The 109,302-nt window shown below is 64.0% G+C and carries 120 protein-coding genes and 1 tRNA gene (1 of these 121 only partly in view); 71 read left to right on the top strand and 50 right to left on the bottom strand.

What is annotated here, in order from left to right:
* On the top strand, positions 1–671 hold the 3' portion of the coding sequence (locus B9A11_RS10370; RefSeq protein ID WP_143595849.1) for a calcium-binding protein. It extends 325 nt beyond the left edge of the window; 671 of the gene's 996 nt are visible here — the last part of the coding sequence; its start codon lies beyond the left edge, outside the window; the stop codon is at positions 669–671.
* A gap of 4 nt (positions 672–675) precedes the next feature.
* On the opposite strand, the gene B9A11_RS10365 is transcribed toward B9A11_RS10370, so the two are convergent.
* The 4 genes from B9A11_RS10365 to recO are packed head-to-tail and all read right to left on the bottom strand — an operon-like array spanning position 676 to position 2,807.
* Entirely contained in the window at positions 676–1,116 is a 441-nt protein-coding gene (locus tag B9A11_RS10365) for a molybdenum cofactor biosynthesis protein MoaE (protein WP_058247466.1), read from the bottom strand.
* Position 1,117: 1 nt separating this feature from the next.
* Positions 1,118–1,366, bottom strand: a complete 249-nt coding sequence (gene moaD / locus B9A11_RS10360) for a molybdopterin converting factor subunit 1 (RefSeq protein ID WP_143595863.1) — start codon at positions 1,364–1,366, stop codon at positions 1,118–1,120.
* Entirely contained in the window at positions 1,363–2,028 is a 666-nt protein-coding gene (gene pgsA / locus B9A11_RS10355) for a CDP-diacylglycerol--glycerol-3-phosphate 3-phosphatidyltransferase (protein ID WP_058247464.1), read from the bottom strand. Before pgsA ends, moaD begins: the two co-directional genes overlap by 4 nt.
* Positions 2,028–2,807: a DNA repair protein RecO gene (gene recO, locus B9A11_RS10350; protein WP_058247463.1), complete on the bottom strand. Its 780-nt coding sequence runs from the start codon at positions 2,805–2,807 to the stop codon at positions 2,028–2,030. The genes pgsA and recO overlap by 1 nt, the downstream gene beginning before the upstream one ends.
* A 74-nt stretch (positions 2,808–2,881) precedes the next feature.
* On the opposite strand from recO, the gene B9A11_RS10345 reads away from it, so the two are divergent.
* Entirely contained in the window at positions 2,882–3,526 is a 645-nt protein-coding gene (locus B9A11_RS10345) for a Pr6Pr family membrane protein (protein WP_143595848.1), read from the top strand.
* Here the strand turns inward: B9A11_RS10345 and B9A11_RS10340 are convergent.
* The 11 genes from B9A11_RS10340 to folK form a co-directional block, all read right to left on the bottom strand.
* Positions 3,468–3,797, bottom strand: a complete 330-nt coding sequence (locus B9A11_RS10340; RefSeq protein ID WP_058247461.1) for a DUF1491 family protein — start codon at positions 3,795–3,797, stop codon at positions 3,468–3,470. The two genes, B9A11_RS10345 and B9A11_RS10340, sit on opposite strands and share 59 nt — an antisense overlap.
* Before the next feature lie 83 nt (positions 3,798–3,880).
* The gene (gene era, locus B9A11_RS10335; protein WP_058247460.1) at positions 3,881–4,789 is read right to left on the bottom strand and encodes a GTPase Era; all 909 of its coding nucleotides are present in this window, start codon (positions 4,787–4,789) and stop codon (positions 3,881–3,883) included.
* Positions 4,790–4,858: 69 nt separating this feature from the next.
* Positions 4,859–5,728, bottom strand: coding sequence for a DMT family transporter (locus B9A11_RS10330; protein WP_058247459.1), 870 nt, complete (start codon positions 5,726–5,728; stop codon positions 4,859–4,861).
* Positions 5,729–5,933: 205 nt separating this feature from the next.
* A complete protein-coding gene (rnc, locus tag B9A11_RS10325) occupies positions 5,934–6,611 on the bottom strand; it encodes a ribonuclease III (protein ID WP_058247458.1) in 678 nt (225 codons plus the stop codon).
* Positions 6,612–6,639: 28 nt separating this feature from the next.
* Positions 6,640–7,458, bottom strand: a complete 819-nt coding sequence (lepB, locus tag B9A11_RS10320; RefSeq protein WP_058247457.1) for a signal peptidase I — start codon at positions 7,456–7,458, stop codon at positions 6,640–6,642.
* Between the two features lie 55 nt (positions 7,459–7,513).
* Complete coding sequence (gene acpS / locus B9A11_RS10315) at positions 7,514–7,915, bottom strand: holo-ACP synthase (RefSeq protein ID WP_058247456.1); 402 nt, start codon at positions 7,913–7,915, stop codon at positions 7,514–7,516.
* A gap of 483 nt (positions 7,916–8,398) precedes the next feature.
* On the bottom strand, positions 8,399–9,154 hold the full coding sequence (locus B9A11_RS10310) for a pyridoxine 5'-phosphate synthase (RefSeq protein WP_058247455.1): 756 nt from the start codon (positions 9,152–9,154) through the stop codon (positions 8,399–8,401).
* Between the two features lie 83 nt (positions 9,155–9,237).
* Positions 9,238–9,888, bottom strand: a complete 651-nt coding sequence (locus tag B9A11_RS10305; protein ID WP_058247454.1) for a DUF2062 domain-containing protein — start codon at positions 9,886–9,888, stop codon at positions 9,238–9,240.
* 17 nt (positions 9,889–9,905) lie between these two features.
* Complete coding sequence (locus B9A11_RS10300; RefSeq protein WP_058247453.1) at positions 9,906–12,044, bottom strand: RelA/SpoT family protein; 2,139 nt, start codon at positions 12,042–12,044, stop codon at positions 9,906–9,908.
* Between the two features lie 21 nt (positions 12,045–12,065).
* The gene (gene rpoZ, locus B9A11_RS10295; RefSeq protein WP_058247452.1) at positions 12,066–12,419 is read right to left on the bottom strand and encodes a DNA-directed RNA polymerase subunit omega; all 354 of its coding nucleotides are present in this window, start codon (positions 12,417–12,419) and stop codon (positions 12,066–12,068) included.
* A gap of 58 nt (positions 12,420–12,477) precedes the next feature.
* A complete protein-coding gene (gene folK / locus B9A11_RS10290) occupies positions 12,478–13,053 on the bottom strand; it encodes a 2-amino-4-hydroxy-6-hydroxymethyldihydropteridine diphosphokinase (protein ID WP_058247451.1) in 576 nt (191 codons plus the stop codon).
* A 138-nt stretch (positions 13,054–13,191) separates the two neighbouring features.
* Between folK and B9A11_RS10285 the strand changes: the two genes are divergently transcribed.
* Together B9A11_RS10285 and B9A11_RS10280 are read left to right on the top strand one after the other, a co-directional pair.
* Positions 13,192–13,767 carry a LabA-like NYN domain-containing protein gene (locus tag B9A11_RS10285; RefSeq protein WP_058247450.1) on the top strand — a complete coding sequence of 192 codons (576 nt, stop codon included), beginning with the start codon at positions 13,192–13,194 and terminating at the stop codon, positions 13,765–13,767.
* 46 nt (positions 13,768–13,813) lie between these two features.
* Positions 13,814–14,248 (top strand): YqaA family protein, encoded by a 435-nt coding sequence (locus B9A11_RS10280; protein WP_058247449.1) that lies wholly within the window; start codon positions 13,814–13,816, stop codon positions 14,246–14,248.
* Between the two features lie 9 nt (positions 14,249–14,257).
* Here the strand turns inward: B9A11_RS10280 and B9A11_RS10275 are convergent, their stop codons facing one another.
* The gene (locus B9A11_RS10275) at positions 14,258–14,689 is read right to left on the bottom strand and encodes a c-type cytochrome (RefSeq protein WP_058247448.1); all 432 of its coding nucleotides are present in this window, start codon (positions 14,687–14,689) and stop codon (positions 14,258–14,260) included.
* A gap of 121 nt (positions 14,690–14,810) precedes the next feature.
* On the opposite strand from B9A11_RS10275, the gene ispH reads away from it, so the two are divergent.
* The 5 genes from ispH (at position 14,811) to B9A11_RS10250 (ending at position 18,123) form a co-directional block, all read left to right on the top strand.
* Positions 14,811–15,758 carry a 4-hydroxy-3-methylbut-2-enyl diphosphate reductase gene (ispH, locus tag B9A11_RS10270; protein WP_058247447.1) on the top strand — a complete coding sequence of 316 codons (948 nt, stop codon included), beginning with the start codon at positions 14,811–14,813 and terminating at the stop codon, positions 15,756–15,758.
* 66 nt (positions 15,759–15,824) lie between these two features.
* Positions 15,825–16,277 (top strand): DUF3429 domain-containing protein, encoded by a 453-nt coding sequence (locus B9A11_RS10265; RefSeq protein ID WP_143595862.1) that lies wholly within the window; start codon positions 15,825–15,827, stop codon positions 16,275–16,277.
* A 120-nt stretch (positions 16,278–16,397) separates the two neighbouring features.
* A complete protein-coding gene (locus B9A11_RS10260) occupies positions 16,398–16,991 on the top strand; it encodes a class I SAM-dependent methyltransferase (protein ID WP_058247445.1) in 594 nt (197 codons plus the stop codon).
* On the top strand, positions 16,984–17,439 hold the full coding sequence (gene rnhA, locus B9A11_RS10255; protein WP_058247444.1) for a ribonuclease HI: 456 nt from the start codon (positions 16,984–16,986) through the stop codon (positions 17,437–17,439). The genes B9A11_RS10260 and rnhA overlap by 8 nt, the downstream gene beginning before the upstream one ends.
* A 60-nt stretch (positions 17,440–17,499) precedes the next feature.
* Entirely contained in the window at positions 17,500–18,123 is a 624-nt protein-coding gene (locus B9A11_RS10250) for a trimeric intracellular cation channel family protein (protein WP_058247443.1), read from the top strand.
* Between the two features lie 6 nt (positions 18,124–18,129).
* Here B9A11_RS10250 and B9A11_RS10245 read toward each other — a convergent pair whose 3' ends face one another.
* Positions 18,130–19,305 carry a MalY/PatB family protein gene (locus B9A11_RS10245; RefSeq protein WP_058247442.1) on the bottom strand — a complete coding sequence of 392 codons (1,176 nt, stop codon included), beginning with the start codon at positions 19,303–19,305 and terminating at the stop codon, positions 18,130–18,132.
* Between the two features lie 184 nt (positions 19,306–19,489).
* On the opposite strand from B9A11_RS10245, the gene def (B9A11_RS10240) reads away from it, so the two are divergent.
* The 7 genes from def (B9A11_RS10240) (at position 19,490) to B9A11_RS10210 (ending at position 23,564) form a co-directional block, all read left to right on the top strand.
* The gene (gene def / locus B9A11_RS10240) at positions 19,490–20,014 is read left to right on the top strand and encodes a peptide deformylase (RefSeq protein ID WP_058247441.1); all 525 of its coding nucleotides are present in this window, start codon (positions 19,490–19,492) and stop codon (positions 20,012–20,014) included.
* Entirely contained in the window at positions 20,011–20,505 is a 495-nt protein-coding gene (gene def, locus B9A11_RS10235; protein WP_058247440.1) for a peptide deformylase, read from the top strand. Before def (B9A11_RS10240) ends, def (B9A11_RS10235) begins: the two co-directional genes overlap by 4 nt.
* Positions 20,502–21,002 carry a peptide deformylase gene (gene def / locus B9A11_RS10230; protein ID WP_058247439.1) on the top strand — a complete coding sequence of 167 codons (501 nt, stop codon included), beginning with the start codon at positions 20,502–20,504 and terminating at the stop codon, positions 21,000–21,002. Before def (B9A11_RS10235) ends, def (B9A11_RS10230) begins: the two co-directional genes overlap by 4 nt.
* A gap of 21 nt (positions 21,003–21,023) precedes the next feature.
* Positions 21,024–21,935 (top strand): methionyl-tRNA formyltransferase, encoded by a 912-nt coding sequence (gene fmt, locus B9A11_RS10225; protein ID WP_058247438.1) that lies wholly within the window; start codon positions 21,024–21,026, stop codon positions 21,933–21,935.
* A gap of 3 nt (positions 21,936–21,938) precedes the next feature.
* Positions 21,939–22,181: a hypothetical protein gene (locus B9A11_RS10220; protein WP_058247437.1), complete on the top strand. Its 243-nt coding sequence runs from the start codon at positions 21,939–21,941 to the stop codon at positions 22,179–22,181.
* Positions 22,182–22,245: 64 nt separating this feature from the next.
* Positions 22,246–22,479, top strand: a complete 234-nt coding sequence (locus B9A11_RS10215) for a GlsB/YeaQ/YmgE family stress response membrane protein (protein ID WP_058247436.1) — start codon at positions 22,246–22,248, stop codon at positions 22,477–22,479.
* A gap of 95 nt (positions 22,480–22,574) precedes the next feature.
* Positions 22,575–23,564 carry a glutathione S-transferase family protein gene (locus B9A11_RS10210; protein WP_058247435.1) on the top strand — a complete coding sequence of 330 codons (990 nt, stop codon included), beginning with the start codon at positions 22,575–22,577 and terminating at the stop codon, positions 23,562–23,564.
* Here B9A11_RS10210 and B9A11_RS10205 read toward each other — a convergent pair.
* Complete coding sequence (locus tag B9A11_RS10205; RefSeq protein ID WP_058247434.1) at positions 23,561–23,923, bottom strand: response regulator; 363 nt, start codon at positions 23,921–23,923, stop codon at positions 23,561–23,563. The two genes, B9A11_RS10210 and B9A11_RS10205, sit on opposite strands and share 4 nt — an antisense overlap.
* 192 nt (positions 23,924–24,115) lie before the next feature.
* Here B9A11_RS10205 and B9A11_RS10200 point away from each other — a divergent pair, with 192 nt between their 5' ends.
* Complete coding sequence (locus tag B9A11_RS10200) at positions 24,116–25,291, top strand: lytic murein transglycosylase (protein ID WP_058247433.1); 1,176 nt, start codon at positions 24,116–24,118, stop codon at positions 25,289–25,291.
* 33 nt (positions 25,292–25,324) lie between these two features.
* Here the strand turns inward: B9A11_RS10200 and ade are convergent, their stop codons facing one another.
* Positions 25,325–27,019 carry an adenine deaminase gene (gene ade, locus B9A11_RS10195; RefSeq protein WP_058247432.1) on the bottom strand — a complete coding sequence of 565 codons (1,695 nt, stop codon included), beginning with the start codon at positions 27,017–27,019 and terminating at the stop codon, positions 25,325–25,327.
* 270 nt (positions 27,020–27,289) lie between these two features.
* On the opposite strand from ade, the gene choX reads away from it, so the two are divergent.
* The 4 genes from choX (at position 27,290) to choV (ending at position 31,977) form a co-directional block, all read left to right on the top strand.
* Positions 27,290–28,207: a choline ABC transporter substrate-binding protein gene (gene choX / locus B9A11_RS10190; RefSeq protein WP_058247431.1), complete on the top strand. Its 918-nt coding sequence runs from the start codon at positions 27,290–27,292 to the stop codon at positions 28,205–28,207.
* 178 nt (positions 28,208–28,385) lie between these two features.
* Positions 28,386–30,017, top strand: a complete 1,632-nt coding sequence (locus tag B9A11_RS10185) for a DUF1217 domain-containing protein (RefSeq protein ID WP_058247430.1) — start codon at positions 28,386–28,388, stop codon at positions 30,015–30,017.
* A gap of 125 nt (positions 30,018–30,142) precedes the next feature.
* The gene (choW, locus tag B9A11_RS10180; RefSeq protein ID WP_058247429.1) at positions 30,143–30,979 is read left to right on the top strand and encodes a choline ABC transporter permease subunit; all 837 of its coding nucleotides are present in this window, start codon (positions 30,143–30,145) and stop codon (positions 30,977–30,979) included.
* Positions 30,976–31,977, top strand: a complete 1,002-nt coding sequence (choV, locus tag B9A11_RS10175; protein WP_058247428.1) for a choline ABC transporter ATP-binding protein — start codon at positions 30,976–30,978, stop codon at positions 31,975–31,977. Before choW ends, choV begins: the two co-directional genes overlap by 4 nt.
* Positions 31,978–31,980: 3 nt before the next feature.
* On the opposite strand, the gene B9A11_RS10170 is transcribed toward choV, so the two are convergent.
* Positions 31,981–32,589, bottom strand: coding sequence for an enoyl-CoA hydratase/isomerase family protein (locus B9A11_RS10170; protein ID WP_058247427.1), 609 nt, complete (start codon positions 32,587–32,589; stop codon positions 31,981–31,983).
* Positions 32,586–33,335, bottom strand: a complete 750-nt coding sequence (locus B9A11_RS10165) for an SDR family oxidoreductase (RefSeq protein WP_058247426.1) — start codon at positions 33,333–33,335, stop codon at positions 32,586–32,588. The genes B9A11_RS10170 and B9A11_RS10165 overlap by 4 nt, the downstream gene beginning before the upstream one ends.
* 130 nt (positions 33,336–33,465) lie before the next feature.
* Between B9A11_RS10165 and B9A11_RS10160 the strand changes: the two genes are divergently transcribed.
* Entirely contained in the window at positions 33,466–34,974 is a 1,509-nt protein-coding gene (locus B9A11_RS10160; protein WP_058247425.1) for a DUF2125 domain-containing protein, read from the top strand.
* A 61-nt stretch (positions 34,975–35,035) separates the two neighbouring features.
* On the opposite strand, the gene B9A11_RS10155 is transcribed toward B9A11_RS10160, so the two are convergent.
* Together B9A11_RS10155 and B9A11_RS10150 are read right to left on the bottom strand one after the other, a co-directional pair.
* Complete coding sequence (locus tag B9A11_RS10155) at positions 35,036–35,788, bottom strand: SDR family NAD(P)-dependent oxidoreductase (protein WP_058247424.1); 753 nt, start codon at positions 35,786–35,788, stop codon at positions 35,036–35,038.
* 265 nt (positions 35,789–36,053) lie between these two features.
* Positions 36,054–37,298 carry a UbiH/UbiF/VisC/COQ6 family ubiquinone biosynthesis hydroxylase gene (locus B9A11_RS10150; RefSeq protein ID WP_083499828.1) on the bottom strand — a complete coding sequence of 415 codons (1,245 nt, stop codon included), beginning with the start codon at positions 37,296–37,298 and terminating at the stop codon, positions 36,054–36,056.
* A gap of 45 nt (positions 37,299–37,343) precedes the next feature.
* Here B9A11_RS10150 and B9A11_RS10145 point away from each other — a divergent pair, with 45 nt between their 5' ends.
* The 4 genes from B9A11_RS10145 (at position 37,344) to B9A11_RS10130 (ending at position 44,060) form a co-directional block, all read left to right on the top strand.
* Positions 37,344–38,675, top strand: a complete 1,332-nt coding sequence (locus B9A11_RS10145) for an amidase (protein ID WP_058247422.1) — start codon at positions 37,344–37,346, stop codon at positions 38,673–38,675.
* Between the two features lie 142 nt (positions 38,676–38,817).
* Positions 38,818–39,999, top strand: a complete 1,182-nt coding sequence (locus B9A11_RS10140; protein WP_058247421.1) for an aminotransferase class I/II-fold pyridoxal phosphate-dependent enzyme — start codon at positions 38,818–38,820, stop codon at positions 39,997–39,999.
* A gap of 19 nt (positions 40,000–40,018) precedes the next feature.
* Complete coding sequence (locus tag B9A11_RS10135; protein ID WP_058247420.1) at positions 40,019–43,228, top strand: DNA translocase FtsK; 3,210 nt, start codon at positions 40,019–40,021, stop codon at positions 43,226–43,228.
* Between the two features lie 229 nt (positions 43,229–43,457).
* Entirely contained in the window at positions 43,458–44,060 is a 603-nt protein-coding gene (locus B9A11_RS10130; protein ID WP_058247419.1) for a LolA family protein, read from the top strand.
* A gap of 47 nt (positions 44,061–44,107) precedes the next feature.
* On the opposite strand, the gene B9A11_RS10125 is transcribed toward B9A11_RS10130, so the two are convergent.
* Positions 44,108–44,701, bottom strand: coding sequence for a transglycosylase SLT domain-containing protein (locus B9A11_RS10125; protein WP_058247418.1), 594 nt, complete (start codon positions 44,699–44,701; stop codon positions 44,108–44,110).
* Positions 44,702–44,922: 221 nt separating this feature from the next.
* On the opposite strand from B9A11_RS10125, the gene hspQ reads away from it, so the two are divergent.
* A complete protein-coding gene (hspQ, locus tag B9A11_RS10120) occupies positions 44,923–45,249 on the top strand; it encodes a heat shock protein HspQ (protein ID WP_058247417.1) in 327 nt (108 codons plus the stop codon).
* Positions 45,250–45,281: 32 nt separating this feature from the next.
* Here the strand turns inward: hspQ and B9A11_RS10115 are convergent, their stop codons facing one another.
* From B9A11_RS10115 to B9A11_RS10090, 6 genes are all read right to left on the bottom strand, one after another.
* Positions 45,282–46,325 (bottom strand): threonine aldolase family protein, encoded by a 1,044-nt coding sequence (locus tag B9A11_RS10115; protein ID WP_058247416.1) that lies wholly within the window; start codon positions 46,323–46,325, stop codon positions 45,282–45,284.
* A gap of 97 nt (positions 46,326–46,422) precedes the next feature.
* Complete coding sequence (locus B9A11_RS10110) at positions 46,423–46,890, bottom strand: YcgN family cysteine cluster protein (RefSeq protein ID WP_058247415.1); 468 nt, start codon at positions 46,888–46,890, stop codon at positions 46,423–46,425.
* Positions 46,887–47,822: a bifunctional riboflavin kinase/FAD synthetase gene (locus B9A11_RS10105; RefSeq protein ID WP_058247414.1), complete on the bottom strand. Its 936-nt coding sequence runs from the start codon at positions 47,820–47,822 to the stop codon at positions 46,887–46,889. Before B9A11_RS10105 ends, B9A11_RS10110 begins: the two co-directional genes overlap by 4 nt.
* 9 nt (positions 47,823–47,831) lie before the next feature.
* Positions 47,832–49,307, bottom strand: a complete 1,476-nt coding sequence (pdxR, locus tag B9A11_RS10100) for a MocR-like pyridoxine biosynthesis transcription factor PdxR (RefSeq protein ID WP_058247413.1) — start codon at positions 49,305–49,307, stop codon at positions 47,832–47,834.
* 104 nt (positions 49,308–49,411) lie between these two features.
* Positions 49,412–50,074, bottom strand: a complete 663-nt coding sequence (locus B9A11_RS10095) for a YggS family pyridoxal phosphate-dependent enzyme (RefSeq protein WP_058247412.1) — start codon at positions 50,072–50,074, stop codon at positions 49,412–49,414.
* 110 nt (positions 50,075–50,184) lie between these two features.
* Complete coding sequence (locus tag B9A11_RS10090; RefSeq protein ID WP_058247411.1) at positions 50,185–51,150, bottom strand: porin; 966 nt, start codon at positions 51,148–51,150, stop codon at positions 50,185–50,187.
* Positions 51,151–51,560: 410 nt separating this feature from the next.
* On the opposite strand from B9A11_RS10090, the gene B9A11_RS10085 reads away from it, so the two are divergent.
* Positions 51,561–52,061 (top strand): DUF3576 domain-containing protein, encoded by a 501-nt coding sequence (locus B9A11_RS10085; protein WP_058247410.1) that lies wholly within the window; start codon positions 51,561–51,563, stop codon positions 52,059–52,061.
* A 70-nt stretch (positions 52,062–52,131) separates the two neighbouring features.
* Here B9A11_RS10085 and B9A11_RS10080 read toward each other — a convergent pair whose 3' ends face one another.
* On the bottom strand, positions 52,132–53,391 hold the full coding sequence (locus tag B9A11_RS10080) for a glycosyltransferase (protein WP_058247409.1): 1,260 nt from the start codon (positions 53,389–53,391) through the stop codon (positions 52,132–52,134).
* 188 nt (positions 53,392–53,579) lie between these two features.
* Here B9A11_RS10080 and B9A11_RS10075 point away from each other — a divergent pair, with 188 nt between their 5' ends.
* The 6 genes from B9A11_RS10075 to B9A11_RS10050 all read left to right on the top strand — a co-directional run bounded on the left by B9A11_RS10075 (position 53,580) and on the right by B9A11_RS10050 (position 60,148).
* Positions 53,580–54,380, top strand: a complete 801-nt coding sequence (locus tag B9A11_RS10075; RefSeq protein WP_058247408.1) for a hypothetical protein — start codon at positions 53,580–53,582, stop codon at positions 54,378–54,380.
* Positions 54,381–54,494: 114 nt separating this feature from the next.
* Positions 54,495–57,065 (top strand): leucine--tRNA ligase, encoded by a 2,571-nt coding sequence (gene leuS, locus B9A11_RS10070; RefSeq protein ID WP_058247407.1) that lies wholly within the window; start codon positions 54,495–54,497, stop codon positions 57,063–57,065.
* Entirely contained in the window at positions 57,052–57,534 is a 483-nt protein-coding gene (gene lptE, locus B9A11_RS10065; protein WP_058247406.1) for an LPS assembly lipoprotein LptE, read from the top strand. The genes leuS and lptE overlap by 14 nt, the downstream gene beginning before the upstream one ends.
* A complete protein-coding gene (holA, locus tag B9A11_RS10060; protein WP_058247405.1) occupies positions 57,531–58,556 on the top strand; it encodes a DNA polymerase III subunit delta in 1,026 nt (341 codons plus the stop codon). The genes lptE and holA overlap by 4 nt, the downstream gene beginning before the upstream one ends.
* Before the next feature lie 124 nt (positions 58,557–58,680).
* Complete coding sequence (locus B9A11_RS10055) at positions 58,681–59,739, top strand: extracellular catalytic domain type 2 short-chain-length polyhydroxyalkanoate depolymerase (RefSeq protein ID WP_058247404.1); 1,059 nt, start codon at positions 58,681–58,683, stop codon at positions 59,737–59,739.
* 1 nt (position 59,740) lies between these two features.
* Positions 59,741–60,148 (top strand): hypothetical protein, encoded by a 408-nt coding sequence (locus tag B9A11_RS10050; RefSeq protein WP_058247403.1) that lies wholly within the window; start codon positions 59,741–59,743, stop codon positions 60,146–60,148.
* Positions 60,149–60,163: 15 nt separating this feature from the next.
* Here the strand turns inward: B9A11_RS10050 and B9A11_RS10045 are convergent, their stop codons facing one another.
* Positions 60,164–60,478, bottom strand: a complete 315-nt coding sequence (locus B9A11_RS10045; RefSeq protein WP_058247402.1) for a DUF1244 domain-containing protein — start codon at positions 60,476–60,478, stop codon at positions 60,164–60,166.
* A gap of 94 nt (positions 60,479–60,572) precedes the next feature.
* Positions 60,573–61,310 (bottom strand): N-formylglutamate amidohydrolase, encoded by a 738-nt coding sequence (locus B9A11_RS10040; RefSeq protein ID WP_058247401.1) that lies wholly within the window; start codon positions 61,308–61,310, stop codon positions 60,573–60,575.
* A 218-nt stretch (positions 61,311–61,528) separates the two neighbouring features.
* On the opposite strand from B9A11_RS10040, the gene pyk reads away from it, so the two are divergent.
* The 8 genes from pyk to B9A11_RS10000 all read left to right on the top strand — a co-directional run bounded on the left by pyk (position 61,529) and on the right by B9A11_RS10000 (position 66,461).
* Entirely contained in the window at positions 61,529–62,974 is a 1,446-nt protein-coding gene (gene pyk / locus B9A11_RS10035) for a pyruvate kinase (protein WP_058247400.1), read from the top strand.
* Positions 62,975–63,045: 71 nt separating this feature from the next.
* A complete protein-coding gene (locus B9A11_RS22565; RefSeq protein ID WP_058247399.1) occupies positions 63,046–63,885 on the top strand; it encodes a methyl-accepting chemotaxis protein in 840 nt (279 codons plus the stop codon).
* Positions 63,795–63,992, top strand: a complete 198-nt coding sequence (locus tag B9A11_RS10025; protein WP_280512710.1) for a methyl-accepting chemotaxis protein — start codon at positions 63,795–63,797, stop codon at positions 63,990–63,992. The genes B9A11_RS22565 and B9A11_RS10025 overlap by 91 nt, the downstream gene beginning before the upstream one ends.
* A 9-nt stretch (positions 63,993–64,001) precedes the next feature.
* Positions 64,002–64,337: a hypothetical protein gene (locus B9A11_RS10020; RefSeq protein ID WP_058247398.1), complete on the top strand. Its 336-nt coding sequence runs from the start codon at positions 64,002–64,004 to the stop codon at positions 64,335–64,337.
* A gap of 55 nt (positions 64,338–64,392) precedes the next feature.
* Positions 64,393–64,617, top strand: coding sequence for a hypothetical protein (locus tag B9A11_RS10015; protein ID WP_058247397.1), 225 nt, complete (start codon positions 64,393–64,395; stop codon positions 64,615–64,617).
* A 120-nt stretch (positions 64,618–64,737) separates the two neighbouring features.
* Positions 64,738–64,938 carry a 50S ribosomal protein L35 gene (gene rpmI, locus B9A11_RS10010; protein ID WP_058247396.1) on the top strand — a complete coding sequence of 67 codons (201 nt, stop codon included), beginning with the start codon at positions 64,738–64,740 and terminating at the stop codon, positions 64,936–64,938.
* A gap of 14 nt (positions 64,939–64,952) precedes the next feature.
* Positions 64,953–65,318 (top strand): 50S ribosomal protein L20, encoded by a 366-nt coding sequence (gene rplT, locus B9A11_RS10005; protein ID WP_058247395.1) that lies wholly within the window; start codon positions 64,953–64,955, stop codon positions 65,316–65,318.
* Between the two features lie 228 nt (positions 65,319–65,546).
* Complete coding sequence (locus B9A11_RS10000; protein WP_058247394.1) at positions 65,547–66,461, top strand: OmpA family protein; 915 nt, start codon at positions 65,547–65,549, stop codon at positions 66,459–66,461.
* A 270-nt stretch (positions 66,462–66,731) separates the two neighbouring features.
* Here B9A11_RS10000 and B9A11_RS22455 read toward each other — a convergent pair whose 3' ends face one another.
* Together B9A11_RS22455 and B9A11_RS09995 are read right to left on the bottom strand one after the other, a co-directional pair.
* The gene (locus B9A11_RS22455) at positions 66,732–66,863 is read right to left on the bottom strand and encodes a hypothetical protein (protein ID WP_268811242.1); all 132 of its coding nucleotides are present in this window, start codon (positions 66,861–66,863) and stop codon (positions 66,732–66,734) included.
* The gene (locus B9A11_RS09995; RefSeq protein ID WP_058247393.1) at positions 66,860–68,437 is read right to left on the bottom strand and encodes an alpha/beta fold hydrolase; all 1,578 of its coding nucleotides are present in this window, start codon (positions 68,435–68,437) and stop codon (positions 66,860–66,862) included. The genes B9A11_RS22455 and B9A11_RS09995 overlap by 4 nt, the downstream gene beginning before the upstream one ends.
* 161 nt (positions 68,438–68,598) lie before the next feature.
* On the opposite strand from B9A11_RS09995, the gene pheS reads away from it, so the two are divergent.
* The 3 genes from pheS to pheT all read left to right on the top strand — a co-directional run bounded on the left by pheS (position 68,599) and on the right by pheT (position 72,783).
* Positions 68,599–69,672 carry a phenylalanine--tRNA ligase subunit alpha gene (gene pheS, locus B9A11_RS09990; RefSeq protein WP_058247392.1) on the top strand — a complete coding sequence of 358 codons (1,074 nt, stop codon included), beginning with the start codon at positions 68,599–68,601 and terminating at the stop codon, positions 69,670–69,672.
* A gap of 328 nt (positions 69,673–70,000) precedes the next feature.
* The gene (locus tag B9A11_RS09985) at positions 70,001–70,282 is read left to right on the top strand and encodes a YrhK family protein (protein WP_058247391.1); all 282 of its coding nucleotides are present in this window, start codon (positions 70,001–70,003) and stop codon (positions 70,280–70,282) included.
* 101 nt (positions 70,283–70,383) lie between these two features.
* Entirely contained in the window at positions 70,384–72,783 is a 2,400-nt protein-coding gene (pheT, locus tag B9A11_RS09980; protein ID WP_058247390.1) for a phenylalanine--tRNA ligase subunit beta, read from the top strand.
* Positions 72,784–72,896: 113 nt separating this feature from the next.
* On the opposite strand, the gene B9A11_RS09975 is transcribed toward pheT, so the two are convergent.
* The 3 genes from B9A11_RS09975 to B9A11_RS09965 form a co-directional block, all read right to left on the bottom strand.
* Entirely contained in the window at positions 72,897–73,358 is a 462-nt protein-coding gene (locus B9A11_RS09975) for an EF-hand domain-containing protein (protein WP_058247389.1), read from the bottom strand.
* Positions 73,359–73,446: 88 nt separating this feature from the next.
* On the bottom strand, positions 73,447–73,785 hold the full coding sequence (locus B9A11_RS09970; RefSeq protein ID WP_058247388.1) for a carboxymuconolactone decarboxylase family protein: 339 nt from the start codon (positions 73,783–73,785) through the stop codon (positions 73,447–73,449).
* 130 nt (positions 73,786–73,915) lie between these two features.
* A complete protein-coding gene (locus B9A11_RS09965; RefSeq protein WP_058247387.1) occupies positions 73,916–75,604 on the bottom strand; it encodes an acyl-CoA dehydrogenase family protein in 1,689 nt (562 codons plus the stop codon).
* Positions 75,605–75,752: 148 nt separating this feature from the next.
* On the opposite strand from B9A11_RS09965, the gene B9A11_RS09960 reads away from it, so the two are divergent.
* Positions 75,753–76,520 (top strand): sulfite exporter TauE/SafE family protein, encoded by a 768-nt coding sequence (locus tag B9A11_RS09960; protein ID WP_058247386.1) that lies wholly within the window; start codon positions 75,753–75,755, stop codon positions 76,518–76,520.
* Between the two features lie 5 nt (positions 76,521–76,525).
* Positions 76,526–76,837: a hypothetical protein gene (locus tag B9A11_RS09955; protein ID WP_058247385.1), complete on the top strand. Its 312-nt coding sequence runs from the start codon at positions 76,526–76,528 to the stop codon at positions 76,835–76,837.
* A gap of 83 nt (positions 76,838–76,920) precedes the next feature.
* On the opposite strand, the gene B9A11_RS09950 is transcribed toward B9A11_RS09955, so the two are convergent.
* Positions 76,921–76,996: transfer RNA gene (locus B9A11_RS09950), tRNA-Ala, on the bottom strand.
* A gap of 174 nt (positions 76,997–77,170) precedes the next feature.
* Positions 77,171–77,494, bottom strand: a complete 324-nt coding sequence (locus B9A11_RS09945; RefSeq protein ID WP_058247384.1) for a TIGR02300 family protein — start codon at positions 77,492–77,494, stop codon at positions 77,171–77,173.
* A gap of 107 nt (positions 77,495–77,601) precedes the next feature.
* Here B9A11_RS09945 and B9A11_RS09940 point away from each other — a divergent pair, with 107 nt between their 5' ends.
* Positions 77,602–78,294, top strand: a complete 693-nt coding sequence (locus tag B9A11_RS09940) for a M48 family metallopeptidase (RefSeq protein WP_058247383.1) — start codon at positions 77,602–77,604, stop codon at positions 78,292–78,294.
* A gap of 7 nt (positions 78,295–78,301) precedes the next feature.
* On the opposite strand, the gene B9A11_RS09935 is transcribed toward B9A11_RS09940, so the two are convergent.
* The gene (locus B9A11_RS09935; protein ID WP_058247382.1) at positions 78,302–78,781 is read right to left on the bottom strand and encodes a J domain-containing protein; all 480 of its coding nucleotides are present in this window, start codon (positions 78,779–78,781) and stop codon (positions 78,302–78,304) included.
* Between the two features lie 208 nt (positions 78,782–78,989).
* Between B9A11_RS09935 and B9A11_RS09930 the strand changes: the two genes are divergently transcribed.
* Together B9A11_RS09930 and B9A11_RS09925 are read left to right on the top strand one after the other, a co-directional pair.
* Positions 78,990–79,634 carry a GntR family transcriptional regulator gene (locus tag B9A11_RS09930; protein WP_058247845.1) on the top strand — a complete coding sequence of 215 codons (645 nt, stop codon included), beginning with the start codon at positions 78,990–78,992 and terminating at the stop codon, positions 79,632–79,634.
* Positions 79,635–79,681: 47 nt separating this feature from the next.
* Complete coding sequence (locus B9A11_RS09925; RefSeq protein WP_058247381.1) at positions 79,682–80,248, top strand: hypothetical protein; 567 nt, start codon at positions 79,682–79,684, stop codon at positions 80,246–80,248.
* Here B9A11_RS09925 and B9A11_RS09920 read toward each other — a convergent pair.
* From B9A11_RS09920 to B9A11_RS09895, 6 genes are all read right to left on the bottom strand, one after another.
* Positions 80,245–80,655 (bottom strand): thioredoxin family protein, encoded by a 411-nt coding sequence (locus tag B9A11_RS09920; protein ID WP_058247380.1) that lies wholly within the window; start codon positions 80,653–80,655, stop codon positions 80,245–80,247. The two genes, B9A11_RS09925 and B9A11_RS09920, sit on opposite strands and share 4 nt — an antisense overlap.
* A gap of 17 nt (positions 80,656–80,672) precedes the next feature.
* Positions 80,673–81,386: a cytochrome c biogenesis CcdA family protein gene (locus tag B9A11_RS09915; RefSeq protein ID WP_058247379.1), complete on the bottom strand. Its 714-nt coding sequence runs from the start codon at positions 81,384–81,386 to the stop codon at positions 80,673–80,675.
* An 82-nt stretch (positions 81,387–81,468) separates the two neighbouring features.
* Positions 81,469–82,674, bottom strand: coding sequence for a HEAT repeat domain-containing protein (locus B9A11_RS09910; protein ID WP_058247378.1), 1,206 nt, complete (start codon positions 82,672–82,674; stop codon positions 81,469–81,471).
* A 3-nt stretch (positions 82,675–82,677) separates the two neighbouring features.
* Positions 82,678–83,640, bottom strand: coding sequence for an acetyl-CoA carboxylase carboxyltransferase subunit alpha (locus B9A11_RS09905; protein ID WP_058247377.1), 963 nt, complete (start codon positions 83,638–83,640; stop codon positions 82,678–82,680).
* 91 nt (positions 83,641–83,731) lie between these two features.
* On the bottom strand, positions 83,732–84,139 hold the full coding sequence (locus B9A11_RS09900; RefSeq protein WP_058247376.1) for a hypothetical protein: 408 nt from the start codon (positions 84,137–84,139) through the stop codon (positions 83,732–83,734).
* Positions 84,140–84,264: 125 nt separating this feature from the next.
* The gene (locus tag B9A11_RS09895) at positions 84,265–84,858 is read right to left on the bottom strand and encodes a LysE family translocator (RefSeq protein WP_058247844.1); all 594 of its coding nucleotides are present in this window, start codon (positions 84,856–84,858) and stop codon (positions 84,265–84,267) included.
* Between the two features lie 71 nt (positions 84,859–84,929).
* Here B9A11_RS09895 and B9A11_RS09890 point away from each other — a divergent pair, with 71 nt between their 5' ends.
* A complete protein-coding gene (locus B9A11_RS09890; RefSeq protein ID WP_058247375.1) occupies positions 84,930–85,382 on the top strand; it encodes an Lrp/AsnC family transcriptional regulator in 453 nt (150 codons plus the stop codon).
* A 33-nt stretch (positions 85,383–85,415) separates the two neighbouring features.
* Positions 85,416–86,105 carry an isochorismatase family protein gene (locus tag B9A11_RS09885; protein WP_058247374.1) on the top strand — a complete coding sequence of 230 codons (690 nt, stop codon included), beginning with the start codon at positions 85,416–85,418 and terminating at the stop codon, positions 86,103–86,105.
* A gap of 66 nt (positions 86,106–86,171) precedes the next feature.
* Here B9A11_RS09885 and B9A11_RS09880 read toward each other — a convergent pair whose 3' ends face one another.
* The gene (locus B9A11_RS09880; RefSeq protein ID WP_058247373.1) at positions 86,172–87,131 is read right to left on the bottom strand and encodes an L-malyl-CoA/beta-methylmalyl-CoA lyase; all 960 of its coding nucleotides are present in this window, start codon (positions 87,129–87,131) and stop codon (positions 86,172–86,174) included.
* A 261-nt stretch (positions 87,132–87,392) separates the two neighbouring features.
* Between B9A11_RS09880 and dgcN the strand changes: the two genes are divergently transcribed.
* The 5 genes from dgcN (at position 87,393) to B9A11_RS09850 (ending at position 93,426) form a co-directional block, all read left to right on the top strand.
* Positions 87,393–88,394, top strand: a complete 1,002-nt coding sequence (gene dgcN / locus B9A11_RS09870; protein ID WP_058247371.1) for an N-acetyltransferase DgcN — start codon at positions 87,393–87,395, stop codon at positions 88,392–88,394.
* 38 nt (positions 88,395–88,432) lie between these two features.
* Complete coding sequence (gene dgcA, locus B9A11_RS09865) at positions 88,433–89,395, top strand: N-acetyl-D-Glu racemase DgcA (protein ID WP_058247370.1); 963 nt, start codon at positions 88,433–88,435, stop codon at positions 89,393–89,395.
* Between the two features lie 267 nt (positions 89,396–89,662).
* A complete protein-coding gene (locus B9A11_RS09860) occupies positions 89,663–90,481 on the top strand; it encodes a hypothetical protein (RefSeq protein ID WP_058247369.1) in 819 nt (272 codons plus the stop codon).
* A 66-nt stretch (positions 90,482–90,547) separates the two neighbouring features.
* Complete coding sequence (locus tag B9A11_RS09855; RefSeq protein WP_058247368.1) at positions 90,548–91,411, top strand: D-amino-acid transaminase; 864 nt, start codon at positions 90,548–90,550, stop codon at positions 91,409–91,411.
* Positions 91,411–93,426, top strand: a complete 2,016-nt coding sequence (locus B9A11_RS09850; RefSeq protein ID WP_058247367.1) for a BON domain-containing protein — start codon at positions 91,411–91,413, stop codon at positions 93,424–93,426. The genes B9A11_RS09855 and B9A11_RS09850 overlap by 1 nt, the downstream gene beginning before the upstream one ends.
* Before the next feature lie 59 nt (positions 93,427–93,485).
* On the opposite strand, the gene B9A11_RS09845 is transcribed toward B9A11_RS09850, so the two are convergent.
* Complete coding sequence (locus B9A11_RS09845; RefSeq protein ID WP_058247366.1) at positions 93,486–94,655, bottom strand: TIGR03862 family flavoprotein; 1,170 nt, start codon at positions 94,653–94,655, stop codon at positions 93,486–93,488.
* Entirely contained in the window at positions 94,652–95,974 is a 1,323-nt protein-coding gene (locus B9A11_RS09840; protein ID WP_058247365.1) for a mechanosensitive ion channel family protein, read from the bottom strand. Before B9A11_RS09840 ends, B9A11_RS09845 begins: the two co-directional genes overlap by 4 nt.
* A 78-nt stretch (positions 95,975–96,052) precedes the next feature.
* On the opposite strand from B9A11_RS09840, the gene B9A11_RS09835 reads away from it, so the two are divergent.
* The 14 genes from B9A11_RS09835 to B9A11_RS09770 form a co-directional block, all read left to right on the top strand.
* Entirely contained in the window at positions 96,053–96,349 is a 297-nt protein-coding gene (locus B9A11_RS09835; RefSeq protein WP_058247364.1) for an HNH endonuclease family protein, read from the top strand.
* A 75-nt stretch (positions 96,350–96,424) separates the two neighbouring features.
* Positions 96,425–96,814, top strand: a complete 390-nt coding sequence (gene ybgC / locus B9A11_RS09830) for a tol-pal system-associated acyl-CoA thioesterase (RefSeq protein WP_058247363.1) — start codon at positions 96,425–96,427, stop codon at positions 96,812–96,814.
* Positions 96,815–96,956: 142 nt separating this feature from the next.
* On the top strand, positions 96,957–97,652 hold the full coding sequence (gene tolQ / locus B9A11_RS09825) for a protein TolQ (protein ID WP_058247362.1): 696 nt from the start codon (positions 96,957–96,959) through the stop codon (positions 97,650–97,652).
* A 3-nt stretch (positions 97,653–97,655) separates the two neighbouring features.
* On the top strand, positions 97,656–98,132 hold the full coding sequence (tolR, locus tag B9A11_RS09820; RefSeq protein ID WP_058247361.1) for a protein TolR: 477 nt from the start codon (positions 97,656–97,658) through the stop codon (positions 98,130–98,132).
* 6 nt (positions 98,133–98,138) lie between these two features.
* Entirely contained in the window at positions 98,139–99,281 is a 1,143-nt protein-coding gene (locus B9A11_RS09815; RefSeq protein ID WP_058247360.1) for a hypothetical protein, read from the top strand.
* Between the two features lie 154 nt (positions 99,282–99,435).
* Positions 99,436–100,755: a Tol-Pal system beta propeller repeat protein TolB gene (tolB, locus tag B9A11_RS09810; RefSeq protein WP_058247359.1), complete on the top strand. Its 1,320-nt coding sequence runs from the start codon at positions 99,436–99,438 to the stop codon at positions 100,753–100,755.
* A 70-nt stretch (positions 100,756–100,825) separates the two neighbouring features.
* Positions 100,826–101,353, top strand: coding sequence for a peptidoglycan-associated lipoprotein Pal (gene pal / locus B9A11_RS09805; protein ID WP_058247358.1), 528 nt, complete (start codon positions 100,826–100,828; stop codon positions 101,351–101,353).
* Between the two features lie 4 nt (positions 101,354–101,357).
* Positions 101,358–102,170: a tetratricopeptide repeat protein gene (locus tag B9A11_RS09800; RefSeq protein ID WP_058247357.1), complete on the top strand. Its 813-nt coding sequence runs from the start codon at positions 101,358–101,360 to the stop codon at positions 102,168–102,170.
* On the top strand, positions 102,161–103,435 hold the full coding sequence (gene tilS / locus B9A11_RS09795) for a tRNA lysidine(34) synthetase TilS (RefSeq protein WP_058247356.1): 1,275 nt from the start codon (positions 102,161–102,163) through the stop codon (positions 103,433–103,435). Before B9A11_RS09800 ends, tilS begins: the two co-directional genes overlap by 10 nt.
* Positions 103,436–103,512: 77 nt before the next feature.
* Positions 103,513–105,429 carry an ATP-dependent zinc metalloprotease FtsH gene (ftsH, locus tag B9A11_RS09790; RefSeq protein WP_058247355.1) on the top strand — a complete coding sequence of 639 codons (1,917 nt, stop codon included), beginning with the start codon at positions 103,513–103,515 and terminating at the stop codon, positions 105,427–105,429.
* A gap of 91 nt (positions 105,430–105,520) precedes the next feature.
* Positions 105,521–106,282 (top strand): methyltransferase domain-containing protein, encoded by a 762-nt coding sequence (locus B9A11_RS09785; RefSeq protein ID WP_058247354.1) that lies wholly within the window; start codon positions 105,521–105,523, stop codon positions 106,280–106,282.
* 22 nt (positions 106,283–106,304) lie between these two features.
* Positions 106,305–106,892: an MOSC domain-containing protein gene (locus B9A11_RS09780; protein WP_058247353.1), complete on the top strand. Its 588-nt coding sequence runs from the start codon at positions 106,305–106,307 to the stop codon at positions 106,890–106,892.
* 150 nt (positions 106,893–107,042) lie between these two features.
* Positions 107,043–108,719, top strand: a complete 1,677-nt coding sequence (locus B9A11_RS09775) for a formate--tetrahydrofolate ligase (protein ID WP_058247352.1) — start codon at positions 107,043–107,045, stop codon at positions 108,717–108,719.
* Between the two features lie 230 nt (positions 108,720–108,949).
* A partial coding sequence (locus tag B9A11_RS09770; protein ID WP_327442504.1) for a tetrahydrofolate dehydrogenase/cyclohydrolase catalytic domain-containing protein occupies positions 108,950–109,302 on the top strand: 353 nt, incomplete at its 3' end.

Here is a 109,302-nt window from a genome sequence, read left to right as displayed (position 1 = left end):
GAGACGATTCGCTGAGCGGCGACACCGGGATGGACACGCTGCTGGGCGGCGAGGGGGACGACACCCTGTCCGGCGGAGACTGGCACGATCTGCTGCTGGGCGGCGCGGGCGCGGACCTGCTGCAAGGTGATGCTGGCAAGGACATCCTGATCGGCCACACGCCCAACCTGACCGGCACCGAGCCTGACGCGCGCGTCTACCACAACAGCCTGCAAGCGCTGTATGAAAACGCCGACGCGTGGAACGCCCTGACCCCCGAAGAGCAAACCGCGCTGGCCGAGCAGGTCTTGGCCGACCTCGAAGCGCAATATCCCGGCGAGGCCGCAGGCGCGGATGGCACCGACACGCTACAGGGCGGCGCGGGCGACGACACCCTGTTCCTTGGCGCAGGCGATCTGGGCATTGGCGGGCTTGGCCACGACAGCTTTATGATCGGCAACTGGGTCGGCACGGGCGCGGAAATCGCGGATTTCACGCTGGGCGAGGATTACCTCGTGGTGGAATATGACGCCTCGACCGGCGCTGTGGCCCCGGTGATCGACGTGCAAACGCTGGAGAATGGCGACCAAGTGATCACCGCGGATGGCATCGAAGTTGCCCGCCTGATCCAGCCGATCGACCTTGCGACGGCGGATGACGTGGAACTGGTGGGGCTGATGGGCGCGGCGTAACGCGTTACCAGCGTTTCAGCGCGTCCTCGTCCTCATCCTTGGCGGCGACCCAGCCGGCATCCTTGCCGGTATGCTCTTTCTTCCAGAAGGGCGCGCGGGATTTGAGGTAATCCATCAAGTATTCGGCGGCCTCAAAGGCATCCTTGCGGTGCCGTGCAGCAGTTGCGACCATCATGATCTTGTCACCCGGCGCCATGGGCCCATAGCGGTGAATGACCAACACATCGCCCAGCGACCACCGCTGAGACGCCTCTTGCGCGATCTTTTCAAGCGCGCGTTCGGTCATGCCGGGGTAGTGTTCAATCTCCATGGTGCTCAGGCCCCCTTCGACGTCGCGCACAACGCCGGTAAAGGTGACAATCGCCCCCATGTCGTGCCGTCCGTTTGCGAATTTGTCCGCCTCTGCGCCGAAGTCAAAGGGCTGTTCCTGAACGACAATCCGCATCTCAACCACCCGTCATCGGCGGAAAGAAAGCCACCTCGCGCGCACCTTCGATAGAGGCGTCAAAGTCGGTCAGATCCTGATCCACCGCCACGCGCAACGCCGAGAGATCGGCAAAGGCTGCCTCGTAACGCTCTTCGCGCGCGCGCAGTTCGTCGACCAGCTCGGCCACGGTTTTCGCATTGGTTTCAACGCGTTCCTTGGGCAGGCCGATCCGTTCGCGGACCCATGCAAAATACAGAACATCCATCAGCGATCCTCCTTGAGGAAGGGCAGAGCCTTGCGGAAATAATCCCACCCAGTGATCAGCGTCAGCGTCGCCGCCACCCAAAGCAGCAGCAGACCCAGCGCGCCCGTCCAATACATCCCGGCGTTCTTCCAGTGCAGACCCAAAAGGTCTTCGGTCTCGCCGGTCATGATGGCGTCGAACATCGCCTGATCCATGCCAAAGGTCGACATGCCAAGATAATGCTCGAACACCCCTTGGCTAAAGAGGATGGCGATGGCGATCATCTGCGCGGTGGTCTTCCACTTGGCGAGTTTGGTCACCTTGAGCGTCCCGGCGGTGTCGCCAAGATATTCGCGCAGGCCCGAGACAAAGACTTCGCGGAACAAGATCACCGTCGCGGGCAGCACCAGCCACGGCGACATGGACGAATATCCCACGATCACCATCAGCGCGATCACCACCATGGCCTTGTCGGCGATGGGGTCCAGCATCGCGCCGAGCTTGGTTTCCTGCTTCCACGTGCGGGCCAGATGGCCGTCGAACCAATCGGTGACGGCGGCCGAGATGAACAGCAACAGCGCCGCCCAATCTGCGAAGGGCCGCGAGAAATAGAGGAACATCACCGCCACGCCGGGAGCGGCGAGCAGGCGCAGGACGGTCAGGATATTTGGCAAGTTCCACTTCATCAAAGGTTACCTATCCCGGATTGCGGCGAGGGGGAAGATGGCCCGTGCATTTGCGCCGCGCGCTGCGACAGCCGGTCCAGCAGGCGGCCCCGCGCGTCGGGGATGGGCGTATGGCCCAAGGACGGCGCAAGGTGGTGGTCAAGGAAGTGCCCCGTGGTGCCAAGCGCGATCAGGATTTCGCCGTCGCTGGCGTCGCCCTGGCCCAGGAGGACCGGGGGCAGGGGGAGCAGTTTGTCCCTCCATTCTCCCGCGCCATGGGTCGATACCGCGCGGCCTGTCTTGGGCGAAACATAGGTCAGGTCTTGGGTGGTGCCGGTGGCGGCGCAGCGGGTCAGATCCAGCGCAAAGCCCATTTCGGCCAGCAGAGCGACTTCCCATTGCAGGTAGGCCAGCGGCCAGATGTCGGTTTGCCCGAGCAGGTCAAGCAGCGCTTCGCTGCGCCTGTAGAGCGCTGGATGCGGCTCGCGTTCGGGCAGGCAAAAGCCCAGCAGCGCGGTCACGGCGTTCAGCCCCGCGAGCGACAGCCGGTCGCCCATGGCATTGGCCGCGCGCGAGCGCTGCGGCTCGGCGGTAAAGGCGCCGATGTGCTCTTCGAGGCGGGCTTTCCACACCAGATCAAGCTGCGCGCCCGGTTGCAGATGCGGGGCCAGCTTGCGCGAGGTTCCGCCGCGCACGATGCCCGCGTGGCGGCCATGTTCGGGCGTGAAAACCTCAAGGATCAGAGAGGTTTCCCCGTGTTTCCGCGTGGATAAGAGTATGCCCGTGTCGCGCCAGTCCATCGCCGCAAGGTGGGGCTTTGCGCGGGTGGTGACAAGCCCTTGCGTGCGCGGGCAAGGCGCGGCACCTTGCGGCCATGTCTATGCCCGCTCGCCTGTCTGCCGCCTGCCTCGCCGTTCTGGCTTGGGTGACCTTGGTTCTCTACGTTCAGGTGGGGTTGGATCGCCGCCCGGACATGACCTTGGCGCAAGAGCTGTGGCGCATTGGGCGCTATTTCACCATCCTGACCAATGCCTTGACGGCGGTGACGGCCACGGCGATAGCGGCGGGATGGCGCGTGAACGCGGTCTGGGCGACGGGGCTGACGCTGTGGATGGCCATCGTCGGCGTGGTCTACCACGCGCTTTTGGCCCGCGAGCACGAAGGTTTGCGCTGGTGGACGGACCAAGGCCTGCACACCGCGATCCCGCTGGCCCTGCTGTTGTGGTGGGCGGTGTTCGCGCCCAAAGCGGGGCTGCTGTGGCGGCACGCGGCGCTGTGGCTGGCGTGGCCGGGCGCTTATATGGCCTATGCGCTGATCCGCGGAGAAATCGACGGGCGGCACCCGTATTTCTTTATCGACCCGCCGCTGATCGGCTGGCCCAAGGTGCTGATGTGGATCGCGATCTTGGGCGGAGTGTTCTGGCTGGCTGGGCTGGGGGCCGTGGCGCTGGGGCGATGGCTTAATCGAGACCGGGCTCGTCTAGCAGGTGACGGCCATGACGGTCCTCAACCTCGATAACCCACAGATCGGGGTCAAAGCTGCGCTGGCGGGCGATGGCGGTGTCCACCTCTTTCTCGGGGCCGTGCGCCAGATCGGTCCAGACCCGTGCGCCGGTCATCAGGTCAAAGCTGCGGGTAAAGGCCTGCGCTTGCCCGTCCAAGGTCGCCAGCTTGACCAGCACGGCCCCGGCGGTGTCATCGCCATGCGCGACCACAAAGGCCGGAATGTCATAGAGACGCAGCCGGGTCAGGTAAGCATCGACCCAAAAGCGCGCGGTCAGTCGTGTCATGGCGCAGGGCTTTCCACAGGCGGGACCAAAAGTCTTTCAAGACTTTTGCAAATTCCTTGAAAGGAATTTGGTCGCCGTCCCGATCAGGCGTTTCCGTCTGTGAAATCGAGCCCCATTTCCGAGTAGCGTTCGGCCTCTTCCAGCCAGTTCGACCGCACTTTGACTTGCAGAAACAGGTGTACCTTGCGGCCAAGGAATTCGGAAAGTTCCTCGCGCGAGGCTTTGGAGATCGCCTTGATCGTCTCGCCCTTGCGGCCCAGGATAATGCCCTTGTGGCCGTCACGCGCCACGTAGATCACCTGATCGATGCGGGCCGAGCCGTCGGGGCGCTCTTCCCAATTCTCGGTTTCCACGGTCAGCTGGTAGGGCAGCTCCTGATGCAGGCGCAGCGTCAGCTTTTCGCGGGTCATCTCGGCGGCGATCATGCGCATGGGCAGGTCGGCGATCTGGTCTTCGGGGTACAGCCACGGCCCTTCGGGCAGCTCATCCGCCAGCCAGTGGCGCAGGTCGTCGACGCCGCGCCCCTTTTCCGCCGAGATCATGAAGGTCTTGGCAAAGGCAAAGCGGTCGTTCAGATCCTTGGTCAGGTCCAGTAGGGTCGGCACCTCAACGCGGTCGATCTTGTTGATGGCCAGCGCGATTTTGCGCCCTTGCGGCAGTTCGGCCAGCCCGTCGAGGATGCGCTTGACGCCTTCGGTGACGCCGCGGTGTGCCTCGATCAGCAGGACAATCACGTCAGCGTCTGCCGCCCCGCCCCAGGCCGCCGCCACCATGGCCCGGTCAAGCCTGCGCTTGGGCTGGAACAGCCCCGGCGTATCGACAAAGATCAGCTGGCTGTCGCCTTCCAGCGCGACCCCACGGATGCGCGCGCGCGTGGTTTGCACCTTGTGGGTGACGATCGACACCTTGGCCCCGACCATGCGGTTGGTGAGGGTGGATTTGCCGGCGTTGGGCTCTCCGATGAGGGCGATGAAACCTGCGCGTGTGGTCATGGGGCTGTCTTGCGATCCTGATTGCGAAGGCGGTTGTGTAGGGCAAAACGTGGCGCAAGGCCAGAGGAATCAGCGTCGCGCCCGTCCGTCACGCCACAGCGAATAGGTGCCAGAGCCGACGATCAGCGCCGCGCCTGCCAGCGTCATGGTATCGGGCCGCTCGCCGAACACGGTATAGGCGAGGATCAGCGCCACCAGCAGGCGCGAATAGCGGAACGGCGCGATGACCGAAACCTCGCCGGTGCGCATCGCCGCCGTCAGGCTGGTGTAGCCCACGACGCCGCACAGAGCGGTGCCGAGGATCAGGCCCATGGCGGGCAAGGTCGGGGCAAAAACCGCAGGCTCGAAGGCCATGATGACCAGTCCGGCAAAGGTCACCACGCCAAAGCCCAGCACGCCCAGTTGCGCGGAATGGATGTGCATGGGCGCGGTGCGGGTCGCCACGTCGCGCCCGGCAAAGCCGATCATGCCGAGCAGCGCGAGGATCGCGTTGGCTTCGATCCCCGAGGGGCTGGGGCGGATGATGAGCAACACCCCGAGGAACCCCACCGCCATGGCCGCCCAGCGGCGCGGGCCGATGGTCTCGCCCAGGATCAGCCCCGCCGCCAGCATCACCACGAGGGGCGCGGCTTGCAGGATCGCCGAGGTGGTGGACAGCGGCGTGTAGGCCAGCGCGAGGGCAAAGAACAGCCGCCCGCAAATCTCGAAGCCCGTGCGGATCAGCAGACCCTTTTGCAGGTAGGCGGCATCCCACAGCGGCACGCCCTTGTGCCGGGCATAGGCGGCGTAGATCAGCATGGCGGTCAAACCAAACTGCACAGTGCCCATGCCGGGGCTGATGCCCCCCGTGGCGGTGGCGGCCTTGAAAAAGGCATCCTCGACGCCAAAGCCGAGCATGGCGAGCATCATCCAAAGGGCGCCGCGCAGGTTGTCGGTCATCGGGGTGTCCACCTGTAATGGGTCTGCATCAGGCCTAACCAAGAAACCACACATGGGGAAGGGATGTTTTGGCGAAGGCCTGCACGGATCAAGTGGTCAAAGACGCACCCAGCCTACAATCGCTAGACGCGCGGCCTTCCGTGCGCCCCGACTGAGGCTCTGGCGATCCTCAGCGGCCCGCCCTCCAGCCTGCGCGCGCGAGGGCTTAGCCGAGACGGTCCAGCAAAGCCTTGGCGGCGGCCTGTTCGGCGTGGCGCTTGCTGCCGGCGGTGGCCTCGGCGGTTTCACCATTGTCGAGACGCGCTTCGATGGTAAAGACCGGCGCGTGATCCGGCCCGGTGCGGGCGGTTTCCACGTATTTCGGCGGTTGCAGCCCGCGACCCTGCGCCCATTCTTGCAGCGCGGTCTTGGCGTCCTTGGCGTCTTCGTCGACGCTGTCGATGCGTTTGCCCCACAGGCGCAGGATCAGCTTTTGCGCGGTCTCAAAGCCCGCGTCCAGATAGACGGCGGCGATCACCGCCTCCATCGCATCCCCAAGCAGGGCCAGCTTGCGCCGCCCGCCGGACATCTGTTCCGACCGGCCCAGCTTTAGCGCTGCGCCAAGGTCGATCTGGCGGGCCACGTCGGCGCAGGTTTCCTTGCGCACCAGCGCGTTATAGCGCGGGGCCAGCTGCCCCTCAGAGGCTTTGCGATCGCTGCGGAGCAGCGCCTCGGACATCACCAGACCCAGCACCCGATCCCCAAGGAATTCGAGCCGCTGGTTGTCCTCGCGGCCCGGGCCGGACATGGACGAATGCGTCACCGCCCGGCGCAACAGGGCCGGGTCGGCAAAGGTGTGGCCCAGCCGATGCTGGAGCGCCTTGAGGTCTTCGGACTGCTTCATGGGATCGTTCTAGCGCGTCAGGCCCGGTTTAGTCGATGGCTTTGAAGAAGCGGTCGCCGCGCCACGTCCAGAAGAACAGCATCGAGCGGCCCGCCGACGAGAACATCACCCGGTCTGCCCGGCCAATCAGGTTCTCATATGGCACGAACCCAACGCCGCCCGAGATGTTCGGCACGCGGCTGTCCGAAGAGTTGTCGCGGTTGTCGCCCATAAAGAAGTAGTGCCCCGCGGGGACGGTATAGACCGGCGTGTTGTCCGACCCTTGGCTGGAGATGTTCAGGATCGAATGCGACACGCCGCCGGGCAGGGTTTCGATGTACTTCTCTTTGACGCAGGTGGCGCCTTCGCCCACCGGGGCGTTGTGGCAGCGCGGGCGCAGCTGCTGCGGACCTTGCGGGGCGGCGGTTTCCTCAAAGCTGCCGTCGCGCTGGACCTTTACGGCGGTGCCGTTGATGTGCAGCAGGCCGCCTTTCATCTGGATGCGGTCGCCGGGCAGGCCCACGAGACGCTTGATGAAATCGCTGCCGTGCACCGGGTGGCGGAACACCACCACGTCGCCGCGCTTGGGTTCAGACCCAAGGAGACGGGTGTTGTCGCCGTCGGCCCAGCCGCACAGATCCTTGGCATCGACACCCATGAACGGCAGCGACGGGCAGGAGGCATAGGAATAGCCGTAGGCCATCTTGTTCACGAAGAGAAAGTCGCCAATCAGCAGCGTGTCCTTCATGGAGCCCGACGGAATCCAGAACGGCTGGAACAGGAAGGTCCGAAACACGCCAGCGATGACCAGCGCCCAGAAGACCGTTTTGATCGTCTCGACGATACCGCCTTTATTCTCTTCAGCCATGACCCAGCCCCTTGGAAAACCTATGCGGGCTTCATGCGGGGGCGGGCAGGGGGTGTCAAGGGAGCGGGCGTGCTTCGATCACTACAAAGGCCTGCGCCCAGGGGTGATCGTCGGTGAGGGTGACGTGAATGATCGCCTCATGCCCCGGCGGGGTCATCTGTTTCAGGCGATCCGCCGCCCAGCCGGTGACGTGCATGATCGGCTGGCCGGTGGGCAGGTTGCTGACGGCCATGTCCTTCCACGCGATGCCCATGCGCAGACCGGTGCCAAGCGCCTTGGAGCACGCCTCCTTGGCGGCCCAGCGTTTGGCGTAGGTGCCCGCGACGTCGCGGCGGCGCTCGGCCTTGGCCTGCTCGATGTCGGTGAACACGCGGTTGCGAAAGCGGTCGCCGTGGCGGTCAAGGACCCGCGCGATGCGGTCGATATTCGCCAGATCAGTGCCGACGCCGAGGATCATAGCTGCCCCGTTTCTAGATGGCCGCGATCAGCTATGATTTGAGATGATGTCAACACAATGTTACCTATGCCTGCGAGTTCGTCAAAAGCCTATAAGCTTCTTCGCAATACGCGCTTGCTTTGTGGAACTTGTCATCGATACGCAGTCTGGGCAGACCATTGTGGGTTCCACGCGAAAATCTATTGCGAGCCCAAGCCGTTATTTCATCTCTTAGCTCTTCGTCTCGGAGGATCAAAATTGCGGTTGCAGGCGGGAGGGACTTTCTAATTGAAGTCCGTTGTTCGGATGGGGACCAATCGGACATCTTACGGCTGCACACTGCTTTTGAAAAATCGCGGGTCGCCAAGAGCAAGTGAGCCTGTTCCTCAGACAGCCAAGGGATATGATCCCATTCGAAAAATCTGCAAACAGCTTCTTTTTGGTCTCGCGAGGCGGACCCTTCGATTCCCAAGTCTGGAATGTCAACGCTTAGGTCTATTGGCGTCACTGGCAGCGCGCTTCGTCCATCAGGCGGCGCATCTCGGCGATGGCGGGGCTGAGCCCGCGGAAAATCGCCTCGCCGATGATGAAATGGCCGATGTTCAGCTCCATCACCTCGGGGAAGGCCGCCACGGGCGAGACCGTTTCATAGGTCAGACCATGGCCCGCGTGCACCTCTAGCCCCAGCGAATGGGCAAAGGCCGACATCTCGCGCAGGCGCTCCAGCTCGGCGGCGCGCTCGTCAAAGCGCCCCTCGGCGTGGAAATCGCAATAGGCGCCGGTGTGCAGCTCGATCACCTGCGCGCCGATGCGGTTCGCGGCCTCGATCTGTTTCTGATCGGCGGCGATAAAGATCGACACGCGGCAGCCCGCCTCGCGCAGGGGCGCGATGAAATGCGCCAGCCGGTTTTCCTCGCGCGCGACCTCTAGCCCGCCCTCGGTGGTGCGCTCTTCGCGCTTTTCGGGGACGATGCAGACGGCGTGAGGCTTGTGACGCAGGGCAATGGCCTGCATCTCGTCGGTTGCGGCCATCTCGAAGTTGAGCGGCACGCTCAGCGCCTCCATCAGGTTGTCGATATCGGCGTCCGAGATGTGGCGGCGGTCCTCGCGCAGGTGCGCGGTGATGCCATCGGCCCCCGCCTCTTCGGCGATCTTGGCGGCGCGGATCGGGTCGGGGTAGGCGGACCCGCGCGCGTTGCGCACGGTGGCGACGTGGTCGATGTTCACACCAAGACGAAGGCGGCCAGCAAACTGAGTCATGATCTCTTCCGAGTTAGCGAATTTGATCAAAACCTAAGCGCGCAAAGCCGGATTGAAAACCGGGAAAAGGTCGCTGTTAGCGCTCACTTTGCGTGGCTTTCCGCCTTCTTCTTTTTAAGCGTTGCCAGCTTTTTCTTGAGCGCACCCTTGCGGCGGTTCTGATAGGCGGTGATCAGCGGCAAAGACAGGTAATACATCACCAGCGCGGTGATCATGCCGGGGATAATCCCGCCAATCATGTAGGGAAAGAACACCTCGTCGTAAAAGACATTGAGATGCGTCCAGTCGGCCTCTCGCCCGGTAAACAGCGCCATGAGGTTGTCCCACAGATCGGACCCGGCGCGCAGGAATTTCTCGACCAGACCCGTGTGATCCTCGGGCCGGGGGCCGCGCCCCTCCATATCCAGCAGCCAATAGCCGGTTTTCATGGCGGCGACGCCAATGGGCACATAGGTCAGCGGATTGCCGAAAAAGGTCGACAGCAGGGCGGCCAGCACATTGCCGCGCAGGATCAGCGCAAGCGTCGCGGCTACGACAAAGTGCATCCCGTAGAACGGCGTAAAGGTGGTGAACACCCCGGCAAAGATCCCACGGGCGATTCGATGCGGCGGATCGGGCAGACGGTTCAGACGGTGGCGCACATAACGCGCAGCGCGGCCCCAACCGCCACGCGGCCAAAGCAGCTCGACAATAATGCGCCAGAATGGGCGCCTGTCCCGCCTTTTGAAGACCACTGTCTTCCTTTCTTACCTCATAGTACTGCCGTCGGAGCCGCCGCCAGCGAAGGATCGCGCCGCCGCTCGACCGATGCGACATTGCTTTCCGCCTCAAGCGCAGAAATCACCGAGTGCAGGTGTTCGGCGTCCCGCAAATCAATATCCACACGCAATCTATAAAAGTCGGGTTTCCGGTCAATGAATGTCAGGTCAGAGATATTGGCCTTACACTCGCCAATCAATGTGCAAATCCGCCCCAGCACCCCGGCGTCATTGCCGATGGTGAGTTCAAGTGACACCGTATAAACCGGAGGGTGAGTGCCGTCTGCCCAATGCAAGTCCAGCCAGCGATCGGGCATGTCCTCGAACTCTTCGAGCGCCTCGCAGTCGATGGCGTGGACCGCCACGCCCTTGCCCCGGTGGGCGATGCCGATGATGCGCTCGCCCGGCAGGGGCTGGCAGCAGCGGGCGCGTTCGAACCCTTGACCATGGGCCAGACCGACCACGGCGCGCTTGGCCTCGACGTCGCCATCGTTGGAAATCGCAAGGTCAGGATAGACCGATTGCACCACCTCGTTGGCGGTCAGCTCGGCGCTGCCCAGACGGGCCAGCAGGGTATCGACCGAATCCAGCCGTAGCGTCCCGGCGGCCTTTTCCAGCACCTTGTCGGTGGATTTCTTGCCGTGGCTTTCGAACGCTGCACGCGCCAGTTCGTGCCCCAGCTTGATAAAGCGTTCCTTGTTCGCCTCGCGCAGGGCGCGGCGGATCGCGGTCTTGGCCTTGCCGGTCTGGGCAATGTCCAGCCAGGTCGCCTGCGGCTGCTGGCCTTCGGCGGTAATGATTTCAACGGATTGGCCGTTTTTCAGCCGGGTCCACAGCGGCACGCGGATGCCGTCCACCTTGGCCCCCACACAGGCCGAGCCGATGCGCGTGTGGATCGCATAGGCGTAATCCAGCGGCGTCGCGCCCTTGGGCAGTTTGACCACGTCACCCTTGGGGGTAAAGCAAAACACCTTGTCCGAGTACATCTCAAGCTTGACCGCTTCGAGAAAGGCGTCGTGATCTTCTTCGGCGTCGAACTGTTCGGTCAGCTGGGCGACCCATTTGGTCGGGTCGACGGCAAAGGGGTTCTCTCCGCGCTGGCCATCACGATAGGACCAATGCGCAGCCACGCCGGTCTCGGCGACTTCGTGCATCTGGCGGGTGCGGATCTGCACCTCGACCCGCTTGCCGTCGCGGCCCGACACGGTGGTGTGGATCGAGCGGTAGCCGTTGGATTTCGGCTGGCTGATGTAATCCTTGAAACGTCCGGGCACCGCGCGCCAGCGCTGGTGGATCACCCCCAGCGTGGCATAGGCGTCGGCCTCTGTCTGGGTGATCACGCGAAATCCGTAAATGTCCGACAGGCGCGAAAAGCCGATCTTTTTCTCCTGCATTTTGCGCCAAATCGAATAAGGCTTTTTCGCGCGGCCAAAGACCTGCGCGTCAATATGGGCCTTTTCCAATTCCAAGCGCATATCGCCGGTGATGCGGTGAATCACATCGCCGGTTTCCTTTTGCAGGTGGATAAAGCGGCGGATGATACTGGATCGCCCTTCGGGGTTCAGCACGCGAAAGGCCAGATCCTCCAGCTCTTCGCGCATGGACTGCATCCCCATGCGGCCCGCGAGCGGCGCATAGATGTCCATGGTCTCACGCGCCTTTTGCGCCTGTTTCTCAGGCTTCATGGCGCGGATGGTGCGCATATTGTGCAGACGGTCGGCCAGTTTTACCAAAATGACCCGCAGGTCTTTGGACATGGCCATGAACAGCTTGCGAAAGTTCTCGGCCTGCTTGGTTTCACTGCTGGACAGCTGAAGATTGGTCAGCTTGGTCACGCCGTCGACCAAATCCGCCACTTCGCGTCCAAAACGCTCGGAGACCTCGGAATAGGTCGAGCGTGTATCCTCGATCGTGTCGTGCAGCAGGGCGGTGATGATGGTCGCATCGTCCAGCTGTTGCTCTGTCAGGATGGCGGCAACGGCGACGGGATGCGAAAAATAGGGCTCACCCGACTTGCGGAACTGGCCCTCGTGCATCTCGCGGCCATAGTCATAGGCCGCGAGGATGAGCTTTTCGTTGGTCTTTGGGTTGTAGTTACGAACAAGCGCAACAAGATCTTCGGCAGCGATCATTCCGCTACAACCTTTCAGGCTTTAGCCTTGGCCTTGCGCCTCCATGAGCGCGCGCAGCAGCTTTTCTTCGGACATGTCGTCCTCTTGGGGTTTGTCCTGTTCGGCCCCCATGAGCAGCGCCATGGCGTCTTCTTCGGGCTCGTCCACTTCGATCTGGGACTGGTTCGACTCGATCAGGCGCTCGCGCAGTTCGTCGGCGGACTGGGTCTCGTCAGCGATTTCGCGCAGGGCGACAACCGGGTTCTTGTCGTTGTCGCGGTCCACGGTGATCGCAGCACCGGCCGCGACCTCACGCGCACGATGGGCGGCGAGCATAACAAGCTCAAACCGGTTCGGAACCTTATCAACGCAGTCTTCTACCGTCACGCGGGCCATATGGTGTCACCTTGTCTCGGAGCTTCGGAAAAGCTTTTCTAACGTGCCATCAGGGGATTTACAAGTCGTTCCCAAGCAGCGGGACAGGTTCCTCGCGCAAATGTGCGGGCAGGGTGGCCAGCATTTGCGCGACATTTTGGCGCAGGATGGGGTGCATCCAGCCCGCCGCGACATCATTGAGCGGTACAAGGACAAAGGCGCGCTCTTGCACGCGGGGGTGCGGCAGAATCAGTTGGCCCGGCGTTTCGGTCAGCTGCGCGTCGGGTGGCAGCGCGCGCCAGCGGGCGTGCAGCGACGCGTCCGGCAGCACCGCATCGCCCGCCGCAATCAAATCCAGATCCAGCGACCGGCTGCCCCAGCGTTGTTTTCGTTCTCTGCCAAACAGATGTTCCACATGGTGCAGGTGTTCCAGCAACTCGGCGGCACTCCCGTCAAAGGCGAGTGCAGCAGCGGCATTTACATAGTCCGGCCCGGCCCCTGCGGGAAAGCACGGCGTGCTGTAAAATCGGCTGACCCGGCGCAGCTGAATGCCCCGGTCGACAAACGCCGCCAGCGCCTGCGCCAAGGTCTGTGTTCGATCCCCTTGGTCAGAGCCAAGATTAGATCCCAAGGCGATCAAGTATTCTTGTACCATTGCGAGCTTTAAGCTATCCTTTTGAATACATAAGTCCGGTTGAGAAAGCTGGGAAATCCTTTACAGTTTGTCAACCGACCCTACAGCCCCACTCACACTCACGGCCTTGCGTAGGGATATTAATCGAAAGGGCATTTTATGTTTTACAAAGACGAACGGCTTGCGCTGTTCATCGATGGGTCCAATTTGTATGCCGCCGCCAAGGCCTTGGGCTTTGATATCGACTATAAGTTGTTGCGGCAGGAGTTCGCGCGTCGCGGGAAAATGGTGCGTGCATTTTATTATACCGCGCTGCTGGAAAACGACGAATATTCGCCCATCCGTCCGCTGGTCGACTGGCTGCATTACAATGGCTTCACCATGGTCACCAAACCGGCCAAGGAATACACCGACAGCCAAGGTCGCCGTAAGGTCAAAGGCAACATGGACATCGAGCTGACCGTGGATGCCATGGAGCTGGCCCCGCGCGTCGATCACATCGTGCTGTTCTCGGGGGATGGCGATTTCCGTCCGCTGGTCGAATCGCTGCAACGTCAGGGCGTGCGCGTCTCGGTCGTGTCGACGATCCGCAGCCAGCCGCCGATGATCGCCGATGAACTGCGCCGCCAGACCGACAACTTTATCGAGCTGGACGAGCTGCGTGACGTGATCGGCCGCCCGCCGCGCGATGTGCCGAATGATCGGAACTTTGAGGTTGCGTCGAACGACGCATGACCTACATCGGCGGTTATGGGGATGACCGCGCGATCACAGGTTCGATATGGGTGAGGCCGCCGCTTTGGGCGGCCTTTTCCTTGTGGCGTTTGGCGCGGCGACAATCCTGCCGTTCCAGTCAGAGATCGTCTTTGCCGCGTTGCAGGCGGGCGGGCTGTACAGCGTCGCCACGCTGGTGATCGTCGCCAGCATCGGCAACACCTTGGGATCGGTGGTGAATTACGCCATGGGGCGCGGGGCGGAGCGCTACAAAGGCTCGCGTTGGTTCCCCGCCAACGAAGAACAGCTCGCCCGCGCGCAGCGTTGGTACAGCAAGTATGGCGTCTGGACGCTGCTGCTAAGCTGGGCGCCGCTGGGCGATGCGATCACGCTGATCGCGGGGCTGATGAAAACCCCGCTGTGGCTGTTCGTGGCGCTGGTCGGCTTTGCGAAAACCGTGCGCTACATCGCCTTTGCGGCGATCACCGCAGGGTTTCTTTAACCCAGACCGTTAGTTCACCCCGGCGCGGGTGTTCATCTCGTTGTGCATGTCGATGACCTGCTGGGGCCATGTGCTTTTGATATAGGCCAGCACGTTCAGGATCTGATCCTCGGTCAGCACATCGCCAAAGCCGATCATGTTGGATTGATAGGTTCCGCCGACGATGGCTTCGGTCCCAAGGGTCACGATCTGCACCAGCAGCGGGTCCGGGTGGTGCCAGGTGTGCCCGGTCTCATCGTGGGGCGGGGCGGGCAGATAGCCGTCGGCGTCCGCTTCGCGCCAGTTGTCCTCTCCCTCCAGGTCGGCACCGTGGCAGCTGGCGCAAGTCTCGGCATAGATCACTTGCCCCTCGGCCACACGGGCGGCGTCGTCATAGGGCAGAATGCCTGCGGCCAGGGCGGGCGACGCCCCAAGCAGGGCCAAAGCCAAAGCGTATTTCATCTGATCCTCCTGTTTGCGCGCACCTATTGACCACCTTCCAGCGGGGGGAAGGCAACTCACGAAACCGTGGGTCTGGACGCATGGCATCATAGGTATTACCTCGGGCGCAAGGAGACGCCACATGACCCAAGCCTTGACCCTTTATCTTGCCGCGCCGCGCGGGTTCTGCGCCGGTGTGGACCGCGCCATCAAGATCGTCGAAATGGCGCTCGAGAAATGGGGCGCGCCGGTCTATGTCCGCCACGAGATCGTGCACAACAAATACGTCGTCGATGACCTGCGGGCCAAGGGCGCGGTCTTTGTCGAGGAACTGGCCGATTGCCCTGATGATCGCCCGGTGATCTTCTCGGCGCATGGGGTGCCCAAATCGGTGCCCGCCGAGGCGTCGCAGCGCGAGATGATCTATGTGGATGCGACCTGTCCGCTTGTGTCCAAGGTCCATATGGAGGCCGCGCGCCACCACGAAAAAGGCTTGCAGATCATTATGATCGGCCACGCCGGTCACCCCGAGACGATCGGGACCATGGGGCAGCTCCCCGATGGTGAAGTCCTGCTGGTTGAGACGGTCGAAGATGTGGCCAGCGTTGCCGTGCGCGACCCCGCGAACATCGCCTATGTGACGCAGACGACCCTGTCCGTGGACGACACCACCGACATCGTCGCGGCGCTGAACGCCCGCTTTCCGCAGATCGTCGGCCCCCACAAGGAAGACATCTGCTACGCCACCACCAACCGCCAGGAAGCGGTCAAGGCCATCGCGCCCAAGTCCGACGCCCTGCTGGTGGTCGGCGCGCCGAATTCGTCAAACTCGCGCCGCTTGGTCGAGGTCGCCTCGCGCGCGGGGTGCAAATACGCGCAGCTGGTGCAGCGGGCCGATGACATCGACTGGCGCGCGCTGGACGGGATCGCTTCGGTTGGCATCACCGCCGGGGCGTCCGCGCCCGAAGTGCTGATCAACGAGGTCGTCGACGCCTTTCGCGCCCGCTATGACGTGACCGTCAAAGTGGTGGAAACCGCGCAGGAAAACATCGAGTTCAAGGTGCCAAAGGTGCTGCGCGAGCCTGCGTAAACCTTGCCTCGGACACGGGCCGCGCCATACTTGGCCTAAGCGACCCAGAGGTGCCCCATGACCGCTATTGCGACCATTCCACGTTCCGCCCTGATCCTTGGCCTTGCCGGGGTGATCCCCTTTGCGTGGGGTGCCTTGACGGTGATCTCGGGCGATCTGGCGGGGTGGGGGCTGCGCGCGCTGGGGCCGCGGTTCATCGGCCCTTATGTGCAGCTGTTCTACGGCGCGGTGATCCTGTCGTTCATGTCCGGCGTGCTCTGGGGTTTTGCCACCAAGGTCGAGGGCGAGCGCGCGGCGGTCGGCTATGGCCTGTCGACGTTGCCCGCGCTTTGGGCGTTTTTCATGACGGGCGGCGGGCCGACCAGCGCGGGGCTGAGCCTGATCTTTGGTTTTCTGGGGCTGCTGGTGCTGGACTGGCAGTTCTGGCGCTGGGGGCTTGCACCGGCGTGGTGGATGCAGCTGCGGGTCTTGCTGACGGCGCTGGTGGTAATCTGCCTTGGCGTGGGTGTGTTCCTCTAACGCTTTGGCATTCTTGCGCATTTGGAACGAATGGGCGCGCGGGGCGGCGTTTGTTCGCGCATCACATGCGAATTTTGGCATTGACTTGCAACGCGCAGCTTAAACGTGCATCCCTGCCCAATGGCTGATCTGCAAACCCTTGATGTCTACGACGCCCGCGCCGCCGACTATGCCCAAAGCTTTGGCATGGATCACGGCAAAGACCCCTCGCTGCGCGATTTCATTGCCGCGCTGCCGAAGCGTGCGCGGGTGCTGGATCTGGGCTGCGGGCCGGGATCCTGGGCTGTGGCCATGGCGCAGGCGGGGCTAAGTGTGGACGCGGTCGATGCCTCTGCCGGGATGGTCGAACAGGCGCAGCAGCATCAGGGGATCACTGTCTGGCAAGCGCGCTTTGACCAGATCGAGGCTGAGGCGATTTACGATGGCATCTGGGCCAACTTCAGCCTGCTGCACGCCCCGCGCGATGAAATGCCCGGCCATCTGGCGCGGCTGAAACGCGCGCTGAAACCCGGTGGGCTGTTGCATATCGGCCTCAAGCAAGGGCAGGGCGAGGCGCGCGACAGCTTGGGGCGGTTCTACACCTATTACACCGTGCCGGAACTGACGGGCCTGCTGCGCGCGATCGGCTTGGAACCCACCGCAATTCGCCATGGCGCGGATAAAGGGCTTGACGGGACGGTCGCGCCTTGGTTCACCCTGACCGCCCATGACTGACCTATACGCATACACCGACGGAGCCTGCTCCGGTAATCCTGGCCCCGGCGGCTGGGGCGCCCTGCTGCAAGCCAAGGATGGCGAAACGCTCGTCAAAGAGCGCGAGCTGAAGGGCGGCGAAGCCAACACCACCAACAACCGGATGGAGCTGCTGGCGGCGATCAACGCGCTTGAAAGCCTGTCGCGCGCCTCGGTCATCACGGTGGTCACCGACAGCGCCTACGTGAAAAACGGCGTCACCGGCTGGATCCACGGCTGGAAGCGCAACGGCTGGAAGACGGCGGCGAAAAAGCCCGTCAAGAATGTCGAGCTGTGGCAACGTCTGGACGAGGCGCAAAAGCGCCATCAGGTGACGTGGGAATGGGTCAAGGGCCACGCCGGCCACCCCGAGAACGAGCGCGCCGACGAGTTGGCGCGCGCAGGGATGGCCCCGTTCAAGAAATCCTGAGGCGCAAACCCCCCTGACATTTCACGGCTTTCCGGGCATCCTTGGGCGCAGGAGGAGCCTATGACCCTATTGACCCTGCTCGACTATGCCTCGGTGGTGATTTTCGCGCTGACCGGAGCCTTGGTCGCCAGCCGCGCGCAGTTGGACCTGATCGGCTTTGCCTTTCTGGCCTGCCTGACGGGCATGGGCGGCGGCACGTTGCGCGACGTGTTGCTGGACCGGAACCCAGTGTTCTGGATCGCCGACCCAACCTATCTGGCGGTGGCCTGCACCTCGGCTGTGGTGGTGTTTTTCACCGCGCACCGGCTGGAAAGCCGCTATTCCGCGATCCTCTGGCTGGACGCGGTGGCCTTGGGCGTGGCGGTGGCGGCGGGGGCGGGGATTGCCTCTGGATTGGGGTTGCCGCCGGTGATCGTGGTGGTGATGGGCATTGCCACGGGCTGCGCCGGGGGGCTGGCGCGCGACGTGGTCGCCAACGAGGTGCCCTTGGTGTTGAAGCAGGGCGAGCTTTACGTGACATGTGCGCTGGCCGGATCGGTGGCGTTGATCGTCGCGCAGGGGCTGGGGCTTGGGCCCTCCGTTGCCGCCATCGCCTGCGCGGTGACCACGGTGGGGTTGCGCGCAGGCAGTATCGCGCTGGGCTGGCGGTTGCCGGTGTATAAACCGCGCCCGCCGCGCCAGTGAGCTGCGTTATTGCAGGTCGGCAAAGGCCTTGGCTAGACGTTCCCCGGCCTCGATGACCCGCGCGCGCGGTGTGGCAAAGTTGAACCTGAGGAAGGTCTCGCCCCCGGTGCCAAAGGTCGTGCCGTGGTTGGCGGCGATGTGCGCATCTTTTTCCACGCGAGAGGTGAATTCGTCGCGCGTCATGCCGGTGCCGGCAAAATCGACCCACGCGAGGTAAGTGGACTCCATCGGCATCGAGGCCAGCCCGGGAATAGCGTTGACCGCCGCGTCAAAGGCCCTGCGGTTGCCGTCGAGATAGGTCACCAACTCATCCACCCAGGCCGCGCCTTCGGGGGAGTAAGCCGCCGTCGCCATGAACAAGCCAAAGGAGTTTGGCGAAATCCCCAAGGCCCCCATCCGCGCTGCGAACCGCGCCCGCAGGTCGTCGTCGGCGATGATCACATTGCCCAGATGGCTGCCCGCGATGTTGAAGGTCTTGGTGGTCGCGGTCATCATCACCAAGCGCTCCTTGATGCCGTCATCGACCAGGGGCATGGGGATGTGGCTGTGACCGGGCATCACCAGATCGTGGTGAATCTCGTCCGAGACAAGGATCAAGTCATGGCGCTTGGCAAACTCCGCCACGCCCTTGAGCTCTGCCCGAGACCACACACGCCCACCGGGGTTGTGCGGCGAACACAGGATCACCATCCGCTCATTGCCCGTCATTTGCGAGTCATAGGCGTCGAAATCCATCTCGTAGCGGCCATCGCGCAGCGCCAAGGGGCACTCGACCACCTCGCGCCCCGCCGCTTTGATCGTGCGCGCGAAGGCGTGATAGACAGGTGTGAACAGCACAACGCCGTCGCCGGGCTTGGTAAAGGCGTCGATGCACAGCCCGGTGCCGTTCACCAAACCATGGGTCGAGAAAATCCACTCAGGGCGGATGTGCCAGCCGTGACGTTCGGCCATCCACCACTGGATCGACGCCTTGTAGGCGGCATCATCGCCGAAATAGCCATAAACGCCGTGGCCGGTCATGCGTTCAAGGGCGGATTGCACGCAGGCGGGCGGGCGGAAATCCATGTCGGCGACCCACATGGACAAGCCGTCGGACGCGGGGACACCGTAGATGTCTTCCATCATGTCCCACTTGACCGAATGGGTGCCAAAGCGGTCGATTTCTTCGTCAAAACGGCTCATCGGATGTCCTTTCCTCGATTTGATGCGGGGACCAAATCTTTTTCAAAAGATTTGCAAATTCCTTGAAAGGAATTTGGTTGCCCATCAGTCCCCCGATGCGCGTCCCTTCGCAAGGGCGAATTTGCCCCATTCCGCGCGCTTCACACAGTTGCGATTTCTGCCACAACCGCCTAAGTCCAAGGTCATGAAACGCCCGATCCTGATCCACCCCGACCCGCGCCTCAAAAAGGTTTGCACCCCCGTGCCCGATATTTCGGACGAACTGCGGGTGTTGGCCGATGACATGCTGGAAACCATGTATGATGCGCCGGGCATTGGTCTGGCCGCGCCGCAGATCGGCGTTATGGATCGCCTTGTCGTGCTCGATTGCGTCAAGGAAGAGGACGGCCCGCCGCGCCCTCTGGTCATGTTCAACCCGCGCATCATCGCGTCCTCGGACGAGCAGAACGTCTACGAAGAGGGCTGCCTGTCGATCCCCGATCAATACGCCGAGGTCACCCGCCCCAAGATGGTGCAGGTGGAGTGGCTCGACCGCGACGGCAACCTGCAAACCGAAGAGTTCGATGGCCTCTGGGCGACCTGCGTCCAGCATGAAATCGACCACCTCGAAGGCAAGCTCTTCATCGATTACCTCAAGCCGCTCAAGCGCCAGATGATCACCCGCAAGATGGTCAAGCTCAAGAAAGAGCGCGCGCGGGAACGCGCGTGACGGCTCTGCCGATCCTGCACTGGCCCGACCCGCGCCTGTCGCAGGTCTGTGCGCCGGCTGATCCCGCCGAGGTGGGCGGGCTGATCTCCGATATGTTCGAAACGATGTATGCCGCGCCGGGGCGGGGGCTGGCTGGCCCTCAGGTCGGGGCCATGCTGCGTGTTTTTGTCATGGATGCTGGATGGAAGGACGGGGACAAGACGCCCTTGGCCTGTATCAACCCGTCGATCCTCGCTGCCTCTGACGAGTTGGTTCCCAGCGCCGAAGGTTGCCTGTCGATGCCCGGCGTCACCGCGCTGACCCAGCGCCATGCCGAAATCACGCTGGCATTCACCGACCTTGCAGGCCAGCCGCAGCAGCGCGCCCTCACCGGGTTCGAGGCGATCTGCGCCCAGCACGAGCTCGACCATCTCGATGGCATCATGCACTTTGACCGTATGGCGCCGGGGGACCGCGCCGCCCTTTTGTCCCGTTACGAGGCTTTGTCATGACCGTTCGCCCTTGTTTGCCGTACCCCGATAAGCGCTTGAAAACCAAGGCCGCTCCGGTCGAGGCCATCACCGATGAGGTCCGCGCCGTCTGGCAGGACATGATCGACACGATGGAGGATATGCCCGGCGTCGGCATGGGTGCGCCGCAGATCGGCGTGCTGCTGCGGCTTGCCGTGGTTGATGCTTCGGACGCGCGCGGGCAGGTGGTGCGCATGGCCAACCCCGAGATCCTGCACGCCTCTGTCCAGTTGCGCGAACACGAGGAAGCCAGCCCCAACCTGCCGGGCGTCTCCGCCGTGATCAAGCGCCCCCGCGCGGTGACCGTGCGCTATATGGACGAGCATGGCGAGACGGTGGAAAAGGACTTTGTCGGGCTCTGGGCGACCTCGGTCCAGCACCAGATCGACCACCTCAACGGCAAGCTTTTCATCGACCACCTTAGCCGCGCCAAACGCGACATCCTTGTGCGCCGCGCCAAGAAGCTGCGGGCCGGGTAACCCAAGCAAAAGGATCAGCTGATGCGCGTTATCTTTATGGGATCGCCCGATTTTTCCGTGCCGGTGCTGGATGCGCTGGTGCAGGCCGGGCATGAGATCGCCGCCGTCTACTGCCAACCGCCAAGGCCCGCCGGACGCGGCAAAAAGGACCGTCCGACGCCGGTCCACGCCCGCGCGCTGGACCTCGGGCTAGAGGTGCGCCATCCAGTCAGCCTGAAATCGGACGAAGAGACGGCAGCCTTCGCCGCGTTGAACGCCGATGTGGCGGTGGTGGTGGCCTATGGCTTGATCCTGCCGCAGGCGATCCTCGACGCGCCCAAGGCAGGCTGTCTGAACATCCACGCTTCGCTGTTGCCGCGGTGGCGCGGGGCCGCGCCGATCCACCGGGCGATCATGGCGGGTGACGCGCAGACCGGCATTTGCATCATGCAGATGGAAGCGGGTCTGGACACCGGCCCCGTCTTGCTGCGCGAGGCGACGGACATTGGCGCGACCGAAACCACCGGCCAGTTGCACGACCGCCTCAGCGCCATGGGCGCGGCGCTGATCGTCACCGCGCTGGATCGCTTGCCAGAGCTGACGCCCCAGCCGCAGCCCGAGGACGGCGTGACCTATGCGGCCAAGATCGACAAGGCCGAGGCCGCCGTCGACTGGACCAAATCCGCCTCCGAGATCACCCGCCAGATCAATGGCCTGTCGCCGTTTCCCGGCGCGTGGACCATGCAAGACGGTCAGCGGATCAAGCTGCTGGCCGCCGCGCCCGCCACCGGCAATGGTCCCGCAGGCACCGCGCTGGACGACGCGTTAACCATTGCCTGCGGGCAGGGGGCCTTGACCATCACCCGCGCGCAACGCGCTGGCAAAGGCGCGCAGGATGCGGCACCCTTCTTGCTCGGTAACCCGGTGCCGCGCGGCACGCAACTTGGAGGATAGGCCATGTTCCCAGTCTTGATCGGCACCGTCGTCATTGCGGGAATCATTGGCTATGCCTCTGAGAAAACAGGCTTTACCAAGAACGGCATCATCCCCAGCATCATCATCTGCGTTGGCGGTGCGTTCCTGTTCTACTTCGTCCAGATCATGTTTCACATTGGATTCCGCTCTCCGGGGCTGAATGCGATTGCGGCCTCGATCGGGGCGCTCTTGATCGTGCCAACCCACTGGCGCGGCCGCCGCTAGGGCGATTTCGGTCGCCTTCCCAGAGCCGCCGCGTTAACCTAAAACGAGGCAACAGGAGACCCCCATGCCCATCCTCTGGCTTATTGTCGTCGGCGCGGCTGCGGGCTTTGTCGCGACGCGGATCATGGACCTGAAAACTGGCCTGTTCGAAACCGTTGCCATCGGTATCGGCGGTGCCTTGATCGGCGGGCTGATCCTGCGGTTCCTCTTGGTCATCACCGGAATGGCGGCAGGCATCGTCGGGACGGTGCTGGGCGCGATTGTGCTGATTTTTATCCTAAAGGCTATCCGTCGCTAAGTCTGTGCACCTATGCACGGATCATGCGCAGTTGTCGGGCTTTGTCCGGGCGGCGCTTAGCGCTACCTCTGGGTCCAAGCGATTAGGAGGATCCCATGGGACAATTGGTACACGGCGAATGGCAAACCGGCTGGTATGACACCGACAAACACGGCGGCAAGTTCGTGCGCACCACATCCGGTTTCCGCAACTGGATCACCAAGGACGGCAGCGCCGGCCCCAGCGGCAAGGGCGGTTTCAAGGCCGAGCCGAACCGCTATCACCTGTATGTCAGCTATGCCTGCCCCTGGGCGCACCGGGCCTTGATCTTTCGCGAACTCAAGGGGTTACAAGACCTTATCACCGTTTCCGTGGTGCACCCTTACATGCTGCAAGACGGCTGGACCTTTGACAAGGATTTCGCCGGGGCGACCGGGGATACGCTGTACGACCTGCCGTTCCTGCGCGACATCTACACCAAGGCCGACCCGGATGTGTCGGGCAAGGTCACGGTGCCGATCCTCTGGGACAAGCACCAAAAAACTATCGTGTCGAACGAAAGCTCGGAAATCATCCGCATGTTCAACGAGGCGTTTGACGATCTCACCGGCAACACCGACGACTACTGGCCCCAAGAGCTGCGCGAGGCGATCGAGCCGGTGAACGCGCGCATCTATGACACGGTGAACAACGGGGTCTACAAGTCAGGCTTTGCCACTTCGCAAGAGGCCTATGATGAGGCGGTTGCCGAGCTGTTCGACAGCCTCGACTGGCTCGAAGAGCGTCTGGGCAAGGGCCGTTACCTGATGGGCGATCAGATCACCGAGGCCGACTGGCGGCTGTTCACGACGCTCATCCGCTTTGACAAGGTCTACCACGGGCACTTCAAATGTAACCGCAACCGGATCGTGGATTTCCCGAACCTGTGGGGCTACGTGCGTGAGTTGTACCAATGGCCGGGCGTCGCTGAAACGGTGAATTTCGACCATATTACAAGCCATTACTACTATAGCCACGATATGGTGAACCCCACGCGCATCGTCCCCGTCGGCCCTGATCTGGACCTGATGTCACCGCATGGCCGCGAGGTCTTGAAGGCCGCTTAATTGGCGTGCGCGTAATGCGATACCATCTCGGCAAGGTCGGATGGTTCCGTTGAGCTCGGCAGAAACGCGCAGGCGTTGGTGCTGTGTTTGAAAATCGAGCCATCCGAAAAGAATGTCGAGTCGGTGACAAACACCACCCGCGCGTCCGGCTGTCGAAACTGGGCAAAGTCCGCCACCGCGAGCGATGCGCCGCCCTTTAGGCGCACGTTCATCACGATGACTTGGAACGCCATCTGGTCGATCAGGTCGAATGCCGCGTCTACCGTCGTCGCCACGACAACCTCAGCGCCCATCCTTTCGAGATGGCGCTTCCACAGCGCGGCCAGAGGCACGGTGCTCTCGGCGATCAGTATTTTCACTGTAGCAACTCCGATGGACTCAGGTGGTGCCTCCCGCCATCAGGATTCGTTCACGAAGCTGAATAAAACGTTAACGCGCGAATTTGTTCAAAGAACACAGGTGGAACGTTGGCAATTTGCTGCGCATTCCTGTCCTTGCTTGCCCGCCGCGTCCTGCTAGTCTGCGCGCCAACGCAGCGAATGAGGTAGGACATGCGGATAAAAGCAGCGATCTTGGGATGCCTGATGGCCAGCGCGGCACAGGCACAAAGCGTCCCTTGCGGCGGGGGATTCGGATCGTTCGTCGACGGGCTCAAGGCCGAGGCCATCGCCGGCGGGCATGACGCCGCCACGGTGAACCGCTTTTTCGCAGGCGTCAGCCAAAGCGCAGCGGTGCTCAAGGCCGACCGCCGTCAGGGCATCTTTCAGGACCCGTTCATCACCTTTTCGCGCAAGTTGATCAGCCAGAGCCGTCTCGACAAGGGGCGTCAGATGGGCCAGCGCTATGCCTCGGTCTTTGATCGCATCCAGACCGATTACGGCATCGCGCCGGGGGTTTTGCTGGCCTTTTGGGCGTTTGAAACCGATTACGGCGCGTTCCAAGGGGATTTCAACACCGCAAACGCGCTGGTGACCCTGGCCCATGACTGCCGCCGCCCCGAGATTTTCCGACCGCAGATTTTCGCTGCGCTGACGCTGTATGAGCATGGCGATTTCGACCCGCGCACGACCACCGGCGCCTGGGCGGGCGAGATCGGCATGGTGCAGATGCTGCCCAAGGATATCCTTGAAAACGGCGTTGATGGCGACGGCGACGGGCATGTGACGCTGAAAACCTCGGCGCCTGATGCGCTGCTGTCCGGGGCCAAGATGCTCAGCCATCTCGGTTGGCGTCCGAACGAGCCGTGGCTTCAGGAAATCACCATGCCCGCCGATTTCGACTGGTCCCAGACGGGCCTTGAGGTGACCAAATCCGTCGCCGAATGGGAACAGCTTGGCGTGCGCGCGCGCGCGGGGCAGCTGGACGACGGGCGCTTGCAGGCGTCGATCATCCTGCCGCAGGGGCGTTTCGGCCCCAAGTTCATCGCCTACCCGAATTTCAACGTCTATTTCGAGTGGAATCAAAGCTTTACCTACGTTCTGACCGCGGCCTATTTCGGCACCCGCCTGATGGGCGCGCCGGTTTACGATGCGGGCAACCCAGAACCGGGCTTGCAAGGCGCGCAGATGAAGCAGCTTCAGACCAAACTCGCTGCCATGGGCTATGACGTGGGCGCGATTGACGGCATCCTTGGCGCGGGCACCCGCGCGGCGGTGCGCGATGTGCAAGCGAAACTGGGAATGCCCGCCGACGCTTGGCCGACGGCTGAGTTGTTGAACCGGCTGTAAAACAGCGCAGGGGGCCATCGCGCCCCCTTTCCTTTAGGAAATGATCTCGAACTTGGTCACATCGACCATGCCCCGGTCGGTGATCTTGAGCGCCGGAATGACCGGCAGCGCCAGAAAGGCCAGCTGCAAGAACGGCTCTTCCAGCGTGACACCCAAGGATTTAGCCGCCTCTCGCAGCGCGACGAGGTGATCCCGCACCACTTCGAACGGCTCCAGCGACATGAGGCCCGCGACCGGCAACGCCAGCTCGGCCAGCACCTCGCCATCCTTGACCACGACAAAGCCGCCCTCGATCTCTGACAGCCGGTTCGCCGCCGCGGCCATGTCGTCGTAGGACACCCCCACGCAGGCGATGTTGTGGTGGTCATGGCAAACGGTCGAGGCAATCGCCCCCGCCTGCAACCCGAACCCGCGCACGAATCCCGTCGCGATATTGCCGTTCTTGCCGTGTCGCTCGACCACGGCGATGCGCACCAGATCGCGGCTGACGTCCGGGGCCTTGTCGCCATCGACGATCTCGATGTCCTCATGCAGGTGGTCGGTCAGGATCTGGCCTTCGCGAATGCCGATCACGTCGGTTTCGGCCTTGTTGGCGCGGGCGCGGAAATCGCTTGGCGTTACGCGCGGCGCCTTGACTGATCCGCGCCCCACGGGGTCGATCACCTCGCGCGCCGCAAAGGCCGCATCATTCAGCACAACGCCCCCCGCCATCACCAGCCGCGCATCGCAATCCTCCAGCGAGCCAAGCGCGACGATGTCCGCCCGCTTGCCCGGCGCGATCATGCCGCGATCCTTCAGGCCAAAGGCCTCGGCCGCCGACAGGCTCGCCGCGCGGTACACGGCCAAGGGCGATGTCCCAAGGGAAATCATCTCGCGGATCATATAGTCCAAGTGCCCATATTCCCCGATATCCAAGGGGTTACGGTCGTCGGTGCACAGACACATATAGGGCGCGGTCCGCTCATCCAGCAGCGGGCGCAGCGCGTGCATATCCTTGGACACCGACCCTTCGCGGATCAAAACCCGCATCCCCTTGCGCAGTTTTTCCAAGGCCTCCTCGGCGCTGGTCGCCTCATGCTCGGTCCGAATGCCAGCGGCCACATAGGCGTTCAAATCCTTGCCCGACAGCAGGGGGCAATGCCCGTCCACATGCCCGCCCTCGAACAATCGCAGCTTGGCCATTGCCTCCGGGTCGCGGTAAATCACGCCGGGATAGTTCATGAACTCCGCCAGCCCAAGCCCCGACGGATGCCCCATGAGCCCGGCAATGTCCTCGGCCACCAGCTCGGCCCCGGCGGTCTCCATATGGGTCGAGGGCACACAAGACGACAGCTGCACGCGAATATCCATCAGCGTCCGCATCGAGGCCTCTTGGAAATAGCGCACGCCCTCGGCGCCGATCACATTGGCAATCTCATGCGGGTCGCAAATCGCCGTGGTCACCCCGCGTGGCCCGACGCAGCGATCAAACTCGAACGGCGTCACAAGGGACGACTCGATATGCAAATGCGTGTCAATAAACCCCGGCACCAGCACAAGGCCCGACACATCAATGACCTCGCGCCCTTCGTAGGCGTCAAACACCCCGACGATCACGCCATCACAAATTGCCACATCGCCGTCCAGCATCTCGCCGGTGATCAGGTCGAACACCCGCCCGCCGCGCAAGACGATATCCGCCACCTCATCGCCGCGCCCCTGCGCAATCCGCCGCTCCAAATCCGCCATGCCGTTCCCTCTGCTACGCACAGAAAACTAAAGCACACCCCCCAAAGACACGCCACCCACCCCTTCTTCTCTTTCCAAATATCCCGGGGGAGGCCGCAAGGCCGGGGGCAGAGCCCCTTTTTGCTCACCTGTGGCAGAGCGCCCTTTTTGCCCTTATGAACAGAGACCCCATCGCAAATTTGGCCCCTGAAAATCTGCCTTTCAGGACGTGGTTGCAAAACCCAACGCAAAATCGTTCACTGCCCGCAAATCAAAAACAGGGAGCCTCCAATGACCCGTCTTCTCACCTCCGCCCTCGCGCTTGGCCTCGCCACGCAGGCCGCCGCAAACTGCGACAGCGTCACCTTCTCGGACGTCGGCTGGACCGACATCACCGCCACCACCGCCGCGACCACGCTGGTGTTGGACGCGCTGGGCTATGAAACCGACATCAAGGTCCTCTCCGTGCCGGTGACCTACACCTCCATGGCCGAAGGCGACATCGACGTCTTCCTTGGCAACTGGATGCCCACGATGGAGGCCGACATCGCCCCCTACCGTGACGCGGGCACCGTCGACACCGTGCGCGCCAACCTCGAAGGCGCGAAATACACGCTCGCTACCAACGCCAAAGGCGCCGAGCTGGGCATCAAGGACTTCGCCGACATCGCCGCCCAGGCCGATGCGCTGGACGAAACCATCTACGGCATCGAGCCGGGCAACGATGGCAACCGTCTGATCATGGACATGATCTCGGCCAACGCCTTTGGTCTCGACGGCTTTGACGTCAAGGAAAGCTCCGAGCAGGGGATGCTCGCGCAGGTGGGCCGCGCCGTGAAACGCGAAGAGCCGGTCGTCTTCCTCGCGTGGGAGCCGCACCCGATGAACGCCAACTACGACCTGACCTACCTGACCGGTGGCGACGACTACTTTGGCCCGAACCTCGGCGGTGCAACCGTCTACACCAACACCCGCGCGGGCTATGTGGACGCCTGCCCGAACGTGGGCAAGCTGCTGACGAACCTCGAATTCTCCCTCGCGATGGAGAACGAGATCATGGGCGCCATCCTCGATGACGGCGCAGAGCCCCAGGACGCGGCCAAGGCATGGCTGTCCGCCAACACCGGCGTGCTGGACGGCTGGCTCGACGGTGTGACCACCAAGGACGGCAGCGACGCGATGGCGGCGGTCAAAGCGGCGCTGAACTAAGCCTACCCTGATAAACCTTAAGGCCCCGTCACCCGGCGGGGCCTTTTTCATGCGCCTTTGCATCGAATTGTCGGCAAATGGCAGGGCAGGATGAAAGGAGCGGTTAACTCTCCACGCGGTATCCATGTCTAGCTCAAAAGGGGCTGGGCTGTTTAGGAACGCTTGCGAGGATCGCGCCATGTATACGCCGATTATTCTGGGAACCGGACTGACCGGCTATAACTACGTCGCGCGCACCCGCGACGAGCAGCAGGAAGTGATGCAGAAATCACCCCAGGTGAACCGCGATACCACCTATTTCAAAGAGAAAATGCAGACCATCCAGACCTCGGACGAGCTGCTGGATGATCGCGCGCTTTTGCGTGTGGCGCTTGGTGCCTTTGGCTTGGACGAAGACGTCAACAACCGTGCTTTCCTCAAGAAAATCCTCGATTCGGATCTGACCGATCGCCTGTCTTTGGCCAACCGTCTGTCTGACAAACGTTACCTCGCCTTTGCCAAGGCCTTTAACTTCGCCGGCGAGACGGCGCAGACCCCCGATACCCGCACCGGCTCTGAGGTGGCCCAAGCCTTGGCCGATGTCGAAAGCGCCGATGACCTGCTGAACGATCCCTCCTTGCTGCGTGCGACGCTCAAGAACTTCGGTTTGGAAAAGGATGTGGGCAACACCTATTTCCTCAAGCAAGTGCTCGAATCTGACGTCACCGACGAGACCTCCTTTGCCAACCGGCTTGGGGATGCGCGCTATGCCGAACTGGCCGAGGCCTTTGGCTTTGCGCAAAAGGTCAATCGCCCCGATGGCATCTACGGCTTTGCCGAAATCTTCGAGGGCCGCGTCGAGGATTTCCAAACCGCCGAGGACCTGTTTGACGACCCCGAAGCCTTTGCCGCCACGCTCAGCATTTTCGGCCTCGAAGATGACCAATACAACATCGATTTCCTCACCGATGTGCTCAACTCTGACCTTGGCGACCCCGAGTCCGTGGCCAATCAGCAGGACAACCCCAACTACGTCGCCATGACCAAACTGTTCGGTTTCTTCGACCGGGCCGAAGCGGTGGCCAATGATTGGACCTTTGACAGCAAGTTGCAGGACTATGTCGACGTCATGTCCACCCGCATGGACGAGCAGATCGAACAGCCCAAAGACCTGTTCAACGACGTGCGTCTGATGTTGGCGACCTTCAACCTGTTTGACCTGCCGTCGCGCGATGACCGCGTCTCCTTTGCCAGCCGCATTCTGGAATCCGACCGGGATGTGCCGACCTCGCTGGTCAACTCCATCACCGACCCGCGCTATCAGGCCTTTTACAACGCCTTCGATTTCACCGAACCGCCTCAGGGGCGCGTCTATCCCGAAGGGTTTGCCGACGCGATTGTTGAGAACTACCTGGACCGCCAGTTCGAAATCGCCGCCGGTGAGGCCGATCCCACCATGCGCGTGGCCCTGTCGATCGAACGCGACCTAAGCCAACTGCTGAGCAACTCCACCGCAAATGATTCGCGGTGGTACGGCGTCATGGCGTCGAAACCCCTGCGCGAAGTCTTTGAGACCGTCTTTCAACTGCCGTCGGACAGCTTTGGCACGCTGGACGTGGAACGCCAGCTCGAAGACCTCAAGGCCCGCGCCGAACGGTTCTTTGGCACGGATAAACTGGCGGATTTTGCCAATGACGACAATCTCAAGGAACTGCGCCGCCGGTATCTGGTACAAAAGGAGGCACTGAATTTCGCGCCGGTGTCCTCTACCAACGTTGTGCTGAGCCTGCTAAGCGGGGCATCCGCCGGTGGTGGGCTGTTGGGCTCTTGATTGCGTATTGCGCAATCAGCAAATCCGCATCACGCATAAACTTGGGGCGCTGACCCAAGCTGCCGCTTTCCATTCGTACCGCTTCCCGTTTATATTGACTGGCGAGTTAATAAACGGGGGCGCGCGTGGACTGGCTGACCGAGAACAAAATCCCAGTGGGGGACGTGGCAGAGGCCGCATTCGACTGGGCGCAGGATCACGGCGAAACCCTGTTTGATGCGATGGCCTTCGCGATGGAAGCGTTGATCGACGGCATCCTTTGGGTGCTGCAAACGCCGCCGCCCTTGGCTGTTGTCCTTGTGTTTGTCGCCGCGACCTTTGCCCTGCACCGCCGGTGGCAGCCCGCGCTGCTGGTGCTGCTCGGCTTTCTGTTCATCCTCAACCAAGGCTATTGGGAAGAAACGACCGAGAGCTTGACGCTGGTTCTTTCGGCCTGCGTCGTTTGCATGGGGATCGGCGTGCCCATCGGTATCGCGGTGGCCCATCGGCCAAGGCTCTATGCGTGGATGCGCCCCATCCTCGACCTGATGCAGACCCTGCCGACCTTTGTCTATCTTATTCCGGCCATTGTGTTTTTCGGCATCGGCATGGTGCCCGGTCTGATCGCCACGGTGATCTTTGTCGTGCCCGCGCCGATCCGGTTGACCCACTTGGGCATCTCGTCGACCCCCAAGGCTCTGATCGAAGCGGCCGACGCATTTGGCGCGACCCCCAGCCAAAAACTGTGGAAGGTCGAGCTGCCCTCGGCCCTGCCGCAGATTATGGCGGGGCTGAACCAGACCATCATGCTGTCGCTGTCGATGGTGGTGATCGCGGCGCTTGTCGGAGCCGATGGCCTTGGCGTGCCGGTGGTGCGGGCGCTGAACCGAGTGGACACGGGGCTGGGCTTTGAGGCCGGTCTGATCATCGTCGTCGTCGCGATCATGCTGGATCGCGCCCTGCGCTGGGAGGGCCGCAAATGACCGCCGTTTCCTTTGACAACGTCTCGATCATCTTTGGCGAGCAGCCGCACAAAGCCTTGCCGCTCGCCGATCAACACCAGTCGCGCGCCGAAATTCAGGACGCCACGGCCCAGGTCCTTGGCGTGCACAATTGCTCGCTTGACGTCGAAGAGGGCGAGATCTTGGTGCTTATGGGCCTGTCCGGCTCGGGCAAGTCAACTTTGTTGCGTGCGGTCAATGGGTTGAACCCGGTGGTGCGCGGCGCGGTGCGGGTGCATGACGGGCAAGAGATGGTCGATGTGACATCCTGTTCGGGGCAAAAGCTGCGTGAGATGCGCCAGAGCCGCGTCGCCATGGTGTTCCAGCAATTCGGCCTGCTGCCGTGGCGGACCGTGGCGGAAAACGTCGGTTTCGGCTTGGAGCTGGCGGGGCAATCGACGGCGAAACGCACCGAAACGGTCAAGCAGCAACTGGCGCTTGTGGGCCTGTCCGACTGGGCCGATCACAAAGTCGGCGAGCTGTCCGGTGGGATGCAGCAGCGCGTCGGTCTGGCCCGCGCCTTTGCCACGCAGGCCCCGATCCTGTTGATGGATGAGCCGTTTTCGGCGCTTGATCCGTTGATTCGGACGCGGCTTCAGGACGAGCTGCTCGACCTGCAACGCGACCTCAAGCGCACCATCATCTTTGTCAGTCACGACCTCGACGAGGCGTTCAAGATCGGCAACCGCATCGCCATCATGGAAGGCGGGCGGATCGTGCAGGTCGGCACCCCGCGCGAGATCTTTTCGAACCCGGCGTCGGACTATGTGGCTGAATTCGTTGCGAATATGAACCCGCTGGGGGTGCTGACCGCCCGCGACGTGATGGAGCCGGGGACCGGCCAGCAAAGCACAGACATCGAAACGCCGATCCGCGAGTTGATGCCCCTGCTGCGTCACGGCCCGCTGACCGTCATGGAAAACGGCACCGCCATGGGCCGCGTGACCACCGACAGCCTTGTGGCGCGGCTGTCGGCGTAAGGCTTAACGGATCAGGCGCTTGATCCCGGCGGCGTGGGCGGGGCCCGCGCCAATCGTGTCGGCGCACAGATCGCGGGCGGCGTCCAGCACGTCGCCCTCGACGATGCGGTCGATCAGACCCCATGTCAGCGCTTCTTCGACCGGGATTTTCTGACCGGCCATCAGGATCATCTTGGCGCGGCTGGTCCCGGCCAGCGCGGCCAAGCGCACGGGGTCGGAGGGCTGCGGCAGAAAGCCGAGCTTCATCACCGGGTAAAACACCTTGGCCCCCGGCACCGAAATCCGCAGATCGCAGGCGAGGAACATGCCCATGGCGCCGCCCGCCACCGTACCGTTCAGCGCGCAGACAGTCAGCCCATCGAGCCGCGCAATCGCCCCCGACAGCCGTTCCCACAGCGGCGAGACCGCCAGCCCGGCGCGCGCCGCGTCCAGATCGGCCCCGGCGGAAAAGACCTTGCCCGCGCCGGTCAGCACCAGCGCGCGCGCCTCTCGGGCGCTTTCGGCAATCTCGCACAGGTGTCCGAGCATCTCGGGCGTTAGCGAGTTCGCCTTTTCGGGGCGGTTGATCGTGGCAATCCACAGCCCATCGTCTTGTTTTACAAGGTCAATCATGCCAGCCCCAAGGTCTTGCGGATACCTTCGTCGCGCAGGGAAATCTCGTCCCCGAGGAACCCGTCAGCCGCCTCGGACGCCATCCAGACCAAAGCCTTGGCGGGCCATTCGGGCGGCACATGGTCGGACCAGTCCAGCTGGCTGACCGGGTTGATGCCGCTGGCCTTGATGTCGCGCTGCATCTGCGTGGCGACCGTGCCAGGGGACAGCGAAATCGCGCGGATGCCCTGATCGCCGTATTCCTTGTGCACCATCTTGGTCAGCATCAGGGCCCCGGCCTTGGACGAACAGTACTGCGACCAGCCTTCGACCGGGCCGTGCGCCGCGCCCGAACCGATGGTCAGGATCGAGCCGCTGCCTTGCTCCAGCATGACCGGCAAGCCCGCGCGCATCCCGTGAAAAACGCCCTTGAGGTTGATGTCGATGACTTCGCCCCATTTGTCGGGGTCGGCCTCGGCCATGCGCGCGATCGGCTCAATCACGCCGGCGTTGTTCACCAGAATATCGAGGCTGCCGTGCGCCTTGAGGCAATTTGCCACGGCCTGCTCGAACTCCCAGTAGCGGGCAATATCGCAGGGGATCGCAACCGCTTGCGCGCCGATTTCCCCCGCCAGTTCGGCAATCGCCTCGGCCGATCGGGCGACCAGCGCCACCTTGGCCCCGGCAGCGGCAAAGGCGCGGGCGGCCTCTGCGCCGATGCCGCGGCTGGCGCCTGTGATCATCACTGTCTTGCCGGTCAAATCCATGGGATGCCTCCTGAAGCTGTGTCGAAAATCGTGGTAAAGGCTGAAGAGTATGGAATCCAGTCCCTTGACCATTGCGCCCATGGCCCCGAAGTTGAAAGCACAGATTTAAGAACACTCAGAGAGGTGGATTATGAAACGCTATGCAACGGCCTCGGCGCTTGCGCTGATCGCGATGGCAGGCCCGTCGTTCGCGGATGTGACGCCCCAGCAGGTCTGGGACGACCTCGAAACCTACTACGCGAACAGCCTTGGCTATCCGGTCACGGCGACCGAGACGATGGACGGCACCTCTTTGGTTCTGAGCGACATCACCTTTGGGGTCGACATCCCCGAAGAGGACGCGCGCGTCGACATCAAGATGCCGCAGATCACGCTGGCCGACAACGGCGACGGGACGGTCACCATGACCCTGCCGGACAGCGCGCCGATCACGGTTTTCATCAACGAAGATGGCGAGCAGGTGGGCGAAGTGGTGGTCGAGATGACCGCGCCGTCGTTCAAGGCGCTGATCTCGGGCACCGAGGCCAGCATGAACTACGACATTTCTGCTGATCAGCTGGGCTATACCCTGACCAAGCTGGTGGCCGAGGGCGAAGAGATCACCCGCGACATGCTGCGCGCCGATGTGGCCATGGGGCCGATCTCGGGCACCATGTCGGTAATGAACTCGGATGGCCTGCGGTCGATGGCGCAGGAATTTTCCTATGGTAACCTGACCTATGATCTGGCCTTCCAAGAGCCGGGCGGTTCGGATGCGGGCATGTTCAAGGGGATGCTGAACGGGCTGTCCGTGGCGGGCGAAACCGCGATCCCGACGGATGTCGATTTCGAAGACCCCACCGCGCTGTTCGGCTCTGGGCTGATGATCGACCTCGTCATGGCGCACCAAGGTGGGCAGACCGATTTCTCGGTGACCGAGCGCAAGGGCACCACTGTCGGCAAGATGTCGTCTGACGCGGGTGAATTTGGCGTCGCCTTCTCGGCAGAGCAGATGATCTACGCCGTCTCGGCCACCGCGCTGGATGTCGAGCTGTCCGGCCCCGAGCTGCCGCTGCCGATCAGCTTTGCGATGCAGGATCTGGGCTTCAGCTTTGAGCTGCCGCTGAAAAAGTCGGACGCGCCGCAGGATGCGTCGATCTCGCTGGTGCTGGCAGAGTTCACCATGGCGGACATGCTGTGGAACATCTTTGATCCCGGCGCGATCCTGCCGCGCGATCCGGCCACCGTGGCCGCCAACCTCGAGGCCAAGGTCACGCCCTACGTCGATCTGGCGGACGAAGAGACCTACGACGTGGATGTCCCCGGCGAGCTGAACGAAGTCACCCTGACCGATCTGGTGATCTCGGCTGCGGGCGGCACGATCCTTGGCGAAGGCGCGTTCACCTTTGACAACTCTGATCTGGACAGCTTTGACGGGATGCCGCGCCCCGAAGGCCAGCTGGATTTTCAGATTTCCGGGGCCAATGGCTTGATCGACAACCTGATCACCATGGGGCTGCTGCCGGAACAGGATGCCATGGGCGTGCGCATGATGCTGGGCATGTTCACCGTGCCGGGCGACGAGCCGGACACCGCGACCTCGTCCATCGTGGTGAACGAGCAGGGCCACGTGCTGGCGAACGGTCAGCGGATCAAGTGACCTTAGACAGGTTCGATGCGAGAAGGGCGGGGTGTGATCCCCGCCCTTTTTGGTTTTTTGCTCAGTCGCGCAGGGCGGGCAGGCCGACCCCGGTGCTGTCAAAGCCGCCATCCACAGCGACGATCTGCCCGGTGACGTAGGACGCCTTTTCGGAACAGAGGAAACAGATCACCTCGGCCAGTTCCCGCTCTGACCCGTAGCGGTTCAGCGGGATGGCGTCGTGATAGGCGGCGATGATTTCGGGCGAGTGCACGGCCATCGAAAGCTTGGTTTTGACCGGGCCGGGGGCGACGCAGTTGACGCGGATGTTGTATTCGCCCAGCTCGGCGGCATGCTGTTTGGTCAGCTGGATGACAGCGGCCTTGGAGGTGCCATAGGCCACCCGCAGCGTCGAGGCGCGCAGACCCGAGATCGAGGCGATATTGAGGATCGCGCCCTGGGTTTCTTTCAGCGCGTCGGTGCAGGCCTGGGTGCACAGGAAGACGCCGTCGAGGTTCGTTTCCATCACCCGGCGCCACATGTCAAAGGTGCAGTCCTTGACCGGGCCGAATTCGGCCACGCCCGCGTTGTTGACCAGCGCGTCGATGCGCCCCGCAAAGGCCAGCGTGTCGCGCACCATGGCGTCGACTTCCTGCGGGTTGGACACGTCGCGGATGATCGCCTGGACGTTGTCACGCTCGGCGGCGACCTTGGTCAGTTCCTCGCCGTCGCGGTCGATCATGGCGACGCGCCAGCCCATTTCCAGAAACAGGTCCGTGGTGGCCAAGCCGATGCCGCGCGCGGCCCCGGTGACGAGTGCGCATTTTTGGTCCATGAAGTCCTCCCATCGTGTTTGGGGCAATCTTGCATGGGACCGGGGGCGGGGGAAGGCTGCTGCGGGATTTGGCTTTGGTGAAAAACTGAAGGGTGCGTTTAGTTTTTCTGTTGGGGGGCGTCATACCGAAGGTGTGCAATTGGGGAAGGAGGGGGGCGTTGCCCCGTCACACCGGAGGTGTGCAACTTAAGACTAAGGGGGGCGTTGCCCCCCGGCCCGATGGGCCTCCCCCCAGGATATTTGTAAAGAGAAGAAGCGGAGGGCGTCAGCGCATGAGGTCGGGGAGGTCACCTGTCAGGCCCGCGGCTTCGCGAATGAAAGAGCGGCGCAGGCTGGGGGCGGCGTTGATGGCGGCCATGCCGAGGTCGCGGATGCCGCGCAGAAGCGGATTGTCGTTCGAGAACAGGCGGTTGAACAGGTCCGTCGAGGCCGCAAGGCTGGCGGTGTCAAAGCGGCGCCAGCTTTGGTAGCGGGCGAGCGCCTGCGGGGAGGCGAAGTCTTCGCCGCGGCGCGTTGCATGGGCGATCACATGGGCGAGGGCGGCGACATCGCGCAGCCCGGCGTTCAGCCCTTGGCCCGCGATCGGGTGCATCCCGTGGGCGGCGTCCCCCACCAGAGCGAGGCGGGTGCCGATGAAGCTGTTCGCCAGCGTCAGGTTCAGCGGATAGGTAAAGCGCTGGCCTGCAAGGGAAATCTCTCCAAGGAAGTCGCCAAAGCGCGGACGCAGGATATCGAGGTAGTCGGCATCGGGCAGGGCGTTGATCGCCTCGGCGCGCGTTTCCTTTTCGCTCCAGACGATGGAGGAGCGGTTGCCGGTCAGTGGCAGGATCGCAAGCGGGCCGGGCGGCAAAAAGAGCTGGTGCGCGGTGCCGTTATGCGGCTTTTCGTGAGCGATGGCGCAGACCAGCGCGGTCTGGCCGTAGCCCCAGCCGGTACGCTGGATGCCCGCGCGTTCGGCGGTGCCACTGCGGCGGCCGTCGGCGCCGATCAGCAAACGGCCGGTCAGGGTCTCGCCGCTGTCCAGCGTGACTTGGGCGCGCTCCAGCGTGGTGTTTTGGGCGATCACGCGCGTCTCGGGGCGCTGGGTGATCAGCGGGCTTGCCTCCATCGCGGAAATCAGCGCGCGGCGCAGGTAGCGGTCCTCAAGCATGTAGCCCATGGGGCCTTCTTCGATCTCGGCGCTGTCGAAATGCAGGCCGAGAAAGACCTCGGCGTCGCCCACGCGCCCGTCAGAGACCTTGATCTGCCGCATCGGTTGGGCGTCATCCGCCAGCGCGTCCCACAGGCCCAGCCCCACCAGCATCCGCTGCGAGGACAGCGCCAGCGCGTAGGAGCGCCCGTCAAAATCGCTCGCCTGCCGTGCCGCGATGGGCAGGGCGTCGATCACGACAGAGGACAGGCCGCTTTGCGCGGCGGCGAGGGCAAGGGCAGGGCCGTTGAGGCCGCCGCCGACGATGATCAGATCATGTTCCATGCCGCGTAATATGGCCCCTTTGCCGGGATTGTCCATGCGCTGGTCTGCCGCTACCGTGAGGCCAGGCAAGAGGGGCATGAGATGAGCGATTTCCACGACACAAGCGCCGCCGATCTGGGGCGGGCCATCGCGGCGGGCGACCTTGATCCGGTTGAATTGACACAAGGTTTTCTGGATCGCGCGGCGGGGCATGACCTGGCCGGGCGTATCTATGCGCGCATGACCGAAGGCCGCGCCCTTGCAGAGGCAGAGGCAGCCCGCGACCGCGCCCGGCTGGGTCTACGCCGTCATGCGCTGGACGGGGTGCCGATCAGTTGGAAGGACCTGTTCGACACGGCGGGGGTGGAAACCTGCGCCGGGTCGGATTTGCTGGCGGGGCGGGTGCCTGCGCGCGACGCCTGGGTGCTGGAGAACGCGACGCATAACGGGCTGGTGTGCTTGGGCAAGACCCATATGTCCGAGCTGGCGTTCTCCGGGCTGGGGCTGAACCCGGTGACCGCGACCTCGCCTTGCGTCAACGACCTTGATGCCGTGTCGGGCGGCTCGTCGTCGGGCGCAGCGACCTCGGTGGCCTTTGGGTTGGCGGCGGCGGCGGTGGGGTCGGACACCGGCGGGTCGGTGCGCATCCCGGCGGCGTGGAACGATTTGGTGGGGTTGAAAACCACCTCGGGGCGGTTGCCCTTGACCGGGGTTGTGCCGCTGGCGGCCAAGTTCGACACCATCGGGCCGCTGTGCCGCACGGTCGAGGACGCGGCGCTGATGCTGTCTGCCTTGGAGGGGCGCGCGGCTCCCGATCTGGCCGGCGCGTCGGTCAAGGGGCGGCGCTTGGCCGTCTTGGAAACCACCGTCTTGGAGGATCTGCGCGACGCCCCGAAAGCGGCCTACGAGGACGCGCTGAAGCGGCTGGAGCAGGCGGGGGCCGAGCTGGTGCCGTTCAGTTTCGACGGGGTGATCGACGCCATGGGCGATGCCGGTATCCTTTATACGTCAGAGGCTTGGGCCACGTGGCGGCACGCGATTGAGGCCGAGCCGGACAAGATGTTTGTGCCGATCCGCGAGCGGTTCGAGGCGGGCAAGCTGCCGAGCGCTGCCGATTACGTCGCCGCCTGGCAGAGGCTGGACGCCACCCGCGCCGCTTGGGCGCAGGCCACGGCGGGCTTTGACGCGGTGATCTGCCCGACCGCGCCGATCTTGCCGCCCAACGCAGACCGCTTGCTGAGCGATGGTGACTATTACGTGACCGAGAACCTCTTGGCGCTGCGCAACACCCGTGTGGGTAACCTGATGGGGGGCTGCGGGCTGACCCTGCCGACGACCACGCCGTCTTGTGGCCTAATGTTCATCGGCCCCGATATGGCGGAACATCGCCTGCTGCGGCTGGGCGCGGCGATTGAGCCGATCCTGCGCGGTTAACCAAAAAGACGGGCAGATGCGGCTTTCGCGCCACACCGCCCGTCCGCCCCGCCTTGGTGATGGACAGACCCCCCCTAAATTCCGTATCCTGCGGCAAAAGCGGGGCGAAAATGATCCCGTAACTCTGAGGCAGTGCTAAACCATGTTCCCCGAGCGGTTCTCGAACCTTCCGGCCTATGCTTTCCCGCGTTTGCGCGCTTTGCTCGACGTGCACGCGCCCGGCGGGCCTGTGCGTCACATGTCGATTGGCGAGCCGAAACACGCCTTTCCCCAGTGGATTACAGACATCATCACCGAAACGGCAGCCGATTTTGGCCGCTATCCGCCCAATGAGGGCACGCCCGAACTGCGCGCCGCCATCGCGGGTTGGCTGGACCGCCGCTATGGGGTGACGGTCGATCCCGACACGCAGGTGATGGCCCTGAACGGCACGCGCGAGGGGCTGTACAATGCCGGGATGGCCTTGGCGGCTGAGCAAAAGAACGGCCAAAAGCCGGTCTTCCTCATGCCGAACCCGTTCTATCAGGTCTATATGATCTCGGCGATTTCCACCGTGTCCGAGCCGGTCTTTGTGCCTGCGACCAAGGACAGCGGCCACCTGCCGGACTTTACCGCGCTGGACGCCGCCACGCTGGACCGCGCGACGCTGTGCTACATTTGCTCGCCCGCCAACCCCCAAGGGGTCATGGCCAGCGCCGACTACTGGCAAGAGCTGATTTCGCTGGCCGAAAAGCACGATTTCCAGATCATGGCGGACGAATGCTATTGCGAGCTTTACCGCTATGAGGCCCCCGCCGGGGCGCTGGAAATCGCCCGCAAGATGGGCGCGCACCCCGAACGGGTGCTGACCTTCCACTCGCTGTCCAAGCGGTCCAACCTGCCGGGGCTGCGCTCTGGCTTTGTGGCGGGCGGGCCCGAAAGCATCGCCCGGATGAAGCAGCTGCGCGCCTATGCCGGTGCGCCGATCCCGCTGCCTTTGCAGCACGCGTCGGAAAAGCTGTGGGACGACGAGGCGCATGTGGCCGAAAACCGCGCGCTCTATGCGGAAAAATACGACATGGCGGACCGGATATTTGGCAACGTGCCGGGGTATGAGCCGCCGCAAGCGGGCATGTTCCTGTGGCTGCCGGTCGAGGATGGCGAGGCCGCGACGCTGCGGCTGTGGCAGGAAACCGGCGTGCGCGTTTTGCCGGGCGAATACCTGTCCAAGGACGTCCCCGGCACGCCCAATCCGGGCAAAGGATACTTCCGCGTGGCGATCGTTGCGCCCGCGGAAGAAACAGAGGCGGGCCTGACGTTGATCAGGGACTGTCTCTTTGAATAATAAAAAGACGAGGCAAGGCATGGCATCTTATCAGGCACGGGGGCGCGACCCCTTGTTCGACGCAGACACGGCGCTGACGTTGGAAAAGCGTGGACGAGAGCTGATCGGGATCGTGTTGGTGGTGATCGGGCTGATGGCTTCGGCGATGATCGCGTCCTACACTCCGGACGATCCGTCGTGGATCGCGGCGACCGACGCCCCGGTGCAGAACTGGATGGGCCGCCTTGGCGCCTATATCGCAGCGCCCTTGTTCATGATCGTTGGCCTTGGGTCCTGGGCGCTGGCGCTGGTGTTCCTGACGTGGGGTGTGCGCATGGTGCTGCACCGCGAAGAGGGCCGGATGTTCTGGTGCCTGATTATGTCGCCCGCTTGGGTGCTGATGTGTTCGGTCTATGCCTCGGGCCTGCCGCACAGCGCCACGTGGAGCCATGATTTCGGCCTTGGCGGGCTGTTCGGTGACATGATGATGGGCTCGCTGCTGAACCTTTTGCCGATGTCGCTGGCGGCGGGGCTGAAGCTGATGCAGCTGATCCTTGGTGTCGGGATTCTGGCGATGGGCGCCTTTGTGCTGGGCTTTACCCGGCCTGAACTGGCGCGCCTTGGCCGCTTCCTGGTGGTCGGCGTTGTCATGAGCTACGCGCAGCTGGTGCGCGTTCTTGGTCTTGGGGCCAGCGGGGCCGCCCGTGCCGCGCAGCGCGCGCAGGCCGCACAGGCACAGCGCCGCGAGCAGCGTCAGGCCGAGGCCGCCGCCTTTGCCGCCGAGCAAGACGCCTATGCCCACGCCGAACCGCCCGTGACGGCCCCGAGCGCTGCCATGCCCGCCGCGCCGCGCGTGCGCCGCACCGAGACGGTCTATGACCCTGATTTGCTTGAGGACGACGCCCAGCCCGAGTTTGCCTTGGACGTGCCTGCGCCTGCGCCAGAGCCGGAAAAGACCGGCTTTTTGTCGCGGATGCCGTCCCTCATTCGCCGTGCCGATCCCGATCCCATGCCCGAACCCGATCTGGTCGAGGAACTGGTTGACCACGACATGGACGCCCCCGGCGAGGACCGCATCAAGGCCAAGATCGCCCGCGCCGTGAACTCTCGGAAAAAGACCGGCCCGACCGTGTCCTTTACCCAGCCCGACCCGTCCAAGCCCCTGACCAAGGGGCGGGGGCACGGCCCGCGTCCGATGATCTTTAACCCGGCTGTGCGCCCCGGTGGGTCGATCCCCGCCGAGCCGCCCTTGACCGCCGCCGCGCGTGAGCTGCCGCCCGAGCCGCCGCTGACCGCCTCGGCGCGGATGCCCGAGGCCGCGATGCCCGAGGTCGCCATGCCCGCGCCCCCGGCGATGCCGCCGCGCGCCCCGGTGGACGAAAACGCCTATGCGGGGCTGAGCGATTTCGACGATTACGGCGACGAGGGCGCCGAGTTCATCGAGCTGGACAGCTTTGACGAACCCGAGCAGCCCAACATCACTTACAAAGAGCCGTCCTACTTGCAGCCCGAGCCTGAGCCGGAGTATGACGCAGGCTACGACGCCAGCTATGACGACGACGTGCAGACGTATCAGGCCGACCCGGCCCCGGTGCCGATCCAGCGCGGCGGCGTGGTGCCCATGCCCGAGCCCAAGAAGGTCGTGCAAAAGCCTGTGCGCAAGCCGATCCTGCCGTCCAAACGCGCGCAGGCCGAGGCCCAGCCCAGCCTGCAATTCGACGACCACAAGGCGGACTACGAACTGCCGCCGCTGAACCTGTTGATGTCGCCGGACCAGATCGAGCGTCACCACCTGTCCGATGAGGCTCTGGAAGAAAACGCGCGGATGCTGGAAAGCGTGCTCGACGACTATGGCGTCAAGGGCGAGATCGTCAGCGTGCGCCCCGGTCCCGTGGTCACCATGTACGAGCTTGAACCCGCGCCGGGTCTGAAAGCGTCGCGCGTGATCGGTCTGGCCGATGACATCGCGCGGTCCATGTCGGCGCTGTCGGCGCGTGTGTCCACCGTGCCGGGCCGCAGCGTGATCGGCATCGAACTGCCCAATGACAAGCGCGAGATGGTCTGCTTCCGCGAGATCCTCGCGGGGCGCGAGTTTGGCGATGGCAACCATAAGCTGCCGCTGGCTTTGGGCAAGGACATTGGCGGCGATCCCGTGGTGGCGAACCTGGCCAAGATGCCTCACCTGTTGATTGCGGGGACCACCGGGTCTGGTAAGTCCGTGGCGATCAACACGATGATCCTGTCGCTGCTGTACAAGCTGACGCCGGACGATCTGCGTCTGGTGATGATCGATCCCAAGATGCTGGAACTTTCGGTCTATGACGGCATTCCGCACCTGCTGTCCCCGGTTGTGACCGACCCGAAAAAGGCGGTTGTGGCGCTGAAATGGGTCGTCGGCGAGATGGAAGACCGCTATCGCAAGATGTCCAAGATGGGCGTGCGCAACATCGACGGCTACAATGGCCGCGTGGCCGATGCGCTGTCCAAAGGCGAGATGTTCGAGCGCACCGTTCAGACGGGCTTTGACGATGAGACCGGCGAGCCGATCTTTGAAACCGAACAGATCGAGCCGAAAAAGATGCCCTATATCGTCGTGATCGTCGACGAGATGGCCGACCTGATGATGGTGGCGGGCAAGGAGATCGAAGCCTGCATCCAGCGTCTGGCGCAGATGGCACGTGCGTCCGGTATTCACCTGATCATGGCGACGCAGCGCCCCTCGGTCGACGTTATCACCGGCACGATCAAGGCGAACTTCCCCACGCGGATTTCCTTCCAGGTGACGTCGAAAATCGACTCGCGGACGATCCTGGGCGAGATGGGCGCAGAGCAGCTGCTGGGCATGGGGGACATGCTGTACATGGCGGGCGGGGCCAAGATCACCCGCTGCCACGGCCCGTTCTGTTCGGACGAAGAGGTCGAAGAGATCGTCAACCACCTCAAGGCCTTTGGTCCGCCCGAGTATGTGTCGGGCGTGGTACAAGGCCCGGACGAGGACAAGGCCGACAATATCGACGCGGTACTGGGCCTGAACACCGGCGGGAACACCACCGGCGAGGATGCGCTGTACGATCAGGCGGTGGCGATTGTCATCAAGGACCGCAAATGCTCGACCTCTTATATCCAGCGCAAGCTGGGGATTGGCTACAACAAGGCCGCGCGTCTGGTGGAGCAGATGGAGGACGAGCAGATCGTCTCGCCGGCGAACCACGTGGGCAAGCGTGAGATTCTTGTGCCGGAGGCGCAGTAGAAGGGGACATGGGGGCGTCACACCGGAGGTGTGCAGGGGGCCAGCCCCCGGCCTGCGGCCTCCCCCGGGATATTTTGAAAAGAGAAGAAGGGCGGGGTTTTGCGGACCTCGCCCTTTGTGCTCTTGAAGGGGAACGCTTGGGGGCCGATATGTGTTTGAAGGGGGATGCTATCGCATAGCAGGGCCGGATCGGTCAGGTTGGGCGCATCCCGAGCAGGAAGGAACACAGATGATCCGCAGAGCTTTTACCGCCGGACTTTTTGCCTTTGGCGCTTTGGCGGCCTTGCCCGCGCAGGCGCAGCAATTGTCCTTGGGCGCGATTTCCCAGTATTTGAACACCATTCAGGCGGCGGAGGGGAGCTTTACCCAGATCAACGCCGATGGGACGATTTCGACGGGGACGATTTCGATCAAGCGGCCGGGCAAGGTGCGGTTTGATTACAATCCGCCGGAATATGCGCTGGTGCTGGCCTCGGCGGGGGCGGTGTATATCCTTGATCGCAAGCTGGGCAGCTCGCCCGAGACCTATCCGCTGAACCAGACGCCCTTGTCGATCATTCTGGATCGCAACGTCGATCTGACGCGCGCCGGGATGGTCAAGGGGCACAGCTACGACGGCACCGCGACGATTGTCACCGCGCAGGACCCGAAGCGGCCCGAGTATGGCTCTATCCAGTTGAAGTTTACCGCAAATCCGGTGGAGCTGCGGCAATGGGTGATCACCGATGGCAATGGCAGCCAGACGACGGTGGTGCTTGGTGGGCTGGAAAAGAAGAGCCTGCCCAACACGATGTTCTATATCGACCCCGAGCTGAAAAAGCTGAACCGCTAAAGAAAAGGCCCCGACGCTGGACGGGGCCTTTTGGGTATCGGTGGGTCTTATCTGGCCGCGCGGCAGCGTTGCAGCTGGCCTTGGTAGGTGATCGCGCGCTGGCCGACCTCTGACGACACCCGCATCAGCCATGCCTTGCCGTTGTAGGTGCCTCGGCGAAAGCCGGTGCGGCCTTCGTGGTAGGCGAGGTAGTGGTTGCGCGCGTCCCACATGGGGATGCCCAGGATGTCGTTGGACTTTTTCATGTACCAGCCCATGAAATCCGTCGCGTCGCGGATGTTGTCGCGGCGGGCGCGGTAGCTGCCGGTCTCGCGCTGGTATTCCTCCCAGGTGCCGTCCAGCGCCTGGCTATAGCCAAAGGCCGAGCTTTGCCGCCCCATGGGGATCACCCCCAGAGTGTAGCGAAACGGCGTGCGCGCGTCCGAGATGAACTTGCTTTCCTGATAGATCGTCGCCATCTGCACGTGGACCGGAACGCCGTATTTGCGCTCGGCCGCCCGGAAGGCGCGATAGTAGGTCGGGCGCTGTTCGAGGATCGAACAGGCATTGTCTAGGTTGCGCGGTGCCTTGCCCGTGCCGCCGCCGCCTCCGCAGGACGCGACGAGAAGAAGGATCACCATTGCGCGAAGGAACTTGCTCATCTGCCTCTCGCGTCATTGTCATTTTTTATTAAGGTGCAGTTTACCGGATTGCGGCCGTGCTGGAAATCACATTTCCTCAAGAAAGCGGTGTGTTGCTGATCGATTCATGAGCAGCGACCACTGTTGGTTGCCGCTTCACACAGTGTTTCCGGCAAGAATCTGGCCAAAAGTTGGATTTTTTGCCATAGTTGCCCCAAGTTAAGGCGGAGAGAGGTGTTCCAATGCTAAAGACGCGCGCAAGATATCATCTGGGTCAGGTCGTCCGCCATCGCAAACATCCATTCCGCGGTGTGGTGTTTGACGTCGATCCCGAATTCGCGAACACGCAGGAATGGTACGACGCCATCCCCGAGGAATCGCGCCCGGTCAAGGATCAGCCGTTCTACCATCTGCTGGCCGAAAACGATCAGAGCTATTACGTGGCCTATGTGTCCGAGCAGAACCTGATTGCGGATTACTCCGGCCAGCCGGTCGAGCATCCCGACATCCCGGACCTGTTTGGCCCGTTCAATGATGGCTCTTATGAGCTGCATTTCCAGATGAATTGATCGAAAGGGCGGGGCACGGACCCCGCCTTTTTTTACAGCGCGTTCCGAAAGGTGTGCAGCAGCGCTTGGACCGTTTCGGACGGGGTGTCCCAGCTACAGACCAGACGCGCCATGACGGGGGTGTCCTCGGGGACGTTTTCCGGCTCCATCAGGTGATAGGCGGCGCCGGCCTGTTTCGCGGCATAATGCGCGCGCAGAGGCATCCGGAAAAAAATCATGTTGGCTTGGGTGTCGTTTACGATTTCCAGGCCCAAGGCCTCTAGCCCGGCGCGCAGTTCGGCGGCGCGGGTGTTGGCAGAGATCGCAAGTTCGCGCCACAGATCATCCGTCAGATAGGGTTCCATCTGGGCAGCAAGGTAGCGGTGTTTCGAAAACAGATGGCCCGCGCGCTTGCGACGGTACTCGAATTCCTGCGCCTTGGCGGGGTCAAAGATCACCACCGCTTCGACGCCCATAAGGCCGTTTTTCGTCCCTCCAAAGACCGCCACGTCGACGCCGATCTGCCACGTCATTTCGGCCGGGGTGCAGCCCATGGCGACGCAGGCCTGCGCAAAGCGCGCGCCGTCCAGATGCACCGGCAGGCCGTAGTCCTTGGCCACGGCACACAGCTCGGTCATTTCGCGCAGGCTATAGACATTGCCCATTTCGGTGACGTTGGTGATCGACACCGGGCCGCGCAAAGGGCCGTGAACGCCGCGGTTTTCCTCGCCGTCCAGAGCGGCGCGCAAGCTGTCCGGCGTCATCACGTCCGGCACACGCACGAGGGTCAGCTTGGCCCCGCCGGTGTAGAACTCGGGCGCGTTGCATTCATCCACGTTGATATGGGCCAGCTCGGAACAGAACACCGTCTGGTAGGGCTGGCAGAGGATCGACAGCGCCAGCGCGTTGGCGCTGGTCCCGGTGGGCACAAGGTAAACGGCGGCCTCGGGGGCTTCGAACAGGTCGCGGACCTGCTGGACCACCTGCGCCGACAGATCGTCGTTGCCATAGCCCATGGCGCTGCCGTCATTGGCGCGCGTCAGCGCCTGCATCACCAAAGGGTGCACCGGGGCGGAATTGTCAGAGGCGAAATGCATGGGATGCTCCTTGCGAGGGGTCTTGGCGCAAGGTGACGTGGATCGCGCCCAAGGCCAAGGGGGCAGGGGCGCAAAACCGGCCTTTCAAGGCCGGGTCTTAGGTAGGCTCGGCGATGATGTGCTCTTCCCAGTCGTCTTCGCCCACTTCGAACTCAGGGATCGTCAGCCCGCGCATGGAAACGCCGGCGGCGTGGACGCTTTCCGGCGTGCCGGAAATCAACGGGTGCCAGTCGAACAAAGGCTCGCCGTTCCACAGCAGCTTGTAGGCGCAGGTTTCCGGCATCCAGTACAGGTTGCTTTCGATGTTCGACGGTTTCAGCACGATACATTCCGGCACGAACTGGTGGCGGATCGGGTATTGCGCGCACAGGCACGTCGCGTCGTCGAGCAGGCGGCAGGCCACGCGGGTCAGGGCAACTTCGCCGGTTTCCTCGTCCTCCAGCTTGTTCAGGCAGCACTTGCCGCAGCCGTCACACAGCGCTTCCCATTCGGGTTGCGTCATGGATTTCAAAGGCTTGTGTTCCCAGAACCGAGGGGACAGCCCCTTGCGGTCGATCTCGCTCATGCCTTGTCCGCCAGGATTTGGCGGGCGCGGTCGCAGTCGGCGGCCATCTGTTCGATCAGCGCATCGAGCGAATCGAACTTCAGCTCGGGGCGCAGGTATTCGACCAGGGCGACCGACAGCGTCGCGCCGTACAGATCGCCGGTGAAGTCAAAGAGGAACGTTTCGATGTTGGGGATCTGGCCGTTGAACATGGGACGCACGCCGACGCTGGCCGCGCCGGTATAGTGGCCCTTGTGCGGCCCATCGCGCACGTCGACATAAACGGCATAGACGCCGAATTTCGGCGGGTGCAGCCCGTCGATGGACATGTTCGCGGTGGGATAGCCCAGCTCGCGCCCGCGCTGTTCGCCGCCGATCACTTCGCCTTCGATGCGGTGCCAGTGGCCCAGCTGGGCGGCGGCATCATCGGGGCGACCATCGGCGAGCGCCTCGCGGATTGCGGTGGACGACACCTGAATACCGCCGGTTTCCAGCAGGTCAGCCACGGTCACGCCAAAGCCCATTTCCGCGCCGAATGCTTTGAGATCCTCGACCGTGCCCGCGCGCCCTTTACCAAAGCAAAAGTCGGCGCCAACCACCACATGCACAAGGCCCAGCCCGTCAACAATGACCTTTTGCGCAAATTCGCGCGGGGTCAGATTGGCCAGAGAGGTATTGAAATTCAGTTGATACAGCCGCTCGACGCCCAGCTTTTCCAGCCGCGCGGCGCGGGCTTCGGCGCTCATCAGGCGAAAGGCGGGGGCGTCCGGGGCGAAATATTCGCGCGGGTGCGGCTCAAACGTCATGACGCCCAAGGGCGCACCGGGGGCGGCCTGCCGTGCGAGGTCGATCACCGCCTGGTGGCCCAGGTGGACGCCGTCGAAATTGCCAATCGCGGCGCTGGCGCCACGGTCTTCGGGTCGGGTGAACTGATAGTCTCTGACGATGCGCATGAGGGGGGATTAGCCTTGGTTTGTAGCGGGTGCAAGCGCTGCTGCAATCTGCGCGACGCCCTCTTCGATCCGCTCGGCGGGAATCGAGCTATAGGCGAGGCGATAGTAATTGGTTGGCGGCGCGTTGCCCGCGAAAAAGGCAGCGCCTGGTTCGATGAGAACGCTTTTTGCGCGCAGGGTTTCGGCAAGGGCGGCGGTGTCGGTGCCGGTCGGCGCCTGCATCCAGAAAGAAGAGCCGCCATGCGCGCCTTTGCCCGCGATTTCAAGCCCATGTTGGGCGATGGCGTGTTCCATTACGCGGCGGCGCTGCCCCAGCGCGCGGCCAATCCGGCGGACCAGTGCGTCGTAGTGGCCCAGCGACAGGAAATAGGCGGCGGTGCGTTGGATGTGCCCCGGCGGGTGGCGCAGGACAGAGGCGCGCAGGGCACGGGCCTCGGCGATGAACTCGGCAGAGCCCACGAGATAGCCCAGCCGCAGCCCCGGAAAGAGCGACTTGGAAAAGCTGCCGACGTAGACCACGCGCCCGTCCTCATCGAGGCTCTTGAGCGCGGGGGAGGGCGGCCCAAGAAAGGACATCTCGAACTCGTAGTCATCCTCGACGATGACCGCGCCCAGCTCGGCGGCGCGGGTCAGCAAGTCATGACGCCGCGCGCGCGGCAGGGTGGCCGAGGTGGGGCACTGGTGGCTGGGGGTGGTAAAGATGACGGAGGTGCCGTCCGGGATGGCACCGGGCGGCAAGCCGTGTTCGTCCACATCCACCGGGGTGATATGCGCGTCCGCTTGGTGCAGCAGGGCACGCAGGGCCGGATAGCAGGGGTTTTCGATGGCGGTGGGGCGCTGGGTCGCCAGCAGTTGGGTGGCCAGCCACAGGGCGTTCTGGGCGCCAAGGGTGATGAGGATCTCTTCGGGCCGGGCCATGATGCCGCGCCGGGGCAGGGTGTGGCGGGCGATAAAGGTGACCAGCTCGGCGTCGTCGGCGTCGTATTGATCCTGCGTGAGGGTGGTAAAGTCCTTGATGCCCAAGGCCTTGGTCGCGCAAAGCCGCCAGTTGGCGTGGTCGAACAGGGTGGCATCTGCCTGGCCGTAGATGAAGGGATAGCGGTAGCTGGCCCAGTCGGCTGGCTTGCCCTGACCAAGGCGCGTCTGCGTGGTGTAGCGTTGGGCCAGCGCGCTGGACCAGTCGACCTTGTCCCGGCGCGGGGCGAGGGGGCCAAAGTCCGGCGGCTCTGGGGCGTTGTCCGACACGAAATAGCCGGAACGCCCGCGCGAGGTGAGGTAGTCATTCGCGAGAAGCTCGGTATAGGCGAGCGTCACAGTGATGCGGCTGACACCCAGATGGGCGGCGAGGCGGCGGGACGAGGGCAGCTTTTCCCCGCGCCGGAAGCGGCCCGAGAGGATGCCCTCGGCCACCATCTGCTGGATGCGCGCCTGAAGCGTGCCTTGGGCGGCGGTGGGCAGAACGAAGGTTTCGACAGGTATGACCATAAGACCTTGGTAAACTGGCCTTATGATGGGTGCAATCTGGACCTGACAGGGGGGGCGGGCAAATTCCTTGCATAAGGAATTTGCAAATCTTTTAAGGAAAAGATTTAGCCCGCGTGGGGCGGAACGCGCGCGCCGAAAATGGCCGAACCGACGCGGATATGGGTCGCCCCCAGCGCAATCGCCTGTTCAAAATCGCCGCTCATCCCCATGGACAGGCCGCTCAGGCCATTGCGCTCGGCGATCTTTCGCAGCAGGGCAAAGTGCAGCGACGGGGTTTCCTCGGCGGGGGGGATGCACATCAGACCCTTGATCGGCAGATCCAGCCCTTTGCATTCCGTGATGAACGCGTCAGCCTCGGCGGGGCGCACCCCGGCTTTTTGCTCTTCTTCGCCGGTGTTCACCTGGATGAACAGATCGGGGCAGTGGCCCAGCTCTTGGGCAAGGCGGGCCAGCGTCTGCGCCAGCTTGGGGCGGTCGAGCGAATGGATGGCCGAGAACAGCTCCATCGCTTGGCGGGCTTTGTTCGATTGCAGCGGGCCGATCAGGTGGACATCGACGCCGCTATAGCGCTCCATCAGGGCGGGCCACTTGCCCGCGGCCTCTTGGACGCGGTTTTCGCCGAACAGGCGGTGCCCTTCGTCCAGCACATGTTCCACGCGTTCGATCGGTTGCACCTTGGACACGGCGATCAGCTGTACGTCCGCCACATCGCGCCCGGCTTTGGTGCAGGCTTTGGCCACACGAGCCTGAATATCACTGAGTCCCATGGCGATGCTCCTGTTTTACGTTTCCGCGAGGGCCGGAGTAACGCCATGGCCCCAAAAAGAAAAGAGCGGGCGCAAGGCCCGCTCTCTCTTATGCCGTAAGGCTGGTGTCCTTAGAAGGACATTGCCAGACCCAGCGACCACTGGTCGGCTTCCACGCCTGCGCGGTCGGACTTGCCGTAGCCAGCCTGAGCAACCAGGCCACCGCCGAGGTCGTAGTTCACGGCCAAGCCGTAACCGGTGTTCTCGGTGCCGGCGTCGAAGTCGTACTTGCCGTAGTTCACGCCAACGGTCAGAGCGTTCATGGTGTAACCCAGAGCGATGCCCATGTGCTTGTAGTCAGCTGCCATGCCATCGGTGTCGGAGTAGTTCAGGATTGCCTGGATGCCGTTGTCCATTTTGATGTCTGCGGACACACCCATGATCTCCACGGAACCAGCGGACTGGTAGCCGAGGCCAAAGCCAACGGTCGCGGAGGAGATTGCGGTGGAGTACTTAACACCAACACCCCAGACTGCGTCGCGCTGAGCGGTGCCAGCTGCCTGATCGTCGATTTCTGCCGACACGTAACCGGTGAAGCCGGACGCCGCGTAGGAGAAGGTTGCGATCTGACCGCCGTAGGTGCCGTCAAGGCCAGCGTTGCCGTTGTAGCCTGCGTGCTCCAGATCGTCGGTGATGGAACCGCCGATGATGGCTTCGGTCAGAGCTGCGTCGTACGCGCCGTCAACGTCGCCCATGTCCAGACGCATTGCGCCGTAAGCAACGAAGATCGACTCGCCGCCCTGAGTGCGTTCTGCGAATGCGTTGGAACCGCGCGGTGCGGTGCCCGGAGGAACGATTGCCGCTTCTGCGTCATCTTCGTCCGACTCGTCCAGGTCGATGGATGCGCCGAAGGTCAGGCCGTTGTCTGCTTCACCGGTCATGGTGAAGGTGACGTCGATGTCGGTGTGGAATTCGGTACCAGCGTATGCGTCGCTGCCGATAACGCCGAGTTCAGCGACGCCGGACAGAGCGACTTCTGCGGAAGCTGCGCCCGCGAAAGCAACCAGAGCGGTGCTTGCAAACAGAATCTTTTTCATTGTTTCCCTCATGTGTTCAAAGGCACTACCAAGCCGGCTGTCCGACTTTGATGAGCTTTCTATGCGCCCTCGGGGGCTGCGTTTGCAACCCGCCTGAAACGCCCGTGCGCAACAAGCAGATCAGTGATGCGATATTGCCACAAGCTGTGGTCCCGCCCCGGCGTTTCAGGGCAAAATGTGCGGAAACCTGCCGATTCACAGGGGAAATCCGGGGGGTCGGCTTGTCCGCGCGCGAAAATCGCAGGGTGCGGATTGGGGCGAAAAAGCCGCCTCCTACGCGCGCGCGCCCGATTCCTTAGATTGGGCGCTGTTGGGCTGTCTTTGGAATCGCGCCGATTCATTGACGACTTGCCGCCCCGCCACCTGACTTGTATGCAATGCAAAAGGATCCTTGGTGGGGAGAAGTCGTCATGCGTAAGTCGCAAATCCTTCTGGGCGCGGGCCTTATGGCCGCTCTGGTTGTCCAGTCGGGCTGTAGTGCGTTCGGAGGACGCGGTCAGGCGGTCGAAACGCCCCCCGCCAGTGAAATCGCAGACGACATCATCTATCGCGATCGGGTAAAGCCCACGAGCACCATCTGGGATCTGTTCCGCAAGCGCGGCGATGCGGGGCAGGTTGGCGCGGTCAACAAGTACATCTGGAACGCAGCGCTCGAGACGTTGAACTTTTTGCCGGTGCAGTCGGTGGACCCGTTCACCGGCGTGATCACCACCGGCTATGGCACGCCTCCGGGTGGGGGCCGTGCCTATCGCGCGACGATCTACGTGACCGACCCGGCCTTGGATGCGCGGTCGCTGAACGTGGCGTTGATGACGCGGTCGGGCCCGGCGTCTGCCGAAACGGTTCGCGCGGTCGAAGATGCGATCCTGACGCGCGCCCGTCAGCTGCGCGGGCAGGACAGCAGGCTCTGAGCTTTGGGGCCTTTGAGAAGAGCTAAAAGCCGGACAGTGCGTCCGGCTTTTTTATTGTGCTCTGTGCGGATCAATCCTGCACCGGGCGCGGCTCGAGCTGCGCGAGGCGATTGACCCAGTCGATATGCTGCGGCAGGCAGACTTTTTGCAGGTCATAGTTTTCCTGAACATAGGCGCGGGCGGTCTGGCCCATGCGTGTCCGTGCCTCGGCATCGTCCAGCAGGGCGTCCAGCCGTTCGACCAGCGCGTCCTTGTCAAAGAAGTCGACCATCCAGCCGTTTTCGCCCTCGGTCATGACTTCGCGCACGGGTTCGGTGCCGCTGGCGAGGATGGCGCAGCCGGCGCTCATCGCCTCCAGCAAAGACCATGACAGCACGAACGGATAGGTCAGATACACATGCGCGGTGCTGACCTGCATCATCGAAAGGAACCGATCATAGGGCACGCGCCCAAGGAAATGCACCCGGTTCCAGTGCGGCGTCGGGATGCGGCCGCGCACTTCGTCGATGAAGATCTGCTTCCACGTCTGGCCCTTGGGCGGCTTGGCCCCATAGGACACCTCGTCGCCGCCCAGCAGCACCACATGTGCGTTGGGTCGCTTTTTGAGGATCTCGGGCAGGGCGCGCATAAAGATATGGTAGCCGCGGTAGGGTTCGAGGTTGCGGTTGATAAAGGTGATGACCTCATCTTTGCGCGTGAGGGTCAGGGTCTCGTCGATGACCAGCTGCGCGTCCGGGTTCGGGCAGACCAGATCGGTGTCGATGCCGTCATGGGCGACGGTGATGCGGTCCTGCCATTTGTCCGGGAAGGTCGAGGCCTGGAATTTCGTCGGCGAGATGCCCGCATCCATCACCTCTTCGTGCAGGCGGTTGTTGAGGTTCTTCATGCGGATGCGCAGGCGGTCGGCCTCGACGCTCTGCGAGGGGAACTCGGGGTCGAAATTCAGGAACGTCGGCGTGGTCAGGTGATACAGCTCGCAATACAGACCCAACCGCGCCTCGGGCCAGATGTCCTTGAGGAACATCGACTCGCCCCAGCCGTGGTGCGCGCAGATCACGTCCGGGATGAACCCCTTGTCACGCAAGGCCTTGGCCCCGCGATAGCAGGACGTGGCGCGCAGGATCTTGGTCTCGAAATCCGCCAGCCAAGGGTGAATGTTCGGGGTGCTCGATCCCTTGATCTCGTAGGGGAGGATGTGCACGCCCTTCCACTTTTGCGGCTCTTTGACCTTGCAGGTCAGGGCAACGACCTGATGCCCCTGTTCCACCAAAGCGGGCGCAAGGTGCTTGTACTGGCCGGGAAAGTTCTGGTGGATCAACAGGATTTTCATAACGCGTACGCCTTGGGGTCAAATGCTTTGAGGTCATACATGGCACGGGCGGGCGGGGGCTCCAAGGCTTGGCGCGGATTTGCGGCGGGGCGGTTGCGGAAATGTCATCTTGCACCAAAGGTGCAGCGCGTCCTCTTGCGGTTGCCGAGCCGCCGGGTGAGGTTAACGCGCAAGGGCAGGGGGCGCACATGACGTATCCGTCGCGGATCATCATCCATCCGGGGTTTCACAAGACCGGCACCAGCACGGTGCAAAAGGGGCTGGAGGCAGGGCGCACAGCGCTGGACGGCCACGCCCATGTGATCCTGCGCGATGACATCCCCTATCTGACCCACGCGGCGCAAAGCTTTTCGCGGCGGCGCACGGACGACTCGCTGACCCGCTTTTATGACCGCGCGACCGAGCTTTTCGCCCTGTTCGACGGCATCCCCCAGCCGGTTGTCATCTCTGCCGAAGACCTCGCGGGCGTCATGCCGGGGCGCGCAGGCGTGACCAGCTATAGCGCGACACCGATCCTGATGGGGCAGATGGCAAGGGCAGCGCGCGCCGTTTTGCCCGGGGCCGAGGTGGTGTTTTACCTGTCCACCCGCGCCCCCGAGCCGTGGATGGCCAGCCTGTGGTGGCAGCACCTGCGCAGCACCCGGATCGAGGCGGACTATCCCGACTACCGCGCCGACGCCGCCTTGGGTGCCGATCTGGACGCCATCGTTGCGCAGATCCGCGCCGAAACGCAGGCGCCCGTCGAAAGCCAACCCCTAGAGGCGCTCAAAACCGCCCCCCAAGGGCCGCTGACCCCGATTTACGAGCTGCTGAACCTGCCTGACGGGCTGCGCGCAACGCATAAACCCGAAAATGCCCGCGTCGATCTGGGGCTGGAGCCGGTCTTTCTGGCACTCAACCGTTCGGGCCTGCCCGATGACGTTGTCCACCAGACCAAGCAAAAGCTGCTGCGCATCGCCCGCCGCGCCGCACAAACGCCCCCGGAATAGATCAAGAGGCCAGCCATCAGGCTGGACGATTGCCGCGCCAAGCCCTATCACGCTTGCCAAACATGCAGGCCCGCGCCCGCGCGGCCCCCCGCCTTTGTCAAAGGAACCACTCGGATGTCCCGCTACGACCCCGCTTCGATCGAGCCGAAATGGCAAGCCGCCTGGGAAGACGCCCAGACCTTCAAAGCCTCGCGTGAGGGCGACAAGCCCAAGTATTACGTCTTGGAAATGTTCCCCTATCCGTCGGGCCGCATCCACATTGGCCACGTGCGCAACTACACCATGGGCGACGTGATCGCGCGCTACAAGCTGGCGACCGGCCATAACGTGCTGCACCCCATGGGCTTTGACGCCTTTGGGATGCCTGCGGAAAACGCCGCCATGGCGTCGGGCGGTCATCCCAAGGACTGGACCTACAACAACATCGACACCATGGTCGGCCAGATGAAGCCGCTGGGCTTTGGCCTCGACTGGAGCCGCATGTTCGCCACCTGCGACGTGGAATACTACGGCCAGCAGCAGGCGCTGTTCCTCGACTTCCTCGAAAAGGGCTTGGTCTACCGCAAGAACGCCATGGTCAACTGGGACCCGGTCGACATGACCGTGCTGGCGAACGAGCAGGTGATCGACGGCTGCGGCTGGCGCTCTGGCGCGCCGGTCGAGCGCAAGGAACTCACGCAGTGGTTCTTCAAGATCTCCGACATGTCGGGCGAGCTGCTGGACGCGCTCGACACGCTGGAAAACTGGCCCGCCAAGGTCAAGACGATGCAGGCCAACTGGATCGGCCGCTCGCGCGGGTTGCAGTTTGCCTTCAGCACCATCGACGCCCCTGATGGCTTTGACCGGATCGAGGTCTACACCACCCGTCCCGACACGCTGATGGGCGCAAGCTTTGTCGGCATCTCGCCGGACCATCCGCTGGCCAAACAGCTGGAAAAGGACAACGCCGAGCTGGCCGCCTTTGCCGCCGAATGCCGCAAGATGGGCACCACCGAAGAAGAGATGGAAAAGGCCGAGAAGAAGGGCTTTGACACCGGCTTGCGCGTCCGTCATCCCTTTGACACCGCTTGGGAATTGCCGGTCTACGTGGCGAACTTCATCTTGATGGATTACGGCACGGGCGCGATCTTTGGCTGCCCCGGCCACGACCAACGCGACCACGACTTTGCCACCAAATACGGCCTGCCGATTGTCGACACCTTTATGCCGGTGGAGGGCGAGCACGACATTCAGGCCGAGCCCTTTGTGCCTGCGAAAACCGAGAAGGTCCGCTTTACCCGTCTGGTCGCGGGCGCGGAAATCCAGACCGGCGAAGAGGCCATCGACGCCACCATCGACTTCTGCGAAGCCAACGGCGTGGGCCAAGGCGTGACCAAGTTCCGCCTGCGCGACTGGGGTCTGTCCCGCCAGCGCTACTGGGGTTGCCCGATCCCGGTGGTGCACTGCGACACCTGCGGCGTGGTGCCTGAGAAAAAGGAAAACCTGCCGATCCAGCTGCCCTACGATGAGGCGGGCAAGCCGATCGACTTTAGCATCCCCGGCAACCCGCTGGACCGTCACCCGACGTGGCGCGATTGCGCCTGCCCGTCCTGTGGCAAGCCCGCTCAGCGCGAGACCGACACGATGGACACCTTTGTCGATTCGTCGTGGTATTTCGCCCGCTTCACCGCGCCGCGCGCCGGCACGCCGACCGATATGGCCGACGCCGACTACTGGATGAACGTCGACCAGTACATCGGCGGGATTGAGCACGCGATCTTGCACCTGCTCTACTCGCGCTTTTTCGCGCGTGGCATGATCGAGACCGGCCACCTGCCGCAGAAATGCGCCGAGCCGTTCAACGCGCTCTTCACCCAAGGCATGGTGACCCACGCGATCTACAAGACCACCGGCGCCGATGGCCGCCCGGTCTATCACTACCCCGAAGAGGTCGAACTGCGCGACGGCAAGGGCTTTTTGAAGGACGGCACAGAGGTCACCATCGTGCCCTCGGCCAAGATGTCCAAGTCCAAAAACAACGTCGTGGATCCGATGCACATCATCGCCACCTATGGCGCGGATACCGCGCGTTGGTTTGTCCTCAGCGACTCGCCCCCCGAGCGGGACGTGGAATGGACCGCCTCGGGCGCCGAAGCGGCCTCCAAGCATCTGGCGCGCGTGTTCCGTATCGCGTCCGAGATTGCCGCCAGCGACGTGGCCCCCACCAAAGAGGACGACGCCCTGCTGCGCGAGACGCACAAGGCGATCCACGACGTCACCATGGGTGTCGAATCCTTTGGCTTTAACGCCTCGATTGCCAAGCTCTATGCCTTTACCAACGCGCTGCACAAATCGCGCGCCGGGACCGAGGCAAAAACCTTTGCGGCCAAGACCTTGGCGCAGCTCATGTCGCCCATGACCCCGCACCTGTCCGAGGAACTCTGGCAGCTGCTCGGCGGCGAAGGTCTGATCGCCAACGCGCCCTGGCCCGTGGCCGACGAGGCGATGCTGGTCGAAGACAGCGTCACCCTGCCGATCCAGGTCAACGGCAAGCGCCGCGGCGAGCTGACCGTGCCCAAGGATCTGCCCAAGTACGAGGTTGAAAAACTGGTTCTGGCGCACGAAGCTGTGGTCAAGGCTTTGGACGGCGGCCAGCCGAAAAAGCTGATCGTGGTGCCGGGGCGTATCGTCAATGTGGTTGTCTGACCGAAGAGCGTTTCTGCTGGGTGCCGTGGCCCTTGGGGGCTGCGGCTTTACCCCGGTCTACGGGCCGAACGGCGGCGGGCGGGCGTTGCAGGGCAGCATTGCCCTGAGCGATGCCGCGACGCCCGACGCCTACCTGTTCAACCGCCGGTTCGAGGACCGCATGGGGCGGGGCGTGTCCCCGGCCTATCGCCTGAACGTGACGCTGACGACCGCGCAGGTCGGGCAGGGATCCACCTCGACCGGCAGCACCACGCGCTACCGGATCGACGGCACGGCGGCGTTTGATCTGGTCGACCTCGCCACCGGGCAAAGCGCCATCAAAGGCACCACCACCGCCTTTACCGGCTATTCCACCACCGGTTCGACCGTGGCGACGCTGGCGGCCGAGCGGGACGCGCAGGAACGCCTGATGGTCATGCTGGCCGATCAGGTCATCGACCGTCTGTTCTTGCGCGCGTCGACGCTATGAAGTTCAGCCCGCGCGACGCCAACGCCTTTTTCGCGCGCCCCGATGCCAATGTCGCTGGCGTGCTGATCTATGGCGAGGACACCATGCGCGTGGCCCTCAAGCGGCAGGAACTGATCGCCAATATCGTCGGCCCCGAGGGCGAGGCAGAGATGCGCCTGACCCGCATTCCCGGAGGCGATCTGCGCGGCGACCCGGCGGCTTTGTTCGACGCGGTCAAGTCGGTGGGCTTTTTCCCCGGCCCGCGCGCCGTGCTGGTCGAAGAGGCGACGGTCGGGCTGACCAAGGCCTTTGGCGAAGTGCTCAAAGACTGGCGGCCCGGCGATGCACAGGTGGTGGCGACGGCGGGGTCATTGAAAAAGACATCCTCCCTGCGCAAGCTGTTCGAAGCGGCCCCCAACGCCGGGGCGGCGGCGCTGTTCAACGACCCCATGGGGCGCTCCGAGATCGAATCGGAACTCAAACGCGCCGGGATCGCTGACGTCAGCCGCGACGCCATGGGCGCGCTAGAGGCGCTGGCGCGCGGCCTGACCCCCGGCGATTTCCGCCAGACCTTGGAAAAGGTCGCGCTGTATAAACTGGACGACCCCGAACCGCTGTCGCCCGAAGAGGTCGAGATCAACGCGCCCGCCTCGATCGAAGCGGAAATGGACGAGATTTTCCACGTCCTGGCCGAGGGGCGCACCGCAGACATCGCCCCCGTCATGGCCCGGCTCGAGGCGCAGGGCGTCGCCCCCGTGACCCTGCTGATCATGGGCGCGCGGCACTTTCGCACCTTGTTCGCCATCGCTTCGGCGCACGGCGGCCCCGCGCAGGGCATCCAGCGTCTGCGCCCGCCGATCTTTGGCCCGCGCCGCGACCGGATGCTGCGGCAGGCGCAGTCGTGGACCGTCTCGCGGCTCGAAGACGCGCTGTCGCTGCTGATGGAAACCGACCTGACGCTGCGCTCGGCAGGGCAAAAGGCGCCTGCGCTGGCCTTGGTTGAACGCGCGTTTGTGCGCTTGGCCTACATGGCGCGCCGCTGAACGACTGATTTTTGGGCGCTTGTGCGCGGGTGGCTGGCAATTATGCCGCAGTGCAGCATTGCACGCTTGCCCTAGCGTCATTCGCGCGAAAAGCTGGGTGTGAAACAACCTTTAGGGGTTCGACATGCTCGACAGCACGGTGTCCGATCTCGGCTCTTATCAGACCCAAGGCAAGCACTCGATCTCTGGCCTGTCCTCTGGCGCGTTCATGACGGTGCAACTGCATATCGCGCATTCGTCCAGCTTTGTCGGGGCGGGGGTGATCGCGGGCGGGCCGTACCGCGCCGCCGAGACCTTTCGCGGGGCGGCGATGACGGTGCCGACCTCGTGTATTCTGAATTCGCTCTATATCGCCATGACGCCGCTGACCCCGGCCACCGCGCCGGATACCGAAAAGCTGCTGGGGATGGCGCAAGAGACCGAGGACATCGACGATCTGGCACATGTGGCAGGCCAGCGGATGTACATCTTTACCGGCACGCGTGACACGGTGGTGAACCAGTTTGCCGTGCGTTCGACCCATGCGTTCTACGAGGCGCTGGGGGTGCGGGGGGACGCCATGATGTTTGTGGATGACATCGAGGCGGGCCATTCGATCATCACCATGAACCCCGAGGATAACCCCTTGGACGCGAACCGCCCGCCCTACATCAACAAGGGCGAATTCATCCAGTCGCACGAGCTGTTGCGTCATATCTACGGCCCGCTCGCCGCGCCTGCGGATGCGCGCAAGGGCGATCTGATCCGCTTTGAGCAAAAGGATTTCGTACCAAAATCCCTGCGCGAGGCGAGCATGGCGGAGTTTGGCTATGCCTACATCCCCTCGCGCGTGGCCTCGGGCGAGGCGCAGGCGCTGGGGGTGCATATCGCGCTGCACGGCTGCAAGCAGGGCTACGCCTACGTGGATTTCATCAATGGTCGCGCCGACATTCGTAACCAGCCGCCCTATGGCACGCGCTACGTGACCTCGACCGGGTATCTGGAGATCGCCGAGGCGAACGACCTGATCGTGCTGTTCCCGCAGGTGGATGGCGGCGACGACAACGCGGTGCAAAATCCCGAAGGCTGCTGGGACTGGTGGGGCTATTGCTCGGACGATCCCAACAACCCTGATTACTACAGCCGCAGCGCGGTGCAGATACAGGCGCTCTACGCGATGCTGACGCGCCTGACCGGAGGATAACATGTCGATCACACGGCCCGTGGAAAAGGCGCTGAGCCTTCAGACCAATCAGGCAACGCGATTGGCGCAGGTGGCGCAGGACACGGCGATCCTGGCCGCAGCACCCCCAAAACCCAGCGCCTATGTCGAAGGGCTGGACCTGGCGACAGCCACGGTGAAGCGGGTGGCGCAGCTACAGCAGAGTTGGGCGCGCGACTGGGGCGCCTGGGGGCACTATTGCTGGACGGTGGTGGGGGCGGACACGATCCCCAAGGTCGCAGAACGCACCAACAACATGTACTTGCAGGCGCAAACGCAAATGGTGAGCCAAGCCAACCAGCTGAGCGAGCTGACCGAGAACGTGATCGTCAGTTATGCGTTTTGGCTGCACCAACAGGTCGAAGAGGCGCGCGAGGGCGGCCCAAGCTGAGCCGCCCCGCCGGTGTCAGGCTTTGTCGGTGACGTTTTCCTTGAACGCCTTTTCAAAGGCGGCCTGTTTGGTGGCGTCTGCCTCGGTCTGGTTCTGGGTTTTCCAGTCGTCGTAGGGCATCCCGTAGTAGGTCTCGCGGGCTTCGTCCTTGGACAGTTCAATGCCGCGCTCGGCGGCGGCCTCTTGGTACCAGCGGCTCAGGCAGTTGCGGCAGAACCCGGCGAGGTTCATCAGGTCGATGTTCTGCACGTCCTTGCGGTCCTCCATCAGATGCTGGCGCAGGCGGCGAAAGGCGGCGGCCTCGATTTCGATTCGGGTCTGGTCGTCCATGTGGTGTCTCCTATGGTCGCGGTGCAAATTCCTTGAGTAAGGAATTTGCAAAAGTTTTCCAAAACTTTTGCCCGGGCGTGCCGGGCAGGGGGTCTTAATCCGGCACCTGTTGCAGTGCCTTGATCAGCAGGGGGGCCAGCCGTGCGCCCCAATGCGCTTGGGCGGCTTCCGTTTCGATCAGGTCGTTGCGCAATTCGATCAGCGTGTTCAGTCTGCCATGGCGCAGCGCGTGACGGTCCACCGCGTCGCCGGGCAGGTGGCCGGGGTAGGGTTCATTCCGACCCACGGTCAGGTCCGGTTCCGCTTCGAGCAAGGCGATCAGCGGATCGGACAGGCGCGCGTCATAGGCGTGCAAAATCCCAACGTGCCAGGGCCGCGAAGGCCGTCCGCGCAGCTGCCGCGTGAACGAGTGCATGGACACGATCACCGTATCGTCCCGCCGCGTCGCCAGCCGTTCCAGCGCCGCATGGTAGGGGCGGTGGTAGGCGGTCAGCCTGCGCTCGCGTTCTGCCGCGTCGGCGTGTCGGTTTCCGGGAATGACCGAGCCATCATAAAGTTTCATCAGCAGCGTCGGGTCGTCTTCGCCGCGGTTCGGGTCGATCACCAGCCGCGAAAAGTTCGACAGGATCACCGGCGCATCCAGCGCTTCGCCAAGCGCGAGCGACACCCCCGCCGCGCCCACGTCATAGGCAATATGCCGCGCCATATCCGCATCCGGCAGCCCTAGCGTTCCGCCCAAATCCGGGGGCACAGTGTTGGCAGCGTGATCGCAGGTGATCAAAAAGCGGCTTTTGCGGCTTTCGCCTTCGATTTGGTAAGGAGTGTATGTCATGGTCCCGTCATCCGTGCTGCTCTACACATAAGCAAGTTGCGCGGCGGCGGCAAATGCGCCATAACGCCCATGACGTTAGCGGTAACATATGCGGCTTTTGACGTGTGTGCCGCACCGCATCAGATTTGCCGGATCGGGAACCGCCCATCCGGATGGCCGTAAATCGGGCCAACGACCCGGCCAGGAACTGGCCAGCCAGACGAGGCAGGAGAGACTTTATGAAACGCGACCGTAAGACAAAAATCGTGGCCACGCTGGGCCCGGCCTCGAACACCTACGAGATGATCCGCAAGCTGCATGAGGCCGGCGCCGACGTGTTCCGCCTGAACATGTCCCACGGCTCGCACCCGGAAATCGCCGAGCGGCACAAGATGATCCGCCAGGTGGAAAAGGACCTCGACAGCCCGATCGCCATTCTGGCCGACCTTCAGGGGCCGAAACTGCGCGTCGGCGTCTTTGCCAACGACAGCGAAGAGCTGGAGTGGGGCGAAACCTTCCGTCTTGATCTGGACGAGACCCCCGGCACCCACAAGCGTGTGAACCTGCCCCACCCCGAGATTTTCGCCGCTTTGGAAGTCGGCTCGCACCTCTTGGTGAACGACGGCAAGATCTCCCTGCGGGTCGAGGAATGCGGCGAGGATTTCGCCAACTGCATCGTCGAGACCGGCGGCACCATTTCCAACCGCAAGGGTGTGAACGTCCCCGACGTGGTGCTGCCACTGGCCGCTTTGTCGGAAAAGGACCGCAAGGATCTGGAATTTGTCTGCGCGCTGGGCGTCGACTGGCTGGCGCTGTCCTTTGTCCAGCGTCCCGAGGACGTGATGGAGGCGCGCGAACTGGCTGGGGGCCGCGCCTCGATCCTCTCCAAGATCGAAAAGCCCGCTGCGGTCAAAAGCTTTGACGACATCCTCGCGGTGTCCGACGGCATCATGGTGGCGCGTGGCGATCTGGGCGTCGAACTGCCCGTGCAGAACGTCCCGCCGATCCAGAAACGCCTCGTACGCAAGTGCCGCGCGGCGGCCAAGCCGGTGATCGTGGCGACCCAGATGCTGGAATCGATGATCGAATCGCCCATGCCCACCCGCGCCGAAGTCTCGGACGTGGCCACCGCCATCTACGAGGGCACCGACGCGGTCATGCTGTCTGCGGAGTCGGCGGCAGGCGACTATCCGATCGAGGCGGTCACCACCATGAACAACGTCGCCATCGAGGTCGAATCCGACAGCACCTACGTCGAGATCATCGAGGCGTCCCGCACCGCGCAGCGCAACTCTGTCGCCGATGGCATCGTCGCCGCCGCGCGCGAGATCGCCGAGACGACCAACATCAAGTCGATCTGCTGCTTTACCTCTTCGGGCACCACGGCGGCTTTGGTCGCGCGCGAACGCCCGCGTGTGCCGATCATCGCCATGACGTCCTGCCGGGGGACCGCGCGCCGTCATGCCCTGACCTGGGGCACCCAAAGCGTCATGACCGGCGAGTTGGAACGGTTCAAACAAGCGGTTGTGAACGCCGCCCGCGCCGCCCGTGCCAACGGCTATGCCGATGAAAACGACCAGATCGTCGTGACCGCCGGTGTGCCGTTCAACCAGCCGGGCACCACCAACATTCTGCGCGTGGCGCCCTGCGACGAGCGGCTGATTTACTCGACCGACCCCGAGTGATTTTAGACGTCATTGTAAGATGATGTTTGCGGATTTCTCCTAGCGTCTTGGCGATTGCTAGGAGGACTGCGATGCACGAGTCGTTTCGGAGATGCTGGATACCGGAACTTCAGGCTGTCGGGGCCGAGGTCTTTGAATGGGTCAATGACGGCTTTGAGCCGATGTTGCGCAGCGTTTACGGCGATGCCATCGGGATGGACCCTGCCGATCTTCCTGCCGAAGTGGTCGAGGGAGAGCGTCAAAAGGGCAAGTATATCCTGTCCGGCGACTTCGACACCGGCTACGCCGAGCTTGAGGCCGAGCTGATTCAGGGCATCGCCGCCACCGGTATCGAATGGCAGGCCTATATGTCCGGCTACGCCAACTATCAGGCCGGGATCACCGCGCTGGCCATGCGCCACAAGCCTGACGCCAAGGGCCGCCTGCGCCCGCCGCCCTATGATCTGACCCTGGCGACCAAGGCTATCCAGCTGGGCACCACGGGCGACTCGGTCCTCGCCATGCAGTACTACTTCGACCAGATGGAGGCCAAGGCCACCGCCGACCGCAAGGCGTTGCTGGATCGGCTGTTTGCCCACATCGGCGAAGACACGCAGGCGCTGAGCTTTTCCTCGACCGAGCTGAGCGGCACGTTTGATTCCCTCGCCCTTGCAGCCGAGTCGCAGGCTGCTTCGCTCGAGGAAAACAGCGCCGCCCTGACCGAGCTCGAAGAGCGCGTGAAGGCCACCGCCACCGACGCGCGTGGCGCTGCCGAACAGGCGCAGACTGCCGTTTGCGGGCGCGCGCCGCGCAGGACGAGGTGGTGCAGACCCGGCGCTCGATCAGCGAGGTGGTCACCAGCACCGAGGAGATCCGCCGCTTTGTGGACATGGACGACCAGATCGCCCTGCAAACCAAGCTGCTGGCGCTGAACGCCTCGGTCGAGGCGGCCCGCGCGGGCGAACATGGCCGCGGCTTTTCGGTGGTGGCGACCGAGGTCCGCTCGCTGGCGGATCAAAGCGCCAAGTCCGCCGCCTAAATCGCCGCCGTGGTCAAGGACATCCTCGATCGGGTGAACGGCATCAACGACCGGTCCGAGCACATGGAGGCCCGCTTGGCCGAACTGGTTTCGGAAATCGCCAATGTGGCCGCAAGCTTTGCCCGCATCGACGCCGCAACGCAGGAGCAAAACGACAGCATCCGGCAGGTGGCCGCGAACCAGCGCCAGTTGGATCAGTCGAACCAGGCCAACGCGGCGGCGGTGGGGCAGGCCAGCAACCAGGTCCGCGCGTTCGAAGGCACGGTGGCGCAGATCAACCAGCGCATCGCCGAGTTCCGCACCGAATCCGCAGGCGCGGCGACCGAGCAGCGCGCCAGCGCGTAACGTTGCCTTGGCCCCTGTTCCGGTCTAGCCTGCCTTTGGGATCAAAGGGGGCGCGATGCAGCCAGATACGTTATTGGTGGTGGGGCTGTTGTTTCTGGTCCTCTCCATCCCTGCCATTGTCTCGGCCTGGACCGATGGGCGGGCGCCGCGCGGGGCCGCCATCGTCTTGGTCTGGGGCGCGGGCATGATCCTGTATGCGATGCGCATCAAAGAGGGCGGTTATCGCTGGTCCGACATCCCCGACGCGGTTTATACGGTCATTGGGCAGGTGGTGTTCTAGCGCGCAGAAAACCCCGCCAAGCCTATTGCCAAAATCGCCCATCCCCCCTATACGGCGCCTTCCACCGTGCGTCCGGCCACCAGAGGCATGCCGAGTCGCGCGACGTAGAAGGAGACCGAAATGCCCAAGATGAAGACAAAATCGAGCGCCAAAAAGCGCTTTAAGGTCACCGCGACCGGCAAGGTGATGGCAGGCCAGGCGGGCAAGCGCCACGGCATGATCAAGCGCCACAAGAAATTCATCCGCGATGCTCGCGGCACCACCACGCTGTCCGCTCCTGACGCCAAGATCGTCAAGAGCTACATGCCCTACGACCGCTAAGAGGAGATACAGCTATGTCCCGAGTCAAAGGCGGAACCGTTACGCACGCACGTCACAAGAAGGTCATCAAGGCAGCCAAAGGTTACTACGGCCGTCGCAAGAACACCTTCAAGGTTGCAGCACAGGCCGTTGATAAGGCCAACCAGTACGCAACCCGCGACCGTCATAACCGCAAGCGCAACTTCCGCGCTCTGTGGATCCAGCGCATCAACGCCGCTGTGCGCGCGCATGACGAAGCACTGACCTACTCCAAGTTCATCAACGGCCTGAACTTGGCCGGCATCGAAGTGGACCGCAAGGTTCTGGCAGATCTGGCCGTGCACGAGCCCGAAGCCTTTGCTGCGATCGTCGATCAGGCAAAAGGCGCGCTGGCAGCCTAAGGCCAAGCGGAGCTTGAGATTACGAAAAGGCCCGGGGGACACCTCGGGCCTTTTTGCTTTTGCGCCTCTGGACAGGGCAGGGGGAGTTATCCCCAAGAAAGTGCCGCAGGCGAAGGTCGCACGCTTTTACAACCTACAATATCGTGGTACGCTTGGCATATTCGGTACAGGCGCAAAACTCCGCCCCTGTATCTAGGTGTTTTCTGTACGATTAATAGGAGTGGCGCGATGCAAAAGACGGCGGCAAATCGGTTTCATCTCAAGACGCTGGGCTGGGTGCTGGCGGGCGGATTTCTGGCCACGCAGCTGTACTTGGTGATGCTGTTGCTCAATATGCTGAACCAGCAGGGGCTGCCAGAACCAAGCGAAGAGGTGGCCCGCAACGATTTCACCACCTTTGCCCCGGCGCTGCCACCCGAACCTGCGGCGCAGCCCGACATCCCCGTGATCGCGCCGGCGATGACGCCGATGCCGACCGCCGTCCCGCTGCCCGATCCTCTGCCCGCCGCCGCCCCGGAGACCTTTGAAGAGCCGGCCGTCAGTGCGCAAGACATCCTCGCGGCGCTCAAATCCGACCTGCCGTTGAATGAGGCGCTGGACCTGCCCGAACCCATCGTCGTGGCCACGGCTGATCCTGTTGCCGAGCCGCTTATCGCTGCCGCAGCAGAGCCGACACCAGCGCCTGTCGCCCAGCCCATCGCCGAGCCCGAGCATGACGACCACGCGCATATGGACATGCCGATGCCCGATCCGACCCTGACGCCCTGCGTGGCCGAGCTTCAGACCATCGCCGACCGCTCGCGCATCTATTTCGGCCCCAACTCGACCGAGCTGACCCCCTTGGCCACCAGCGTAGCCTTGCAAATGGCGGCGGCGGTGCAATCCTGCCCCGAGGCCAAGATCACGCTGATGGGCTTTGCCGACCCGCTGGGCAGCACCGAATCGAACCGCCTTGTCAGTCTGCGCCGGGCGCAGGCCGTGGTCGCGGTGATCAAGGCGGCGGGGTTTGAGACCGAAACCTTCAACACCGTCAGCCACCTGACCGAGGATCACCCGGACTTTTGCCAGCACTACGACGTGATCGACCGCCGGGTCGAGTTCGTGGTGACCGACCGCACGGCAGAGCACGCCGCCGCGCACTAAGCCACGAGTCCAAGGGCATAAACAGCTCGTACCACAGGTTCGTTGCTCGTAGGCGCGGCAGTCCCGGCAATCGACGTTCGGCGAACGGCATTTGCCCGCGCTGGCACTGCCGTCACTCTCATAATGCCGGTGCAAGTCGCTCAGGCGGTTGCCGCAATCCAGCCGCATGTAATCGCCCCGCGCGTCGCCGGGGGTGCGCGGCTGATAGGCCAGAGTGGGCGAGAAAAAGCGATAGGTCAGCCGCCGCGCGCCGCCCTTGGCAAAGAGCACTCATCCCTCGAAGGTCAGGTTGCAGACCGCCGAGATGTCGTAGGTGCTGGCGCGCATCGGGCCGATCTTGCGGCGCATTTCGCGCAGACGGGCGGCATCAAGCCGGGCAGGGGCATGGAGCGGAGCGTTCATGTCCTCGCGGCGGCAACGCTGTTGATCCCGCTCATGTCGCCGCGCAGCACATCCAGCAGCAGGCCGTTGTCGGTCAGGTAGGCGATGGTGTTATGGCCATCAAAGCCCTTGATTGGGTGCAGGGTCGCCTGCGGCAGGTCCGCCAGCAGCTCGGCATGGGCGCGGTCAAGCCGGTTATTCTCGCCATAGACAAGATCAAGCTGCGGACAATACCCGGCGCGCTCGATTTGCAGACGGATGTCGCGGCTTTCGGGAGTGGTGTGTTGTTCCAAACGGTGCAGGATGGCGCGCACGCGGCGGTCCTTGATCGTGTCTCCGACTTCTCGCAGCGCGGTGCTCGGTCCGGACAGCGAGATCACCCGGTCCGCGCCCAGCAACACGCCATACAGCAGCGCCGCATAGCCGCCCGCCGAACTACCTAGAACGGTGACTTTGCGGCCCTCGCCGTACTCGGCGATTTTGGCGCGCAGCCCCTCGATGGTGCTGTCCAGCGTGCCGCCCATGCTGGGCAGGCCGTTACAGAAAAACAGCCGGTTCGGATCCTTGAGGTAGATGGCATTCAGCCCGGCAGCGGCGGCCATGGCGTCAAGGTAATGCAGCTTGCCCGGCTCGGCGAGACCGGCAAAGCGCAGCAGGACATCGCCGCCCTCGACCTTGGGCGAAAAGGCCACCTCGGCGCTGCCAGGGTCCGAGATCACCCGCCGGTACATGTTCGACGCGGCCAGCCGCTCCAGCATCCGGGTGCGGGTTTCGAACTTGGCGTCATCCGGGTTCATACGGCGGGCATTGTCCAGCATCTGCTGAACCTGCTCTTGCGGCGCAATGTCGTCCCGCAACTCCAAGCCGGGGGCGGACAGCGCCTTGGCTCGGCGGGCAAGGGCCGCGTCCTCGGGCCATTTTTGCGCCAGCAGGGCGGTGGCCTCGGCGTGTTGCGCGCGGGTGATTGCGCCTTGGCGCGCCGCGGTGCGCACCACGGGGGCCAGTTCGCGCGTGATCAGCCCGTCCGCGATGTCCTGCGCGATCTTGCTCAGCAGGGTGTCCGGGTCGTGGATGGCGCGCGCCTCTAGCAGCAAGGCGTAGAAGGTCTGCGTCGGGCCTTGGGTCGTCAGCACCCGATGCGCGAGAATCTCGCCCGCCGCGCCCGCGCCTGCGTCCACCGCGATTTGCGTCAGGTGGCGCAGCTCTATCGGGGACAGCTCTGGCGCGTCGCGCAGGATCGCACTGGCCTCGGTGTCCTTACGCTCCAGCATCAGGCCCGCCAGCATGATCCACGGGCTGACGGTCTGACCGGTCTGGGCCGCAAAGGCCAGCGCCGCGCGGATGGTCTGATGCGCTGCGGGCATCTCCTTGAGCCGCAGGTGCAGCCGCGCCAGCCGCTCTGTTTCCTTGACGTGGCGGACCAGCCGCGCGTCCGGCACATGCGACACATCGGTGCGCCTAAGGTCCGCAGCATCCAGTTCCAGCGTCTCTTGCAGCAGGGCGATCGCCTGGGGCAGCTGCGCATCGGTGCTGAGCGCTTGGATTTGGGGGGCGATGTCCGGCCAATGGACCCGGAATTCGGTGCGTTTGGTCATGAAATGCCTGATAAAGCGAAGTGTTGCAGTTCGTTTGACCCTACGCCCGCCTCTGTTGATCCTAAAGTAAAATTTCAGGCACGTCTTTGCATTGGCGGGGAACAGCTTGCACACGGGCCGAAATGTGCTAGCAGAGGGCGACTTTTTCAGGAGGCCCCGTGATGGACGATCTGCGCGCCAAGTACATCGAACTGATTGCCAAGGCTGGCGACGAAGCCACGCTGGAGGACCTGCGCGTCAAGGCCGTCGGCAAGAAGGGCGAGATCAGCCTGCAAATGCGCGAGCTGGGCAAGATGACCCCCGAAGAGCGCCAGGTTGCCGGGCCTGCGCTGAACGCCCTCAAGGACGAAATCAACACCGCGCTGGCGGCGAAAAAGGCAGCCTTGGCCGACGCCGCGCTGGATGAGCGTCTCAAGGCCGAGTGGCTGGACGTCACCTTGCCCGTGCGCACCCAGCGTCGGGGCACCATCCACCCGATCAGCCAGGTGACCGAAGAGGTCAGCGCGATCTTTGCCGACATGGGGTTCTCGGTGGCGGAAGGGCCGCAGATTGACACTGACTGGTACAACTTCGACGCGCTGAACATCCCCTCGCATCACCCTGCGCGGGCCGAGATGGACACCTTCTACATGCACCGCGCCGAGGGGGATGACCGCCCGCCGCACGTGCTGCGCACCCACACCTCTCCGGTGCAGATTCGCCATATGGAAAAGTTCGGCGCGCCCTGCCGGGTGATCGCGCCGGGCCGGGTGTACCGCGCCGACTACGACCAGACGCACACCCCGATGTTCCACCAGGTCGAAGGTCTGGCGATCGACAAGGACATCTCGATGGCGAACCTCAAGTGGGTGCTGGAAGAGTTCTTTTCCGCCTTCTTCGAGATCGACGGGATCAAGACCCGCTTCCGCGCCTCGCACTTCCCCTTCACCGAGCCGTCGGCCGAGGTCGATATCCAGTGTTCGTGGGTGGACGGTCAGCTCAAGATCGGCGAGGGCGACGGCTGGCTCGAAGTGCTTGGCTCGGGCATGGTGCACCCCAAGGTGCTGCAAGCGGCGGGCGTCGACCCCGAGGAATGGCAGGGCTTTGCCTTTGGCATGGGGATCGACCGGATTTCGATGCTGAAATACGGCATCCCGGATTTGCGCGCCTTCTTTGACAGCGACCTGCGCTGGCTGCGCCATTACGGTTTTGCGTCGCTGGACGTGCCGACGCTGCATGGCGGTTTGAGTAAGTAAGACAAGGCCCCGGACTGGTTCCGGGGCTTTTTTGTTAGCAGGGACCACTTGATGTGTCCCGCCCGGCTCAGCCGGGCAGCGCCTGCCCGGGGCTCCGCTCGTTCTCCCCTTGATCCGCCCACTGGGCGGCTCACCGCCATTGGCGGACCGGGGCGAACCCTCCCCCCGGAGGGCGCTTTTGCAAGCTCACCTGACACGCAACGTCTGCGTGTTTTGCGAAGATGCGAACCTCACATGCGGACCCAAGCGCCCACCAGGGAGGGCGCGGCCCGTCTGCGCTTGCTCAAGGCTGAAAATCGGCTAGGTCACCCCCAAGACAGGAGCCGACATGACCCTTTTCACCCACGAGAACCGCCAAAAGACTGACCGCAGCCGCCGCCTGTACGCTGCCTTTGAAATCGCCCACACCATCGTCGACTTCCTCGCGGCGATCTGCTTTCTAATCGGCTCCATCCTGTTCTTCTGGAAAGCGTATGAGACCCCGGCGATCTGGCTGTTCGTCATCGGCTCGGCCTTCTTTGCGCTCAAGCCCACCCTGCGCCTGATCCGCGAGCTCAAACTGGCCGCCATGGGCGACGCCGAGGATCTGGCCGAGCGTTTCCGCGACTGAAAAGCGCTCTGCCAAGCCCAGCGATGGCTCTGCCCCTTTTCACCCAAGCGCGCATCCGGTAAGGACGCGGTCAACGCGCAATCTTATCCGGGGCCATTCCGATGAAATTCACCCTCTCCTGGCTCAAAGAGCATCTCGACACCACCGCCTCCGTGGACGAGATCGCAGAGACGCTGACCGACCTTGGCCTGGAGGTCGAGGGCGTCGAAAACCCGGCGGCCAAGCTGGCGACGTTTACGCTGGCCAAGGTGACCCACGCCGAGCAGCACCCCGACGCCGACCGCCTGCGCGTCTGCAAGGTGATGACCGACGAGGGCGAAAAGCAGATCGTCTGCGGCGCGCCCAACGCGCGCGAGGGCATCACCGTGGTGCTGGCCAAGCCGGGCGACTACGTGCCGGGCATCGACGTGACCCTGTCTGTGGGTAACATCCGCGGGGTGGAATCGCACGGCATGATGGCCTCTGAACGCGAGCTGGAGCTGTCGGACGAGCATAACGGCATCATCGAGCTGCCCTCGGGCGAGGTCGGCCAAAAGTTCACCGACTGGCTGGCGCAGAACGACCCGGCCAAGGTTGACCCGGTGATCGAGATCGCCATCACCCCCAACCGTCAGGACGCGCTGGGCGTGCACGGCATCGCCCGTGATCTCGCGGCGCGCGGCTTGGGCACGCTGAAACCTTTGAAGGAAAACCACGTGGACGGCGCGTTCAGCTGCCCGGTGAAGGTTTCCATCGACGAGGATGCGGCCACGGACGGCTGCGAAGTCTTTGCCGGTCGCCTCATTCGCGGCGTCAAGAACGGCCCGTCGCCGGCGTGGCTTCAGGACCGCCTGCGCGCCATTGGCCTGCGTCCGATTTCGAAGCTGGTGGACGTGACGAACTTTTTCACCTTTGACCGCAACCGCCCGCTGCACGTCTTCGACGCCGACAAGGTCTCGGGTGCGTTGCGGGTGCACCGTGCCAAGGGCGGCGAAGAAATGGTGGGTCTGGACGAAAAGACCTATACTTTCTCCGCTGGTCAGGTGGTGATTTCCGACGACAACGGCGTTGAAAGCGTTGGCGGCATCATGGGCGGTCTGGCCACGGGCTGCACCGATGAGACCGTGAACGTCTTCCTCGAGGCCGCCGTCTGGGACCGCGTGCAGATCGCCCACACGGGCCGCGCACTGAAAATCAACTCGGACGCGCGTTATCGCAACGAACGCGGCATCGACCCGGCCTACAATATGCAAGGCCTTGAGGATGCAACGCAAATGATCCTTGACCTCTGCGGCGGTGAGGCCTCCGACGTGGTGGTGGCAGGACAGGTGCCCGACACCTCGCGCGCTTACAAGCTGAACCCGGCGCGGGTCATCAGCCTAGTGGGGATGGAGATCCCCGAGGCCGAGCAGCGCCAGACCCTGACCCGGCTTGGCTTCCGCATGGAAGGGAACCTCGCGCATGTGCCGTCCTGGCGGCCCGACGTGCTGGGCGAGGCCGATCTGGTCGAAGAGGTCGCGCGCATCGCCTCGCTGACCAAGTTGCAAGGCAAGCCGCTGCCGCGCCTGCAACCGGGCGTGCCCAAGGCGATCCTGTCGCCGCAGCAAAAGCGTGAGCAACAGGCGCGCCGGACGGCGGCGGCGCTGGGCTACAACGAATGCGTGACCTACAGCTTTATCGACCGCAAATCCGCCAGCCTGTTCGGCGGCGGGGACGATGCGACGATGCTGGCCAACCCGATCTCCTCCGAGATGAGCCACATGCGCCCGGCGCTGCTGCCCGGCCTGCTGCAAGCGGCGGCCCGCAACCAGGCGCGCGGCTACATGGACCTTGCGTTGTTCGAACTGGGCCACGCCTTTAACGGCGGCGAGCCGGGGGAGCAGCACGTGCAGGTCTCTGGCTTGCTGGTGGGCCGCACTGGGCCCAAGGATGTGCACGGTGCCGCGCGCGCGGTGGATGTGTTCGACGCCAAGGCCGATGCCGAAGCGGTGCTGGCCGCCATCGGTGCGCCCGCCAAGGTGCAAATCCTGCGCGGCGCCGAAGGCTGGTGGCACCCGGGTCGCCACGGCAAGATCTGCCTCGGCCCGAAAAAGGTGCTGGGCGTGTTCGGCGAACTGCACCCCAAGGTGCTTGACGAGATGGGCGTCAAAGGCCCGGCGGTGGCGTTTACGCTGTACCCCGCCGAAGTGCCGCTGCCGCGCAAATCCGGCTCTACCCGTGCGGCGCTGCGCCTGAATGACCTGCAAGCGGTCGAGCGGGACTTTGCCTTTGTGGTGGACGCGGGCGTCGAGGCGCTGACCCTGGTCAATGCAGCGGCGGGTGCGGACAAGGCGTTGATCGACGATGTGCGCGTGTTCGACGAATTCATCGGCGGCAGCCTCGGGGAGGGCAAGAAATCGCTGGCGATCACCGTGCGCCTGCAACCCACCGACAAGACGCTGAAGGAAAAAGACATCGAGGCGGTCGCCGCCAAGATCGTCGAAAAGGTCACCAAGGCCACCGGCGGCACCCTGCGCGGCTGACGGCGCGTCCAAATTCCTTTCAAAGGAATTTGCAAAAGTCTTGAAAGACTTTTGGTCCCACCCAGAAAAAACGCCCCGCTGGATCTTCAGCGGGGCGTTTCGTTTTCAGGGGCTTAGTTGCCCTTGCCGTGGCCACCGCCCATCATCTTGCGGCGCATGGCAAAGTCTTGCGTGGTGATCACGCCGTCCTCATCAAGGTCCATCTCGGCGATCCAGACTTTGGCCTGGCCAAGGAACTCGTCGCGGCTGACCTTGCCGTCGCCGTCTACGTCATTCATCGCCAGCTCCATGCCCTCGGCGGCGTTCTTCATATTGCCTTGGCCGTGGCCACCGCCCTCGTTTTCCATGTCATTGGCGCGCGCCTGATCGAACACCTTGTATTCCTCGGCGTCCAGAAAGCCGTCGTCGTCCTGATCAAAGCTCAGGAAGACGTCGCCGCGGCGCTCGGTTGCCTCTGCGACAGAGACAGCGCCGTCCCCGTCCAGATCCCAGTTTTCCACAAAGTGCTGGCCAGGGACGCCCTGCGCGAAAACAGGCGCTGCGGCAAGAATGAGGGCGAGGGTGAGGTGCTTCATCGAGCTATCCTTTGGAATATGTAACTGATATTCATATAACGAAGTTGGAATATAATTCCGTCGTGACAGGCTGTCGCAGCCGCGCGCCTTAGCCTTCGGACAGTTCGTCGAACGCAGCCAGCGCCTTGGACGCGTACATCAGCCCCGGCCCGCCTGACATCTGAATCGCGGTTCCCAGCGCCTCTGCCACCTCTTCGCGCGTGGCCCCGGCGCGGATCGCGGCCCCCACATGTGAGATGATGCAATCCTCGCAGCGCAGCGCCACGGCGATCCCCAGCGCGATCATCTCTTTTTCCTTGTGGGTCAGCGCGCCGTCGGGGCTGGCTGCTTGTTCAAGGCTGACAAAGCCCGCAAAGGTGTCGGGGATCGCCTTGCGCAGCCCACGCAGGTTGTTACGGGTTTCGGCGAATTTTTCCTTGAAAGACATATTTTACTCCTGAGATGTGTTTTGTCCTCAAGAGCAAATCCAGCCGCCGCGCACTTTGATCAAGATCATGCGCACCAACGAAAAAGGCCCCGCCAAACCGGCGAGGCCCATCTAGGTCATGTGGCAGAGCTTAGTTCGCGTCGGCCAGCAGGCGGCGCGCAATGACCTGCGCCTGAATTTCCGCAGCGCCCTCAAAGATGTTGAGGATGCGCGCATCACACAGGATGCGCGAGATGGTGTATTCCAGCGCAAAACCGTTGCCGCCGTGGATTTGCAGCGCGTTGTCCGCCGCCGCCCAGGCCACGCGGGCGCCCAGCAGCTTGGCCATCCCAGCCTCAAGGTCGCAGCGGCGGCCGTGGTCCTTTTCCCAAGCCGAGAAGTAGGTCAGCTGGCGCGCGATCATCAGTTCCACGGCCATCATCGCCAGCTTGCCCGACACACGCGGGAAGTTGATCAGCGACTTGCCGAACTGCTTGCGTTCCTGCGCGTAGCGCATCCCGACGTCCAGCGCCGACTGGGCCACACCAATGGCGCGCGCGGCGGTCTGGATACGGGCCGATTCAAAGGTCTCCATCAGCTGTTTAAAGCCGTTGCCCTCTTCGCCGCCCAGCAGGTTCTCGCCCTTGACGTGGAAGTTGTCAAAGCCCAGCTCGTATTCCTTCATGCCACGATAGCCCAGAACCTCGATCTCGCCGCCGGTCATGCCTTCGGTGGGGAAGGGCTCTTCATCGGTGCCGGGGGTCTTTTCCGCGAGGAACATCGACAGACCCTTATAGTTGTCGGTCGACGGGTCGGTGCGGGCCAGCAGGGTCATCACATGGGTGCGTGCGGCGTGGGTGATCCAGGTCTTGTTGCCGGTGATCTTGTAATCGCCGTTCTCGTCCTTGACCGCGCGGGTCCGCAGCGAGCCAAGGTCAGAGCCGGTGTTCGGCTCGGTGAACACAGCCGTCGGCAGTTTCTCACCGGAGGCCAGCGCCGGGAGCCACTTTTGCTTTTGCTCTTCGGTGCCGCCGGCGATGATCAGCTCGGCCGCGATTTCGGAACGCGTGCCTAGAGAGCCGACACCGATATAGGCGCGCGACAGTTCCTCGGACACAACACACATGGACGCCTTGGACAGGCCAAAGCCGCCGTATTCCTCGGGGATGGTCAGGCCGAAAACGCCCATCTCGGCCAGCTCTTCGATGACCTCCATCGGGATCAGCTCATCCTTGAGGTGCCATTCGTGGGCGTAGGGTTCGACCTTGTCCACGGCGTAGCGGCGGAACTGCTCGCGGATCATTTCCAGCTCTTCATCAAGGCCGGTCTTGCCCACGGTGATCTCTGCGCTGCGCTCTTCCATCAGGGCAACCAGACGTGTGCGCGCGGCGGGCGAGTTTGCCTGCCCCAGCAGGATGGTCACAGCATCGGTGTCCAGCGCCGAGGCGTCGGTGACACCCATGTCCGCAAGGCGCACGATCTCGCCCTGGTTCATCTGGATGCCGCCTTTGACCTGCGCCAGATACTCGCCAAAGGCGATCTGGTGCAGCAGCTGTTCCACCTCGCCAAAGGTGTTTTGTTCCACCAAGCGGTTTGCCCATGCTTGCATTTGACGCAGCGATTCCACATAAGTGGCCAACCACGCCAAACCATGGCAGGCAAACTGGTGTTCTTCGATCAGACCGCCAGAGATACGGCCATCCTTGCTGACCATCTCGCGCACCGCGCTGCGGGCGTCGGCAAACAGGCTCTCGACCGGGGCAATTGCCGCGCCGGTGAGCTCCAGAAGATCGGGCAGGATCACGCTGCCAAGGCTCAGGTCTTGTCCGTCATGCGCCATTTCATCGGCTCCTCTCTATCTTTCTCGCTGGTCCTAGCCATTTTGCAGGCGCAGCGCAACAAAAATACCCATTGCTGCGGCGCTTTGTTCATTTATTGCGCGCTCGAATTTCGCATGCCTCGGTCCGTGGACGTGCTAAGCATCCGCCATGACCGAGATTTTTACCAGCTTAACCGCGCCAACACTGGCGCTTGTGATGGGAATTGCGACGCTGGCAGGCATCGTCAAGGGCATGGTGGGCTTTGCCATGCCGATGATCCTGATTTCCGGGCTGGGGTCGATCGTCGCACCAGAGCTGGCCTTGGCGGCGCTGATTCTGCCCACCGTTGTCACCAACGGGATGCAGGCCATGCGGCAGGGGCGGGCGGCGGCCTGGGCCTCGGTCAAGCGATTCCGGCTGTTCCTGGGGGTCGCGCTATGCGCGCTGCTGGTCTCTGCGCAGCTGGTGGCGGTGCTGCCGCAAAGCGTGCTGCTGCTGATGATCGGCGGGCCGATCACGCTGTTCGCGGTGCTGCAACTGGCGGGCTGGCAGCCGCACCTGAAAAGCGGCCCCTCGCGCGGGCTAGAGGCGGCCATTGGCGGCTTTGCGGGCTTTATTGGCGGGTTTTCCGGCGTCTGGGGGCCGCCGACGGTGGCCTATTTGACCGCCTTGCGCACCGAAAAGGCCGAACAGATGCGCATCCAAGGCGTGGTCTATGGTCTTGGCGCGGTGGCGCTGACGCTGGCGCACACCGGATCGGGCATTCTGAACGGGCGCACCGTCTGGCTGTCGCTGGCACTGATTCCCCCCGCCGTGCTGGGCATGTGGATTGGCGGACAGATCCAGGACCGCATCGACCAGACCGCCTTTCGCCGGGCGACGCTGTGTGTCTTGCTGATTGCGGGCTTGAACCTTGTGCGGCGCGGGCTAACCTGAGCCACATGCAAGACCTCGCCGACCACGTCACCAGCCTGATCGAAGCCGAGATTTCGGCTCATGACGCCAGCGCGCGCGCCGGACGGATGCTGTTGGACGACTTTCAGCGCCTGCGGGTCAAACGGCCCCGCCAGATCACGGTGAACTTTTCCGGCGGGATCACCCAGAAATGCTGGACGGTGACGCGGTCGAACGGCGATTACAGCACGGTCTACCTGCCCACCGCTGGCTATTTCTCTTTGTGCGTCGATTCGGATTTCGGCCCGCTGGATATTGGCGTGCATGGCCCGGCGCTGCGGGTGTTCTCTGCGGTCTGAGGCAGGCATGAGCCATAGGCTAAAATGCAAAGCGCACCACCTTCCGGTGTCGCGGGCATCCAAGTCTGGCAGGGGGGGGGTGATGGTGGAGCCTAGGGGGATCGAACCCCTGACCTCCTGCATGCCATGCAGGCGCTCTCCCAGCTGAGCTAAGGCCCCATCATGTGCAGCACCGTGGCGCTGTGCGGCGGTGATTACGCAATGCTGAGGGCGGGATCAAGCGGAAAAATCACGCCCATCAGCTTTTTCTTGGATTTTTCTGCATTCCCACCTGCGGGGCGCTGTCAAACCCTTGGCGCGCTTGGGATTTTGGCCCCACGCGCGCCTAAAATCTTAGGAATCGTCGTCGTTCGATGCGACGTCTGCGATGTCGTCGAGCGAGACGTTGTCGTCATCCTCGTCTTCGAGGACATCATCATCGTCGATATCCACATCAACATCGTCATCATCCAGCAGGACATCATCTTCCATGTCGTCCTTCTGGTTCTTGGGGTTGGCCTTGTCCTCTGCGTCAGCAGCGATCTGGCCGCGCTTGCCGGTTTCGAGGTTCACAACCTCGCCGGTGTAGGGGCTAACGATCGGGTCGCGGTTGAGGTCATAGAAACGCTTGCCAGTGGTCGGGCAGACGCGCTTCGTGCCCCATTCTTCTTTGGGCATGGGTGATCCCTTTCAACTCGTGGTCATGTCGACAATCTGCGCCCATTGCCATACCACGGCTCTGGTGTCAAAGGCTTTGGGCGCATTCCTGAACAGGCAAGGGGCATATGGGGCATATCAGGCTTTCGGGCAACCCTGTGATCGACGTGATTGTGCGGCGCTCGGCGCGGGCGCGGCGGCTGTCGTTGCGCGTGTCGTCCTTGGATGGGCGGGTGACGCTGACCTTGCCGACATCGGTGTCCGAGCGCGAAGGCGCGGCCTTTGTGCGCGACAAAGAAGACTGGCTGCGAGAGAACCTCGCCAAGCAGGGAATGCCGGTGCCGGTGGCGATTGGCGCGACGGTCCCGGTCGAAGGCGTGCCGCTGGTGGTGCGCAGCGGGGCAGGGCGGTCGGTGCGGATCGAAGGCAACGCGCTGCTGGTGCCGGGGCCAGAGGAGCGCGTGGCCGCACGGCTCAAGGGGTGGCTGCGCACGCGGGCGCGCGACCGTCTGGCCGAGGCGTCGGATCGCTATGCGGCGGCCTTGGGGCGGCCCTACAGCCGTCTGACCTTGCGCGATACGCGCTCGCGCTGGGGGTCGTGCACCCATGACGGCGGCTTGATGTATTCGTGGCGGCTGATTCTGGCGTGGCCCGAGGTGCTCGACTATGTCGCCGCGCATGAGGTGGCGCATCTGGCCGAGATGAACCATTCCCCGGCCTTCTGGGCGCAGGTGGAGCGGCTGTATGGCGACTGGAAGCCCTCACGCAATTGGCTGCGCAAGCACGGGCACGAGCTGCACCGCTATCGCTTCGACGATTAAGCCGGGATTACGCGCAGCGCAGCGTGCGCGTCTGCTGACCGCTGAACACCCGGCGCGCATCGTTGAATTTCACGCTGATCGGGGCTTGGGCGCGGGCTTCGGCCTCTTGGCGGGCGCGGCGGATCATCTCGGCGCGGCGGGCCTGCGCCTGTGCGTCGCGGCGGGCGGCCTCACGGCGCTCGGCCTCGGCCTTTTCGGCGGCGGCGCGGCGGGCGGCTTCGGCGCGGCGCTTGGCGGCGGCTTGTCGGGCCTCTTCGGCCCGCCGCGCGGCATACGCCTCTTCGTCCATCTTGATGTGCCAGACCAGCGCGTCATAGGCGTCGTTGATCTGCGCCAGACGCTGGGTCGCGCCGTCCACGTCGCCCGCGTTTACGTCGGGATGGTGCAGGCGCACCTGCTTTAGATAGGCCTTGCGGATCGTGGCAAAGTCGTCGGTCGGCAGCACGCCGAGGATGTCATAGGCAGCTTGGGGCACGGTACGGGTCATCACACGATCCTTGTTTTCAACTCTGTCACTGACCGTCCGAAGCCCCCTTTGGCCGGTCAATTTCTGACAAATTGAAGATAAACTTTCCCGGCCCAGCGGCCTAGCCACATTCTTGCCATAAAGTTAACGCGGCGCTGCCATCTATGTGGCGCGCGCCCGCGACAAACAGGGAGTTGACGCGTTAATGGTTTGTGATCACAAACGCGCTATGCAACCGACCGTGAAACCCGAATCCGCCTCTGCCCATGACCGCGTCTATCGCGGGCTGCGCACCCGTATCATGCACGGCCAGATCGCGCCGGGGCAGGCCTTGACCCTGCGCGGACTGGGCAAGGAATTCGAGGTGTCCATGACACCCGCGCGCGAGGCGGTGAACCGTCTGGTGGCCGAGGGCGCGCTGTCCATGTCGGCGTCGGGGCGCGTGCAGACGCCCGAGCTGTCCAACGAGCGGATTGAGGAACTCGCGGCCCTGCGCGCCTTGCTAGAGGTCGAATTGGCCTCGCGGGCCTTGCCGCGCGCCCATATGGCTTTGATCGAGCGCTTGCAGACGATCAATTCGTCGATCGCCGATGTGGTCAGCAACCGCGACGCGGTGGGCTATATCCGCACCAATCTTGAATTTCACCGCACGTTGTATCTGCGCGCGCAGGCCCCCGCCATGTTGGCCATGTGCGAAACCGTGTGGCTGCAACTGGGGCCGACCATGCGCGCGCTTTATGGCCGTCTGCGCCGGTCCGAAGCGCCGCAATACCACCGCCTGATCATCGCCGCGCTCAAGGCCGGGGACGAGCCGGGCCTGCGCCTTGCGGTGCGGTCCGATGTGACGCAGGGGCTGCGGCTGTTGGTGGGCTAGACAAGGCTCTGAAATGGCGGGACAAAGGGCGCAAAACAGGTGCTGTGATGACCCACCCCGCCCAAAGCCCCAGCCGCCAAGTTCTGATCAAGTTCGCCCTTTTGCTGGCCTTGTTGGTCGCCTATTTCATCTATCTCTGGGTGCGGTTTGACGCCGCCACCGGGGCCATCGCCGCCGCCCTGACGTGGAGCTTTTTTGTCCTGTGTACGCCGATCGCCGACGCCGGGTTCCTGCTGGATTTCCCGCTGCGGTTGCTGTTCGGTGTGCGGATGGTGGTGTCCGAGGTGGTGGTCTGGGCCTTGGCCGGGTTTATTAACGGCGCGGTGCTGCTGCTGGCGCCGCATTACTACCAGACCACGTCGCTAACGCGGCTGTTCCACGAGATCTTGCTGCATCCGTGGCCCTATTGGCTGATCGTGCTCTTGTCCGGCGCGGGGACGTTCCTGTCGGTCAAGTTCGGGGATGAGCTGATGGACGTGCTGCATCACCGCGACCGCGACTTTTTCCACTCGCATCAGTTCAAACACGAGCTGATCATGGTCGCCTTCTTCGCGGTGATTGTCTTTGCCTATTACCGCCTCATCACCACGCTGGGGCTTGAGGCGGTGCTTTAAGCCGTTGCGGCGCTGAGCGCGGTGTCCAGCAGTTCCTGGATCGTCGATTCGGCGGTCTGGGCGATGATGCGGCCAAGCTCCTCTTCGCCTTTTAGCACCACCAGCGTCGAGCGGCGCGGGATCTTGAGCGACTTGGTCAGATCGGCCTTGCTGTAGGTGTCCCAGTCGATGTTGATAAAGGTGATGTTGGCCTCATACGCGGGGTTGGCGGCCTTGAGCTTGTCCAGCACACGTTCCTGCGCGGCGCAGGTGCTGCACCAGCTGGCCTTGAAATCTAGGAACACGGTGTCGCCCGCAGCGAGGCGTTCTTCCACCAGCCCCGGCGTATAGTCCAGCGGCGCGGCATGGGCGGTCAGCGGCAGGGCGGCGGCCCCGGCGGTGAGGGTCAGGAAAGTGCGGCGATTCATGTAAGGTCTCCTATGAGTTAGAGGGCGACGGACAGGTCGATGAGCCAGCCGGGCATGATGCCGATCAGGGTGGCTTCGATGACGTGGTGGATGTTGAACAGCAGGCCAAGGCCGACGGCGATGAACACCACGCCAAGGATGGGCCGGGCCGAGATCGCCAGACGGCGCAGCGTGGCGTTGTGGCGGGTGATGGCTCCGCGCGTGCCATAGGCGAGACCCAGCACAAGGGTCGACACCCCCGCCGCAAAGCCCATCATGATGGCGGTGACGCGCAAAAGGCTCTCGCCCTGGCTGGCGAGCGCGATGGCCCCGCCCAGGGTCGGGCCGATGCAGGGGCTCCAGACCGCGCCAAGCAGCAGCCCGCCAAGGAACTGCCCGCCATAGGCGCTGCGGTCGAGGCCGTCGATGCGCGCGTCGGCTTGGGCGGACAGACCGGCGGTCGCCCCCGCAAGCACGGCACTGGCGCGCGGGATCAGCAGCATTGCGCCAAAGGCAATCATGAGGATCGCGCCGGCGTCCGAGATCATCTCGATGTCGAGGCCAATCAGGTGGCCAAAGGCAGTGACCAGCACGCCAAGCGTGACAAAGGACAGGCTGAGCCCCGCCGCCATGAACAGCGGCCCGGCCCGCCCCGATTGCAGCGCGCCCGCGATAACGATGGGCAGCACCGGCACCACGCAGGGGTTGATGAGGGTCAGCAGCCCCGCGCCATATGCGAATAAAATCTCCATGGTCCGAGTTAGGCCGAAACCGCCGCGCCTGTCACCTGACAGAGTTTCACGTGGGCGTGGGGATTGTTACGGCGCGCGCGGGTCACGCCCCGGCAAGGCGTTTGAAAAAGCCGGGTTTGCGGGCGAAGTGCGCCAAGCCTTCGGCGGTGTCGGGCAGGCCGTAGCCGCGCATCTGGCCGGTGAAGTTGCCATAGACCCGGTCGGCGATCCGCCACGGGCCATGCTCGGCAATGGCGCCTAGGGCTTTGCGGTCGAGATCGCCCAATTTAGAGCGCCGCCGCCCGGTAAAGGCGTTTTGCGTCGGCGCGCCGTCCAGCAGGGCGGTGATCAGCGTGTCGACGATGGCGGTGCTGGTGACGCCGCGCTCGGCGGCGATGGGCAGGACCTTGATCAGGCGGTGGGCGATTTCCGGGCCGTGGGCGGCGCAAAAGGGACGCAAGGCGCGGGCCACCTGCGGAATCGTCCAGCCGTGGCCCGGCGGGCGGGCGGCGTCCTGGTCGTAGATCGTGGCAGCAGCGGTCAGGGCTTCGGTCAGCGGCTCGAACTGGCCTTGGCCGATGTCACACAGCGCCACGGCGGCGCGGGCGCGGATCAGGGCGCTGTGGTCCGGTGTGAGCAGGGCGGTCAGGTCGGGCGTGACCTCTGGCCGCTCTATGGTTTGCCCCAACTGGCCAAGCGCCCGGATCGCGGCAAGGGTGACGCCCTCGTCTGATGCGGTGTCCGGCGTTGCGCCGAGGGCGGCGCGCAGGTGGGGCAGGGTGGCCCCGGCGGCCTGTGGAACCTGCCCGGTCAGCTCGATCAGCGCGGCGGTGACCGCAGGGTCGCTCTGGCGGAACAGCGGCAGCAGCGCGGGCAGGGCGCGGGCCACGGCGGCGTGCACATCCGCGTCGACATCGGGGCCGATGCCGTAGGTCTCGCCCTCGGCGCGCTCGCAGTCTCTCCGCGCGCGCGCTTGGCCAGCCATCTCTTGATAATATCCCTGCGAGGCCAGCCCCATGTCCAGCATCTGCCGCACCGAGGGCTGGGCAATCGCCGCCAGCAGCGTCAGGCAGCGCGCCGCCCGGTCGCGCCGTGCCAACGCCATTTCGGCGATGAACGGCACCGCGGCGACGGTCGCGGTGTAGCGCGTGCCTTGGTGGTAGATGTTGCTGTAGAGCCGCTCCAAAGCCTTGGCGGCCTGCCGCTCGCCGCCCAAGGCCAGCGCGCGCAGATCTCCGGGCACGTCAGCGGCCGGACCATAGGCGTGGCGCAGCGCCGCCCAGTCGATCTGGTCCAGCCCTTCGAGCATGGATTACGCGGCCAGACCGCGCGACCCCATATCAAGGAATTTCTGGCGGCGGGCGCGGACCAGATCGGCGGGCGATTTGCCCTCCATCTCGTCCAGCATCCCTTGGATCGCCTTGCCAACGCTGGCGATGATCGCCTCGCGGTCGCGATGTGCGCCGCCCAGCGGTTCGGGGATCACACGGTCGGCGACGCCCAGCTTGACCAGATCCTGCGCGGTCAGGCGCAGCGCCTCGGCGGCTTCGCGCATCTTGTCCGAATCCTTCCACAGGATCGACGCGCAGCCCTCGGGCGAGATCACCGAGTAGACGGAATGTTCCAGCATCGCCAAGCGGTTGGACGTGGCAAAGGCCACCGCCCCGCCAGAGCCGCCCTCGCCGATCACCACCGACACCAGCGGCACGCCGATTTGCAGGCACTTTTCGGTCGAGCGGGCGATGGCCTCGGACTGGCCGCGCTCTTCGGCGCCCTTGCCGGGGTAGGCGCCGGGGGTATCCACCAGCGTCACAACGGGCAGGCCAAAGCGGTCGGCCATCTCCATCAGGCGCACCGCCTTGCGGTAGCCTTCGGGGCGGGCCATGCCAAAGTTACGCTCGACGCGGGACTTGGTGTCGTTGCCCTTTTCGTGGCCGATCACCATCACCGGACGGTCGTTGAACCGCGCAAGGCCGCCCATCACCGCGTGGTCATCGGCAAAGTTGCGATCCCCGGCCAGCGGCATGTACTCGGTGAACAGCGCCTCGATGTAGTCCTTGCAATGCGGACGGTTGGGGTGGCGGGCCACCTGGCATTTCCGCCACGGCGTCAGCTTTGCATACAAATCCTTGAGCAGCGCGTCGGCCTTGGCGTCCAGCGCGCGCGCCTCGTCGGCGACGTCCATTTCCTCGTTGTCACGGGCCATGGCGCGCAGCTCTTCGGCTTTGCCTTCGATTTCGGCCAGCGGCTTTTCAAAGTCGAGGTAATGGGTCATGCAAGGCCTCCTTGTCGTCGCAAGGCTATATGGCCGCGCCGCGCGGCGATTGCAATCAAATCTGCCAAGGTCGGCGCGGCGCAGCAGGCGCTTAGTTGCCCGCCAATTCCAGCATTTTGGCAAACTGCGCTTCGGTCAGCACGCCGCGCCAGTGATCCGTACAATTCGAGCGCATCATCACCAGTTGCGTTTCCAGATCGCCAACCTTGGCGGCCAGAGCCTGACGGTCAGCGACGGGCGCGCCGGTGTTGATCGCCTGACGCAGTTCAGCGCGGGCGGCGAGGGCGGCGTTTTGCAGGGCTTCGCGCTTGGCCGGCATGGTCGCGAGCCAGTTTTTCAGGGTTTCGCGTTGGTCCAAGGTCAGCTTTAGCGCGTCGGCATTCTTTGCGATGACGGGCGTGTAGGCCACGATGGGACGCGACAGTTCCGCAGGCGGCGCGGCCAAGGTGGGCAGGGCGGTCAGGGCCAGCAGCGCGGCAGACAGGACGAGATGTTTCATAGGGGCTTCCTTCCAGATGTGATGCCTCTTTGATATTCCAAGAGTGGAATTTAAAATTGATGGAGGTCAAAATTTTCGACGAATGTTCGGGAATTGGCGCGAGTCCGCCGGTCTGTGCGCCCGGGTCAGCGGACCATGACCATCGCCACGGACCCCACCAGCAAAGCCGCCATCGTCCAGTTAAAGACGCGCAGCCGCCCCGGCTGATCCAGCCAGCGCCGCACCCCGGTGCCAAGCGCCGTCCACGTCAGGGCCGACACCGTGCCAATCGCCAGAAAACTGCCCGACACCCACAGGATCGCGGCCAGATCGCGGTTCGCCGCATACAGCGTGATCGCGCCCAGAGCCATGCTCCACGCTTTTGGGTTGACCCATTGAAAGGCCGCCGCCTGAACAAAGGTCAACGGGCGCGCGCTGGCGGGGGCGTCCTTGGGCGGGGCGGCATGGGCGATCTTCCACGCCAGATACAGCAGGTAGAGAATCGAGGCGACCTGAAGGCCCAGCAGGGCAGGCGGGAACATGTCGAACAGCCGCATCACCCCCAGCCCCACTGGCAGCACCATCAGCGGAAAGCCCGCCGCGACGCCCAGCAGATGTGGCACCGACCGGCGCAGACCAAAGTTGGCCCCCGAGGCCATCAACATCACGTTGTTCGGCCCCGGCGTAAACAGGGTGACAACACTAAAGCTAAAAAGGGCAAGCATGATTTCCGTATCCATGGTGCAATAATACTTGAAATTTTTGGCATTAAATTGCATTCTCACCCGGAATTCGGGGTCTGGAGCAATTTATGACCGAAATTGACGTTGTTGATCGCAGGATATTGCGTGAGCTGTCCAGCGACGGTCGCCTGTCGAATCTGGCTTTGGCGGAACGAGTCGGCCTGTCCGCTTCTGCCTGTTTGCGGCGCACCAACGCGTTGGAAAAGGCAGGCATTATCAAGGGCTACCGCGCGGTCCTGTCGGCGGAAAAGACGGGCGTCACTTTTACCGCGTATATTACGGTCGGTCTTAACGCGCACACAAAGACCGCGCAGGAGGATTTTGAGCGCGCCATGGCCACCGCCCCGCAGGTGCGCGAGTGTCACAACATCACCGGCGCCTATGAGTATCTGCTGCGGGTCGAGGCCGCCGATCTGGCAGCCTACAAACACTTTCACACCGAGATTCTGGGGGCGTTGCCTCAGGTCAACACCCTGACCACTTATGTGGTTATGGGCTCTCCCAAGGATGAGCGCGGCTGATAAGCTGACGGGGCAACTAACCCCGAGGTCCCCATGCGCGCTCCTGTTCACGATAAGCTGACCCTGCCAGAGGGCAAGGTTGCCCTGCTGTTGATCGACATCCAGCAAGAGGCGCGGCAAGACCCCGATTACACCGTCGCCGGAATCGAAGATGTGGTGGCCAATGCCGCCCGCCTGCTGGGGGCGGCGCGTGCAGCGGGCATCCCGGTGGGCCACGCCTGCTATGTCCGCGATCACGCGATTGCCCCGCCCCGCGCCTTTGAGCCCGTGGCGGCGGACGGGGCGCCGACCTTTTCCGACGCGCGATCTGAGTTGACCGCCATCTGCCCCGAGCTGGCGCCGCTGGACGGCGAGGCGGTGTTCGTCAAACAGGACGCTTCGGCTTTTTACGGCACGGATTTGCTAGAATGGTTCGCGGACATCGAATGGCTGGTGATCGCGGGGACGTGGACGGATGCCTGCATCGCCGCCACCGTGCGGGATGCGACCCGGCTGGGCTATCGCGCCTTGCTGGTCAAGGATGCCATCGGGTCGGGGACCGAGTTGATGCACCAGACGGGAATTCTGAACCTTGCCAACCGGCTGTACGGCGGGGGCGTCTGTGACACCGCGCGCGCCGAAACCTTGCTGGGGGGCGGTTCCGCCCCGGTCTGGCGCGTGGTTGATCCGGTGCCGCTGCTCTATACCGCCGAGACGGTTCAGGCGCTGTATGACAGCCTCTAAGCTCTTGTCCACAAACGCAAACGGCCCCGCCACGAGGGCAGGGCCGCTGAAAAGATCAGGCAGCGCTTAGGACGCGGCGATCATTTCCGACTGGCGGACGATCACTTCGGCCTGCTTGATGGACGCGATGTCGATCAGCTTGCCCTTGTAGGTGGTGGCGCCTTCGCCGCGGGCCTTGGCCTCTTCCATGGCGGCGAGGATTTCGCGCGCCTCGGTCACGGCCGCTTCGGTCGGGGTGAACACCTCGTTGGCCAGCGCGATCTGCTTGGGGTGGATCGCCCACTTGCCCACCATGCCCAGCGTCGCCGAGCGCAGCGCCTGCGCGCGGAAGCCTTCGTCATCGCTGAAATCGCCAAAAGGGCCGTCGACCGGCAGCACACCGTGGGTGCGGCATGCGGCGACGATGGCGGTCTGCGCCCAGTGCCACGGGTCGGACCAATGCTTTTGGCCCTCGTGCAGCATGTAATAGTTTTCCTGCGTCCCGCCGATGCCGGTGGTCGCCATGCCCATCGAGGCGGCAAAATCCGCCGCGCCAAGGCTCATGGCCTCAAGGCGCGGGGTCGCGGCGGCGATCTGTTCCACATGGGCGATACCGGCGGCGGATTCGATGATCACTTCGAACTTGATCGGCTTGGTGCGGCCCTTGGCGCGCTCGATCGCGGTGACCAGCGCGTCCACGGCATAAAGGTCTTCGGCGCAGCCCACCTTGGGGATCATGATCTGGTCCAGACGCTCCGAGGCCTGCTCCAGCAGGTCGACCACGTCGCGATACCAATAGGGCGTGTCGAGCCCGTTGATGCGCACGGACAGGGTCTTGTTGCCCCAGTCGATGTCGCCGATGGCCTCGATGGCCATCTTGCGCGCCATGTCCTTGTCGGTCGGTGCGACGGAATCTTCGAGGTCGAGGTTGATGACGTCAGCGGCCGAAGTCGCCATCTTGGGCGGCAGCTTGGTGTTCGACGCCGGGCCGAAAAGCTGGCAGCGGTTCGGGCGCGCCGGGGCGGTCGGCTGGATGCGGAAGGACATGTGTCACCTCTTTGCGTAAGGAAATTACGTTTCGATTGCCATGGTGGTTATTAAATTGCGCAATGCTGCGCAAGCGAAATCCGCCGCTGTGGTGCAGCACCTTTGGCGGGGACAGGGCGTGCGCAATGCAAGATTCTTCGCCAAAGCGCCCAAATTTTCGCAGAATCTCCGCCGCAGCGCAGCATTGGGCGCGGACTTCCGTAAGGAATTGGGCGCGGGCACGCTTAGGCTGGGGACAAACACCAACACCGGAGAGCCCCCATGATCAAGACACCCTACCTGCTGTTTCTCGGCGATGCCCCCGACGCTCTGGCCGCCAAGGTCGCGCAGGGGATCAAGGATTGGCGCCCGGACAATTGCGTCGGCCAACTGCGGATGGAGGGCTGTCAGGCCGATCTGGGCCTGCCCGACATGACGCTGGAACAGGCCAAGGCGGCGGGCGCGCAGACCCTTGTCATTGGTGTCGCGAATCGCGGCGGGGTGATCTCGCCGGCGTGGAAAAAGGTGCTGGTGGCGGCGCTGGAAGAGGGCTTTGACCTCGCCTCTGGCCTGCACAACCTGCTGCGCGAGGAACCCGACCTGGTCGCCGTGGCAGAGGCATGCGGGCGCACGCTGCACGACGTGCGCGTCCCCGAGGTCGACTACCCCATCGCCAATGGCGTCAAGCGCACCGGCAAGCGGGTGCTCGCCGTGGGCACCGATTGTTCCGTGGGCAAGATGTACACCGCGCTGGCGCTGGACAAGGCGATGCAGGCCGCAGGCCTGAAGAGCACCTTCCGCGCGACCGGCCAGACCGGCATCCTGATCACCGGCGACGGCGTGCCGCTGGACGCGGTGATCGCGGACTTCATGGCCGGGTCGATTGAGTGGCTGACCCCCGACAACGACCCCGACCATTGGGACATTATCGAAGGGCAGGGCAGCCTCTATCACGTCTCTTTCTCTGGCGTGACCATGGCGCTCATCCACGGCGGCCAGCCCGACGCGCTGATCCTGTGCCACGAACCCACCCGCGCCCACATGCGCGGCCTGCCGGGCTATCGTTTGCCGACCTTGGAAGCGGTGCGCGACCTGTCCTTGCAGCTGGCGCAGGTGGCCAACCCCGATTGTGTGGTTGCAGGCGTCTCGATCAACACGCAGCATATGGGCGAAGACGAGGCCGCACGCTATTGCGCCGACATCGAGGCGCAGCTGGGCCTGCCCACGGTCGACCCGTTCCGCCACGGCGCGGATCGTTTGGCGAGCGCGCTGGCGGCCCTGTAAGGAACGCCCAGCAATTGCCCTGTAATAAGGAGAGGCAGATGATCGAGGTAACCCGCGACACCTTTCGGCTGGCGGAGGTGTTCACCATCTCGCGCGGCTCGCGCACAAAGGCGCAGGTTCTCACCGTGCGCCTGACCCGCGATGGCGTCACCGGCTGGGGCGAATGCGTGCCCTACGCCCGCTACGGCGAAACGCTGGACAGTGTCGAGGCCGAGATCGCGGGGCTGCCTGTCGACGTCACCCGCGCGGGCTTGCAGGGGCTGCTCCCAGCCGGGGCCGCCCGCAATGCCGTGGACTGCGCCCTGTGGGATCTTGAGTGTAAACAGGCGGGCAAACGCGCGTGGGATCTCGCCGGTCTGCCCGCGCCGGGGCCGGAAATCACCGCCTACACCCTGTCCCTGGCGGACCCCGAGGTGATGGAGGCCTCGGCGCGCAAGAACGCCCACCGGCCCTTGCTCAAGATCAAGCTCGGCACGCCCGACGACATGCCCCGCCTCGAAGCGGTTCGCCGCGGCGCGCCGAAATCGCGCATCATCATCGACGCTAACGAAGGCTGGAGCGCACAGGTCTACGCCGATCTTTGTCCGCATCTTCAACGGCTTGGCGTGAGCCTTGTGGAACAGCCCTTGCCCGCAGGCGAGGACGATGCGCTGATCGGCATGGATCGCCCGGTGCCCGTCTGCGCCGACGAAAGCTGCCACGACCGCGCCAGTCTCGCGGCTCTCAAGGGCAAGTACGACGTGGTGAACATCAAGCTCGACAAGACCGGCGGGTTGACCGAGGCGCTGGCGCTGAAACAGGCTGCCCTCGCCGAAGGCTACCAAGTCATGGTCGGCTGCATGGTCGGCTCGTCGCTGGCCATGGCCCCGGCGACCTTGGTGGCGCAGGGCGTGCTTGTGACCGACCTCGACGGGCCTTTGCTGCTGGCCGAAGACCGCGCGGCGGCGTTGCAGTTCGACGATAAGGGCGTGCATCCCCCGAGCGCGACTTTGTGGGGGTGAGGCGCGCCCGGACGGGTTGCCAGTGGCAAGCCGTCAGCGCCGAACGCGTTTTGCGCGAGCAAATCGCCGGGCCGAAGGCAGGCGCGCCCGGACGGGTTGCCAGTGGCAAGCCGTCAGCGCCGAACGCGTTTTGCGCGAGCAAATCGCCGGGCCGAAGGCAGGCGCGCCCGCAGGCCATCGGGCCACCTCCAGCATTCCCCAATGTGTTGCAGACCTGCGCGCAGAGCGCTATCCCGCTGCGCACATTAGACTTTTCTGGACGGCCCAATGACTTTCCCGACCTTCCTTCGCCCCTTGATCGTTTCGGCCTGCCTTGCGGCCTCTGCGCTTCAGGCCCACGCCGACACCGTCACCTGGACCGTCGCGCCAACCGCCAAGCAGCAGGCCGCCGCCGCCGAACTGACCAGCAAAAAGAAACACACAGCGATCTCTATTGCGCCAGACGGCGCGTGGGGTCGGTCGTGGGGCTATGACAGCGCAGAGTTGGCCAAGACCAGCTCGCTGGCCTTTTGCCGCAAGAACCTGAAAAAGGGGCGCGGCGATTGTTTTGTCTATGCGGTGAACGGCAAGGTTGTCGCCCCCAAGCAGGTCACCTTGACCAAGGTGACGCAGGTTTACGTTCCGACACACAGCCGCAAGGCCTCGGCGTTTTTTGGCCTTGTCAGCGGCAGCTACAAAGGCAATCCCGCCAAGGCTCTGGAACAATTCGAAGCCCTAAAGGCCGGCACCGATGTCAGCGTCACCGAACGCAAGGGCAAGGCGCTGGAGGCGCTGCTGAGAGACCATTCGCTGATGTCCAAGGACCCGCGCGTGTTTGCCCAGTTCTTTGGTAGCGACCGCGTCGAACGCCATAACAAAGGCGGCAAGCTGCGCATTGAGTACACCGGCTGGATGGCCACCGAGGCGGGTCTCGTCTGCACTTACAATGGCGCATACAAAAGCACCGGCAAGCGGGTTGGCACCAGCTGCCTGATCGTCCACAGCTTCGAAAATGGCAAAGCCCGCTATGCCTATGCGACGCAGCCCAAGACCATACGCAACGGGCTTTTGGTGGCTGGGGATGCGCTGCGCGGGGCGGCCAAATAGCCAGAGGGGCTTGACCTGACGCGGCAACCACCGTTTGAAGAGTTCAACACAGATTGAGGACATGCCATGACCCGCACCGTTTACGTCAACGGAGAGTACCTGCCCGAAACCGAAGCCAAGGTGTCGATCTTTGACCGCGCCTTCTTGATGGCGGACGGCGTCTACGAGGTGACCAGCGTGCTGGACGGCAAGCTGATCGACTTTGACGGCCACGCCAAGCGCCTGCAACGCTCGCTGTCCGAGCTGGACATCGCGGCGCCCTGCACCATGGACGAGCTGCTGGACATCCACCGCGAGCTGGTCAAGCTGAACAATATCGAAGAGGGCATGATCTATCTCCAGGTGACGCGCGGCGCGCCGGATGATCGTGACTTTGTCTTCCCCGATCCCGAAACCACCAAGCCGACGCTGGTGTTGTTCACCCAGAACAAGCCCGGTCTGGCCGACAGCCCCGCTGCGAAAAAGGGCATCAAGGTCATCTCGATCGACGATATCCGCTGGGGCCGCCGCGACATTAAAACGGTGCAGCTGCTGTATCCGTCCATGGGCAAGATGATGGCGAAAAAGGCCGGTGTCGATGACGCGTGGATGGTCGAGGATGGCTTCGTCACCGAGGGCACCTCGAACAACGCTTACTTCATCAAGGGCAACAAGATCGTGACCCGCGCGCTGTCCAACGACATTCTGCACGGCATCACCCGCGCCGCCGTTCTGCGCTTTGCCGCAGAGGCGCAGATGGAGGTCGAAGAGCGCAACTTTACCATCGAAGAAGCGCAGCAGGCCGATGAGGCGTTCATCACCTCGGCTTCGACCTTTGTGATGCCGGTTGTGGAAATCGACGGCGTTTCCCTGGGCGAAGGTGTGCCGGGTCCGCGCGCCCTGCGCCTGCGCGAGATCTACCTCGACGAAAGCCGCAAAGCCGCGGTCTGATGCGCGACCTCTTTGCCATCCTTGCGATCATCGCAGCGGTGGTGGGGTTGGGCGTGTTTCGCGTGCCCGACGAAAATGCCTTGGTCGCGGCGGGGATCACCGCTGCGGCCGAGCGCGCCCTGACCCACACGCCGCATCCCATCGCGGTGACGGTGGAGGGGCGCAAAGTGACCGCCACAGGCCGGGTCGAAACCGACGCGGCGCGTCAGGCGGTCTTGGCGGTTTTGCGGGACTTGGACGGGGTGCAGGAGGTCGTGGACGACCTGACCTTGATGCCGACCGTGACGCCATATTCCTTGACGATCACAGGCGGGCCGACCGTCGCTTACGCGGGCCATTTGCCGTCTGAAGCGCTGGGCGCGCGGCTGGGGGACGTGTTGGGCGCGGTGCCCGATCTGCCGCTGGGCGCGGGCGCGCCGGAGGGGTTTGATGATCTGGCGATGCGGGCGGCGCAGGCTTTGGCCCTGATGCTGGACGGCGAAGCGCAGATCGTGGACGGCGCGCTGACGCTGTCGGGGCAGGTGCATCTGCCCAAGGGGCGCGCGGCGGTGGACGCCCTGTTTGCGGACCTGCCCGAGGGGCTGACTGCGGTTTTGACCATCGAGACGCTGGACGACGGTTTGCCCTACAGCCTGCTGCTGACCCGCGATCCGCTGATGGGGCAAGAGCTGCGCGGTAAGCTGCCCCCCGATTTCGATACCAGCATCTTTGAGGGTTTGGGCAAGCTGCATCTGAGCGCCATTCAACGGGCTGTGCTGCCCTTGGATCAACCGGGATTTGCCAAAGCCGTCGCCTTGGCCCTGCCGGTCTTTGCGCAAGTCCCGCAGGGCAGCCTGTCGGTGTCGCCCTTTGTTGTCACCCTGATCGGCGGGCCGCTGGACCTGACCTCTGAACTGGACAGGCTGCGTGCGGCTTTGCCGCCGGGATATGTCTTGAACGCCGCTGTGGCTCCGCCGGATGACGGCGCACCGTTGGCGTTGCGCGCGACTTGGGATGGCAAAGCCTTGGCCGTCTCGGGCCGGGTGCCGAGGGATTTCCCCTTGGACCGGATGGGCGTGGTGGAGGGCGCGCCAGAAGCTGCGCCCTATCCCGACCTGACCGATTGGGCCGCGCCCATCTGGCCGGGGCTAGACGCGCTGCGGCTGCTCGATAGCGGCGTGATGGCCTACGACGCCGAAGGGCTGCGCATCACGGGGGTGGCCGCCGACCCTGCGACACGGGCCTTGGCGCGGCAAGCCTTGGGCGAGGCGGGCACGCTGGAGGCTGATCTGCGCGACGATGGCACCCCGGCGGCCTTTACCCTGACGTGGGACGCAGGCACGGGCGGGTCGGTGACCGGAAAACTGCCGCGCGGGTTGGGGATGACCGATCTGGCCCGGGCCTTGGGGGCCGACCTGCGCGGCGATCCACGCGTGGCCCCAAGCGGCGACGGGGCGGCGGTTTTGCGGGTGCTCGCGCGGGTGCAGGCGGGCTTGGCCGAGGTCGAGAGTTTGACTTTGGACTACCCCTCGATGGGCTTGCAGGTGGCGGTGACGCCGGGGGTGACGCCCGAAGGCTGGCAGCGGCGCTATGGCCTGCCAAGGTCGGAGGTGCGCGTGGCATCCCCCGCGCCAAGTGGCACGCGGCGGGTACATCAGGTGACGGGCGGGGGGCAGGTCTTTGCCGACGGATTCTGGCTGCCAAAGTTGGGGTTTGAACCGACGTTGCAGGCGTGCTCTACAGCCGGCGAGATGGCCGTGCCGTTTGCGGACAAACGGTTCGTCTTGGATGAGAGGGCAGTCTGGGACGTGGCGCGCATGACGGCGGTGTTGCGCGCCTGCACGCGGATCGGGGGCTTGGATGCCGAGATCGTCGTGGGTGTGGCCGAGGGTGAAGTGCCTGTTTTGGCAAGGCAATTGGCAAGGCGACGGGCCGAAGCCTTGCGCCGCGAGATGATCGCGCGTGGGGTCCCCGAGACGCGCGTGGTCGCGCGCGGCGAGGTGTCTGCGGATCACGTGACGTTCGTGTTTGAGTGACGGGGGCGGACGCTCGTTCCTGCGGAACCACGCCCCGCCCACCGTCCCTTGGGCCAGCGCTATCCCAGCCAGCGCGCCGCGTGTTGTCCGGCCCACAGGCCCGTCGCGAGGCAGCCGGTCAGCAGGTAGCCCCCCGTCGGCGCGTCCCAGTCCAGCATTTCGCCCGCGCAAAACACGCCGGGACGGGCGGTCAGCATCAGGCCATCGTTTAGCGCGCTGAACGGCACGCCGCCCGCGGTCGAGATTGCCTCGTCCATGGGGCGCAGGCCGGTGGCGGGGATCGGCAGGGCTTTGAGCAGCGTTGCCAGCGCGGCGGGCGCACCGGGCAGGGGGCGGGCGCATTCCATGACCAGAGCCATAGTGGCGGGGGACAGCCGCAGGGCTTTGCGCAAGTGATTGGAAAGGCTCTGTTTTCCGCGCGGTTTCGACAGTTTCGCGGTCAGCGCGGCGGCGTCCAGATCGGGGAACAGGTCAACGCTCAGCGCATGGCCCTCGCGCAGGGCCGGGCAGAGGGGGTAGACCCCGCCGCCTTCGATCCCGCGCGCCGAGAGGACCGCTTCACCCCGGTTGCGCAAAGTCCCGGCGGCGAAGGACACGTTCTTCAGCGGCTGGCCGAAATGTTTGGTCATGTGCGCCGACCAAGGCACCACAACCCCGGCGTTCGACGGCTGAAAAGGTGTCAAAGGCACGCCGATTCCGCGCAGCACGTCGGCCCATTGCCCATCCGCGCCGAGCCGCGCCCAGGACGCGCCTCCCAGCGCCAAGATCGTCACATCGGCTGGCAAACCCTGCACGCCGTCCGGGGTGTCGAACGTCAATGCTTCGCCGGCCCAGCCCGTCCAGCGCCAGCGTGTCAGCACCCGTAGGCCCATGCCATCCAGCCGCGCCAGCCATGCACGCAAGAGGGGCGAGGCCTTCATCACCACTGGGAACAGCCGCCCGCTGGAGCCGGTGAACGTCTCTTGGTTCAAACCTTCGGCCCATGCCTTGACCTGCGTCGGCCCAAAGGCGCGCACCATGGGGGCCAGAGCCGCGCTGTCGTATGCGCGCAATACAGCGTCCAAAGGCTCCATCTTGGTCAGGTTCAAGCCCGACTTGCCCGCCATCAGGAACTTGCGCGCCACCGAGGGTTTCGCCTCGACCAGCGTCACGCGCACCCCCGCCGACAGCAAGGCATCCGCCGCCATCAGGCCCGCCGGGCCGCCGCCGATCACAACCGCTTGGCTCATGCCTCGGCCTGCTTCATGTGCACCACGCGCTGCGGATAGGGGATCTGTATCCCGTTGTCCTTCAGCGCGTTCCAGATCAGGAACCCCACGTCCGAGGTGTAGCGATTGCGCCCGTCATCCAGCCCGTTCACCCAGAACTCCACCGCGAATTCCACCCCGCTGTCGCCAAAGGCGCGCAGCTCGCAATCGGGGGGGAAGGGGTCGGACAGCACGTCGGGGTGGGTGGCCACGGCGGCTTCGATGATCTTGGGGATTTGGTTGATGTCGGTGTCATAGCTGACGCGGAACGGCACCTCGTAGCGGTTCGAAGAGCCTTGGTCAGAGTAGTTGATCACCCGCGTGGTGATGAAATCCTCGTTCGGGACGACGATCCAGCGGCCATCAAAGGTTTCCAGGATCATCGCCCGCGCGGTGGTCTGCACGATGGTCCCGGCAAGGCCGTTGTCCAGCTCGACATAGTCGCCCACGGTGGCTTGGCCCTCGAGCAGCAAGATCACGCCAGAGATATAGTTCGACGCGATCTGTTGCAGGCCAAAGCCGATGCCCACACCGACCGCGCCGCCGATCACCGCCAGCGAGGTCAGGGGGATGCCGACGATGTTCATCAGCAGGATAAAGGCGATGCCGTAAATCGTCAGCTCGGCGGCCTTGGTCGCCAGTTGCCGCGTCGCGGGGGGCATTTCCTGCTGGCGTTGGATGTAGCCGCCGGTCTGGTCGTTGGACCAGCGCCCCAGCCAGAACAGGATCGAGCCTGCGATGAGGCCACGGATCACCGCCATCAGGGTGAATTCAATGTTCCCCAGCGCCACGGTCATCTCGTTCAGCCGCGCGGTCGCCACGTCCAGCAGACCCAGCGCGTACAACGCCATGACCGGGATCAGGATAAAGCGCCCCAGCAGCTTGAGGAACCCGTCGGTGATGATCTCGCGCACCAAGATGCGCGCGGCGAGGAACAGGAACACCCGCTTGCCAAAGGCGATCACCGCGCCAGAGCCGAACATGGCGCGCGTGGCTTGCTCGCCAATCGCGGTGAACCCAAACGCCAGCAGCGGCAGCAGCAGCGCCACGAACACCAGCACAAAGCGGCGCAGCGTCGCCAGCAGGCTGCGCGCGTCTTCGGGCGGGGTCAAGACGCGCGTCAGCCACGGCCCCAGCCGCCGCGTCAGCAGCCACGCTGCCAGAAACGCCGCCACCAGCAGGCCGAACTGCGACCAGGCGGCGGGCGACAGCAGCCACCCCTTGGCCACGTCCCAGCCTTGCAGGGCGTATCCCGCCGCCGTCTGGACAAACTGCGGCTGCGAGGCGAGGTCGAAATTCATCGCGGGCTTGATCCTTATGCGTGGCGGGCCAGATGATTGCCCAAGACTTTTGCCCAGACCACGCCGCAGGCACAAGCCATGACCGACCCGATTTGCCCGCTGTGTGGGCGCCCGATCCCACCCGAGGCCAAGCAAAGCCTGCATCACCTGATCCCCAAGCTCAAAGGCGGCAAGGGCGGCCCCACCGTGCGCCTGCACCAGATCTGCCACAATGAAATCCACGCCCGCTTTACCGAGGCAGAGCTTGCCCGCGATCTGCACGACGTGGATGCCTTGCGCGCGCATCCCGACATGCAGGGCTTTTTGGCGTGGGTGGCCAAGCGCCCGCCGACCTTCCACGCCCGAAGCTCTGGCGGGCGGCGCAAGCGCAAGTGACGCCTTGGGTTGCGGGGCGCGCGCCCATGTGTTTGTCTCCGCTCAGGAATTTCCCATTGCCCCGATGGAGCGCCCATGACGACCTACAGCTTTCCCGTCCGCGTCTACTACGAAGACACCGATATGGCGGGGATCGTTTACCACGCCAATTACCTCAAGTTCATTGAACGGGCGCGGTCCGAATGGGTCAAGGAACAGGGGCTTGACCAGAACGCCATGCGCGAAGAGGGTATCGTTTTCGTGGTGCGCAAGATCGACTGCGACTACCTCGCGCCCGCCAAATACGACGACGAGCTAGAGGTCCGCACGCAGGTCAAATCCATGACCGGGGTGCGCCTGATCATGACCCAAGAGGTCTTGCGCGGCGAAGAGATCCTGTTTCGCGCGGAGGTCACGGCGGTCTGCGCCACGATGGACGGCCACCCGTCGCGCCTGCCTGCCAAGCTGCGCCAAAAGGTGCACTAGGGGCGCAATTGCGCGTTTGTCCGCCGATCCGCGCCAATTTTGGCGCGATAACGCCAATATGATAGCCAATCGCGTGCAAATCAGCTAAACCTGCCGTTAATCAGAGCCTCGCAAACAGGGGCCGACAGGAAAGAGCAGAGCAATGGAAGCTGAAACGCTGGCCGCCGCACAGGCGATCGATTTTTCGATGTGGGCGCTGTTTGCGCGCGCGACACTGACCGTCAAGATCGTGATGTTGATGCTGATCGCGGCGTCCGTGTGGTCCTGGGCGATCATCATCGACAAGCTGATGTCCTACCGCAATGCCCGCCGAGAGGCGCGGCGCTTTGACCAAGCCTTTTGGTCCGGCGAGCCGCTGGATGAGCTGTTCGACACGCTGGGGCCAGAGCCAAAGGGCCGGTCCGAACGGGTCTTTGCCGCCGGGATGACCGAGTGGCGCCGCTCGCACCGCGAGGACGGCGCGCTGATCGCCAACGCCCAGCAGCGCATCGACCGCAGCATGGACGTGGCCATCCAAAAGGAATCCGAGAGCCTTCTCAAGGGCTTGCCGGTGCTGGCGACGGTTGGGTCCACCGCGCCCTTTATCGGTCTGTTCGGCACGGTGTTCGGCATCATGAACGCCTTTATCGAGATCGCCGCGCAGCAGAACACCTCGCTTGTGGTGGTGGCCCCCGGTATCGCCGAGGCGCTGCTGGCCACCGGGCTTGGCCTCATGGCTGCGATCCCGGCGGTGATTTTCTATAACAAGCTCAGCGCCGACGCCGACCGTATCATCGGCGGCTACGAAAGCTTTGCCGACGAATTCTCGACCATCCTGTCGCGCCAGTTGGACGCCTGATCCATGGGCGCGGGTGTCATGAAAAAGGGCGGAGGAGGCAGCCGCCGCCGTCGCAGCCGCCGCAGCGGCGCGCAGCCCATGTCGGAAATCAACGTCACGCCGTTTGTCGACGTGATGCTGGTGTTGCTCATCATCTTTATGGTCGCGGCCCCTTTGCTGACGGTGGGCGTGCCGGTGGAACTGCCGAAAACCGCCGCTCAAGCCCTGCCGTCCGAAACCGAAGAGCCGCTGACCGTGACGATTTCCGCCGATGGCGCGGTCTTGATCCAGACGACCGAGGTCGCGCGCGACGATCTGGTGAACCGCCTGCGCGCCATTGCCGCCGAACGCGCCGACGACCGGGTGTACCTGCGCGCCGATGGCACTGTCCCGTACGAGCAGGTCGCGCAGATCATGGGCGCGCTGAACGCCGGGGGCTTTTCGTCGATTGGCCTTGTGACCGACGTGGGCGGCCCCGCGCTTGATGGCCGAACCGAGTAAATCATCGTGAGCCGTGGGCTGTATATCTCTGGCGCGGCGCATGGGGCGCTGCTGCTGTATTTGCTCTTGGGCGGTGTGTTCCGGCCCGAGCCGCCTGACATGCAGGTGGCCGATGTGACCGTCTTGTCCGAAGAGGACTTCGCCGCGCTGTCCCGCCCCGCCGAGGTCGAGGCTGAGACGCCTTTGGACCCGGTGCCCGTGCCTACGCCCGCGCCGGAACCTGAACCCGTGCCGGAACCGACCCCTGCGCAGGAACCGGAACCCGCGCCCGAGCCGACCCCGGCACCGGAGCCTATTCCCGAACCGCAGCCCCAGCTGGACCCCGAACCGATCCCGCAGCCGGAACCGCCCGCGCCGGACCCTCTGCCAACGCCAGAGCCGCCAACGCCAGAGCCGCCCGCGGCGGTCATTCCCAATGCGCCCATCAGCTCGGTCCGGCCCAAGCCGCGCCCGGCCCCGCGTGTCGCCCCTGATCCCGTCGCGCCGCCTGAGCCGGACGCGGTGATCGCTGACGAGGTCCAGCAAGCCGCCGATCCCGACGCCGAAAGCCCGGACGTCGCCGAAGAGGCGCGCGAGCAGACCGCGCCTGAGGAAACCACCACCGAGATCGTCACCGAGGCCGAAGAGCCCGCCGCCGCCCGCGCGCCGTCGTCCTCGATGCGGCCCAAGTCGCGCCCGCAGCAGCTGACCCGTGCGGAACCGGCGCAAACCGCTCAGCCCGACCCGGAACCCGAGGCCCCGCAATCGGCCGCAGATGACGCCATCGCCGCGGCTCTGGCCGAAGCTTTGGCCGGGGGAACGCCTGAGCCTGCCGCCCCGAACGGCCCGCCGATGACCGGCGGCGAGCGGGATGCCTTCCGCATTGCGGTGCAGAAATGCTGGCAGGTGGACGTCGGCTCTCAGGCCGCCAATGTCACCGTCACCGTGGGCTTTGAGCTGGGCCAGGACGGCAAGGTCGTGAACGGCACCGTGCGGATGATCGGCGCCGATGGCGGCAATGCGTCCGCCACCGAGACGGCGTTCCAAGCCGCCCGCCGCGCCGTGCTGCGCTGCCAGTTGCCCAACGGCTATGACCTGCCCGCCGACAAATACGACCAATGGAAACAGGTCGAGATGACCTTTAACCCTCAGGATATGCGCCTGCGATGACCGCGAGACGTGAAACATGACGCCTTTGATCGGCAATTCCCCGCCGCTGACCCCGCTCTGGGGTGTTTTGCGGTTTGTTAATCTTGCGTATGGTGCCGTTGGGCGGGCGCAGACCCGCCGCCCCGATCCGAGCAGTCCCCAAGGGAGGTCCTTGATGATCCACCGCTTTGCCGCCGTCCTTGTGGCGTTCACTCTGGCGCTTTTCCCCGCGCTGTCCTCGGCCCAGCCCTTGCGCATCGAGATCACCGAAGGCGTGGTGGAACCCATGCCCTTTGCGGTGCCGACCTTTGTCGCCGAGACCTCGGAAGGGGCGCAATACGCCGAAGAGCTCAGCCGCGTGGTCGCCGACGACCTGATCGGCACGGGCCTGTTCCGCGAGATCCCGCGCGATGCGCATATCAGCCGCGTCAGCAGCTTTGCCGCCCCGGTGCAATTCGCCGACTGGAAGGCGATCAACGCCCAAGCCTTGATTACCGGCGCGGTCTCTGCTGATGCCTCGGGGCGTGTGGTGGTCAAGTTCCGCGTCTGGGACGTGTTCGCCGGGACCGAGCTGGGGCAGGGGATGCAGTTCGCCTCGACCTCGGACGGCTGGCGGCGTCTGGCGCATAAGGTGGCGGATCAGGTCTATAGCCGCCTGACCGGCGAAAGCCCCTATTTCGACAGCCGCGTGGTGTTCGTCTCTGAAACCGGGCCAAAGAACGAGCGGCAAAAGCGCCTTGCCATCATGGATTATGACGGCGCGAACGTGCAGTATCTGACCGACAGCTCGTCCATCGTGCTGGCCCCGCGCTTTTCCCCCGATGGCAGCCGGGTGCTGTATACGTCTTATGAGACGGGCTTTCCGCGCATTCACATCCTCAGCGTTGGCGACGTGAACAGCCGCATCCTGCAATCCAACGAAGGCGTCATGAGTTTTGCCCCGCGCTTTTCCCCCGATGGCTCGATGGTGGTCTATTCGCTGACCCAAGGCTCGAACACCGATATCTGGGCGATGGACGTGGCCAGCGGCGCGACCCGCCGCCTGACCTCTGGCCCGGCGATTGAAACCGCGCCCAGCTTTTCGCCCGACGGCACGCAGATCGTCTATGAAAGCGACCAGAGCGGCACCCAGCAGCTGTACATCATGCCCGCCATGGGCGGCGAGGGCACGCGCATTTCCTTTGGCGAGGGGCGCTATGGCACCCCGGTCTGGTCGCCGCGCGGCGATATGATCGCCTTTACCAAGCAGAACGCGGGCCGGTTCCACATCGGCGTCATGCGCACCAACGGCTCCGAAGAGCGCCTCTTGACCGCGTCCTTCCTGGACGAAGGCCCGACCTGGGCGCCCAATGGCCGCGTCATCATGTTCTCGCGCGAAACCCAAGGGGCGCAGGGCGCAACCGCGCTGTATTCCGTCGACATCTCGGGGCGCAACCTGAAACGGGTGCGCACCCCCGCAGGCGCGTCCGACCCCAGCTGGGGGCCGCTGCAATGATGCACGCGCCCGATTCACAACTGCCTTTCTGCGTGTTACAGCAGGGGCAAAGATCAGAGCAGGAAGTCCTATGAAACTCGCAACCAAAGCTGTTTTGCTGGTGGCCGCCCTCGGGCTTGCTGCCTGTACCAACCCCAACCGGTTCGACAACGCTGACGCGGGGGCGCTTGGCCCCAACGCGGGCGGCGCGAACGCCGGTTTCGTGCCGGGCAGCGTCGATGACCCGACCTCGACCGCCTATTTCACCCAGCGCGTCGGCGACCGCGTGCTGTTCGCCGTAGACCAGTCGACCCTCTCGCCCGAGGCCCGCACCGTGCTGGACGGTCAGGCGCAGTGGCTGCTGACCAACTCGGACTACCTTGCGATCATCGAAGGCCACGCCGACGAGCAGGGCACCCGCGAATACAACCTCGCGCTCGGCGCGCGCCGCGCCAACTCGGTCATGGAATACCTCGTGTCCAAGGGTGTGCCGTCGAGCCGCCTCAAGTTCATCTCCTACGGCAAGGAACGCCCGATCGAGATCTGCTCCGAGGAATCCTGCTACGCCAAGAACCGCCGCGCCGTGACGGTGATCTCGGCCTCCAGCCTGACGGGGTAAGCGGATGACGCGCGTTCTGGCCCTTGTGCTGTGCGTTCTGGCGGGGCAGGCCCCCGCGCAGGACACGCTTGCGGATATGAAACAGGATCTGGCCGTGCTGACGGTCGAGTTGCAAAAGCTCAAACGAGAGCTGTCCACCACCGGCGCCAGCGGCGTGGCGGTTGGCGGCTCTCAACTGGACCGGATCAACGCCATCGAAGGCCAGTTGGCGTATATCACCTCCAAGACCGAGCAGCTGGAATTCCGCATCGGGCAGGTGGCGCAGGACGGGGCCAACCGTCTTGGCGATCTCGAATTCCGCATCTGCGAGCTGGAGGACGGCTGCGACATCGGCGCTTTGGGCGCGTCCTTGCCCCTTGGCGGCGAAATCGCGCCTGACGCGGCGCAACCCGTGGCCCCCGCCACCGACAGCCTGCCCTATGACGGCGAGCTCGCCGTCAGCGAAGAGGCCGATTTTCGCTCGGCGGAAAAGGCTTTGGCCGATGGCGACGGGGAACACGCCGCGCTGCTGTTCGCGCAATTCCGCGAGACCTATCCCATGGGTCCGCTCGAAGCGGCGGCCCTCGTGGGCGAAGGCAAGGCGCTGGCCCTGACCGGCGACACCCGCGAAGCGGCGCGCCGCTACCTCAACGCCTACTCGGGCTTTCCCGAGAGCCAAATCGCCCCCGAGGCGCTGTGGCGCTTGGGTGTGTCCTTGGGCGAGCTTGGCTCTGTCCCCGAGGCCTGCGTGACCCTGTCCGAAGTCGCGGGCCGCTACCCGCAGTCGGGCTTTGTGGCGCAGGCCCAAGACAGCCGCGCCGCGCTGGGATGCCAGTGACGCTGGACAAGCGGTTTGCGGATGCGATGGGGGGCCTTCTGGGCCCCTCTTTTCCGTCTGACGTGGCTTTGGCCGTGTCGGGCGGCGGCGACAGCATGGCGATGCTGCTGCTGGCGCACAACTGGACGCGCGCGTGGGGCGTGCGCCTGCATGTGGTGACGGTGGATCACGGTTTGCGCCCTGAGTCAGCCGCCGAGGCGCAGATGGTCGCCGAAGAATGCGCGCTGCTGGGCCATCCGCATACCATTTTGCGCTGGCGGTGGGACGGCACGGGGAACAAGCTGGATGCCGCCCGCCGCGCCCGTCTGCGCCTGATCGACGCGTGGCGCGGTCAGATCGCCCACGTCCTACTGGCGCACACGCGCGACGATCTGGCCGAGACCTTTCTGATGCGCCTCGCGCGCGGGGCGGGGCTGGACGGGCTGTCGGCGATGCAGCCCTTGCGCGCGCTGGCCAGTGGCATGACGCTGGTCCGCCCCTGCCTTGGCATGGCCCGCGCCGAGCTGCGCCACTATGCGACCGTGCTGAAATCGCCCTTTGTCGACGATCCCAGCAACGACGACCCGGCCTACGTGCGCGCCCGGATGCGCGCGTTGTTGCCTTTGCTGCAAACCCACGGGTTTGCGCGCGAGACGCTAGCCGAGACCGCCGAACACCTGCGCGCCGAACGCGCAGCGCTGAACGCCCGCGCCGCCGACATCTGGAACCGTTTTGGCGCGCAAGACGGCCCGGTGCTGTCGCTGCACCCCGACTGGGCCGCTCAGACCGAGGTCGCCACCCAAAGACGCCTGCTGAACGCCGCGCTGCGCTATGTCGCAGGGGCGGAGTATGGCCCACGCGCCGCGCCGCTGGACGCCTTGGTCAGCCGCGTCACCAGCGGCGGGGCAGGGACGCTTCACGGCTGCGATCTGCAATTCGTAAACGGGCGGTTAACTATTTTCCGAGAGTATGCCTCAGTCGCGCAGATGTGCGGCACCGTTGACGATACAAGCGAGACGGCCAACTGGGACACAAGCTGGACGGTAAAGGCGCCTGACCTCAAGGGCTTCACCCTGCGTGCACTGGGGCAAGACGGCTGGGACCAACTGCCCAGGGAGCACCGCGAGGGGCTGCGCCACCGGGTCGCGCTGGCTTGGCCGTCGGTCTGGCAAGGCGATCACCTGACCGCCTGCGCGGGCCTTACGGACGCCGAAAACCACGGCATTTCGTTTCGTCATCGGGGCCAAGGGGAAATCAGCTTTGCCCGATTTCTTCTTTCGCATTGAACCGAGGCGGGGGATGTCTATGTTACAGCCAACCCCATAAAACGCGGAGACCGCTCCGCAGTCAAAGGAGTTTTCCCTTGGGCAATGCTCGAAATATCGCCTTCTGGGTTGTGCTGTTTCTCCTGATCCTGGCGCTGTTCAACCTGTTTACGAACGGTGACACCACCTATCAGAGCCGGGCGATCAGCTACTCGGAATTCGTTCAATCGGTTGAAAGCAACCAGGTCAGCTCGGTCACCGTGGATGGCGAACAGATTCGCTATCGCGGCACGGATGGTCAGGATTACGTCACGATCAAGCCGACCGACGCCGAAGTCACCAACCTGCTTCTTGCAAACGACGTGGCCGTGACTGCCGAAGCGCAGGAACAATCCAGCGTGCAGGCCTTCCTGCTGTCGCTGCTGCCGTTCCTGCTGCTGATCGGGGTGTGGATTTACTTCATGAACCGGATGCAAGGCGGCGGCAAAGGCGGGGCCATGGGCTTTGGCAAATCCAAGGCCAAGCTGCTGACCGAAAAGCATGGCCGCGTCACCTTTGACGACGTGGCGGGCATCGACGAGGCCAAGGAAGAGCTCGAGGAAATCGTGGAATTCCTGCGCAACCCGCAGAAGTTCTCGCGTCTGGGCGGCAAGATCCCCAAGGGCGCGCTGCTGGTGGGCCCTCCGGGCACCGGTAAAACGCTGCTGGCGCGCGCCATTGCGGGCGAGGCCGGTGTGCCGTTCTTCACCATTTCCGGGTCTGACTTTGTTGAAATGTTCGTGGGTGTCGGCGCGAGCCGCGTGCGCGACATGTTCGAGCAGGCCAAGAAAAACGCGCCCTGCATCGTGTTCATCGACGAAATCGACGCCGTGGGCCGCGCCCGTGGCCAAGGTTACGGCGGTGGCAATGATGAACGCGAACAGACGCTCAACCAGCTGCTGGTCGAGATGGACGGTTTCGAGGCGAACGAAGGTGTGATCATCGTCGCCGCCACCAACCGCCGCGACGTGCTGGACCCGGCTCTGCTGCGTCCGGGCCGTTTCGACCGTCAGGTGACCGTGCCGAACCCCGACATCAAGGGCCGCGAAAAGATCCTGAACGTGCACGCCCGCAAGACCTCGCTGGGGCCGGATGTCGACATGCGCATCATCGCGCGCGGCACGCCGGGCTTTTCCGGCGCAGAGCTGGCGAACCTCGTGAACGAGGCGGCCTTGATGGCGGCCCGCGTGGGGCGGCGCTTTGTTACGATGGAAGACTTTGAGCAGGCCAAGGACAAGGTCATGATGGGCGCCGAGCGCCGCAGCATGGTCCTGACCGACGACCAAAAGGAAAAGACCGCCTATCACGAAGCGGGCCACGCCGTTGTTGGCCTGACCCTGCCGCAGTGTGACACGGTCTATAAGGCGACGATCATCCCGCGCGGCGGCGCGCTGGGGATGGTGGTGTCCCTGCCGGAAATCGACCGTCTGAACTGGCACAAATCCGAGTGCGAGGAAAAGCTGGCCATGACCATGGCGGGCAAGGCGGCCGAGATCATCAAGTACGGCGCGGAAAACGTCTCGAACGGGCCGGCGGGCGACATCCAACAGGCATCTGCGCTGGCGCGGGCCATGGTGTTGCAGTGGGGCATGTCCGACAAGGTCGGCAACATCGACTACCGCGAAGCGGCCGAGGGCTACTCGGGCAACACCGCGGGTCTGTCCGTCTCGGCGCACACCAAGGAGCTGATCGAGGAAGAGGTCAAACGCTTTGTCCAGGACGGCTATGACCGCGCGTTCCAGATCCTGACCGAGCGTCGCGACGACTGGGAACGCCTCGCGCAGGGTCTGCTGGAGTATGAGACCCTCACCGGCGAAGAGATCGAGCGCGTGATGCGCGGCGATCCCCCTCAGTCGAACGACGACGATGATGGCGCGGGCGCGTCCGAGGATAAGCCCAGCCTGACCGCCATCCCCAAGACCAAGCCCAAGGCGAAGCCTTCGGACAGTGGGATGGAACCGGAGCCGTCTGCGTGATGGCATAGCCAAACTGTTGAATTGAAACGGGATCAACCGGGGCGTAAGCTCCGGTTGATTGCTTTTCAGGGGCAGAGGGTCGGGGGCAAAGATGGACTGGAACCCAAGGGACTATGCGCGCTTTGCCGGGGTGCGGCTGCGGCCTGCGTTGGACTTGCTGATGCAGGTGGGGCCGCTGCCCGAGGGCGATGTGGTCGATCTGGGCTGCGGCAATGGCGCGGTGGGTCCGGCGCTGCGCCAGCGGTTTGGCGATCGTCGGATCATCGGCGTCGACAGCTCGGCCGCCATGCTGCAAGAGGCGGCGCAGACCGACGCCTATGACGCCTTGCACCCGCAGGACATCAGCGATTGGACCGGCCCTGCGGCGCTGATTTTCTCGAATGCGGCGCTACATTGGCTGCCGGATCATGCGGCGCTCTTGCCCCGCCTGGTGGCGGGTCTCGAGCCCGGCGGGACGCTGGCCATCCAGGTGCCGCACCAGAACAACGCGCCCTCGCACCGCCTGTGGCGGCAGCTGGCCGAAGAGCTGTTTCCGGGCCGCGTCGACCATGATCACGGGCCGGGCATTTTGCTGCCGGCCGCCTATTTCCACCTGCTCGAGGGCTTGGGTGATCTGCGGATCTGGGAGACCGAGTACTATCAAGTGCTCGATCGGGTGGACGCGGGCCACCCCGTCCGCCGCTTTACCGAATCGACCTATGCCCGCCCCGTGCTGGAAAAACTGGACGCCGCCGAGCAGGCCCGCCTGATTGCCCTGTACGAAGAGGCCATCGCCAAGGTCTATCCCGCCGGTCCTGACGGGCGGGTCTTGTTCCCGTTCCGGCGTTTGTTCATAACACTTAAAGTTGCATAGCGCATTTCGCAAAGGACGTATCATGCCTGCCTTGAAGCCCACCGACTACACCGCCGAAATCGTCTGGCTGGGGATCGTGACCTCGGACGACCGCGCCGAGCTGCTGTCTGAGACGCGCGACGCGCTGGAGCTGCGCTTTGACGGGATCGCGGGGTCGGTCCATGGCGGGCGCGAGCGGGCGGCCTGCGTGCGCACCAAGGCGCAGTACGAACCCGGCACCCCCATCCGCAACGTGCGCCAGCTGACCATCGTCTCGCAAGAGGAGCTGGACGCCATCGCGGCTGAGATCGGCGTGGATGCCATCGACCCGGCGCGGCTGGGGGCCAGCATGGTGGTGCGCGGGTTGCCGGACTTTACCCACCTGCCGCCGTCCTCGCGCCTGCAAGGGCCGGACGGGGCGAGCGTGACCGTCGACATGCACAACCGCCCCTGCCAGTACCCGGCCAAAAGCATCGAAAAGGCCAGCCCCGGCCACGGCAAAGGCTTTAAACCCGCCGCCGAGGGCCGCCGCGGCGTGACCGCCTGGGTCGAGCGCGAAGGGCGCATGGCGGTGGGCGACACCCTGACGCTGCACATCCCCGACCAGCGCGCGTGGCAGCCCGAATCTTGAGCACGAAGTTTCCGATGCGCGCATTTTGCGCGTTTCGGGATTTGGCCAGCGCCGCAAGTTCGCGTTGAAAGGTCGGATTTGCCGTGACGTGTCGTTGCCCGGGTCGTTATCGGTTAGCCCAATAGCGACACCAACGGGAACCTTTCCATCATGGCTTTTAAATCCGACATCGAAATCGCCCGCGAGGCGAAGAAGCAGCCGATCAAAGAGATCGGTGAAAAGCTGGACATCGCCTATGAGCACCTCCAGCCCTATGGCCATGACAAAGCCAAGATCAGCCAAGGGTTCATCGACTCGGTGCAGGATCGCAAGGACGGCAAGCTGATCCTCGTGACCGCGATCAACCCGACCCCGGCGGGCGAAGGCAAGACCACCACCACCGTGGGTCTGGGCGACGGTCTGAACAAGATCGGCAAAAAGGCGATGATCTGCATCCGCGAAGCGTCGCTTGGGCCGAACTTTGGCATGAAGGGCGGGGCCGCTGGCGGCGGTATGGCGCAGGTCGTGCCGATGGAGGAAATGAACCTCCACTTCACCGGTGACTTCCACGCGATCACCTCGGCGCACTCGCTGCTGTCGGCGATGATCGACAACCACATCTACTGGGGCAACGAAGCGCAGCTGGACACCCGCCGCGTGACGTGGCGCCGCGTGGTCGACATGAACGACCGCTCGCTGCGCCAAATCACCTCGTCGCTTGGCGGTGTGGCCAACGGCTTTGCCCGCGAAGACGGCTTTGACATCACCGTGGCGTCCGAAGTCATGGCGATCCTGTGCCTCGCGTCCGACCTCAAGGATCTGGAAAAGCGTCTGGGCGACATGATTATCGGCTACCGCCGCGACAAGTCCCCGGTATTCTGCCGCGACGTCAAGGCCGAGGGCGCAATGACCGTCCTGCTCAAGGACGCCATGCAGCCGAACCTGGTGCAGACCCTGGAAAACAACCCGGCGTTTGTGCACGGCGGCCCGTTCGCCAACATCGCGCACGGCTGTAACTCTGTCATCGCGACGACCACCGCTCTGAAGCTGGCCGATTACGTTGTGACCGAAGCGGGCTTTGGCGCGGATCTGGGCGCTGAGAAGTTCATGGACATCAAGTGCCGCAAAGCGGGCCTGAAGCCCGACGCGGTTGTGATCGTTGCCACCGTGCGCGCCATGAAGATGAACGGCGGCGTGGCCAAAGCGGACCTGAACAACGAGAACGTCGAAGCGGTCAAGGCGGGTTGCCCGAACCTTGGGCGTCACATCGAGAACATGAAGAAGTTCGGTGTGCCGGCGATTGTCGGGATCAACCACTTCTACGCCGATACCGATGCCGAGGTTCAGGCGGTTATCGACTATTGCGCCGAAGCTGGCGTCGAAGCCATCGTGAACAAGCACTGGGCCGAAGGTGGCGCGGGCATCGAAGCGACGGCGCGCAAGGTTGTCGAGATCTGTGAAGCGGGTGAGGCGAACTATGCGCCGCTCTACGCCGACGAGATGCCGCTGGCCGAAAAGATTGAGACGGTCTGCAAGGAAATCTATCGCGCCGACAACGTGGTGATGGATGCCAAGATCCGCACGCAGCTGAAGGAATGGGAAGCGCAAGGCTACGGCAACCTGCCGGTCTGCATGGCGAAAACCCAGTACTCGTTCAGCACCGATCCGGGCCAGCGCGGCGCGCCCACCGGCTTTGACATCCCGGTGCGCGAGGTGCGCCTGTCCGCCGGTGCGGGGTTCGTGGTTGTCGTCTGCGGCGAGATCATGACCATGCCGGGTCTGCCGCGCGTTCCGGCGGCGGAAAGCATCCACCTGAACGACGAAGGCCTGATCGAAGGTCTGTTCTGAGCCATTTTGGCTAAGATCGGAAACGGCGGGACGGCGCTCTTCTGCGAATTCGCCCCGCCCACCGTCCCCGGCCGCGTTCGCCCCATGGAAATGTTAGCGCGCGCGGTTTAGGGGGATGTTGAGTTTTGTATGACAGGTGATCCCTGATGCGCCGCCGCGCTTTGGGGGCTTGATGGACCAAGGCCTGGCGCGCTGTTGGTGCGGGGGCTTGGCAAGGAAGGGATGGACGGATGACCGCAACGATTATCGACGGCAAGGCGTTTGCAGGCACGGTGCGCGAAAAGGTGGCGGGCCATGTGGCGCGCTTGAAGGAAGAGCACGGGATCACGCCGGGTCTGGCGGTTGTCCTCGTCGGCGAAGACCCGGCGAGCCAGGTTTACGTGCGCTCCAAGGGCAAGCAGACCGTCGAGGTCGGCATGAACTCTTACGAGCACAAGCTGGACGCGGACACCTCCGAGGCGGACCTGCTGGCGCTGATCGACCAGCTGAACAATGACCCGGCGGTGCACGGCATCCTGGTGCAGCTGCCCCTGCCCAAGCACCTGAACGAAGACCTCGTGATCAACTCGATTGATCCGGCCAA

The sequence above is a fragment of the Tropicibacter naphthalenivorans genome, from assembly GCF_900176475.1.
Lineage (GTDB): Bacteria > Pseudomonadota > Alphaproteobacteria > Rhodobacterales > Rhodobacteraceae > Tropicibacter > Tropicibacter naphthalenivorans.
The sequence above is the reverse complement of the archived record's forward strand: the minus strand, read 5'-3'. Positions and strand labels throughout refer to the sequence as shown.

What these genes read in the sequence shown, in the direction of transcription:
- B9A11_RS10365 (WP_058247466.1), bottom strand. Translation starts at nt 1,116, where the DNA reads ATGCGGATTGTCGTTCAGGAACAGCCCTTTGACTTCGGCGCAGAGGCG.
- pgsA (WP_058247464.1), bottom strand. Translation starts at nt 2,028, where the DNA reads ATGAAGTGGAACTTGCCAAATATCCTGACCGTCCTGCGCCTGCTCGCC.
- recO (WP_058247463.1), bottom strand. Translation starts at nt 2,807, where the DNA reads ATGGACTGGCGCGACACGGGCATACTCTTATCCACGCGGAAACACGGG.
- B9A11_RS10345 (WP_143595848.1), top strand. Translation starts at nt 2,882, where the DNA reads ATGTCTATGCCCGCTCGCCTGTCTGCCGCCTGCCTCGCCGTTCTGGCT.
- B9A11_RS10340 (WP_058247461.1), bottom strand. Translation starts at nt 3,797, where the DNA reads ATGACACGACTGACCGCGCGCTTTTGGGTCGATGCTTACCTGACCCGG.
- era (WP_058247460.1), bottom strand. Translation starts at nt 4,789, where the DNA reads ATGACCACACGCGCAGGTTTCATCGCCCTCATCGGAGAGCCCAACGCC.
- B9A11_RS10330 (WP_058247459.1), bottom strand. Translation starts at nt 5,728, where the DNA reads ATGACCGACAACCTGCGCGGCGCCCTTTGGATGATGCTCGCCATGCTC.
- rnc (WP_058247458.1), bottom strand. Translation starts at nt 6,611, where the DNA reads ATGAAGCAGTCCGAAGACCTCAAGGCGCTCCAGCATCGGCTGGGCCAC.
- lepB (WP_058247457.1), bottom strand. Translation starts at nt 7,458, where the DNA reads ATGGCTGAAGAGAATAAAGGCGGTATCGTCGAGACGATCAAAACGGTC.
- acpS (WP_058247456.1), bottom strand. Translation starts at nt 7,915, where the DNA reads ATGATCCTCGGCGTCGGCACTGATCTGGCGAATATCGACCGCATCGCG.
- B9A11_RS10310 (WP_058247455.1), bottom strand. Translation starts at nt 9,154, where the DNA reads ATGACTCAGTTTGCTGGCCGCCTTCGTCTTGGTGTGAACATCGACCAC.
- B9A11_RS10300 (WP_058247453.1), bottom strand. Translation starts at nt 12,044, where the DNA reads ATGATCGCTGCCGAAGATCTTGTTGCGCTTGTTCGTAACTACAACCCA.
- rpoZ (WP_058247452.1), bottom strand. Translation starts at nt 12,419, where the DNA reads ATGGCCCGCGTGACGGTAGAAGACTGCGTTGATAAGGTTCCGAACCGG.
- folK (WP_058247451.1), bottom strand. Translation starts at nt 13,053, where the DNA reads ATGGTACAAGAATACTTGATCGCCTTGGGATCTAATCTTGGCTCTGAC.
- B9A11_RS10285 (WP_058247450.1), top strand. Translation starts at nt 13,192, where the DNA reads ATGTTTTACAAAGACGAACGGCTTGCGCTGTTCATCGATGGGTCCAAT.
- B9A11_RS10280 (WP_058247449.1), top strand. Translation starts at nt 13,814, where the DNA reads ATGGGTGAGGCCGCCGCTTTGGGCGGCCTTTTCCTTGTGGCGTTTGGC.
- B9A11_RS10275 (WP_058247448.1), bottom strand. Translation starts at nt 14,689, where the DNA reads ATGAAATACGCTTTGGCTTTGGCCCTGCTTGGGGCGTCGCCCGCCCTG.
- ispH (WP_058247447.1), top strand. Translation starts at nt 14,811, where the DNA reads ATGACCCAAGCCTTGACCCTTTATCTTGCCGCGCCGCGCGGGTTCTGC.
- B9A11_RS10260 (WP_058247445.1), top strand. Translation starts at nt 16,398, where the DNA reads ATGGCTGATCTGCAAACCCTTGATGTCTACGACGCCCGCGCCGCCGAC.
- rnhA (WP_058247444.1), top strand. Translation starts at nt 16,984, where the DNA reads ATGACTGACCTATACGCATACACCGACGGAGCCTGCTCCGGTAATCCT.
- B9A11_RS10250 (WP_058247443.1), top strand. Translation starts at nt 17,500, where the DNA reads ATGACCCTATTGACCCTGCTCGACTATGCCTCGGTGGTGATTTTCGCG.
- B9A11_RS10245 (WP_058247442.1), bottom strand. Translation starts at nt 19,305, where the DNA reads ATGAGCCGTTTTGACGAAGAAATCGACCGCTTTGGCACCCATTCGGTC.
- def (WP_058247441.1), top strand. Translation starts at nt 19,490, where the DNA reads ATGAAACGCCCGATCCTGATCCACCCCGACCCGCGCCTCAAAAAGGTT.
- def (WP_058247439.1), top strand. Translation starts at nt 20,502, where the DNA reads ATGACCGTTCGCCCTTGTTTGCCGTACCCCGATAAGCGCTTGAAAACC.
- fmt (WP_058247438.1), top strand. Translation starts at nt 21,024, where the DNA reads ATGCGCGTTATCTTTATGGGATCGCCCGATTTTTCCGTGCCGGTGCTG.
- B9A11_RS10220 (WP_058247437.1), top strand. Translation starts at nt 21,939, where the DNA reads ATGTTCCCAGTCTTGATCGGCACCGTCGTCATTGCGGGAATCATTGGC.
- B9A11_RS10215 (WP_058247436.1), top strand. Translation starts at nt 22,246, where the DNA reads ATGCCCATCCTCTGGCTTATTGTCGTCGGCGCGGCTGCGGGCTTTGTC.
- B9A11_RS10210 (WP_058247435.1), top strand. Translation starts at nt 22,575, where the DNA reads ATGGGACAATTGGTACACGGCGAATGGCAAACCGGCTGGTATGACACC.
- B9A11_RS10200 (WP_058247433.1), top strand. Translation starts at nt 24,116, where the DNA reads ATGCGGATAAAAGCAGCGATCTTGGGATGCCTGATGGCCAGCGCGGCA.
- ade (WP_058247432.1), bottom strand. Translation starts at nt 27,019, where the DNA reads ATGGCGGATTTGGAGCGGCGGATTGCGCAGGGGCGCGGCGATGAGGTG.
- choX (WP_058247431.1), top strand. Translation starts at nt 27,290, where the DNA reads ATGACCCGTCTTCTCACCTCCGCCCTCGCGCTTGGCCTCGCCACGCAG.
- B9A11_RS10185 (WP_058247430.1), top strand. Translation starts at nt 28,386, where the DNA reads ATGTATACGCCGATTATTCTGGGAACCGGACTGACCGGCTATAACTAC.
- choV (WP_058247428.1), top strand. Translation starts at nt 30,976, where the DNA reads ATGACCGCCGTTTCCTTTGACAACGTCTCGATCATCTTTGGCGAGCAG.
- B9A11_RS10170 (WP_058247427.1), bottom strand. Translation starts at nt 32,589, where the DNA reads ATGATTGACCTTGTAAAACAAGACGATGGGCTGTGGATTGCCACGATC.
- B9A11_RS10165 (WP_058247426.1), bottom strand. Translation starts at nt 33,335, where the DNA reads ATGGATTTGACCGGCAAGACAGTGATGATCACAGGCGCCAGCCGCGGC.
- B9A11_RS10160 (WP_058247425.1), top strand. Translation starts at nt 33,466, where the DNA reads ATGAAACGCTATGCAACGGCCTCGGCGCTTGCGCTGATCGCGATGGCA.
- B9A11_RS10155 (WP_058247424.1), bottom strand. Translation starts at nt 35,788, where the DNA reads ATGGACCAAAAATGCGCACTCGTCACCGGGGCCGCGCGCGGCATCGGC.
- B9A11_RS10150 (WP_083499828.1), bottom strand. Translation starts at nt 37,298, where the DNA reads ATGGACAATCCCGGCAAAGGGGCCATATTACGCGGCATGGAACATGAT.
- B9A11_RS10145 (WP_058247422.1), top strand. Translation starts at nt 37,344, where the DNA reads ATGAGCGATTTCCACGACACAAGCGCCGCCGATCTGGGGCGGGCCATC.
- B9A11_RS10140 (WP_058247421.1), top strand. Translation starts at nt 38,818, where the DNA reads ATGTTCCCCGAGCGGTTCTCGAACCTTCCGGCCTATGCTTTCCCGCGT.
- B9A11_RS10135 (WP_058247420.1), top strand. Translation starts at nt 40,019, where the DNA reads ATGGCATCTTATCAGGCACGGGGGCGCGACCCCTTGTTCGACGCAGAC.
- B9A11_RS10130 (WP_058247419.1), top strand. Translation starts at nt 43,458, where the DNA reads ATGATCCGCAGAGCTTTTACCGCCGGACTTTTTGCCTTTGGCGCTTTG.
- B9A11_RS10125 (WP_058247418.1), bottom strand. Translation starts at nt 44,701, where the DNA reads ATGAGCAAGTTCCTTCGCGCAATGGTGATCCTTCTTCTCGTCGCGTCC.
- hspQ (WP_058247417.1), top strand. Translation starts at nt 44,923, where the DNA reads ATGCTAAAGACGCGCGCAAGATATCATCTGGGTCAGGTCGTCCGCCAT.
- B9A11_RS10115 (WP_058247416.1), bottom strand. Translation starts at nt 46,325, where the DNA reads ATGCATTTCGCCTCTGACAATTCCGCCCCGGTGCACCCTTTGGTGATG.
- B9A11_RS10110 (WP_058247415.1), bottom strand. Translation starts at nt 46,890, where the DNA reads ATGAGCGAGATCGACCGCAAGGGGCTGTCCCCTCGGTTCTGGGAACAC.
- B9A11_RS10105 (WP_058247414.1), bottom strand. Translation starts at nt 47,822, where the DNA reads ATGCGCATCGTCAGAGACTATCAGTTCACCCGACCCGAAGACCGTGGC.
- pdxR (WP_058247413.1), bottom strand. Translation starts at nt 49,307, where the DNA reads ATGGTCATACCTGTCGAAACCTTCGTTCTGCCCACCGCCGCCCAAGGC.
- B9A11_RS10095 (WP_058247412.1), bottom strand. Translation starts at nt 50,074, where the DNA reads ATGGGACTCAGTGATATTCAGGCTCGTGTGGCCAAAGCCTGCACCAAA.
- B9A11_RS10090 (WP_058247411.1), bottom strand. Translation starts at nt 51,150, where the DNA reads ATGAAAAAGATTCTGTTTGCAAGCACCGCTCTGGTTGCTTTCGCGGGC.
- B9A11_RS10085 (WP_058247410.1), top strand. Translation starts at nt 51,561, where the DNA reads ATGCGTAAGTCGCAAATCCTTCTGGGCGCGGGCCTTATGGCCGCTCTG.
- B9A11_RS10080 (WP_058247409.1), bottom strand. Translation starts at nt 53,391, where the DNA reads ATGAAAATCCTGTTGATCCACCAGAACTTTCCCGGCCAGTACAAGCAC.
- B9A11_RS10075 (WP_058247408.1), top strand. Translation starts at nt 53,580, where the DNA reads ATGACGTATCCGTCGCGGATCATCATCCATCCGGGGTTTCACAAGACC.
- leuS (WP_058247407.1), top strand. Translation starts at nt 54,495, where the DNA reads ATGTCCCGCTACGACCCCGCTTCGATCGAGCCGAAATGGCAAGCCGCC.
- lptE (WP_058247406.1), top strand. Translation starts at nt 57,052, where the DNA reads ATGTGGTTGTCTGACCGAAGAGCGTTTCTGCTGGGTGCCGTGGCCCTT.
- holA (WP_058247405.1), top strand. Translation starts at nt 57,531, where the DNA reads ATGAAGTTCAGCCCGCGCGACGCCAACGCCTTTTTCGCGCGCCCCGAT.
- B9A11_RS10055 (WP_058247404.1), top strand. Translation starts at nt 58,681, where the DNA reads ATGCTCGACAGCACGGTGTCCGATCTCGGCTCTTATCAGACCCAAGGC.
- B9A11_RS10050 (WP_058247403.1), top strand. Translation starts at nt 59,741, where the DNA reads ATGTCGATCACACGGCCCGTGGAAAAGGCGCTGAGCCTTCAGACCAAT.
- B9A11_RS10045 (WP_058247402.1), bottom strand. Translation starts at nt 60,478, where the DNA reads ATGGACGACCAGACCCGAATCGAAATCGAGGCCGCCGCCTTTCGCCGC.
- B9A11_RS10040 (WP_058247401.1), bottom strand. Translation starts at nt 61,310, where the DNA reads ATGACATACACTCCTTACCAAATCGAAGGCGAAAGCCGCAAAAGCCGC.
- pyk (WP_058247400.1), top strand. Translation starts at nt 61,529, where the DNA reads ATGAAACGCGACCGTAAGACAAAAATCGTGGCCACGCTGGGCCCGGCC.
- B9A11_RS22565 (WP_058247399.1), top strand. Translation starts at nt 63,046, where the DNA reads ATGCACGAGTCGTTTCGGAGATGCTGGATACCGGAACTTCAGGCTGTC.
- B9A11_RS10015 (WP_058247397.1), top strand. Translation starts at nt 64,393, where the DNA reads ATGCAGCCAGATACGTTATTGGTGGTGGGGCTGTTGTTTCTGGTCCTC.
- rpmI (WP_058247396.1), top strand. Translation starts at nt 64,738, where the DNA reads ATGCCCAAGATGAAGACAAAATCGAGCGCCAAAAAGCGCTTTAAGGTC.
- rplT (WP_058247395.1), top strand. Translation starts at nt 64,953, where the DNA reads ATGTCCCGAGTCAAAGGCGGAACCGTTACGCACGCACGTCACAAGAAG.
- B9A11_RS10000 (WP_058247394.1), top strand. Translation starts at nt 65,547, where the DNA reads ATGCAAAAGACGGCGGCAAATCGGTTTCATCTCAAGACGCTGGGCTGG.
- B9A11_RS22455 (WP_268811242.1), bottom strand. Translation starts at nt 66,863, where the DNA reads ATGAACGCTCCGCTCCATGCCCCTGCCCGGCTTGATGCCGCCCGTCTG.
- B9A11_RS09995 (WP_058247393.1), bottom strand. Translation starts at nt 68,437, where the DNA reads ATGACCAAACGCACCGAATTCCGGGTCCATTGGCCGGACATCGCCCCC.
- pheS (WP_058247392.1), top strand. Translation starts at nt 68,599, where the DNA reads ATGGACGATCTGCGCGCCAAGTACATCGAACTGATTGCCAAGGCTGGC.
- B9A11_RS09985 (WP_058247391.1), top strand. Translation starts at nt 70,001, where the DNA reads ATGACCCTTTTCACCCACGAGAACCGCCAAAAGACTGACCGCAGCCGC.
- pheT (WP_058247390.1), top strand. Translation starts at nt 70,384, where the DNA reads ATGAAATTCACCCTCTCCTGGCTCAAAGAGCATCTCGACACCACCGCC.
- B9A11_RS09975 (WP_058247389.1), bottom strand. Translation starts at nt 73,358, where the DNA reads ATGAAGCACCTCACCCTCGCCCTCATTCTTGCCGCAGCGCCTGTTTTC.
- B9A11_RS09970 (WP_058247388.1), bottom strand. Translation starts at nt 73,785, where the DNA reads ATGTCTTTCAAGGAAAAATTCGCCGAAACCCGTAACAACCTGCGTGGG.
- B9A11_RS09965 (WP_058247387.1), bottom strand. Translation starts at nt 75,604, where the DNA reads ATGGCGCATGACGGACAAGACCTGAGCCTTGGCAGCGTGATCCTGCCC.
- B9A11_RS09960 (WP_058247386.1), top strand. Translation starts at nt 75,753, where the DNA reads ATGACCGAGATTTTTACCAGCTTAACCGCGCCAACACTGGCGCTTGTG.
- B9A11_RS09955 (WP_058247385.1), top strand. Translation starts at nt 76,526, where the DNA reads ATGCAAGACCTCGCCGACCACGTCACCAGCCTGATCGAAGCCGAGATT.
- B9A11_RS09945 (WP_058247384.1), bottom strand. Translation starts at nt 77,494, where the DNA reads ATGCCCAAAGAAGAATGGGGCACGAAGCGCGTCTGCCCGACCACTGGC.
- B9A11_RS09940 (WP_058247383.1), top strand. Translation starts at nt 77,602, where the DNA reads ATGGGGCATATCAGGCTTTCGGGCAACCCTGTGATCGACGTGATTGTG.
- B9A11_RS09935 (WP_058247382.1), bottom strand. Translation starts at nt 78,781, where the DNA reads ATGACCCGTACCGTGCCCCAAGCTGCCTATGACATCCTCGGCGTGCTG.
- B9A11_RS09930 (WP_058247845.1), top strand. Translation starts at nt 78,990, where the DNA reads ATGCAACCGACCGTGAAACCCGAATCCGCCTCTGCCCATGACCGCGTC.
- B9A11_RS09925 (WP_058247381.1), top strand. Translation starts at nt 79,682, where the DNA reads ATGACCCACCCCGCCCAAAGCCCCAGCCGCCAAGTTCTGATCAAGTTC.
- B9A11_RS09920 (WP_058247380.1), bottom strand. Translation starts at nt 80,655, where the DNA reads ATGAATCGCCGCACTTTCCTGACCCTCACCGCCGGGGCCGCCGCCCTG.
- B9A11_RS09915 (WP_058247379.1), bottom strand. Translation starts at nt 81,386, where the DNA reads ATGGAGATTTTATTCGCATATGGCGCGGGGCTGCTGACCCTCATCAAC.
- B9A11_RS09910 (WP_058247378.1), bottom strand. Translation starts at nt 82,674, where the DNA reads ATGCTCGAAGGGCTGGACCAGATCGACTGGGCGGCGCTGCGCCACGCC.
- B9A11_RS09905 (WP_058247377.1), bottom strand. Translation starts at nt 83,640, where the DNA reads ATGACCCATTACCTCGACTTTGAAAAGCCGCTGGCCGAAATCGAAGGC.
- B9A11_RS09900 (WP_058247376.1), bottom strand. Translation starts at nt 84,139, where the DNA reads ATGAAACATCTCGTCCTGTCTGCCGCGCTGCTGGCCCTGACCGCCCTG.
- B9A11_RS09895 (WP_058247844.1), bottom strand. Translation starts at nt 84,858, where the DNA reads ATGGATACGGAAATCATGCTTGCCCTTTTTAGCTTTAGTGTTGTCACC.
- B9A11_RS09890 (WP_058247375.1), top strand. Translation starts at nt 84,930, where the DNA reads ATGACCGAAATTGACGTTGTTGATCGCAGGATATTGCGTGAGCTGTCC.
- B9A11_RS09885 (WP_058247374.1), top strand. Translation starts at nt 85,416, where the DNA reads ATGCGCGCTCCTGTTCACGATAAGCTGACCCTGCCAGAGGGCAAGGTT.
- B9A11_RS09880 (WP_058247373.1), bottom strand. Translation starts at nt 87,131, where the DNA reads ATGTCCTTCCGCATCCAGCCGACCGCCCCGGCGCGCCCGAACCGCTGC.
- dgcN (WP_058247371.1), top strand. Translation starts at nt 87,393, where the DNA reads ATGATCAAGACACCCTACCTGCTGTTTCTCGGCGATGCCCCCGACGCT.
- dgcA (WP_058247370.1), top strand. Translation starts at nt 88,433, where the DNA reads ATGATCGAGGTAACCCGCGACACCTTTCGGCTGGCGGAGGTGTTCACC.
- B9A11_RS09860 (WP_058247369.1), top strand. Translation starts at nt 89,663, where the DNA reads ATGACTTTCCCGACCTTCCTTCGCCCCTTGATCGTTTCGGCCTGCCTT.
- B9A11_RS09855 (WP_058247368.1), top strand. Translation starts at nt 90,548, where the DNA reads ATGACCCGCACCGTTTACGTCAACGGAGAGTACCTGCCCGAAACCGAA.
- B9A11_RS09850 (WP_058247367.1), top strand. Translation starts at nt 91,411, where the DNA reads ATGCGCGACCTCTTTGCCATCCTTGCGATCATCGCAGCGGTGGTGGGG.
- B9A11_RS09845 (WP_058247366.1), bottom strand. Translation starts at nt 94,655, where the DNA reads ATGAGCCAAGCGGTTGTGATCGGCGGCGGCCCGGCGGGCCTGATGGCG.
- B9A11_RS09840 (WP_058247365.1), bottom strand. Translation starts at nt 95,974, where the DNA reads ATGAATTTCGACCTCGCCTCGCAGCCGCAGTTTGTCCAGACGGCGGCG.
- B9A11_RS09835 (WP_058247364.1), top strand. Translation starts at nt 96,053, where the DNA reads ATGACCGACCCGATTTGCCCGCTGTGTGGGCGCCCGATCCCACCCGAG.
- ybgC (WP_058247363.1), top strand. Translation starts at nt 96,425, where the DNA reads ATGACGACCTACAGCTTTCCCGTCCGCGTCTACTACGAAGACACCGAT.
- tolQ (WP_058247362.1), top strand. Translation starts at nt 96,957, where the DNA reads ATGGAAGCTGAAACGCTGGCCGCCGCACAGGCGATCGATTTTTCGATG.
- tolR (WP_058247361.1), top strand. Translation starts at nt 97,656, where the DNA reads ATGGGCGCGGGTGTCATGAAAAAGGGCGGAGGAGGCAGCCGCCGCCGT.
- tolB (WP_058247359.1), top strand. Translation starts at nt 99,436, where the DNA reads ATGATCCACCGCTTTGCCGCCGTCCTTGTGGCGTTCACTCTGGCGCTT.
- pal (WP_058247358.1), top strand. Translation starts at nt 100,826, where the DNA reads ATGAAACTCGCAACCAAAGCTGTTTTGCTGGTGGCCGCCCTCGGGCTT.
- B9A11_RS09800 (WP_058247357.1), top strand. Translation starts at nt 101,358, where the DNA reads ATGACGCGCGTTCTGGCCCTTGTGCTGTGCGTTCTGGCGGGGCAGGCC.
- tilS (WP_058247356.1), top strand. Translation starts at nt 102,161, where the DNA reads ATGCCAGTGACGCTGGACAAGCGGTTTGCGGATGCGATGGGGGGCCTT.
- B9A11_RS09785 (WP_058247354.1), top strand. Translation starts at nt 105,521, where the DNA reads ATGGACTGGAACCCAAGGGACTATGCGCGCTTTGCCGGGGTGCGGCTG.
- B9A11_RS09780 (WP_058247353.1), top strand. Translation starts at nt 106,305, where the DNA reads ATGCCTGCCTTGAAGCCCACCGACTACACCGCCGAAATCGTCTGGCTG.
- B9A11_RS09775 (WP_058247352.1), top strand. Translation starts at nt 107,043, where the DNA reads ATGGCTTTTAAATCCGACATCGAAATCGCCCGCGAGGCGAAGAAGCAG.